Genomic DNA, 113,396 nt, shown 5'->3' on the forward strand with positions numbered 1-113,396 from the left:
ATCCCGAACGACATCCTGCGCGAGCTGCACGGCTTCATCCACATGTTCGAGGACACCCCCGAATTCGTGGCGCGACACATCATCCGCGAAGCCAAGGTCTATCTCGACACGCTGGCGCCGCCGTTCTTCAAGGCACTGATTGACTACGCGCAGGACAGCTCGTACTCGTGGCATTGCCCGGGGCACTCGGGTGGCGTGGCATTCCTGAAGAGCCCGGTGGGCCAGGTGTTCCATCAGTTCTTTGGCGAGAACATGCTGCGCGCGGACGTCTGCAACGCCGTGGAAGAACTGGGCCAGCTGCTCGACCACACGGGTCCGGTGGCAGCATCTGAGCGCAATGCCGCGCGCATCTTCAATTCGGACCATATGTTCTTCGTGACGAACGGTACGTCGACGTCGAACAAGATGGTGTGGCACGCCAACGTGGCGCCGGGCGACATCGTGGTGGTGGACCGCAACTGCCACAAGTCGATCCTGCACGCGATCATGATGACCGGCGCGATCCCGGTGTTCCTGATGCCCACTCGCAACCACTACGGCATCATCGGCCCGATCCCCAAGAGCGAGTTCGATCCCGAGACGATCCGCCGCAAGATCGCCGCGCACCCGTTCGCCAGCAAGGCGAAGAACCAGAAGCCGCGCATCCTGACGATCACGCAGGGTACGTACGACGGCGTGCTGTACAACGCCGAGCAGATCAAGGAAATGCTGGCGTCCGAGATCGACACGCTGCACTTTGACGAAGCGTGGCTGCCGCACGCCGCGTTCCACGAGTTCTACCGCGACATGCACGCGATTGGCCGCGATCGTCCGCGCAGCAAGGACGCGCTGGTGTTCGCCACGCAGTCCACGCACAAGCTGCTGGCCGGGCTGTCGCAGGCATCGCAGATCCTGGTGCAGGACTCCGAGACACGCAAGCTGGACCGGTATCGCTTCAACGAGGCGTACCTGATGCACACCTCGACGAGCCCGCAGTATTCGATCATTGCCTCGTGCGACGTGGCGGCGGCGATGATGGAAGCCCCGGGCGGCACGGCACTGGTGGAGGAAAGCATTCAGGAAGCGCTGGACTTCCGCCGCGCCGTGCGCAAGGTGGAAGCGGACTACGACGTCGATAACAACGGCGACTGGTGGTTCAAGGTCTGGGGTCCGGATACGCTGAACGAAGACGGCATCCCCGACCGCGACGAGTGGATGCTCAAGGCCAACGAGCGCTGGCACGGCTTCGGCGACCTGGCCGATGGGTTCAACCTGCTGGACCCGATCAAGGCCACGATCATCACCCCGGGCCTGGACGTGGACGGCGAGTTCAGCGAGCGCGGCATCCCGGCCGCCATCGTGACCAAGTATCTGGCCGAGCACGGCATCATCATCGAGAAGACGGGTCTTTACTCGTTCTTCATCATGTTCACGATCGGCATTACCAAGGGCCGCTGGAACTCGCTGGTGACCGAACTGCAGCAGTTCAAGGACGACTACGACCAGAACCAGCCGCTGTGGCGCGTGCTGCCGGAATTCGTCGGCAAGTACCCGCAGTACGAGCGCATGGGCCTGCGCGATCTGTGCGACGCAATCCACAGCGTCTACAAGGCGAACGACGTGGCACGCGTGACCACCGAGATGTACCTGTCGGACATGGAACCGGCGATGAAGCCGTCGGATGCCTGGGCAATGATGGCGCACCGCGAAATCGAGCGCGTGCCCGTGGACGAACTGGAAGGCCGCGTCACCGCCATCCTGCTGACGCCGTACCCGCCGGGCATCCCGCTGCTGATCCCGGGCGAGCGCTTTAACCGCATCATCGTCCAGTACCTGCGATTCGCCCGCGAGTTCAACAAGCTGTTCCCGGGCTTCGAAACGGACATCCACGGGCTGGTGGAGGATGAGGTCGATGGCGTGAAGGCTTATTTCGTGGATTGCGTGAAGCAGTAAGCGTTTCGCTGTTAAAAAGAAAAACCCCCGCTACCGAAAGGTGCGGGGGTTTTTGTATGCCTTTGGTTTCGCTCCCCTCTCCCGCTTGCGGGAGAGGGGCCGGGGGAGAGGGCCGGAGCATCAACAGCCGACCAACTGCACCATTGACCTACTTGCTCTTCTCGAACTGGAACTGTGGCGCCGCCGGCTCGCTGGACTCGCCAGCCCCCGGTAGCTCCAGCGTCCCCGGCGTGGAAGCTGCCCCTCCGGGCTTGTCAGCTTCCTGCCCGCCAAGCGGGATACTCACCTCCGCCGAATTGCTGTGTTTCAGCGATCCCTTGTCGAGCAGCCCGGTGACCATGCCCGGCCAGAACATCACTAGCAGCACCATGACCATCTGCAGGCCCACCCACGGGAGCGCGCCCCAGTAGATGTCCGAGCTCTTCACTTCCTTGGGTGCGATGCCGCGCAGGTAGAACAGCGCGAAGCCGAACGGCGGGTGCATGAACGAGGTCTGCATGTTCACGCACAGCATCACGCCGAACCAGACCAGCGCGGCAGTCGCCGCAGCTTCGGGGTTGCCGCCCATCGAATCGAGCACGACCGGTGTCAGCACCTTGACGGCCACCGGGGCCAGCATCGGCACCACGATGAACGCGATTTCGAAGAAGTCGAGGAAGAATGCCAGGAAGAAAATGAACAGATTGACGACGATGAGGAAGCCAATCCATCCGCCCGGCAACGAAGTGAACAGGTGTTCGACCCACGCGCCACCATCCACGCCCTGGAACACCACCGAGAAGCAGGTGGAGCCGATCAGGATGAACACCACCATGGCGGTGATACGTGCCGTGGACTGGTAAGCGTCGACGATCAGCAGGCGCAGTTCGGTCAACTGTCCGGCGCGGATCAGCAGCCACAGCACCACCAGGTAAGCCACCGCCAGCGGAATGCGGAAGGCATGCGAGCCAAACGCGAACACGCCCACGGCTGCGGCCACGACGGTGGCGGCAATCCCGATGCGGTAGATGTTGCGGTCGATCTTGTTGAAACCCTTGTCGCGGATCACGGCCAGCACCAGCGCGCCGACGGCGCCCATCGCACCGGATTCGGTCGGCGTGGCAATGCCGAGCATGATCGTGCCGAGCACCAGGAAGATCAGCACCGCGCACGGGATGATGCCGCGCAGGCACTTGGCCCACAGCGCCCAGCCACGCAGCGTGCGCGCTTCGGCGGGAACGGGCGGCAGCCAGTCGGGCTTGATGCGGGTGAGGACGAAGGTGTAGAGCGCGAACAATGCGATCTGCACGACCGACGGACCCCAGGCGCCCAGGTACATGCTGCCCACGTCGGCGCTGCCCATCGGCGTCTTGAGCTGGTCGGCCAGCACCACGAGCACCAGTGACGGCGGCACCAGCTGCGTGATCGTTCCCGATGCAGCCAGCACGCCGGTGGCGTACTTCATGTTGTACCGGTAGCGCATCATCACGGGCAGCGAGATCATCGCCATGGCAATCACCTGCGCGGCCACCGTGCCGGTAATCGCGCCAAGGATGAAGCCGACGATGATCACCGAATAGCCCAGCCCGCCGCGCACGGGGCCGAACAACTGGCCCATGGAGTCGAGCATGTCCTCGGCCAGCCCGCATTTCTCCAGGATGGCGCCCATGAAGGTGAAGAACGGGATCGCCAGTAGCAACTCGTTGCCCAGCACGCTGCCGAACACGCGGCTCGGCACGGCCTGCAGGAACTGCATCGGGAAGTAGCCCCATTCGATGGCCAGGAAGCCAAAGGCCAGGCCTACCGCGGAGAGCGAGAATGCGACCGGAAACCCGATCAGCATGAATACCACCAGGCCGCCGAACATCAGCGGCGGCATATATTCCAACGGAATCATTATTGCACCGGCCTTTCGTATTTTGATTCGATGCGCACCAGGCCCTGCAGGGCGGCGAAGCGCTTGATCAGTTCGGAGATACCTTGCAGCGTGAGCAGGGCAAAGCCGAGGGGCACCACGAGCTTGATCGGATACCGGGGCAGGCCGCCCGAGTTACCCGACTGTTCGAGAATGCGCCACGAAGGCAGGAACAGCGATTCCCACGACAGCCACGTGAACAGAATCGTGGACGGCAGCAGGAAAACGAGGATGCCGAAGATGTCGATCCAGTGCTGCGCGCGCTCGGACACGTTGCCGTAGATCAGGTCCACGCGAACGTGTTCATTGCGCTGGAACGTGTACGACGCGCCAAACATCACGGCGATGGCGAACATGTACCACTGGAGTTCGAGCGGCCAGTTGTCGCTCAGGTTGAAGCCGTACCGCAGCAGGGCGTTCCCTGCGCTGACCAGGCACGACAGCAGGATCATGATGTTTGCAAGCCTGCCCGTGTGCTGGTTCAACCTGTCGATCTGTCGTGACAGACCAAGCAAGTAATTCATGGGTGTCTCCCCCTTTTCTAATGCGGCGGTCAGTTTATCTGTAACAAATTATGTGGGGGCTAGGGGATTGTCCTAGAAGGGTTGGTGCATGCTGGGTTTGCTCCCCTCTCTCACAACGTGGGAGAGGGGCTGGGGGTGAGGGCCCGGCGGTTCAAATTGCGTTATATCGTGCATCCACCGCCTGCCCTCACCCGTAGCCCCTCTCCCGCAAGCGGGAAAGGGGAGACAGTCAGTGGGGGATTCCAGATACAAAAAAGCCGCTGGCCTTTCGGCGCAGCGGCTTTTTTACGACGCAGTCTTACGGGAAACTTACAGCGTCTTGCGTGCGGCAGCGATGGCGGCGCGTACCTGATCGGGCGCGGTGCCGCCGATGTGGTTGCGCGAGGCGACCGAGCCTTCCAGCGTCAGTACGGTATGCACGTCGTCGCCGATCAGCGCGGCCTTGTCGCCCAGCCCGGACACGTCGCGCAGTTCGGCCACGGTCAGGTCGGCCAGATCGCAGCGGCGGTCGTCGCACGCGCGCACGGCGTGGGCCACGGCTTCGTGGGCATCACGGAAGGGCAGGCCGCGCTTGACCAGGTAATCGGCCAGGTCGGTGGCGGTAGCGTAGCCCTGCAGCGCGGCAGCGCGCATGGCGTCCGGCTTGACGCTGATACCCGGCACCATGTCAGCGAAGATCCGCAGCGTGTCGACGATGGTGTCCACCGTATCGAACAGCGGTTCCTTGTCTTCCTGGTTGTCCTTGTTGTACGCCAGCGGCTGGCCCTTCATCAGCACCAGCAGGCCGCTCAGGTGGCCGAACACGCGGCCGGTCTTGCCGCGCGCCAGTTCGGGCACGTCGGGGTTTTTCTTCTGCGGCATGATCGAGCTGCCCGTGCAGAAGCGGTCGGCAATGTCGATGAAGCCAACACGCGGGCTCATCCAGATCACCAGTTCTTCAGAGAAGCGCGAGATGTGCGTCATCACCAGCGAAGCGGCGGCGACGAATTCGATCGCGAAGTCACGGTCGGACACGGCGTCCAGCGAGTTGCGGCAGACGCCGTCAAAGCCCAGTTGCTGGGCCACGAATTCGCGGTCGATCGGGTAGCTCGTGCCAGCCAGAGCAGCCGCGCCCAGCGGCAGGCGGTTCACGCGGCGGCGGCAATCGGCCATGCGCTCGGCATCGCGCGTGAACATTTCCACGTAGGCCATCAGGTGGTGACCGAACGTGACCGGCTGCGCCACCTGCAGGTGGGTGAAGCCCGGCAGGATCGTGTCGGCGTTCTTGTCCGCCAGATCCATCAGCGCGCCGCGCAGGTCGCCCAGCAGGCCGATGATGTTGTCGATTTCGCTGCGCAGCCACAGGCGGATGTCCGTGGCCACCTGGTCGTTACGCGAGCGGCCCGTGTGCAGGCGCTTGCCGGCGTCACCGACCAGCGCGGTCAGGCGCGCTTCGATATTGAGGTGGACGTCTTCGAGGTCCAGCTTCCATTCAAACTGGCCACCCTCGATCTCGCCACGGATCTGCGTCATGCCCCGCTCGATCTCGGCGCGGTCGGCCTCGGCGATGATGCCCTGCTTTGCCAGCATGGCCGCGTGGGCCAGCGAGCCCTGGATGTCGAACAGCGCCAGGCGCTTGTCGAAGAAGACCGAAGCGGTGTAGCGCTTCACCAGGTCGGACATCGGTTCGGAGAAGCGGGCGGACCAGGCTTCGCCTTTCTTGGCAAGTTGGGAAGTCATGACAGGGGCAGGGCGGAAAATCGGAAACGGCGATTATATCGCTTGAGACGCCCCGAATCCCGGTGGTTTGCTCCCCTCTCCCGCGAGCGGGAGAGGGGCAGGGGGAGAGGGCAGGTGGCTCAAGATGCGATAGATGCCAATTTGAACCGCCGCGCCCTCTCCCCCGACCCCTCTCCCGCCGTGCGGGAGAGGGGAGCACCCATGCGTCGAAGCAGGCTCATTTAACCGCTATTCCGCAACCCAGCCGCCACCCCGTTGATCGTCAAGTGAATCCCGCGCCGCACGCGCACATCGTCGGCGTCCTTGCCGGCGCGGTAGCGCTTGAGCAGTTCCACCTGCAAGTGGTTCAGTGGATCGAGGTACGCGAAGCGGTTCTTGATCGACCGGGCCAGCAGCGGATTCTCCGCCAGCCGCTCCGCACGGCCCGTGATCAGGGCCAGCATGTCGCAGGTCAGGTGCCACTCGGCGCTGATGCGCGAGAACACCGTCTTGCGCAACGCGGCGTCTTCGCACAGCCCGGCGTAGCGCGAGGCCACGGCCAGGTCGGTCTTGGCCAGCACCATGTCCATGTTCGACAGCAGCGTGCGGAAGAACGGCCATGTCTTGACCATGCGCTTGAGCGTGGCGATGACGGCCTTGCGGGCCTTCTCGTCCGGAGCATCGTTCAGCAGGGATTGCACCGCGCTGCCGAAGCCGAACCAGCCCGGCAGCAGCAGACGGCACTGGCCCCACGAAAAGCCCCAGGGAATCGCACGCAGATCTTCGATCTTGCGGTGTTTCTTGTCCATCAGCTTGCGCGAGGCCGGTCGTGAACCGAGGTTCAGGTCGGCGATTTCCGTGATCGGCGTCGTGGCGAAGAAGTAATCCTTGAAGCCCGGGGTGTCGTAGACCAGGTGCCGGTAGCTCGTGAACGCGCGGTCCGACAACTGCTGCATGATGGCCTCGAAGCCTTCCAGTCCCGCTGGCGCGTTCTGCGTGGGCAGCAGCGAGGCTTCCAGCGTGGCCGCGATCACGGTTTCCAGATTTCGCCGGCCGATCTCGGCATTGGCGAACTTGCTGTTGATGATTTCGCCTTGCTCGGTCAGGCGGATCTGGCCGTTCACGGTGCCCGGCGGCTGCGACAGGATGGCTTCGTACGTCGGGCCGCCGCCGCGACCCACCGTGCCGCCGCGGCCGTGGAACAGGCGCAGCTTGACGCGGCGTTCCTCGAACAACTTCACCAGCGCGAGTTCGGCCTTGTAGAGTTCCCAGTTCGAAGTGAGGAAGCCACCGTCCTTGTTCGAATCCGAATAGCCGAGCATCACTTCCTGCTCGACGCCATGATGCTTGATCACCGAATCGAAGCCCGGCAGGTCCAGCAGCGATTCCATGATGCCGGCGGCGTTGCGCAAGTCCTCGATGGTTTCGAACAGCGGGATGACCATCAGCTCCATGCGCGCCGGATCGGTCTTGCTGCCCAGCGTGCCGCGCAGCATGCCGGCTTCCTTCTGCAGCAGCATGACCTCGACGAGATCGGACAGCGTTTCGGTGTGCGAGATGATGTAGTTGCGCGCCACGCGGTTGCCATAACGGGCACGCAGGTCACGGGCCATGCGGAAAATGGCCAGTTCGCTGCGGGTCTGCTCGGAATAGTCGTGCCAAGGCAACGTGAGCAGGCGCGGCTGGCGCAGCTCGGCCAGCAGCAGTTCCAGCTTCTTTTCCTCTGACAGTGCAGCGTAATCATTCGCGATGCCGGCGGCCTGGAACAGCTCGGCGATCACGGCCTCATGCACGTCCGACACCTGGCGCATGTCCACCGATGCCAGATGGAAGCCGAAGATGGCGATGGCGCGCACCAGCGCGTCGATGCGACCGCGAGCCAGCGATTCCCCGTGGTGCGAGCGCAGCGAATCGACCACGATCTGCACATCGGCGGCGAAGGCCTCCGCGTTGTCGTACGGGGCCACATCGGCCACCGGGTGGCGCTGGGCCTCGTGGCCGGTCAGGCTTGTCGTGGTCGCGGCCAGGCGCGCATAGATGCCGATCAGTGCGCGGCGATACGGCTCGTCGGCACGATGCTCGGAATGGTCGGGCGACGCCTCGGCCAGTGCGAGCAGCTCGGGGCTGGCATCGACCATCAGCGAGGACAGCGGCAGTTCCGCGCCCAGTGCGTGGACCTCGTCGAGATACCACTGCATGATCAGCGTGGACTGCTGGCGCGAGGCGTACTCCAGCGTTTCGGCGGTCACGTTCGGATTGCCGTCGCGGTCGCCGCCGATCCAGGAACCCATCTGCAGGAACGGCGCCAGCGGCGCGGGCATGGTACCTGCCTTGCTCTTGCGCGGGAATACGGTCGCGATGTCTTCCTCCAGTTCTGCCATCAGGCGCGGAATGCCGTGGAGGAACGTGGTGCGGTAGTAGGACAGCGCGTTCTCGATTTCGTCCACGACCATCAGTCGCGTATTGCGCAGCATCCGGGTCTGCCAGAGCGTAGTCACGCGCGCACGCAGTTGCGCCGTGTTGTGATCGCGTTCGCGCGCGGTCATCGGCAGGTCGCGCTCGGCCAGCAGGCGCGCAATCTCGCGCTCGGCGTCCAGGATCGACTTGCGCTGCACTTCGGTCGGGTGCGCGGTCAGCACCGGCATGATCAGCGAGTTGTCGAGGAAGTCGCGCAACTGCTTGCCGGTCACACCGGCGGCATCAATGGCTTCCAGCGCACGGGCCAGGCTGCCCGGCTGGGCCGGCGAGCCCGCCAGCGCATGCACGCGTCGGCGGCGGTTGTGGTGCTGGTCCTCGGCGATATTGGCGAGGTGCGAGAAGTAGCTGAAGGCGCGGACGACCGAATTGGTCTGATCGCGCGACAGGCGTTTCAGCAGGCGGTCCAGCTCGGCCCCGGCGGCACGGTCGTTTTCGCGGCGGAACCGCACGGCGGTCTGGCGGATCGTCTCGACGAGTTCGAACGCGGCATCGCCTTCCTGTTCACGCACGGCATCGCCCAGCAGGCGGCCGAGGAAGCGGATGTCGTCGCGCAGCGGCAGGTCCTTGTCGGCGGCGCGGCGGGCGGGGGGAGCCGTGGTGGTCCCTTCGGGCGTCACCACGGTGAGCCTGGGCCGGGCGGATGCCTTGCGGGCGGGGGTGTTCGTAGATTTCGCGGGGGCGCCCGGCGTGGTGTCTTTCGCGTCATGCTGGCCTGAGGCTGGCGTAACTGACTTGCGGCCGGTGGAACGGGATCGGCCGGTAGGGCGCGCAGCAGGCTGCGTCATGAAACTATCTCCTCGTATCACTGCGTTTATAGATATATGTATTCGGCACAAGACAGGTACGTTTCGTCCTCTTCCCGGGTGCCGGAAGAGGATAGGGTGCGTGCTAACATGCGCGCATGCAAGCACCCGCCCAAACTCCCGTCCAACCGTCCGCACAATCGCCGTCTGCGGCCTCCGCGTCTTCTTCGTCCGCTGCCGCCACAGATCGTAGCGCGCCGTCCCGCCTCGTGATCGCGTCGCGTGAAAGCAGACTGGCGATGTGGCAGGCGGAACATGTGCGTGCTGCGTTGCAACAATACTATCCCTCGTGCGATGTGTCCATTCTGGGAATGACGACACGGGGTGATCAAATTCTCGATAGGACACTGTCGAAAGTTGGCGGCAAGGGCCTGTTCGTGAAGGAGCTGGAAGTCGCGATGGCCGAAGGGCGTGCCGACCTGGCCGTGCATTCCCTCAAGGATGTGCCGATGGAGTTGCCCGAAGGGTTTGCCTTGACAGCCGTGATGGAGCGCGAGGATCCGCGCGACGCACTGGTGTCCGCCGAATACGCTTCGCTCGACGATATGCCTCCGGGCACGGTGGTCGGCACGTCGAGCCTGCGCCGCGAAGCCGCGTTGCGCAGCCGCTACCCGCATCTGGTCATCAAGCCGCTGCGCGGCAACCTCGATACCCGCCTGGGCAAGCTCGACCGTGGCGAATACAGCGCGATCATTCTCGCCGCCGCTGGCCTGAAGCGGCTGGGCATGGGCGACCGCATTCGCGCGCTGATCGGGCAAGACAGTTCGTTGCCCGCGGCTGGACAAGGTGCGCTGGGCATCGAGATCTGCTCGAACCGGCCCGAATTGGCCGAATGGCTTGCCCCCCTCAATCACTCCTCGACGTTGCTGGCCGTTTCCGCCGAGCGCGCCGTGTCGCGTCGGCTGGGTGGGTCGTGCCAGGTGCCGCTGGCCGCCCATGCGCGCTGGCACGACGACATCCTGCAACTCGATGCATTCGTGGCCTTGCCCGATGGCACGCGCAGCGTGCGTGCCCATGCCACGGGTCCGGTGAATTCGGTGCAGGCCGCAGAGGCCCTCGGCACCGCCGTGGCCGGAGACCTGCTCGCCCAGGGTGCCGACGCCGTGCTGGCTTCGCTCGCCACGGCCGGACCTGCCTGAGGACGCCCCGATGCCTCGCCCGACCGTCGTCGTGACGCGACCTGCCGGGCAGTCCCGGCAATTGACCGAAGCGCTGCAAGCCGCCGGTCTGGATGTACTGGGTTTTCCGCTGTTGGCGATCGGCCCTGTTGCGGATGACACTGCCATGCGCGATGTGCTGGCCCGGCTGGCCGAGTACGCGCTGGTGGTGTTCGTGAGCCCGAACGCAGTGTCGTTCGCGTTCGATGCGCTCGCACAGGTGCAAGGCACCACTGGCGCCGCGCAATGGCCGGTTGCTGTGCCCGTGGCCGTGGTGGGGCCATCGAGCGTGACCGCGCTGGCCGAGCGCGGCGTGACGGCGCCAACGTATCGGGTGATCGCGCCGGCCGGCGCTCAGGCCAGTCCCGAGCAGTCCCCCGAAGTGCCGCGCTTCGATTCCGAGGCGCTGTGGTCCGAACTCGACACCACGCCAGGTGCCTTCTCGGGCCGGCGTGTCCTGATCATCCGGGGCAACGGCGGCCGCGATTGGCTTGGCGACCGCCTGCGCGAAGCGGGCGCCACGGTGGATGCCGTGGAAGCCTATAGCCGCACGCTGCCCGAGCCCACCACCATGCAGTGGCAGGCGGTGCGCGACAGCCTCAAGCCCGCCGCGCCCCCCTACGCCTGGTTGCTGACCAGTTCCGAAGCGGTGCGCAACCTCGACGCGCTGGCGCGGTTGCACCTGTCGCCTCAGGAATACGAGCGCCTGAAGCAGGTGCAGTGCATTGCGCCCCATGCGAGAATTGCCACGCAAGCCCTGACACTCGGCTTTGCGCACGTGCTGCCTGCCGGACCCGGCGATGCCGGACTGCTGGCCGCCTGTACGCAATGGAGCAATGCCCATGCAGGGCCGGCCACGCCGGTGGCGACGCCGCCTGTGCAGACCGCGGCAAGCGCGGTGTCGACGGCAGAGCCGGCATCTGCCGCAACCCACGAATCAACCGGATCGCCCAGATCCACGACAACGAAGGCCGAACGCGTGACGCCAGACACTACGTCCTCCTCGTCCAGCCATGCCGCATCGTCTGCATCCTCGCAATCGACCAGTGCGACGGGTGCGGCGGGTGCAGCCGCCCATTCGATGAATCCGCCGCACGCAGCGCCCGGGGCTTCCCGCCGGATATCGCCGTGGTGGCCGGTGGCGGCGCTACTTGTGATTGCCATCGCCGCCGGCTTCTGGTGGCTCCAGATGCGGGTCGAACACCTGACCACGGAACTCGCCCGGCGCCAGCAAAGCAACGACGCGATGGTGCAGGAAACGCGCGTGCTCTCGAAGAACGCGCAGGACATCGTCAAGGAGTTGCAGGCGAAGGTCGGCGCGCTCGACGGACAGGTCGTGGAAGCGCGTGACAAGCAGGCCGCGCTGGAGCAGGTCTACCAGGACCTGATGCGCAATCGCGACGACTGGGAAATCGCGGAAATCCAGCAGTTGCTGACCAATGCCGGCCAGCAGCTCCAGCTCACCGGCAATGTCCAGGTGGCACTGGCGGCGCTGCAGAGCGCTGATGCCCGCCTGGCGCGTTCCGACAAGCCGCAGTACAACCAACTGCGCCGCGCCATCGCCCGCGACATTGCGCGGATGAAGGCCGTGCCCGATACCGACCTGACTGGCGCCGCGATCAAGCTCGACGAATCGATCAACCAGATCGATGCATTGCCGCTGCTGTCCGGCGAACAGATGCTCGACCGCACGCCGGGCGAAGGCCGCCACGCGGCGAAGGGTGCCTCGGCGCCTGCCGCCAGTACGGCTGCCCCGGCCGGCAATGTGCTGACGCGTACGTGGGACTACATCGTGTCCGAACTGGGTCACGTGATCCGCGTGCGCAAGGTGGACGATACCAACGCCTTGCTGCTGTCGGGCGACCAGGGCTGGTTCCTGCGCGAGAACGTCAAGCTGCGCCTGCTCAATGCGCGGCTGGCGCTGCTCTCGCGTAACGAGCCCGTGTTCCGCAATGACCTGGCGGCTGCCCAGGCGATGATCGGGCGCTATTTCGATACGCGCTCGCGCCGTGTGCAGGGCGTGCTGACGCTGCTCAAGCAGTCGCAGGCCAGCGCCGTCACCGTGTCGCTGCCGACGATGGCCGAAAGCCTCAGCGCGCTGCGCGCCCTGAAAAAGGAGTAGCCGCATGCGACTGCTTTTCTGGGTAGCTGTCCTATTTGGCGGCGCGGTGGGACTGGCGCTGTTCACGCAGTTCAATCAGAGCAACGTGGTGCTGTTCTACCCGCCGTACCGGGTGGAAATGTCGTTGAACCTGACACTGGCGCTGCTGCTGCTGGTCTTCTTTGTTATCTGGACGATCATGTCGGCGTTCCGACATCTCGCCGAGATGCCGCGCCGTGCCGCGGCCTATCGCGAACGCAGCCGCATGAGCAAGGCCCAGGCCGCGCTGCGCGAATCCATCGAAAACCTGTTCGCGGGGCGCTTCGCGCGAGCCGAACGGGCTGCCAAGGAAGCTCAGGTCTGGCCGGAGCAGGCGCAGACCGCCGCGCTCGTGGGCGCGCGTGCCGCGCACCGGATGCAGGAATCGGGGCGCCGCGATGCCTGGATGGCGCAAGTGACCGATCCTGATCGGGAGCAGGCCCGGCTGGTGTCGATGGCCGAACTGCTCGTCGATGCACGCGATGCCGAGGGTGCGCTTGAGACTATCGCTCAATTGCAGGAGAAGGGCGGTCGCCAGATCCACGTGCAGCGCATCGCGCTGAGAGCGCACCAGCATCTGAAGAACTGGACCGAAGTGCTGCGGCTGGCGCGCTCGCTCGAGAAACGCAACGCGCTGCATCCGGTGCTGGCGCTGCGGCTCAAGCAGATGGCCGTGGAGGCGATGCTGGAAGAGCGTCGCCATGACGCTGAGTCGCTCTATCACTTCTGGCGCTCACTGTCGGCCGATGAACGTCACGCGGTGCGCATCGCCGAACAGGCCGCACGCTATTTCTCGGCGCTGAACCGTCAGACCGAGGCGCGCCGCATCATCGAGGAAGCGCTCAAGGTCAATTGGGACAGCCGCCTTGTGCAGCGCTACGCCGACTGCGCGGAGCCCGGCAAGGCGCTGCCGCAGATCCAGCAGGCCGAACGCTGGCTCGTCGATCACCCCAACGATGCCGATCTCTACTACACGCTCGGGGTGCTATGCCTGGGCGAACAGCTCTGGGGCAAGGCACAGTCGAACTTCGAACGTACGCTGAAATACGCCGACCGCGACAGCCAGCGCCGCATCTGCGTGCGCGCGCATCTGGCGTTGGCGCGGTTGTTCGAGGAAACGGAACGGCCCGAGGAAGCGCAGAAGCATTATCGGGAAAGTGCGATGCTGGCGGCTTGATCGCCGCTTTTCCCGCTGTTGGTTTTCTCCCCTCTCCCGCTTGCGGGAGAGGGGAGAAAACCGAGAGGCGGCGAAAACTCTTCACTCTTCCCGCACCTTCGACCCTTTCACCTTCCCATACCGTTCCAGCGTCTCCATCCGCGCCACGCTGTGCTGCACGATGGGCCTCGGATAGTTCTCGCCCAGCCGGACCCCCGCAGCCGCCAGCACCTCATCCGGCGCTGTCCACGGCGCATGCACATATCGATCCGGCATCTCGGCCAGCACCGGCAGATACTTGCGAATGAACTGGCCTTTCGGGTCGAACTTCTCCGATTGCGTGACCGGGTTGAAGATACGGAAATAGGGCTGGGCATCGCAGCCGGTGGAGGCCGCCCATTGCCAGCCGCCGTTGTTCGATGAAAACTCGAAATCGTTGAGCTGATCGGCAAAGTATTGCTCGCCCGCGCGCCAGTCCACGCCCAGGTCCTTGACGAGGAAACTGGCCACCACCATGCGCAGGCGGTTGTGCATGTAGCCGCTCTGGTTGATCTGCAGCATGGCCGCATCCACCAGCGGGTAGCCAGTCTGGCCCTGGCACCACGCGTCGAGATACTCCTGGGTCGTGTCGGCATCCACCCACTGCAGCGCGTCGTATTCCGGATGGAAGCACTTGCCTTCGGCCACGCGCGGATGGTGGTGCAGGACCATGAAATAGAAATCTCGCCAGATCAGTTCGGACAGCCAGACGGCCGCGCCGGCGCTGGCCACGCCACCGTCGCGCACGGCTTCGTGGGCGGCGCGCACCAGCGTGCGGATCGAGATCGTGCCGAAGCGAAGGTGAACAGACAGGTAGCTTGGGCCACGCACCGCCGGGAAATCGCGCCGGTGCCCGTAGTCGCCAATCCGTCCCATGAAGTCATCGAGCAAGGCCCGGGCGCCGTCGCTGCCTGTGGGCATGGCGATATCGGCAAGATTGGTCGGCGCGAAACCCAGCGAGGCCAGCGCAGGCAGGGCATGGCGATGGGCCGATGGCACCGGCGCGAGCGCTTTCGCATATGGTTCGACCGGATACTCCCGCAAGTCGAACGGCTGCACGGCCTTGAGCCACGCGTTCTTGTACGGCGTGAACACGCTGAACGGCTTGCCTTGCCCGGTCAGGATCTCGTCGGCCTCGAAGATGCACTGGTCCTTGAACGTCAGCAGATGGCGCGCGTCCCGGGCCAGCGCTTCGCGCACTGCTGCATCGCGATCGTTGGCAGCAGGTTCGTAGTCGTGGTTGGCGAAGACGACCTCGATGCCGAGTTCGGCGGCAAGGCTGGGGATGGCCTCGCGCGCTGTGTCATGGAGCACGATCAGGCCGCCGCCGGCCTCGGTCAGCGTCTGGCGCAGCGGTTCCAGTGACCGCAGGATGAACTCGACGCGACGATCCTGCTGGAGTCCGCGTTCAAGCAAAGGGTCCAGGATCTCGCGGTCGAAAACGAAGGCGCACCATACCTGGCGGCAGTGCTTGAGGGCATAATGCAGCGCCGCATGGTCGTCGGCGCGCAGGTCGCGCCGGAACCAGACCAGTCCGCGGTCATAATCCCGGTCGATCCGGTACGGCAGGCGCCCGGTGGCTGCGCCTGCGTCAGTGGAAGATTGAGGTGATCTCGGCATCGCCGTAACCTAACATAGCCACCAGTCATTCCGTATTTGAAGAGTTTTCCCATGGCCATCACACTCGACCGCATCCTTCAATCCCAGGGCTTTGGCACACGTCGCTATTGTGGCGATCTCGTGGAGGCCGGGCTGGTGGAGGTCAATGGCGAGCTGTGCGAGGACCCGGGCGCGCGCTTCGACGTGGATGGCCTGCGCCTGACCGTCGATGGCGAGGAATGGCTGGCTTGCACCAAGGCTTACCTGATGCTCAACAAGCCCACGGACTACGAGTGCTCGCAGAAGCCGCGCCACCATCCGAGCGTCTACAACCTGCTGCCGGTGCCGTTGCGCCAGCGTGAGGTGCAGGCCGTGGGGCGGCTCGATCACGACACCACGGGCCTGCTGCTGCTGACCGACGACGGCCAGTTCATCCATGCCCAGACTTCGCCCAAGAAGCAGGTGCCCAAGGTCTACGAAGTGACCACATTCGACCCGGTCACTCCCGAGCAGGTCGAGGCACTACGCACCGGCGTCAAGCTGGACGACGAGCCAGCCCCGATTGCCGCCGATGCCTGCGAGGCCATCGGCGAACGCACGCTGCGCCTGACGTTGATGCAAGGCAAGTATCACCAGGTCAAGCGCATGGTGGCCGCCGCAGGCAATCATGTGACGGCGCTACACCGGAGCCACATCGGCAATCTGGCCCTGGACCCGGCGCTCAAGCCCGGCGAATGGCGCTGGCTGACGGCCGAGGATCTGGCCGCGCTGAAGCCGTCGGCGGGTTGATGAGCTTCCGTTTCCGAGTTGGCCGAAGTGCGGAAAGCGTTGTTCGGACACAGAACATTTACGCAGAAGTCGGGCGTTGATTTGGTAGAATGCAAGCCATGGCGACGCCCGAAGCTCACATCAATCTCACCAATCAGTTCCTGATTGCCATGCCCGGCATGGCCGATCCGACGTTTTCGGGTTCCGTTGTCTACCTTTGCGAGCATAACGAGCGCGGCGCGCTTGGGCTGGTGATCAACCGGCCGATCGATATCGACATGGCGACGCTGTTCGACAAGATCGATCTCAAGCTCGAAATCCAGCCTGTTGCCCACCAGCCGGTCTACTTCGGCGGCCCGGTGCAGACCGAGCGCGGCTTCGTGCTGCATGATCCGGTCGGCATCTATGTGTCGTCGTTGGCGGTGCCCGGCGGTCTCGAAATGACGACGTCCAAGGATGTGCTGGAAGCCGTTGCCAATGGCAGCGGTCCGCATCGTTTCCTGCTGACGCTCGGTTACGCCGGGTGGGGCGCGGGGCAGTTGGAAGAAGAACTGAGCCGCAATGGCTGGCTGACTGTCCAGGCCGATCCAGAGATTATTTTCAGCGTGCCGCCCGAGGAACGTTTTGCGGCGGCCGTTCGCCTGCTGGGCATCGATGTGGCGATGCTGTCGGGCGAGGCAGGGCATGCCTGAGTTGCCGGGGCGCGAGACGCCCCACGACGGCACGGTGCTCGCGTTCGACTACGGCGAGAAAAAAATCGGCGTGGCGCTCGGTAATTTCATCACCCGGCAAGCACGCGCCCTCACCATCCTTCCCAATATCACGGTCGATGGCCGCTTCGAGGCAGTTGGCGCGCTGATTCGCGAGTGGACGCCTGTGCGCCTCGTGGTCGGCCTGCCGATCAACCCCGATGCTGGTGCCGATGACGCCGAACAGGCCTCGATGCGACTTGCACGCCGCTTCGGTAATCAGTTGAATGGCCGCTTCGACCTGCCCGTGGAATGGGTGGACGAGCGCTATTCCTCGCGTGCGGCGTCCATGGCGGGCGCCAAGCGCGGTGCGCTGGACGCCGAGGCTGCCCGGATCATCCTGCAACAGTATTTCGACGAACTCCCGCTATGAACCAGACCTCCACTCCCGACGCCGAGGCGCTGTACCACGCGCTGCGCGACCAGGCCCAGGCCCTGATGCCGTCCAGCGACCGTGCGCGCTGGTCGGTGGCTGGCATCCACTCTGGCGGCGCCTGGATTGCCGAGCGTCTGGCTGCGGATCTGAACCTGGGCGGCCACGGCGTGATCAACGTGGCCTTCCATCGCGATGACTATGCGAAAAAGGGTCTTCATAGTCAGGCGCAATCGACCACGCTGCCATTCGACGTGCAGGATCGCAACGTCCTGCTGATCGACGACGTACTGGCCACCGGCCGCACGATCCGCGCCGCGGTCAACGAACTGTTCGACTACGGGCGCCCGGCCCGCGTGGCGTTGATGGTGCTTGCGGACCGTGGTGGCCGCGAGTTGCCGTTCGCTGCCGAGTTTGCCGCCACCACTGTGGACCTGCCGCAAGACAAGACACTGGTGCTGTCACACCAGGGTGAGGGCGCCGCCATGCGTTTTGCCTTCGCCACTGAAGCGCGCACCTGAGCGCCGAGCCGGTGTCAACCGGCACCGCCCCTTGCGCGTCAAGCACCCCAGCCATACCTAGACCGAATCCAGCGCCCGACCCACCTGCCATGACCAAGACGTTCCGCAACCCGCAGCTCACCAAGAACGGAGAGCTCAAGCACTTGTTGTCGATCGAAGGGTTGTCGCGTGACATGATCACGCACATCCTCGACACCGCCAGCCAGTTCGTATCGCTGTCGGATTCCGACCGCGAGGTCAAGAAGGTGCCGCTGCTGCGCGGCAAGAGCGTGTTCAACCTGTTCTTCGAGAATTCGACGCGGACCCGTACCACGTTCGAGATCGCCGCCAAGCGGCTGTCGGCGGACGTGCTGAACCTGAACATCAACGCATCGTCGACGAGCAAGGGCGAATCGTTGCTCGACACCATCAACAACCTGTCGGCGATGTCGGCGGACATGTTCGTGGTGCGCCACGCCAGTTCCGGCGCCCCGTACCTGATTGCCGAGCACGTGGCGCCACACGTCCACGTGATCAACGCCGGCGACGGCCGCCATGCGCACCCGACGCAGGGTCTGCTGGATATGTACACCATCCGGCACTTCAAGAAGGATTTCACGAACCTGACGGTTGCCATCGTCGGTGACATCCTGCACTCGCGCGTGGCCCGTTCTGACATCCACGCGCTGACCACCCTGGGTGTACCTGAAGTGCGAGCCATCGGTCCCCGTACGCTGCTGCCCTCGGGGCTGGAGCAAATGGGGGTGCGCGTCTTCCACAACATGGAAGAGGGACTGAAGGGCGTGGATGTGGTGATCATGCTGCGCCTGCAGAACGAGCGGATGAGCGGCGCGCTGCTGCCGTCCGCGCAGGAGTACTTCATGGCGTATGGCCTGACGCCGGAACGGCTGGCGCTGGCCAAGCCCGACGCCATCGTGATGCATCCGGGTCCGATGAACCGCGGCGTGGAGATTGACTCCGCCGTGGCCGACGGCCCGCAGTCGGTGATCCTGAACCAGGTCACGTTCGGTATCGCCGTGCGCATGGCAGTCATGGGAATCGTGGCTGGAAATAACGACTAGGAAGCACTATCAAAATGATTCTGGCGTCGTTGCGCGACCTTGCCGTACCACTTGTACTGTCTGCGGTCGCGCGCCTAGCCATAACCGCTTCGCTTCCTTTTGATAGCGCCTCCCAAAGCGAACAACGAAAACCGAACCAGACATGAAGATTCACATCCAGGGTGGCCGCCTGATCGATCCGGCCGCAAACCTAGACGCCGATCAGGACCTGTTCATTGCCGCCGGCAAGGTGGTGGGCGTCGGCAAGGCGCCCGCCGATTTCCATGCCAACAAGACCATCGACGCACGCGGCCTGATCGTGTGCCCGGGTCTGGTCGATCTCTCCGCACGACTGCGTGAGCCGGGCTTCGAACACAAGGCGACGCTGGAATCCGAAGTGGCTGCGGCATCGGCGGGGGGTGTCACCAGCCTGATCTGTCCGCCCGATACCGATCCGGTACTCGATGAACCGGGCCTGGTCGAGATGCTCAAGTATCGCGCGCGCAAGCTGAACCAGACGCACGTGCATCCGCTGGGTGCACTGACCGTGGGGCTGAAGGGCACGACGCTGACGGAGATGGGCCAACTGACCGAGGCCGGCTGCGTGGGCTTCAGCCAGGCTGAGGAGCCGATCCAGGACACGAAGGTGCTGCTGCGCGCGATGCAGTATGCCCAGACGTTCGGCTTCACACTCTGGCTGCGTCCGGAAGACCCGTTCCTGGGAGGTGGCGTGGCGGCGAGCGGCGCCGTGGCGTCGCGGCTGGGTTTGTCAGGTGTGTCGGTCATTTCCGAAACGGTGCGCCTGCATACGATCTTCGAACTGATGCGCAGCACCGGCGCGCGCGTGCATCTGTGCCGCCTCTCGTCCGCCGCGGGTCTGGAACTCGTCCGTCAGGCGCGCAAGGAAGGTCTGCCGGTGACTTGCGACGTGAACATCCACCACGTGTCGCTGACTGACGTGGACATCGGTTTCTTCAACAGCCAGATGCGCTTCACGCCGCCGCTGCGTAGTGGCCGGGACCGCGACGCGATCGTTGCCGCGCTGACCGATGGCACCATCGACGCATTGTGTTCCGACCATACGCCGGTGGACGACGACGAGAAGCTGCTGCCGTTCGCCGAGGCCACGCCCGGTGCAACCGGGCTGGAACTGCTGCTGCCGCTGACGCTGCGCTGGGCCGCCGAACACAAGGTGCCGCTGGTCAAGGCGCTGGCACGTATCACCAGCGAGCCGGCCCGTGTGGCTGGGCTGCAGGTCGGTGCGCTGACAACGGGCAGCGCGGCGGATATCTGCGTATTCGATCCGAAACTGGTCTGGAAGGTGGAGCGCAACGTACTGAAGAGCCAGGGCAAGAACTCGCCATGGCTCGGCTACGAGATGGAAGGGCGCGTGCGAGTGACGTTGGTCGGCGGCCAGGTCGTCTACGAGCAGCGCTGAAGCGAGTCGCCAGGCGCTGAACAAGGATCGGGATTCGACGATGATCTGGTTACGCAAGCTGCGACTCGGGCTGCATCTGTTGCACGCAATGCTCCTTTGCCTCACGGTCTTCCCGTGGGCAAACACTCACACCCGTGAACGCCTGATCCGGGCCTGGTCGCGCAAGCTGCTGGCGCTCTGCAACATCGAGGTCGAGGTGCAGGGCCTGCCGCCCGGGCAAGGCGCCCCGCGTGGGGCCATGCTGGTGTCGAACCACATTTCCTGGCTCGATATCTACGTGATCCACAGCTGGCAACCCGTGCGCTTCGTGGCCAAGTCCGAAATCCGTAGCTGGCCGGTGGTTGGATGGCTTTGCGACAAGACCGGCACCATCTTCATCGAGCGTGGTAGGAAGCGCGATGCGCATCGCGTGCTGCATCACATCACCGAGGTCATGCAGCAGGGCGACCTCGTCTGCGTGTTTCCCGAAGGCACCACCACGGACGGCAGCCACGTGCTGCCCTTCCACGCCAACCTGATGCAGGCACCCGTCGCCGGCGGATTGCCGGTGCAGCCGGCAGGGCTGAGCTACGTGGACGCCGCGACTGGCAAGCCAACGCTGGCACCGGCGTACATCGACGATATCTCGCTGGGCCAATGCCTGGACGCCATCCTGCGGTCACCGCCGATCAAGGCGCGGCTGACGTTTGGTCCCCAACTGTTGGCGCATTCGGCAAGCCGAAGGGAGTTGGCGGAGGCGGCGCGGGAGGTGGTGGTGTGTCTGGTGGGGGAAACCCCCGAAGCGGCCAGCGAGGTGGCCGACCGGCTGCGGCAGGCTCCGCTGGCCGTGGCATCGCCGCCGGTGGCCGCCACGTCCTGAGGGATGCCGATCCCGGCCGGGCAAGCCTCCGGGGAGATTTGCGATTCGGTTAAACTATGCGGCTTTATCGCGCTGGTTGCTGCCGATCTCATGCGGTCGAAGCCAACCTGCGGAACGACCGGCAAGCCACACACCGCCCGCACCGCGCGCGAGGCGTCAGGAAAGGGAAGCACATGAAATCCGTGGCTATCGTGCAGTCCAACTACATTCCGTGGAAGGGCTATTTCGATATGATTGCCAGCGTAGACGAGTTCATTCTCGACGATGACATGCAGTACACGCGCCGTGACTGGCGCAATCGCAACCAGATCAAGACGCCCCAGGGTGTGCAGTGGCTGACGGTCCCGGTGCAGGTGAAGGGTCGGTATGACCAGAAGATCCGCGACACCGAAATCGACCCGTCCGCCGATTGGGCCCGGACGCACTGGCGCACGTTGGAACAAAACTACCGTCGCGCACCTCATTTCGGCGAGGTGGCACGTTGGGTTGAGCCGCTGTACTGCGATGCCGCATACGAAAACCTGTCACAGCTCAATCGCATCTTTATCGAGGCGATCTGCGCTTATCTCGGTATCGAAACCAGGATCTCGAACTCCTGGGACTATGAGCTTACAGACGGTAAGACGGAGCGGCTGGCGGACTTGTGCGCGCAGGCAGGGGGCACCGAGTATGTATCGGGCCCGTCGGCGAAGGATTATGTCAATGAAGCAGTCTTCGCTGACCGTGGCATCCGGCTGACCTGGTTCGACTACGCTGGCTATGTCGAGTATCCGCAGCTTTGGGGCGAATTCACGCATGGCGTTTCTATTCTCGACCTGCTGTTCAATTGTGGTGCCGATGCGCGCTGCTATATGAAGCACGTCCAGCCTTGAAGTTGTCGGTCGTTGAATAGTCGTCAGGAAAGGCGCAAACCAGGAGATTGGCAATGAAGACACCATTGGTGATTTTCGGAGCGGGCGATATTGCACAGCTTGCCCACTACTACTTCAGCCACGACTCCTCGTACGAAGTTGTGGCATTTTGCGTGGATGCGGCCTATCTGGAGCAGAGCAGTTTTTGCGGCTTGCCGGTAGTACCCTTCGAGGAAGTGGCAGATCGCTATCCGGCCGAAGGCCATGCCATGTTCGTTGCATTGAGCTATGCAAAGGTAAATGCCTTGCGCAAGGCAAAGTACGAGGCAGTGAAGGAAAAGGGCTATCGCTTGGCCGCCTATGTCAGTTCGCGCGCAACGGTATTGAATGACGGTCAGATCGGCGAGAACTGTTTTATCCTGGAGAACAACGTCATCCAGCCGTTCGTGAGCATCGGTAACAACGTGACGCTCTGGAGCGGCAATCACATTGGCCATCATTCGACTATCGCCGACCATTGTTTCCTTGCCTCGCATGTCGTTGTCTCGGGCGGCGTGACGATCGGGCAGCAATGCTTTATTGGCGTCAATGCCACACTGCGCGATCACATCACGCTGGGCGAACGCTGTGTGATTGGGGCCGGTACGCTGATTCTTGTTGATGCGGAAAGCGAGGGCGTCTATGTGCAACAGGCAACGCCGCGCTCTGCGGTCCCCAGCTCAAGGTTGCGGAAGATATGAACAGGAACGGCCGTTGGCGCAAGCTGGGGTGCATTTTCTGCCCGGATGGTTCGCTTTCCTGGATGCGAAGCCATGCTGCGGTTCCCATTGCACAACCACTGGGCGGCGATCTGTTTCGCGTCTATTTCAGTTCGCGGGACGCGGGAAACCGCAGTCATACAGGCTACGTCGACATCGATATCACGCGGCCCTCGGTGATTGTCGCGCAGGGACGGGAACCGGTACTGTCTCCGGGCGAACTGGGCGCATTTGACGACAGTGGTGCCATGGCGACATGGTTGACACCGGGTCCGGATGGCGATCGGCTCTACTATATCGGCTGGAACCTTGGCGTGACCGTACCGTTTCGTAACGCAATCGGACTTGCTGTGGCCCATGCGCCCGGTGTATTCGAGCGTTACGCGCGCGGGCCTATCGTGGACCGCACGGTCAACGAACCCCATTTTTGTGCCAGCTGTTGCGTGCTGCGTGACGAGACGCAATGGCGCATGTGGTATCTCGCCTGCACGGAATGGCGAGCCACGCCTAAAGGGCCGGAGCATCGGTATCACATCAAGTACGCCACGTCGGAAGATGGCATTCACTGGCAACGCAACGGTGTCGTGGCCATTGACTACGCCAATGACGCCGAGCTGGCAATTTCCCGGCCATCAGTGATGCGGGACGCGGACTGCTGGCGCATGTGGTACTCCTATCGGACTGACTATTACCGGATCGGTTATGCCGAATCGGAAGACGGTATCCGGTGGGTGAGGAAGGACGACGCGAGCGGCATTGACGTTTCGGAGAGCGGATGGGACGCCGAGATGATCGAGTATCCTTTCGTGTTCGACCACGCTGGACAGCGCTATATGCTATACAACGGCAACGGTTACGGCGCGACAGGCTTTGGTCTTGCCGTGCTGGATTGAGAACATGACACGCGCTTTTGACTATCTCTATATTCTTGCAACGATCTTGCTGACGACATACGGGCAGTTGATCCTGAAATGGCGTATCGGCAAGTTCGGTGCAATGCCGACAGCACCGTTTGAAAAGCTGCGTTTCCTTATCCTGCTATTGCTGGATCCGCTCATTTTCTCGGGTTTCTTTGCCGCGTTTCTTGCATCGCTCGCCTGGATGGCGGCCATGACAAAGTTCGATCTTAGTCAGGCCTACCCGTTCATGAGCCTGAACTTCGCCATCGTGTTGTGCCTGAGTATCTGGTTTCTGGGCGAGCCGTTTTCCAGCCCGAAACTGTTCGGTGTAGCGTTAATCATGTTGGGTACTGTTGTCGCGGCCCGCGGCTAGATTCGATGAAAGACCAGACTATTCCATTCAACTTGCCGCATCTGACCGGCGACGAATTCACCTACGTGGCCGAGATTGCCCGCACGCGCAAGCTGGCGGGAGACGGGCAGTTCACCAAATGGTGCAGTGACTGGATCGAGCAACGTACGGGGTGCGCGCGAGCCCTATTGACGCATTCATGCACGGCAGCCCTCGAAATGGCGGCGCTGCTGCTGGACATCCAGCCGGGCGACGAAGTCATCATGCCGTCCTACACGTTTGTGTCCACAGCCAACGCGTTTGTGTTGCGGGGCGGTGTGCCGGTTTTCGTCGATATTCGCGAGGATACGCTGAATCTCGACGAACGGCTGGTTGAGGCCGCGATTACGCCCCGTACGCGTGCCATCGTTCCGGTTCACTACGCTGGCGTTGCTTGTGAAATGGACGTGCTCAATGACATCGCGCGCCGTCATGGCCTGAAGGTCGTGGAGGATGCCGCGCAGGGTGTCATGGCTTACTACCGTGGCCGTCCTCTTGGTGCGCTGGGTGATCTCGGTGCGTTCAGTTTCCACGAAACCAAGAACGTGATTTCCGGCGAGGGCGGCGCATTGCTTGTGAACGATCCCGCGCTGGCACTGCGTGCAGAGATTATTCGTGAGAAAGGTACGGACCGCAGCCGATTCTTCCGCGGGGAGATAGACAAGTACACGTGGCAGGAAGTTGGCTCATCGTATTTGCCCAGCGAGGTGATTGCTGCATTTCTGCGCGCCCAGCTCGAACATGCCGAGGCCCTGACCGCGGACCGCATGGTGAGTTGGAATCGATATCACGCGGCGTTTGCCGATCTGGAATTCAGGGGCCTGTTGCGCAGGCCAATCGTTCCAGAGCACTGCGACCACAATGCTCACATGTACTACGTATTGCTGCCCGATCACATCGACCGGCAAGGTGTCCTGGAAAAGCTCAAGGCAGCCGGTGTTGCATCGGTGTTCCACTATGTCCCGCTGCATTCATCGCCCGGTGGTCAGCGCTACGGTCGGGTGCACGGTGGGCTGGCAGTGACAAACCGCCAATCCGAGCGCCTGATTCGCCTGCCGCTGTGGGTCGGGATGGAGGAGCAATTTCCGGCAAGAATTGCGCGCATCATGATGGAAGCGATCGTCGGTGCAGACAGCTAATGCAAAAGTCCGAAATGATGAATGAACGCACTGATCTGCTGGATGAGGTGGCTGGATATTATTCGGCCAAGCTCGCCGAATATGGCCAGACCGCGCAAGGCGTGGACTGGAACGGGGAAGAAAGCCAGGTGCTTCGATTCGCGCAACTGGCCAGGATTATCGGCGATACCAAGGACTCGTTCAGTGTCAACGACCTTGGCTGTGGCTATGGGGCACTCAGGGAGTACCTGGGCGGGTTGTATCCGGCACTGACCTACACGGGAATCGATGTTGCCGAAGAGATGATCCAGGCCGCTGGGCATCGTCATGGTGCCGATGCGTCGACGCGTTTCATCGTCGGGAGCGAACCGGATGCGACGGCCGATTTTGGCATCGCGAGCGGCATTTTCAATGTCCGGATGGCGCGTGGTGACGGTGAGTGGCTGGATTACATCAAGAGCTCACTCGATACCATGAACCGCACCAGCCGCCTGGGATTCGCATTCAATTGCCTGACCTCGTATTCCGATGCGGATAAAATGCGCAACACGCTGTACTACGCGGACCCATGCGAGTTGTTCGATCATTGCAAACGACACTATTCGCGTAACGTCGCGCTTTTGCACGACTACGGGCTGTACGAATTTACGATCCTGGTCAGGAAGGACGAAGGCGCCACGCCGAAATGACGCATGGTGCCTGTCCGGTTTGATGGCAGGCGGATACTTGCACGTATCCGCTGCGCATCAACGCGTCGCTGCTGCCTGTCGTACGTCTTGCGCCGGCATGGAATGCGGGCATCGTACGTTATGGATCACAAGGCCGCCGCGGTCGTGAATTACCTTGTCGACGAGTGTGGACTGGAAATGCTCCTCGCAGTAGATGCGTAGTCGCTCCAGGCGCCCCGGTGGCATGCTGATCGATAAGCCTTCCGCGCTTGCCAGGCGAACCAGAAAACCACGACCAGCCGTTTCCTCCTTTGTCGCGACGGAGAACGGCGCGGGCGTGGAGACGCCCATTGGGTAGATCTGCACGGATTGTGCGTCCGTGAATCCATCGAACGGTGGAAAGGCGGATTCATAGGGGAAGGCGGGACCCCACACGAACAAGGTTCCCTCCGGAAGCCCCTTGAGTTGCAGTCGAGCCTGCGAAAGCCGGGATTGTGCCTCGACCTGATAGGGCCATACCGCATGGAAGGCAGCGGCACTTGCCAGGAGCAGCGCAAAGCCCGCGAGACCACGCGCCCATGCCGGGCGACCATTCAGCCCGCACACCGCCACCAGCAACACGAATGCGCAGAGTGGATAGTTGACGCGAATCACGCCGGGCCGTCCGATGGCGCCAAGCGCGAACACGGCAGCACCCACCAGCACGCCAAGGATGACGACCACGCGCGATGGGCTCACGAGCGTGATGATCAATGCGCAGGCCAGCAGTGGCCACAGTTGATCCACAAATAGCTGGCGTAACGATTCCAGGCCCATGCCGAATCCACGTTGCACCCATGCATGAAGGTCTACGTCTTTCAGCATGGCGTTGAGCTTGGCGGGGTCTGTCAGTTGCGGGTCCACAAAGAACCAGTCGCTGACAAGATCGATGTCGTTGGGCGAGTACCCGTACCGCGCCAGGACGTCGGGCCGGTTCTTCACCTGGTTGCCGGCGCGGAAATCGGTGTAAGGTGCCCGCGCGATATTGAATTCATGGAATGTCTTCCACGCAGTCGTATCGTAGGCAGCCTTGTTCAAATGCGCCGCGCCAGCGATCGAAACAGCCAGGAGGACAAGCGCGGCCTGCATTGCCCGATTGCGGACCAGCGTCTTCCAGGGCATGAATGGCACGCCAACCGCGAGGACAAGCCAGAATTCCTGGTCCCGTATCAAGTAGGACAGGAAGCCGAGCAGGCTCGCCAGGACAAGGCTGAACTTCTCTCCGGTCTCGGCATACGTACGCCAGCCCAGGACTGCGGCCACAGCCAGCAAACCAGCGTTGAGCGTGAATTGAGGAAACAGCACAGGCCAGACGAAGATCAGCGTGACGGCGATCAATGCGTGAATCCAGGTCACACGCAGGCGCATCAGGAAGTGGAGCGTGGCAGCACAAGACACCACGATGACGAGTGTGGAGGCGACGGTGTAGCCGACGACATTGCCAAACTGCGGCATGGCCCGGACGATATTGCCCCATAGGACGTTCGAGAAAATAAGGTTCGGCGAGCTTTGGGCAACAAATCCATAGCCGTGGGCAATCATCGACATGCCAACGTCATCGTTGGTCTCCCACATTGGCGTGAAATACGCCGAAAGCAGGAGAACCAGTCCAATCGACATGAAAATTGCCAAGGCAAGATGTTGATAAGCGCCCGATCGCGATCGGTGGGCGCTGTTCTGAAAAAGATTCTTATGCATCGAAGGTTGTTCTCGGGCCTTCTGGTGAGGTTGGCAGTTCATTGCCGGCGATTCTACGCGGCAAAAATCCGGGGCGGGTTCGCAGCGGCTGTTTTTGGGTGGGTCCCTGGCGCACCGTGTTATTCAGGCTTCACGCAAGCGGGTCGCGATACTGGGGGCAATCCACCTGTACCAACGAACGCCCGGCGGGGTCGCTGACGAGTCTGGCGGCCGTCAACTGTCCGCCCCACACACAGCCGGTATCAAGCGCCATCAGGTCGGAGCGCATCACCAGCCCAAGTGTCGACCAGTGACCCACGACCATCGTCATGTCGGCGGTGCGCCGTCCCGGAACGTCGAACCATGGCATGAACCCGGCCGGAGCCGTCCCGGGGCCCTCCTTGGTCTTGAGATCCATCACGCCGTCCGCGTTGCAATAGCGCAAGCGTGTGAGAGCGTTGACGATCACGCGATGACGTTCGATGCCCCGCAATCCGTCATGCCAGCGGTCGGCGGCATTGCCAAACACATCGGCAAGAAAGCCCTGCCAGTTGGCGCCTTGCAGTTGGTCTTCCACTTCGGCGGCCAGGTCCATGACCTGGGAGGCGCTCCATTGCGGCAGTACGCCGGCATGGACGACGAGAAAATCATCGATGCGCTGGGCGAGCGGGCAAGAGCGCAGCCAGTTCAGCAGGGCTTCGCGATCCGGTGCGGCGAGCACGGTATGGAGCGTGTCCGATTTTCCAGGCTTGCGAACCCCCGCCGCGACCGCCAGCAGATGAATGTCATGGTTGCCCAGCACCGTGCGTGCGCGAGGCCCCATGGTACGGATGGTACGTAGGGTTTCCAGCGAATCCGGTCCGCGGTTGACGAGATCCCCGACAAAGCACAGCCTGGCATCCGTTGGGAGCCTGGAGAGCACTTTCTGCAGGGATGCATTGCAACCCTGCAGGTCTCCGATGGCGTAGATGTCTGTGTCGGCTTGGGAGGTCGAGGAAATTGGCATGGCGTGAACCGGTCTGGGCCGAGAAGAGGCTGCGGTGAAAAAGGGGCGAGGTGGCGCGCTTCCCGTGGCGTGTTCTGAGCGGTTCTGACTTCGGATAGAATACGCGTCACCTCAAAGCGGACGCTCCCAATTTTGCCATTCATCCGGTGCATGCCGGAAGCCATATCTAGGTAGCGCCGCCTCTACCGTCCCTTTCCAGTCGGAAGACTGCACAACTGGGCGGCGCTCGCGTGCCGGATCGGTGGAATTTCGTGATCACGTACGGAGCCACAGCAATTGCCTAACATTCTTGTCACCGGTGGGGCCGGTTTCATCGGAGCCAACTTCGTGCTCGACTGGCTGGCGGACCCGCAGGCCGACGGCGTGGTGAATGTTGACAAGCTGACCTATGCAGCCAATCTGCGGACGCTGGCACCGCTCGATGGTGATCCGCGTCATGTCTTTTCCCGCACGGATATCTGCGATCGCCAGGCACTCGACGTCCTGCTGGCTACGCATCGGCCCCGGGCTGTGGTGCACTTTGCGGCGGAAAGCCACGTCGACAGGTCGATCCACGGTCCCGCGGCTTTCATCGAGACCAATATTGTCGGAACGTTCACGCTGCTTGAGGCAGTCCGGGCGTACTGGATAACGCTCGACGCGGAGGCGCAGCAGGCATTTCGACTGCTCCACGTGTCGACCGACGAAGTCTTCGGCTCGCTCGGACCCGACGACTCACAATTTTCGGAAACCACCGCGTACGCGCCAAACAGTCCGTATTCCGCGTCGAAAGCAGCATCCGATCACCTCGTGCGGGCTTATTTCCACACCTACGGACTTCCGGTCCTGACGACCAATTGTTCGAACAACTACGGTCCCTATCAGTTTCCGGAAAAGCTGATACCGCTCGTTATCGCCAATGCGCTGGCGAGCAAGCCGCTTCCTGTCTACGGCGATGGCCTTAATATCCGTGACTGGCTCCATGTCATGGATCACTGCCGAGCAATCAGGGAAGTGCTGTCGCGTGGCGTGCCTGGCGAGACCTACAACGTTGGCGGTATCAATGAGCGGACCAATCTCGATGTGGTGCACGCGATATGCGACCTGCTCGACGAGATGCGACCGGACGGGCAAGGCTCGCGACGACGCCTGATCAAATTCGTCCCGGACAGGCCTGGACATGACCGCCGCTATGCCATTGACGCTGGCAAGCTTGCGCGCGAGCTTGGATGGGCGCCTCTGGAAACTTTCGAAAGCGGATTGCGCAAGACGGTCCAGTGGTACCTCGACAACCAGGCCTGGGTCGAATCGGTGACCTCGGGCGAGTATCGGCAATGGATGGCGCAGCACTATGCGACCTAGTGCTAGACCTGCCCTCCTGGTCCTTGGCAGCAATGGCCAGCTGGGCTTCGAACTACGGCGAAGCCTGGCATGCCTGGGCGAGGTCGTTGCGCTCGATCGCGCGGCATGCGACATCACGAAGCACGAGGAATGCCTCGCGGTGCTGGCCCGTTACCGGCCGGATGTCGTCGTCAATGCGGCTGCCTACACCGGTGTCGGTCAGGCGGAGCAGGACCCGGATGCGGCGTTGCTCGCCAACGGTACCGCGCCGGGCTGGCTGGCCGCGGCGACACGCGATCTTGGGGGCCTGTTCGTACATTTCTCGACGGATTTCGTCTTCGACGGGCGGCACACGCAACCCTATACCGAAGAGGATGTCCCGATGCCACTGTCGGTCTATGGCAAGACAAAGCTAGAGGGCGAAAGGGCGGTACTGGCTGCCGGAGGGTCTGCCATCGTGCTCCGAACAGCATGGCTGGCAGGGGTGCACGGGTCCAACTTTCTCAAGACGATACTGGCACGTGCGAAAGCCGGGGAGCGGTTGCAGGTGGTGGCAGACCAGGTTGGTACGCCAACCTCTGCGGCGCTCGTTGCCGACGTGACGGCACACATTGTCGCCCGGTACTGGCTGGCTGCCGGGGTACGTCCTGGGTTTCCGACCGGTGTGTACCATCTCACCGCGGGTGGAGAGGCATCCTGGCATGCTTACGCGTGCGAGATTTGCCGATTTGCCCAGGCGCGCGGCATGGCCCTTCGGTTGGGGCCGGGCGACGTCGGCGCGTGTGCTGCGCGGGACTTCGACGGCGGCGTAGAACGACCGGCCTATTCGGTGCTGGATACCACGCGTCTGCGCGAAACATTTGGCGTGCATTTGCCGCAGTGGGAGCAAGGTGTCCACTGGCTGCTGGAACAACTCATCTCTCGGGAACAGACCCATGCGTAAGGGCATTATTCTTGCCGGTGGATCCGGTACGCGCCTATATCCGGTTACGCGAAGCGTTTCCAAGCAACTGCTGCCGGTATACGACAAGCCGATGATCTACTATCCGCTTGCCACGCTCATGTTGGCTGGCATCCGCGATATTCTCATCATCACGACACCGGAAGAATCATCGCGTTTCGTTGAACTGCTGGGTGACGGTTCGCGCTGGGGGCTCAATCTTTCCTATGCGGTACAGCCTTCTCCGGACGGACTCGCGCAGGCATTCCTGATTGGCCGTGATTTCATCGGCAATCGACCGAGCGCCCTGGTGCTGGGCGACAACATCTTCTATGGGCATGATCTGGCCCGCCAGCTCCGGTCCATTTCGGCAGGGGATGCGGGTGCGACGGTATTCGCCTATCACGTCCAGGATCCTCATCGCTATGGCGTGGTCGAGTTCGACGACAACTATCGCGCTATCTCGCTGGAAGAAAAGCCCGAGAATCCACGTTCGCACTATGCCGTGACGGGCTTGTATTTCTACGATAGCCAGGTGTGCGACTTCGCGGCGGACGTCAAGCCGTCGGCACGGGGCGAGTTGGAAATTACCGATGTCAACAAGCGCTATCTGGAAGCGGGACAACTCGATGTCACCATATTTGGACGGGGACACGCGTGGCTGGATACCGGCACGCATGAGTCGCTGCTAACGGCAGCCAGTTTCATTGCCACGTTGCAGAATCGGCAAGGGCTCATGGTGTCCTGCCCTGAGGAAATCGCCTATCGCAATGGCTGGATCAGTGCCGAGCAGGTTGTCGAGTTGGCGGAACCTCTGCGCAAGGTGGCTTATGGCCAATACCTGCTGCGCGTCATCAATGAGCTTTCCGGGGATCTGCGGCCTTGAAAATCACTGCGACGCGGCTGGCGCTACCAGAGGTCATGGTTATCGAGCCGAAGGTTTTCCACGACTCGCGTGGCTTTCTTTACGAAGCGTTTAACGCGGCCGACTTCGCCATGGCGACTGGTATCGTGCGTGAGTTCGTGCAGGACAATCATTCGCGTTCCAGACGGGGTGTTCTGCGTGGCTTGCACTATCAAATGCCCAATCCGCAGGGAAAGCTGGTGAGCGTGGTATCGGGTGAGATCTTCGATGTGGCAGTGGATATCCGCCGGAATTCGCCGAATTTCGGCCAATGGGTCGGCGCGACGCTTTCGGGCGAAAATCATCGGCAAATGTGGGTGCCTGAGGGATTTGCCCATGGTTTCGTTGTCATGTCCGAAACCGCCGATGTCCTTTACAAGACCACTGATTACTACCATCCGGAATCGGAACATTGCATACGCTGGGATGACGCGGATCTCGCCGTGGCATGGCCCGATCCTGGCGTGCCGCTGATCATGGCTTCGTCCCGGCTGGGCGTGCCCCTCTCGCAAGCGCAACTATTCTGAATGGTCTGGACACTGTGAATACAGGCAAGCGACGGGCATGGCTCGCATGGACGTTTGTCGCCATCTTCTGCGCTGTTCTCGCTGCCGGGGTTGTCGTGCCCGTGTATGCGGACGAGGCTGCCGGGGTGCTCATGCGTGGGATGTTCCTGACGAATGGGTGGCGGCTTAACACGCTGATGCCGCAATGCGGCCCAGGATTCCTGCAACCCGTGCCATGGCTGCATCTGCCCGGCGCGCTGGCGTCCGATCTGATCATGCATGCGGCGGCTCCTCTGGGGGTTCGGGGGCGGGGGATGCTCATTGGCCTTGCGTGGCTTGGCATGACGGTCGTTGTGTTCCGGGCACTGATCCGGTCCAACGTCTTGCGGACGTGGATCCTCGCAGGATTTGTCGCGGTACTCGGCCTTGGCGTGCTGCCGCTGACGCTGGTGATGATGCGTGGGGAACAGATGATGCTGTTCCTGTTGTCGGTCCTGCTGGTCTTTCCGCTTGTCCTGCGGCGCGATGGGGCGACCCATCGACATGGCGAAACAGCATTGCTTGCCGCAGTGTTCTGTCTGGTTGTCAGCCTTTTCTTCTACACCCATCCCAAGACCCTTTTCTTCATCCCGCTGGTCGTCCTGTCGGCGGTGGCAACTTTCGGCTCACGTGGTCGCTTGTGGATCGTTGTCGTTACCGCGTTTGCGCTTGGTGCCGCCTGGCAGACTCTGCGGTTCGCTGCGGAGGTAGCCTCGTGCCCGGGTGCGCCCCAGATGTCGGCGATCCTCGCGGGCAATACGCTGTCGCTAGCCGGGATGTGGACTGCGCCGGGGGCTTTCGTGCTGAAGCTGCTCGTGAATGTCCAACAGGTGCCGGACGCCATCCTCAAGCACATCGTGTTTGCAGATGGCTATCAGTCGGCGTGGCTGGCCCCGGTGCCCGGGTTGGTCGCAGGGTGGCCAGTCGGCGACGTCAATACCTATATCCGGTATGCCATCTGGGGAACATACTGGGCGGCGCTCGTTGTTCCGCCTCTGCTCGTCATTGCATGCTGTGTGCGTCTTGTCGCGGCGGGTCCGCTATGGTGGGCGGGGGCATTCTGGATCGCGTTGGCAGGGCACGCATCCCTGTTCGCCACGTGGAATTTCTACGCCGCGACACTGTTGCTGCCACTTGCGCTGTGGTGCCTCGTTTTTTCGATTGCGGCTATTCTCGAGCGCTGGCGTTCGGCTGACTCGACGCGAAGTGGCTACATCGCGGCCGTTGTTCTGTCACCGCTGCTGGCACTGTTTCTTGCCAGTGCGGCTCTGCTGGTGATGCGCGTCTTGCCGCCGACGATAGAGTCCGGCCGATCTGCAGAGTTCGGGTTGCCAAAGCAAGGTTTGTCGGTACCCACGCTCGGCTTCGAAAAGCAGCGCGACGGGATTCGCCGTTTTGCCAGCCAATGCGGCATTCAAGGCGACGGCGCGCGGCACCTTGTCGTGGATAACCTCACGTTTTTTGCTTTTGACAACCTGCGCGAGCCGCTGCAATCAGACTACCTGTACGAACACGGCTTTGGTGTCGATCTCAGGGGCGATGCTTTGCCGGCCCTGCTCAAGGGCCTGGGAGCCCCCGGCATCATCGCCCAATGCACCATGTTCCCAACAGTCTTCGGAGACCGGGTGCGCCGTGACGGAAATCTCTGCTGCGTGGACTTGACGCAAGAACGTTGATCGGGCTCAGCGGTCGGCCGGATCAAGGAATATGTTGCTGAATGTGGCTTTGTGACGGATTGAGGTCAAACTGGTAACAGCCGGGTACAAATGTGGCATTTTGCTGGCGGAAGACCGGCCTACCTCAGCTAGAATGTCGCCCGACATGACAGAGGCATGACGCGCCGCGGCATCGCACTTTGCATCACATAAAAGTGACTAATAATATATTTTTTTGTCGGTAAACAGGTCAAATCTCCGCGAAAGTGACGTCGCCCGGACGATGCCGGAGCCTGCACCAACTGACGCTTCCGGTCATGGTTGGCTTGCGCAAGTCGTTTTCGAGGAAATGTATAACGATGAATAAGTTCCCCCTGAAGGCTCATGCGTGACTTGAGAGCAATCGGCATACTGGCCGGTGCTACGCTGGTCAAGGCGTTGGCCGGGCTTGCGACTGCGAAGATCATCGCTACTTCGGTGAACCTGGGGCAGTTTGGCCAGCTTTCTCAGTTCATGGCACTTACGGCATTTGCTGGAATGCTCGCAGCAGGAGGAATCGCGCCCGGCGTGACGAGGGCCATCGCGGCGCACAAGGGAAGTGAGCGCGAACAAGATTGGCTCGGCGTCATTTCACAGATTTACATGGCCACGACCGTCGTCCTGGCGCTGGTCATCCTGCTGTTCTCGTCGTCCCTGTCCTCGCTGGTTTTTGGCGCGGATGACTATCGCTGGGCGGTGGCATTGCTGGCGATTACTCAGGCGCTGGTCGGTTTTTGTGCGCTCTATCAGGCATTTGCTTCGGCGTACGGAAGGTATGAGGTCATTCTGGCTTCCAACGCAGTGGGTGCGGTAATCGGCATAGCGTTGCTGGCGGTGTTGACGCATTATTGTGGTTACAGCGGCGCTGCGCTCGGTGTGGTGCTGCTGCCGGCCATGCCGGGTGCCACCTTGCTGATCCTCAAGTTCCGGAGCGTCCGGAGCAAGCTGACGGTGGGCTACAGGCGTGTCGATCTGGTGAAGGTCGGGCATATGTTTTCGTTTTCGGCGATCACCCTTGCAGGGGCGGCGAGCATTACGCTGGGACAGATGGCCGTGCGAGATCTGCTGGGTTCGGTGTCTGGCTGGGAGCAGGTCGGGTATTGGCAGTCGACGATCCGGATCTCGGACGTCTACATGCAGTTCATCAGCGTATTTCTGTTGAGCTATGCCATGCCAAAGCTCGCCGGCATTGGCGATCGGGACATCGGCCGGGCCTTTATGGGCATACAGGGAAAGGCGCTTGTCCTGTTTTGCCTGGGTGGCGTTTTCCTTTGGGGAATCCGACATGAGTTGTATCGGCTGCTGTACTCGGCAGAGTTTGTCGGTGCAAGCAATTTGCTGGCACCGCAATTGATCGGGGACGCATTCCGGGTGGTTGCTGTCAGCATTTCTACGCTGTTCATGGCCCGTGGCACTGTGAGGGTGTCGCTGGTCTACGAAATTCTGCAGGGAATACTGCTATTTGCTGGTACGTTCCTGATGGTTAATCACTTTGGTGGAAGCGCCCCGGTCTATGCCTATGGCGCAACTTATTTTGGGCTGATGGTGGGCATGATGCTGATGTACCGATCGCGGTTCAGGTTGGCGGCGAAATGAAGATCGTATTGCTATGCACCGGCTACTCGCTGGATGCGGATACTCCTTCGCTATCGGACGAAATGGCCGAGGCCCTCGTGCGCAAGGGGCATGATGTCAGCGTCTTCGTCGTGAACTGGTCGAAGCGGCCCTACGGCAAGCCTGTTTCCGTCCGAAACGGGCGCCTGAGTGTGTACATCGCCGATCCGTTCCAGCTGCCCTTCGGGCCGCCGCTGCTCAAGAAGGTTGCCAAGTGGACACTGTCGTCCATGAGCGTGGTGGCACAGCTCCTGAAATTCCGCCGCGAGAACAAGGCCGATGTGGTCGTGGGATTTTCGCCGGCCACGGCGATGCTAGTGCCCATCGTCATCATGACGGCCTTGACGCGCGCACGGACTTTTCTCGTTCAATGGGATTTTTTCCCGAACCATCACGCGCAAATCGGTTTGCTCCAGGGCGAAGTATTGGTTAAAGGCCTGAAAAAGCTTGAGACGTGGCTGATGCGACGGTTCGAGGTGATCGGCTGCATGTCGCCGAGGAATATCGCTTATCTGCAGCACCACTATGATCTGTCGCCCGCACAGAAAATTGTAGAATTGCCGATCTGGTCTTCGTTTCCGGAATCTTCTTCCGAAGCGAGGGACGCGGCGCGCGCGTCTTTCGGACTGCCACCGGACACCACCATCCTGGTTTTCGGCGGGCAACTGTCCAAGGGCCGCGGTATCGAGGATATTCTCAGCGCGGCCAAAGAGGCGGCCCAACGGGCCATACCGTGTGTGTTCCTGATTGTCGGCAACGGTGAGCAAGAGGGGATGATCAAGGATGCCATTGGCTCGGGTGCGCATAACCTCATGCACATGGCCGGCCTGACTCGCCAGAAGTATCTCTCTTTGTTGTCGGCCTGTGACATCGGCATCGTCAGTACTGTCCGGGGAGTTGACGTGCCAACGTTCCCTTCCAAAACCTTGGACTACATCAATATCGGGCTGCCGGTGCTGGCATCTGTCGAGGAAGCTACTGATTTCGGTGAATTTGTTGAACATAGCGGCATTGGCCTGGCAATTCCGGCGGGGAATGCCATCGCTTTCGTACAAGCTATCGAGCGGATGATTGCGGCTGGACCTACTGCAACGTGGAACAATGAAAAAGCATTTGCCGAGACAAGGCAGCGCTTCCAGGTTGATCGGGTTTCCGACCATCTTCTTGAGTCGATCGGGCGGCATTGAATGCAGACCGATGTCACAAGGTATTCGGCTTCCGAGTTGCAAATGACGCGCGCGGCATCGCTTGGCGTGCGTTTCGCGCCGCTTGCATTCTTCTGCGTCTGGACCCTGCTGCCCTTGTTCCTGATCTTCTGGGGGCCATTCGATTTTCAACTCGACCAGCCGGATGCGCTCGTCGGGTTTATCTTTGCGTGCGTATTGGCATTTGCGCTTGGATACTCGCTGTTTGCCGTCACGGCAACGGTGCGGATCAAGCGGGCACCCGCTCCGCATCCACGTATCAATGGTCTCTTCCTTGCTGCGTGTCTTCTATCGTTGCTGTTAATCGAGCCATCTATTTACGCCTATACGGGCAAGCACGTTTGGCAGTTGGCTTCTGTTCTCAATCAGCGTGAGGTTTACCAGCAGTTGCTGACGGGCCTCGAGGCGGCATCGCCGCTGCGTAAAACGATGTCGGCGCTGCGTGGCCTTGCCGCCCCTGTCGTGTTGCTGGTGTTGCCGACTGCAGCTGTGTATTGGGCCGATCTAGACCGTTGGGCACGCCGCTCAGTCGTGGGTGTCGTAGGGTGCTTTCTGTTGTTCTCCCTTTTTCGTGGAACCGACAAGGAGATGGGAGACCTGCTGGTTTTCTTCTTTGTCGGCCTCAGCATTGCCGCCGGCTTCAGGGCTGTCCGCGGTATTGGCCTGAATGGAAAAGCGATGCGGCGCAGGTTTCTTGTCGGCGTCTGTGTTGTGCTGATTTTTGTCATCATGTTCACAGTGCGCAAGGCCGCACGCATGCAGGGAGTGCTGTCCTTCTGCCTGTACAACGAAGTCGCCTGCTTCACGGTGGATGGCAGTTCGGAGATTATCAATCTCATCAGATTTTCATTCGGCATGCTGACTGCATATCTCAGTCAGGGCTACTATGGCCTCAGTCTGGCACTGAATGTTGATTACAATTGGACCTTTGGCATAGGTCACTCATCGTTTCTGGTGTCTTTCCTGAGTTCTTTTTTCGACACCGAAAGTATTTATCAGGACGGTTTGATGTATGCCTTGCGGGTGTCTGGCTGGGATGATCGTTATGTCTGGTCTTCGGCGTTCCCCTGGCTGGCCTCGGATCTTACGTTCTGGGGGGTACCGCCACTGATGTTCCTGATCGGTGCCATGTATTCTCGCGCATGGATTGCTGCCATTGCGCGGCGGAGCCTGTCCGGGATCATGGTGTTTGCATTGTTGTCCGTATTTATCGTCTATTTGCCCGCGAATAATCAATTGGCCCAGAGCCCTGATTATTACGTCGCGACAGTGGTTTGGTTGGCTATCTTTGTACTTGAGGGTGTGCGAAATGTTTCTCGGAAAGACTTTGTTGATTACGGGCGGGACCGGCTCGTTCGGTAACGCAGTACTGCGGCGATTCCTGAATTCGGACATTGGCGAAATCCGCATCTTCAGCCGCGATGAAAAAAAACAGGATGACATGCGCAAGCGTTATGCCGATCCGAAGCTGAAGTTCTATATTGGCGATGTGCGTGACATGAGCAGCGTTGCCGCTGCCATGCGCGGCGTCGACTATGTTTTCCATGCTGCCGCGTTGAAGCAGGTGCCCTCTTGCGAGTTTCACCCGATGCAGGCTGTGCGGACCAATGTCCTCGGTACGGAAAACGTGCTCGAGGCGGCTGTCAATGCCGGCGTCGAACGTGTGGTCTGCCTGAGTACCGACAAGGCTGTGTATCCCATCAACGCCATGGGCATCAGCAAGGCGATGATGGAGAAAGTGATGGTGGCTGCCAGCCGCAATCTCGAAGGCACGGGCACTGTTATCTGCGGGACACGATATGGCAACGTGATGGCCTCGCGTGGCTCGGTCATTCCTCTATTCGTGGATCAGGTCTTGTCGGGACGACCGATCACTATCACCGATCCGACGATGACACGCTTCATGATGACGCTGGCCGATGCGGTGGATCTTGTGCTGTATGCATTCGAGCATGGAAACAACGGGGATATCTTCGTCCAGAAAGCGCCTGCCGCAACCGTGGAGGTCCTTGCCAAAGCCATCCTGGATCTGATGGCAAAACCCGAGCACGGCGTCAATGTCATTGGCACCCGTCACGGGGAGAAGCTGTATGAAGCGTTGCTGAGCCGCGAGGAAATGGCTTGTGCGGAAGACATGGGCGATTACTTCCGAGTACCGCCGGATGGCCGTGATCTGAACTATGAAAAGTTTGTCGAAAAGGGCGAGCAACGCATCACGCAAAGCCACCATGGCGAGGACTACAACTCCCACAATACGACGCGACTCGACGTGGAGGGCATGAAGGCACTGCTGCTCAAGCTCGATTTCATGCAGCGCATCGCCCGTGGCGAGCATGCCGTTGCGGAGGAGTGAGCGGGAATGAAAGTCCTGATAACCGGCGCTGACGGTTTTGTCGGCAAGAACCTTCGCTTGACGCTGTCCGAGCGCAAAGACGTGCAAGTCAGCACGTTTACGCGCGAAGACGACCCGGCGTCGCTGCCTGCCCTGGTGCACGAGGCAGATTTTATCTTTCATCTGGCAGGCGTGAATCGCCCCAAGGATCCGGCCGAATTTGCATCGGGCAATGCCGGCCTGACCCAGGTGCTTGGCGACGCGCTCTGTGATGAAGCTGTGAATCATCATCGTCGCGTGCCAGTCATCTACACGTCGTCCACGCAAGCTGAGCTTGGCAATGCCTACGGTGCGAGCAAGCGCGATGCCGAGCAGGTCCTGTTCGACCTCCAGGCCGCTCACGGTATTCCCGTTCACGTTTTCCGCTTGCCTAACGTGTTCGGCAAATGGTGCCGGCCGAACTACAACTCGGCCGTGGCGACGTTCTGCCATAACATCGCCCGCGATTTGCCAATCCAGGTCAATGATCCCGCGGCGCCGGTGACGCTCGTGTACGTGGACGACGTTGTACAGCGTTTCGTGCAACTGATGGATGGGGCGGATGCGGAAGCGGACGAACGCGGGTTTGCCTCGGTGACCCCCCGGTATAGCACTACCGTTGGTGAGCTTGCCGACAGTATCCGGGGCTTCCGTGAAAGTCGGAGCACGCTGATGACGGATCGCGTCGGAACCGGCTTGATGCGCGCGCTCTACGCAACGTATGTGAGCTACCTGCCGGTGGAGACGTTTGCCTACGAGGTGCCGCAGTATGGCGATGCACGGGGTGTCTTCGTGGAAATGCTCAAGACACCTGATTGTGGCCAGTTCTCGTTTTTCACGGCTCATGCCGGTATTACTCGCGGCGGCCACTATCACCATACCAAGACCGAAAAATTTCTTGTTATCAAGGGGCAGGCGCGTTTCAAGTTCCGCCATATGCAGACTGGCGAAACCCATGAGCTCGTAACCAGCGGCGACAAGGCGGAGATCGTCGAGACGGTGCCGGGGTGGACGCACGACATCACGAACATCGGGCAGGACGAGATGGTGGTGATGCTGTGGGCCAATGAGGTGTTCGATCGCGCGCGCCCGGATACATTCGCTTGCCCGCTGTGATTGGCAAAATCGGACAGATAGAAACTACGATGAAGAAACTCAAAGTCATGACCGTGGTCGGAACCCGACCCGAGATCATCCGCCTGTCCCGCGTGCTGGCCCGCCTTGACGAGTACTGCGAGCATGTCCTGGTACATACGGGCCAGAACTACGACTATGAACTGAATCAGATTTTTTTCGATGATCTCAGCATTCGCAAGCCGGACCACTTCCTGAATGCGGCAGGCGGCAGTGCGGCCGAAACCATCGGCAAGATCATTATCGCCATGGATGAGGTGCTGGGTCGGGAGAAGCCTGAAGCCCTCCTCGTTCTGGGCGATACGAATAGCTGCCTGTCGGTGATTCCCGCCAAACGTCGCAAGATTCCCATCTTCCACATGGAAGCGGGGAACCGTTGTTTCGATCTCCGGGTTCCGGAAGAGACCAACCGACGGATTGTCGACCATACGGCCGATATCAACCTGACTTACAGTTCGATTGCCCGTGAGTATCTGTTGCGCGAAGGATTGCCGCCCGACATGGTCATCAAGACCGGCAGCCCGATGGCTGAAGTGCTCGCACATTACCGTCCGGGTATCGACGCTTCGGATGTGCTGACCCGGCTCGGCCTTCAGGAGCATCAGTACTTCGTCGTGAGTGCGCATCGCGAGGAAAACATCGACTCGGATGCGAATTTCGGCAAGCTGGTACAGGTATTGAATTCAGTCGCCGAGCAATATGGTTTCCCGGTTATTGTTTCCACCCATCCGCGCACGCAGAAGCGGGTGGATGCAATGGGCACACGTTTTCATGAGAATGTGAAACTGCTGAAGCCGCTTGGCTTCACGGACTACAACAAGCTTCAGGTTTCCGCCCGTGCGGTACTGTCGGACAGTGGCACGATCAACGAAGAATCGTCGATCATGAATTTCCCGGCGCTGAACCTGCGCGAGGCGCACGAGCGTCCCGAAGGCATGGAAGAGGCTGCCGTGATGATGGTTGGGCTGGAAGCCGCTCGCGTCATGCAGGGTCTTGCGATTCTCGAGGACCAGCCGCGCGGCGAACAGCGCCTGTTGCGGCAGGTTGCGGACTACAGCATGCCGAACGTGTCGGACAAGGTGCTGCGGATCATTCAGAGCTATACCGACTACGTCAATCGTGTGGTCTGGAAGAAGTATTGATTCATGGCTCCCCGCGTTCTCCTACTGACCCAGTGGTTTGACCCCGAACCCACCTTCAAGGGATTGGTGTTCGCGCGCGAACTGGTGCGGCAGGGCTTTGAAGTCGACGTGTTGACGGGCTTCCCGAATTACCCGGGAGGCCAGATCTATCCTGGCTACCGCATGCGGTGGCGTCAGCGTGAACTGATCGATGGTGTGCATGTGACCCGGGTACCCCTGTACCCCAGTCACGACAATTCCGCGATACAGCGTGTGCTGAACTACGTCAGCTTCGCGGCGGCTGCGCTGTTGCACGGCATGTTCGCCCGGCGTTGCGACGTGGTCTATGCGTATCATCCGCCGCTGACTGTGGGAATCGCCGCATCGATCCTGCGGCTACTGCGCCGAACACCGGTGGTCTATGACATCCAGGACATGTGGCCGGATACGCTTCGGGCTACCGGCATGATAGGCAACCCGCGGGTGCTGGATGTCGTCGGGAAGGTCTGTGCATGGGTTTACAGGCGCATCGATCATATCGTCGTGCTGTCGCCGGGGTTCAAGCGGCTGCTGATCGAACGGGGCGTGCCCGAGAACAAGATCGACGTCATCTGCAATTGGGCTGACGAAGCTGCATTAGGCACGCCCTCGGGGGCCTTGCCGCCGAATTTTCCAGGCCCCGAGCGCTTTCGCATCGTTTACGCCGGGAACATGGGTCGGGCGCAGGCGCTGGATGTGGTGCTGGAGGCTGCAGCTTTGCTGAAGGCGCGCGGGGTGGCAGTCAGCTTCGTCCTGGTCGGGGGCGGAATCGACGTCAAGCGGTTGTCGACCCTGGCGACGGAGAGGGGGTTGGACAACGTCGTATTCGTGCCTGCCGTGCCCATGAGCGAGGTCGGAACGTTACTGAATGCGGCCGATGCGCTGTTGGTGCATCTGCGCCGCGATCCGTTGTTCCAAATCACGATCCCGTCGAAGACGCAGGCATACATGACGAAAGGAAAGCCTTTGCTGATGGCGGTGGACGGCGACGCGGCCGATCTGGTGCGGGCTGCAGGTGGCGGTATCGTTGCGGAATCGGAGGACGCGGAATCCGTCGCCAGGGCCGCGCAGCGACTTGCGGAAATGCCCGTGGCGGAACGGGACGCCATGGGCGCTCGTGCCCAGGCGTACTATCGCGAGCATCTGGCACTGGAAGTCGGTGCCTCCAGGTTTGGTGACATTTTCAGGAAGCTGGCTCGGGGCTGATCCGTATGAAGCGCTTTTTCGATTTCTTTGTTGCCCTGTTTGCGCTGGTGTTGCTGGCAATCCCTTTGTGCTGCCTGGCAGTCCTGGTCCGGATCAAGCTCGGCAGCCCCGTTCTGTTCGCACAGACGCGTCCCGGCAAGGACGGCAAGCCGTTCAGGATGGTGAAGTTCCGCACCATGACCGACGAGCGGGGGGCGGATGGTAAATTGCTGCCCGACGCCGAGCGGCTGACACGTTTTGGCCGGTTGTTGCGCGCGACGAGTCTGGATGAGTTGCCGGAGCTGTGGAATGTGCTGAAGGGCGACATGAGTCTGGTGGGCCCGCGTCCGCTTCTGATGGAATACCTGCCGCTTTATTCGCCCGAGCAGGCGCGTCGGCACGAGTTGCGGCCCGGCGTGACGGGATGGGCGCAGATCAACGGGCGCAACGCACTAAGCTGGGAAGACAAATTCGCGTTGGACGTCTGGTACGTCGACCATCGGTCGTTCTGGATGGACATCAGGATCCTGTGGCTGACGGTACGCAAGGTGTTGGTGCGTGAAGGTGTCAGCGCTGCGGGGGAAGCCACGATGTCTCGTTTTACCGGTTCGAAACACTAAATTGCGACCACGATAACTATGAAGAGATTTGCGATCTTTGGAGCAAGCGGGTTTGGCCGAGAGGTCATGCCGGTTCTTCGTGAGCAGCTCGAGCGTACGGAGTCGACCCCGTGGGATCTCGTCTTCGTCGACGACAACCCCGGCGCGGCGATGCTGAATGGACATCGGGTATTGACCTATGCGCAGTGGCTCGCCGAGCCGGCTAGCTACCGCGGGATCAGCCTGGCCATCGCGAACAGCGACGTGCGGGAGAAGCTTGCGGCGCGATGCGTGCAGGATGGCGTGTCGTTCGTGGAACCGCGAGCCGCGAATGTGGTGGCGATGGACGATGTGATCGTCGGTGAAGGCGCCATCCTGTGTGCATTTGTGATGCTGACGAGCAACGTTCGCATCGGTCGGCAGTTCCACGCAAATATCTACAGCTATGTGGCCCATGACTGCGTGGTGGGCGACTATGTCACATTGGCACCCGGCGTGAAATGCAATGGAAATGTCGTGATCGAGGATCATGCGTACATTGGCACGGGCGCCATCCTGAAGCAAGGCAAGCCAGGGGAACCTCTCGTTATCGGCCGCGGCGCAGTGGTTGGGATGGGAGCGGTAGTCACCAAGAATGTTCCTCCTGGTGCGACGGTGGTGGGTAACCCTGCCAAGCCGCTCGAACGCCGCACGAATTGAATTGACGGTCGGAGACGCCATGCTAAATACACCGTTTTCCCAGTGGCCAAGCTTCACTGCAGAAGAAGCCGACGCCGTCCAGCGTGTACTGCTGTCGAACAAGGTCAACTACTGGACCGGAACAGAGTGCCGTGAGTTCGAGAAGGAATTTGCCGAGTGGACGGGGACACGCCATGCGCTGTCGCTGGCGAATGGGACGCTCGCTCTGGATATTGCGCTCAAGGCGCTGAACATCGGTCCTGGCGACGAGGTGGTTGTGACGCCGCGCACGTTCATCGCGAGCATTTCCTGCGTGGTGAACGCCGGTGCCACGCCCGTATTCGCCGATGTCGAGCCGGACAGCGGCAACCTGTCGGCACAAACGATTGCGAAGGTACTTTCGCCGCGCACGCGCGCAGTGATCTGTGTGCATCTAGGCGGCTGGCCTTGCGATATGGACCCCATCATGGCGCTTGCAGCCGCGCATGACTTCAAGGTGATCGAGGACTGCGCGCAGGCACACGGTGCGCGGTACCGTGGCCGTGCCGTGGGTTCGATCGGACATATCGGGGCATGGAGCTTCTGCCAGGACAAGATCATGACCACCGGCGGCGAGGGTGGCATGGTGACGACCGATGACGAGGCCCTGTGGCGCACCATGTGGTCCTTCAAGGACCATGGCAAGAGCTATGAAGCGGTGTACGAGCGGCAGCATCCGCCCGGATTCCGGTGGCTGCACGAAAGTTTTGGAACGAACTGGCGCATGCTGGAAATGCAGGCCGTCATCGGACGCATCCAGTTGCGCCGCATGGCAGAGTGGACCGCGCTGCGCACCCGGAATGCCGAGGCCATCTGGAGTGCCTGCCGCCCGTATGCTGCCGTCCGTGTTCCCCAGGTACCGAAGGATTCGGTGCATGCGCATTACAAGTGCTACGTATATGTGAACCCTGCGGAATTGGCACCGGGCTGGACGCGTGACCGCATTGCGGAAGCCATCAACGAAGCCGGCGTTCCCTGTTATCAGGGTTCCTGCTCCGAGGTTTATCTGGAGAAGGCTTTCGATGATACGGGCTGGCGCCCGGCGGAGCGCCTGCCGGTGGCGCGCGAACTGGGCGAGATCAGCTTGATGTTCCTTGTTCATCCGACATTGACCGAAGCCGAGATCCAGAAGAGTTGCGCAGTCATTGCCGACGTATTTGGACGGGCTAGCCGGTGAACAAATTTATCGCCCTTTTGTTGGGCCTGCCGCGTCCTGCAAAGCGATGCGTGGTGGTAGCCCTGGACGTGGCGCTCTCGATTGCGTCGGTCTGGCTGGCGTTCTACCTTCGGATCGACCAGACCGGTCTCCCCGTGCTCCAGCAGAAGTACGTCTATTTTCTTGCACCGATCCTGGCGTTCCCGCTCTTTGTCCGCCTTGGCCTCTACCGGGCGATTTTTCGCTATACCGGCATGGCTGCCTTGGCCACGACCGCGAAGGCCGTGGGCATATATGGGGCATTGTTTTTCGCCGCATTGCTGCTCTTCAAATGGGATGGGGTTCCCAGAAGCGTCGGCCTGATCCAGCCGATCCTGTTCCTGCTGTTGGTGGGCGCCAGCCGCGCGCTGGCGCGAATCTGGCTGGCGGGCAGTGTTTCGCGCGGACGTCAATGGGAGGGCAGGCTGCTGATTTATGGCGCAGGGGATGCCGGTGTGCAGACGGCGTCGGCTCTTGCGCTGGGATGCCAATTCGCGTTGCTCGGCTTCATTGACGACGACCCCGCGAAGATTGGCCGTACGATTAACGGGCTCGATATCATCGACCCCGCCGACGTGGGCGATGCTGTAGAGAGCATGGGCGTAACAGATATCCTGCTCGCTGTTCCGTCGCTCGGTCGTACGCGCCGCAACGAGATCATTGCCAGGTTGCGCGAGCTGCCGGTGCACGTACGCACCTTGCCAGGCATGTCGGATCTTGCCGCTGGCAGGGTTACGATCCGCGATTTCCAGGAATTGGATGTCGAGGATTTGCTGGGCCGTGCTCCGGTGCCTCCGGATCAAGCGTTGCTCGCGCGTAATCTGGCAGACAAGTGCGTACTGGTCACCGGTGCAGGCGGCAGTATCGGCAGTGAACTGTGCCGGCAGATCGTGTTCGAGAAGCCGCGTCGCATCCTGCTTGTCGAGCATAGCGAGTTCGGTCTCTACACGATTCATAGCGAACTTGAAGCACTGTGTCGTGAAAACAAGCTCGCCGTCGAGATCATCCCGCTGCTTGCAAGCGTATCCAAGCTTGGCCGTTTGCGCGAGATTTGCCAGAAGTACCGGCCTGCCACGGTGTATCACGCCGCTGCCTACAAGCACGTGCCGCTAGTGGAATGCAACCCGTCGGAAGGCGTGCTGAACAATATCTTCGGTACGCTCAATATGGCGCGTGTCGCGATGGAATGCGAGGTCGAGTACTTTGTCCTGATTTCGACCGATAAGGCCGTGCGGCCCACCAACGTCATGGGAGCAACCAAACGCATGGCGGAGTTGGTGCTGCAGGCCATGGCGGGTGCGAAAACGCTTGATTTCGAACCCCTGGACAGCCGTCCGTGCACAGTAACACGCACCCGTACGGTGTTCGCCATGGTTCGCTTTGGCAACGTGCTGGGCAGTAGCGGGAGTGTGGTCCCGCTGTTCCGTCGCCAATTGCAGGAAGGGGGGCCGTTGACGGTCACGCATGAGGAAGTGACGCGCTACTTCATGACGATTCCCGAGGCTGCCCAACTCGTGTTGCAGGCAGGCGCAATGGCCCACGGCGGGGAAGTTTTCGTGCTGGACATGGGGCAGCCGGTGCGGATCATGGATCTGGCGAGACGAATCGTGCAGCTCTCGGGCCTGACGGTGCGCGACGAATCGAACCCGTCCGGAGACATAGAGATCGAGGTGAGGGGCTTGCGCCCGGGTGAAAAGCTATATGAAGAGTTGTTGATCGGAGACAATCCGGAGGCAACCGCGCACGAACGGATCATGAAGGCTCGCGAAGAGTACGTCGAGTGGGAGAGGTTCGTCGGCGTGCTTGCCTCAATGCGCCATGCGGCCGAACAGAATGACGTCGAAACGCTCAGCCGTATTTTTGGCGAGCACGTTCACGGGTATGGGCAGCGCGAATTGGCGGACGGCGACGTCACGCTGGTGTAAATCGGGTCGAATGCAGAGCAGTTGATGCCTCGGAAGCTCTTCCGGGGCTTGAGGGGAGTGCTAACAACAATGAATCACGGATCGTTTCTTATCAAGGACAATTTCTTCTCGCCGGAAGAAATGGAGCCGATCAGGCAACTCTGCTTGCAGCTCGACAAGCAGAAAAGCAATGTCCATGAGGCAGGCCGCTACAAGGATCTGCAATGGCACAAGGTGGATCTCGTGGCCGAGGAACATCCCTTTCTCGGCAAGATCTATGATTTTCTTGGGGCCAAGCGTGATGGGCTATGTGTGTTCTACTACCTGTCGCCGGGGGCCATGCTGCATCCCCACCGCGACCTGACAGGCGCGTCGTCCAACGCAAGAATTCGCTTTCACGTTCCCGTTATTACCAACGACAACGTGTTCTTCGAAGTGTCCCGGAAGCGGGTCAGGATGCTGCCCGGCCAGCTGTGGTCACTGGATACGTCGTATCTCCATAGCGTGGAGAACCGCAGCGACCAGACGCGCGTACATATCGTGATCGAGTGCGATATCGATGAGAAAGTGGTTCGGCACCTTCCCCCGAAGACGCTTGCATCGAGAGTCCACGATGCGCATTTCTTCTTGATTCTCGGGACGGCTTTTGCCAAGGCCATGGCGATTAATTCGTGGAAGAATCCACGATATTTCGTAAATCAGTTGCGCATGATCGCCAAGTTCGTGGGCTGGCGATTCCTGGGGCAAAGTCGCAAGGACATCTGAAAAAAAATGCCGCAGCACTGGGAAACCAGGGCTGCGGCATTTTTTTATGGGTCGCCAGACGTGCTACGGTCTCCTGCGTACGAGAACCGACAGGGCGATGCCGAAGATGAGTCCAGCAAGCGCACCGAGCCCAATGTACACGGTTCGGCCGGGCGAACTGGGCGCGACCGGCACATACGGCGTATCCACCACGCGCGTCGGGTACGTGCGAACAGATTCCAAGCTGTACTCGAGTTGCGTCTTGCGGCGTTGCAGATCGAGGATCTGACGTGAAACGGTGGCGACAAGGTTTGTCGCAAACAGGTCGCGGGCTGCAGTACCTTCGTTGGACTTGGTAGCCTTCAGTGACTGAAACGCCTTGGAATATTCGTCTTCGGCTGTAGCCAACCGTGTGCCGGTGTCAGCCAGATCCTTCTTCATGCGGTCAACAACATCGTTGAACATCTTCGTATGCTCATTCCCGAGCAAGTTGTACGATGCGTTGAGGGTCTTTTGGGCCAGATCTCGTGATTCAGCATTGACTTGGACAGTCACCAGATCCTGGCCACGGCCCGGCGTGGCGCGTAGCGTCTCGAAGATGAGCGTGGACTGTGCATTATCTTCATACGGCTTCGGCAACCCCAAGGCGCTGAGCACGTTGAAGCGATAGGTCGGCTGGTTCAACAGTTCCACTGCGGTCAACTGCGTTTCCAGCGGCCTGACGGTGACACCTGAATCCACGAAAGTAGTCACTTGGCCAAGCTTGACGACCATCTTGGCCGTCCAGCGCGGCGTATGGAACTGAAACAGGGCAAGGCCCAGTACTGCACCCAGAAGAGCGGTGGTCAATACGATTTTGATCGAACGCGCAGCAGCGATGCGCAATTCTTCCAACAAACCAGTCTGTGTGGGGGGGCGATCTTGCATTTCGGGGGATGCTTGTTCCGTAAGCCGCTATTGTAGCTCTTTTGTTTCATTGCCCCGCGTGAATGCGCCGGTCCGTCGTCACTGCTGAAGCAATTCCGTCCATCTGTCTATGATTGCGTCCAAGTCATAGTTTTCTGCGTCGGCTCGTGCCACATTGCCAAGGCGTAGGCGCCGCAACTCGTCTCCCATCAGGCAGGTCAAGGCTTCAGCCAGCGCGGTGGCGTCCTCGGTCGCAGTCACAAGCGCATTCTGCTCATGGCGAAGGATTTCGCGCGGCCCCGCTTCGCAGTTCGTGGAAACGATGCCGAGTCCGAAGGACATGGCTTCGATGAGCACCAGTCCAAAACCTTCATATCTCGAACTCAGGCAAAAGACGGACGCTTCACGATAGTGTTCCTGGACATCGTGGACGGTCCCGGGCAATGTCACGGAACTGCCAAGTCCAAGTTCGTGAACCATCTGCTGCAGGGCGGCACGCTCTTCGCCTTCGCCTATGATCTCCAGCGACCATCCAGGGGATGACGGCGCAACCAGAGACCATGCCTTCAGCAGGATGTCGAACCCCTTCGCGTGCGTCAGTCGCCCAACCGCCAGCACGCGCCGCCCGACTGCTACTGCAGTGGTTGGAGGAAGCGGGAACGGGAGAGGATTGGCGATGACCATCACACGGCAACGTGGCGCCAGGCGGGCCTGCCAGACGTCCTTGTCCCGCTGCGTAAGGACGACAACCGCGAAGTCGAACATGGCGGCAATCCGTCTTGCCAGCCGACGCGTTCGCTTGCCCAGATCCTCATCGAAATGGCAATGCTCCCATGCGATACGCCGCAAGGGAATACCGGCAGTGGCAGGGAGCGTGAACAGCGTGAGCATGGTGTCAACTTCGATCAGCACGTCTACCTGATGCGCTCGCACAAACCGACGGATCCCGGCAACCGTGCTGAAGTACTGGCGCTTGAACGAGGGCCGCTGATCGAACAGGGTGTCGTGCACGACATTGGCATGCAATGGGAAAGCGCTTGTCTTGTCCCACAGGCTCAGGATCAGGATGCGATAGCCACGCGCAGCCAATGCGTTGGCAATGACAGCTGTCATGCGTTCGGCGCCGGCATAAGCATTCAGTGTGCCGGTCAGGAAGCAGACAGTCGGGCGGGTGCTCATGCCGAGGCCAATTCGCGGACGAGCCGGTAGCGCCACCAGAGCACGATACCGACGATCACGGCCAGGCCATTGCCGAGCGCATAGCCCGCAATGGCTCCCCAACTCCCCAGGCGTGGAATCAGGATGAGGTCGCATAGCAGTGTGGTCACCAGCACTGCCGCCCATTTGATGGCGACCCACCGTGGCTTGCGCAGATGAACGATCAGCAATGTCAGGGCAACATCCGCGAACACCAGGGGAGAAGCCAGCGCAGCCACGCGCAGCAATCCTGTTGTGGCCTGGAAAGCGTGTCCGTAGAGCAGCGCCACGATCCATGGCGCGCAGGCGGCAATGGCAAGTCCGCCGGCCAGGCCCAGTCCAGCCAGGCCCAGGGCTATGCGGCCGACAGCAGCATGCGCATCGCCGAAGCGTTGCTGTGCATACACATAACTCGGCGCGATAGCGGCCGCCAGGATGGTTGCCATCATCGTGAAGTTGTCGAGAATCTGCATGCATGCGGCGTAGGCGCCAAACTCCGCGGCGGGCACGGCGGGTTGCAGTATCAGTTGATCCACGCGCCGGGCACCCATCATCAGGATGAAGCTGATCCAGAACAGCGAACCGGAACGCAACAGGGTCCGCGTCAGCCCCGGGTTCCAAGACGGCCGGCCGCTGGCACCCCGGCTGCAATAGTTGGCTGCCAAGAGGCAGGCAAGCACGACTGCCTCCAGCGCGAATGCCATGGCGTACCCTGAAACGTCGGTCATGGACGCGGCGAACAGCGCGCCAACCAACATTGCCTTGATAGCGAGGGCGGTCAGGCTGAACAAGGTACCCGGGCGAATATTAATGTGGGCCTGCATCCATGCCGTGACCACGCCGAATGGTTCGCGCAGCAGGATGGCGAGGCCGAGCCATAGCGCCGCATGCCAGATATCCGTCACGGGCTGGGTAATGGCGAGGTACGCGCACATGAGCGCGTAGCCGGCAATGCCGCCAGCAAGCCGCAGCACGAACGCATGCCACAACAGTTGATGTTGGGCCGCAGGCGCGGGCATCGCCACAAGCCGGGGTACAACTACTTCGGCACTGCACACAAGTGCAAACGATGCCGCCACCAGCACAATCGATTGCGCATACTGGAAGTGAGCGAATCCCTCCGGTCCCAAGGCGCGTGCGAGCATGGCCACGATGCCGATCCCGACGCTCACCTGCAGGCCGCGCTCGGCCAGCATCCAGAACAGATTTCGCGCGACGCGCTGTCGCATCAGGCTATCTCCGCGGTGGGCACGGCGGCGCCAGCGTGCAGGGTCGCATAGAGTGCCAGCCAGCGTCGCGCGACGGACTCGATGGAAAACGTGGCGAGTGCGCGCTCACGCCGCGCGGCCTGCGCGGATGGTGCGCCGCGGCCGTTGCCGAGGGTATTCGCCATGGCCGTGGCCAGGGCATGCACGTTGCCACGTGGCACGATGCTGCCAAGCTCACCCAGCACCTCCACTACGCCCGGCGCATCAGTCGACACGATAGGGCACCCGCACGCAAGCGCTTCCACAAGTACCATGGGCAGCCCCTCCACACTGGAAGATAGCGCGAAGGCATCAGCGGCGTTGAGCAGTGCCGGGATGTCATGGCGCTGGCCCAACAGCGTCACACGCGATGCGAGACCCAGTGATGCCACGAGGTCTGTCAGCGGTCGCCGCAGTGGTCCGTCGCCGGCGAGAAACAGGTGCGAGGGGACCTGCGGGTCCAGTTGTGCAAAGGCGCGAATCAAGATGTCCTGGGACTTCTCAGGTACCAGCCGGCCGACATTGAGCAGGAGGCGCGTGTCGGTGTCGATGCCCAGCTGGACGCGCATCGCTTGCCGCGAGGCGGGGTCTGGTCGGAAACTCTCCATGTCGATACCGTTGGGCATGACGATGACGCGCGATGCCGGCGCTCCGCCCGCAGTGATCAGGCCGAGTCTGCCCTCCTGGCTGACGTGGGTGGTGATACGTGCCCAACGATCGGTCAACCGGTACGCAAGCATGCGAAGCCGTCCGCCCTCCCTGAAGCTGTGCCCGGTGCATACCAGCGGCGGGCATTTGATCACCCGCGTCAGCGCCCGGGCAAAAAGATTGGCGTGCACCATATGTGCGTGCATGACATCGGGCTGCCATGACTGGACCAGTGCGCGTGCCTGCCAGAGTCCGAGTGCCATACCGCCCGGTGTCTTGCGCATATTCAGTTCGGCCACATGCACGTTCGCAGGCAGGTCGATCTCGCACCCTTGCGAGAGGCTCAGGATGGCAACGGCGTGCCCCATCGCCAGAAACGCCCGCGCCAGCGTCACCACCTGGTGTTCGGCGCCTCCGACCTTGAGTCCGGTTGTCACCAGCAGGATGCGCATCGATGAAGGTTCCGCATTGGCGGCCGAGGCCATCAACGCGCCCCATACCCGGTCAGCAACGTCCGCACCGTCTTCACTGCAATCAGCAGGTCGAGCGCGAACGAGCAGTGCTTGACGTAGTACAGGTCGTAGCTGAGCTTGGTCACGGTTTCGGCGTGGGTGCCGACGTAGCCCTGCTGCACCTGCGCCCATCCCGACAGGCCCGGCCGCACGAGATGCCGGTACGGGTAGTAGGCGATTGTTTCCGAGAACGTGTCGACCATCGGCGTCTGTTCCGGGCGCGGACCGATGAGGCTCATGTCGCCAGTCAGCACATTCCAGAGTTGTGGCAGTTCATCGAGCCGGTACTTCCGGATGATCCGTCCGATTCGCGTCACGCGCGGATCGTGCAGCATGGCGAATTGCGCGGTGGCGCCCTTGTCAAAGGTCATGCTGCGAAATTTCAGAATGGTGAACGGCTCGCCGAGCAGGCCCACGCGGGTTTGCCTGAACAGTATCGGCCCCGACGACTCCAGCCGCACCGCAACGGCAGTCAGCAGCGCCAGTGGTGCGGCCAGCGGAGCCAGGCAAAGGACGGTACAGACGTCGATCAGCCGCTTCACGAATCCGTAGAGATAGTGACGCGCGTAGTCATCCAGAAAGTTCTCGTCGATATGGCTCAGCCCGACGCGGCCAGTCAGCATCTCTCCCACTCTTTCCACCGAATACAGGCGCACATGGCTCAGTTTCAGGCGTGCGAGCGTGCGGGTGCGTTCGGGGTCCGCCGTGGCGGATCGGTCGAGCATCAGCCCGTCGCAGAAGACCGCATCCTCGATCGAGCCCAGGAACTCGAATCGCGTCGGTGCCGCAGGCGCGGCGCCCGGCATGGTAAGGATGGACTCCAGGTGTTCCAGCGTCTTCGGGTCCGTATAGCCCACCAGCGGTACGTAGTCCTGCACGAAACGGCGGTAGCCGAAGGCGCTCCAGCCCAGCGTCGTCAGGTAGCCGAGCAGTAGCGCACCCCGCGAATACTCGATATGGAGGCTGGCGAAGACCAGCAACAGCAGCAGGAAGGGAAGGGTGACGGAGATGCCGACGATGCTATTGCCTTCCATCGACGGCAGGTGGAGCGACCGGTGCAGCAGCACGAATGCGCAGAGATATGGAGCGATGGCCCAGAGCAACGTGCGGCGGAACACGTAGGTCACGATCCCCGCATGGTGCAGGGCTTCGGCAAGGACGATGTTGAGGCCGAACAGCAGTAGGCCCAGTAGCGCCCAGGCGAGCATGCGGTTCACACGGCGGACGGTTTCTGATCCCCGCGTGCCGGCAACGGTGCCGCGCGGTGTGCCGAGGCGGCTGGCAGGCTTGTGGAGGCTCATCTCAGGTGGGCTCCACCAACGAAGCTGTCGTGCGGCGCTGTCCGAGCACTTGCCGATAGACTTGCCATGTGGCCTCGGCCATTGCATCAATGCGGAAATTCTCTTCCCAACGCACCCGCGCGGCGTGGCCCATCACCGCGCGGCGCGATGGATCGCGCCCGAGTTCGGTCAGGGCCACGGCAAACGCGGCGGCATCATCGACGGAAACCAGCCACGCGGCATCGGTGGGCCCGGCCTGCTCACGGATGCCGGGGAGATCCGAGGCGACCACGGGAAGACCTGCCCGCATGGCTTCGAGAACGGAAAGAGGCATCCCTTCGTGGTCTGACGCCAGCGCGAAGATCTGCGCCGAGGCAAGAAGGCCGGGGATGTCCGCCACATTGCCCGGGAAGCTGACACGACCGGGGGCGACCTGGGCGGCCAACTGCTGCATTGCTTCCCGCATGGGTCCTTCACCGGCCATGACCAGTTCGCAATGTTCGAGCGGCGCTTGAGCGAATGCGCGGATTAGCACATCGGGGCGCTTGGGCGCCGCGAATCGGGCCACCGTCGCGATCCGGCTCAGGGGCTGCGCCGGATGGGCGCGCGCTTCCGTATCGGCCACACCATTGTGGATAACGGTGACACGGCTGCCTGGTACCGGGAGTTTGCCCGCAAGGGCGCGCTCGGCCTCTGCGACGCAAATGAATCGTGAGGTGAGGGGAGCCAGGCAGGTTTCTGCCACGCGCGCCGCCACCCGGCGCAAGCGAGGCGCCGCCGGCTTGAATGCGAAGCCGTGCACGGTGTAGATGACGGGAATTCCAAGTAGCCAGGCGGCGAGACGGCCAAGAGCACCCGCCTTCGCACTGTGCACGTGGACGAGGTCCGGTGCGGCCTGGCGCAGCGCGGACATCAACTGGCGTAGCGCGGCGACGGCGCGGATCGGCGAAAGCGCATTGTCCAGCATCGATAGGCGTATGGTTCGGGCGCCTACGGCCTCGGTGGCGGCAAACAAGGGACCATCCCCCCCTGACAGCAGGGTCGCGTCGATCCGGTCACGCAACGCACGCATCAGGTCGGCCACGTGGGTTTGTGCTCCGCCGATCTCGGAATTCGTGATGACATAGGCGACACGGGGTCGGGTGGGGGACATATAGAGCACGAACGCGAAGGAATGTTGGTTTCGAGGCACTGTGCCCGGGCATTCTGGCCGCCTGTTCCAGCCAGGGCGGCCGGTGGTGCGATGGCGCACCGAAGGCGGTTTCCAGATGCCCGGGTGATTATAAACTGGCGCAGACTTCGCAATCCGGCACAATACGGCTTTTTGGCGCCCTGCCCGCGCCCCGTCCCGCACGTTTCTTGCTGCGGGCGGACTCGCACGATGAACTCTGTCCTCGGGAAGCCACAATGCAAATTGAACCCTCGATCTTCAAGGCCTATGACATTCGCGGCATCGTCGGCAAGACGCTGACGCCGGAAGTGGCCCGTTTCATTGGCCTGTCGTTTGGCTCGGCCGCCGTAGAACTTGGCGAAAAGGCCGTCGTGGTCGGCCGCGATGGCCGGCTGTCCGGCCCCGACCTGCTGGGCGGACTGGTGGAGGGCCTGCGGGCCGCCGGGCTGGACGTGATCGATGTTGGCATGGTTGCCACGCCGATGGTGTATTTCGGCACCAACATCGAGCTCGATGGCCGTCGCGCCACATCGGGGATCATGGTCACCGGTAGCCACAATCCACCCGACTACAACGGTTTCAAGATGGTGCTTGGTGGCAAGGCCATCTATGGCGACCAGATCCAGGCACTGCGCCAGCGCATCGAAGCCGGCAATTTCACGAAGGGTGGCGGCAGCTACAAGCTCGTCGATATCCGCCGGCAGTATCTCGACCGTATCCTCGGCGACATCAAGCTGGCCCGTCCGATGAAGATCGCCCTTGATGCCGGCAACGGCGTAGCGGGCGCCTTCGTGGGCGACCTGTTCCGGGGTCTCGGTTGCGAGGTGGTGGAGTTGTTCTGCGATGTCGATGGTCATTTCCCGAACCACCATCCGGACCCGGCGCATGTGGAGAATCTGCAGGATCTGATGCAGAGTCTGCGCGAGACTGACTGCGAGCTTGGGCTGGCCTTCGATGGCGATGGCGACCGGCTGGGCGTGGTGACCAAGGATGGCCAGGTCATTTTCCCCGATCGTCAGTTGATGCTGTTCGCCGAGGAGATCCTTTCTCGCAATCCCGGTCAGCAGGTCATCTACGACGTGAAATGCACGGGCAAGCTGGCACCGTGGATTCGCGAGCATGGCGGCGAGCCGCTGATGTGGAAGACGGGCCATTCGCTGGTCAAGGCCAAGCTCAAGGAAACTGGCGCGCCAATCGCCGGCGAGATGAGCGGCCACGTGTTCTTCAAGGACCGCTGGTACGGTTTCGATGATGGCCTGTACACGGGCGCGCGCCTGCTGGAAATTCTCTCGCGCCACGCCGATCCGAGCGCTGTGCTCAATGCGCTGCCGAACTCGAACTGCACGCCTGAGTTGCAATTGAAGGTGGCCGAGGGCGAGGCGTTCACGCTGCTCGACAAGATCCGCGCCAATGCCAAGTTCGACGGTGCGAAGGAAGTCATCACCATCGATGGCGTGCGCGTGGAATATCCCGATGGCTTCGGCCTGGCCCGACCCTCCAACACAACGCCCGTGGTGGTCATGCGCTTCGAGGCGGACAACGATGCCGCGCTGGCCCGTATCCAGGCCGAATTCAAGCGCGTAATCCTTGCAGAAAAACCGGATGCAAAGCTCCCGTTCTGAGTCCGTGGGACAGACTTCGGTGACGTCGCCGGCGCCAGTGGCGCCGGTTTCGTCATTTGCCTTGCCCGCACGGCCGCGCATCCTGATCGTCAAGGTCTCGTCGCTGGGCGATGTCGTGCACAACATGCCGCTCGTGCATGACCTGCGCGCACGCTGGCCCGAGGCCGAGATCGACTGGGTGGTGGAAGAGGGCTACGTCGATCTCGTGAAGCTGTTGCCCGAAGTGCGCCGCGTGATTCCGTTCGCGCTGCGCCGCTGGCGCAAGGGTTTCTGGAAGGGTGAGACCTGGGCGGAAGTTGGTGCGATGCGCGCGGCCATTCGCGAACACGCTTATGACGCCGTGCTCGAAACCCAGGGATTGCTGAAGACCGCCATCGTTGCGCGCAGTGCGTCGCGCACGCGTAGCGCGCCGATCGTCGGTTTGGGCAATGCGACGCAAGGCTCCGGTTACGAGCCTGCCGCGCGGCTGTTCTATACCGCCCCGGTCAAGGTTCCGCGCCAGACGCATTCCGTGCAGCGCTCGCGTTTGCTCGGCGCGGCCCTGACCGGTGCCACGCCCGCCGATCCGCCCGCGTTCTTCGGACCATCGGCGCAAACGCTGCATGTCGATGATCCGCTATGGGCCGATCTGCCTGCGCGATTCGCGGTCTGCTTTCATGCCACGGCGGGCGCGAAGAAGCGCTGGCCCGTCGCGCATTGGCATGACCTCGGCAAAAAGCTTCACGCCGAAGGACTGGCCGTGCTGCTGCCGTGGGGCAGCGAATCGGAGCGGCGCGATGCCGAGGCACTGGCCGCGGGCATGCCCGGCGCGCAGGTGCTGCCGCGTTTCTCGGTGATGCAGGGATTCGGGCTGATCAATCGGGCCGAGGTCGTAATCGGCGTGGATACGGGTCTCGTGCATATCGCGGCTGCGCTCTGCCGGCCGACCGTCGAAATCTACACCGCCACCTGGCGCTGGAAGACCGAAGGCTACTGGTCCGACCGCATTGCCAATGTGGGCGACGACGGTCAGGTGCCGTCGGTCGATGATGTCTACGCCGCTGCGCGGCGCGTGCGCGGAGCGAGTGTTTGATGTTGCGCTGGATTTATACATTGCTGTGGCTGGTCATCCTGCCCGTGGCGCTGCTGCGTCTGGTCTGGCGCTCGCGCAAGGAACCCGGTTACGTGCATCACGTGGGCGAGCGGCTGGGGCAGTACGAAGGCATCCCTGCTGCAGGACCGTGGCTCTGGGTGCATGCGGTATCCGTCGGCGAGACGCGCGCCGCGCAACCGCTGATCGATTCGCTGCTGGTCGCCTATCCGGGCCACCGTCTGCTGCTCACACACATGACGCCGACGGGCCGCCAGACCGGCGCGCAACTCTATGGCGACAATCCACGCGTGCAGCAGTGCTACCTGCCTTATGACATGCCGTGGCTGGTGCGCCGTTTCCTGTCCTACTTCCGGCCCGAAGCGGGGATGATCATGGAGACCGAGGTGTGGCCGAACCTCGTTCACGTGACCCGTCGCGCTGGTGTGCCGTTGTTTCTGGTCAATGCCCGGTTGTCGCCGCGCAGCTATCGACGGACGGCCCGTTTCGGCGGCGCGGCGGCGGCGTTGTATAACGATTTCTCGATGGTGCTGGCGCAGACCGCAGGCGATGCCGAGCGGTATCGCGCGCTCGGCGTCAGGTCCGTGCAGATCACGGGCAACCTGAAGTTCGACATGCAGCCGCCGGACACCGGCATCACGCGTGGCCAGGCGTTGCGACAGGCGCTGGGTGGCCGTCAGGTGCTCGCGGCAGCGAGTACGCGAGAGGGCGAGGAACCGTTGATTCTCGAAGCGTTCTCGCGCTGGCCCGGCAAGCAGCGGCCGCTGTTGTTGCTGATACCGCGCCATCCGCAACGGTTCGATGAAGTGGCTGGCATGGCAACGCGCTCAGGCTTCTCCGTGCAGCGACGCAGCGCCCTCCACATCGACAGCGCCGGGGCAGAAGTCAATGCAGACGTGCTGCTGGGCGACTCCATGGGCGAGATGGCGATGTACTACGCGGCATCTGACATTGCCTACATCGGCGGTAGCCTGATTCCGCTCGGCGGACAGAATTTGATTGAAGCCTGCGCCATTGGCACCCCCGTGCTGATGGGGCTGCATACCTTCAACTTCGCACAAGCTACCGAGGATGCCATTGCGGCCGGCGCCTGCCTGCGCGTGGCCAATGCCGACGAACTCATGATCGCAGCGGCGGCCGTCCTCGATGATCCCTCGCGGCTGGCTGAAATGCGCGCCAATGCACTGACGTTCGCCGGGCTGCATCGCGGCGCCACCGCGAGGACGCTTGGGGCACTCGCGCCAGTGTTGCGCTGACATACATGACCGAAGAAGGCCGCTAGACTGGATTGTCCAGTGGTCTTCGATCCGCTTGTCTTCGCGCGTGACGTTGCCGCGCTATCCGTGCCGTTCTCCGGGAAAAGGAGCCTCGCCCATGCCGCATTTTCTGAAATCCCCCCGATTCGCTGTCGTTCTGGCGCTTGGAGCGATCACGATGATGTCTGCTTGCACCACCACAGGTCAGCCGCCGGACAGCCCATCTGCCAGTGCCAGTCTCAGTGAGACCCGCTCCGGTGGACCCAGCCGATGGGAACTGGTGCGCTGGACCCGTGCCGATGGCACGCTGCGTGATCTTCCGCATGGCGACAACGGCGAACCCATCGTCTTCAATTTCAGTGACGGGATCGATTCCAGCCAGGGTACGGTCAGCGGCACAAGCGGTTGCAACCGATTTACCGGGGGATACGGCAAAACTGCTTCCGGCGTGAGGTTCGATCGGATCGCGGGCACGCGGATGGCCTGCCCGGGTCCGCGCATGGATACGGAAACCGCGCTGCTGAAGGCGATGCAGTCGCCGTTCACGACGGTTGGGACGCAGCCCTCGGCTGGATCGACGGGGCGACAGGTCATCTGGAAGACCGCAGACGGCGAACTGCTCCAGTTCGTGGAACGGGAAGGTGTCGGCCGGCGTGGTGACAAGGTAGATCCTGCGACCGGCAGCGTTGGGGGCACCGAGAAGATTGTCTATATCGATTCCCAGCGCGTCGAATGCTCGGGCGTTGGCAAGATGCAGTGCTATCGCTGGCGCGACGCGCCGGACAAACCATGGCAGCTTTGGTACGGGCCGATCGAGGGTCTGGATTTCGAGTCGGGCGTGACCTACAAACTGCGCGTCAAGGAGTATCAGGTGCCGAACCCTCCGGCAGATGCTTCGGCGATTCGGTGGCAGGTGCTGGAGGTGGTGGAGCGAAGACGGGGGAACTGAATATGGATCGATTAGAATCTGGTTGCATGGGCGAGTGACGAGGTGTCATTCGCCCGTATAAGTTACCTCTAGCCTCCCTATGAATTTCAGCAAAAGTGGACTTACTACGCTGGCCGATGTTCTGGTTTTCGCGTTCCCCATTTTGGTCCTTTGCGTTCCGCGGGGAGCAGGCCTTTTCCTGGCCGGCATTGCTATCCTGATGTTGGCCGGGCGACGTGGCATGGGGCGGGCGTGGCGCGAGTATTCCGACTTCCTTGTGCCGCTCGCCGTTTCCGTCGTGTTGTTCGTGGCGGTCTTCATTTTCTCCAAGGTGTACCACGATACGCCTTGGAACGTGATCGATAATCCCTCCCGTGCGCTTCTGGCCATCCTGGCCTGCTGGGTCATTGCGCGGACCTCCCCCGATCCTGTTCACCTCTGGCGCGGTATCACGATCGCGTTGGCAGGCGCCTTCCTGATCGTCGTCTACCAAAAATTTGTGATGGGCGTTCCACGGCCATCTGCCTGGATCCAGGCAATCGCCTTCGCGAACATGGTTGCCGCGCTGACGCTGGTAGGATTTGCGAGGCCCGGCACCAGTCGCGGCGAGCATGCCGAAGCCTGGCTCAATGTGCTGCTCGGGACCAGCATTCTGATGCTGAATGGCACACGCGGCGCACTGGTTGCCATGCTCGTGGCGATCGTGCCGATGCTTATGGTGCGTTATAGGCGCCTGAATTTTCGGACGTTTGTCCTGGCGCTATGTGGCGCGGCCGTGCTCGGGGCCGGTGCCTACCTGGTGCCTGATAGTCCGGTTTCCGCGCGGGTCGACGATGCGGTACGGGAAATTCAGCAGTATCAGCACGGTCAGATTGAAACATCTGTGGGCGTACGTTTGAAGATCTGGCACCTGGGTATGCAGTACTTTGCCGAGCATCCCTGGAGTGGTGTCGGGGTGGGGCAGTTTGCCCGGATCCTGCATGCGTCGACGTTTTGCCAGGAAACGCAGTCTACGGCGTGCGTGCTTGAGCATGCCCACAATGACATCGTCGAAACCGCATCGACGACCGGCATACCGGGTCTCATCGTGTTTCTTGGACTCTTCCTAGTCCCTGCGGTGCTATTTGCCCGCGTGATGCGCGCATGCCGGTCCAATGTCTGTCCGAAAGGCGTGAGTCTTGGCGGCGGCGGCCTGGGTGTGGTGCTGTCAGCATTGATCTGCGGCTTGACGCAAGTCACGCTCGCTCATCAAGCCAACGTTGTCTTCTATGCCGGCCTGACGGGATTGCTGCTGGGAATGGCGGCTCGCGAATCGCGTGTGGCACAGCGCCACACGCTGGCACCAGTTTCGAGTTCAAGCATGACTTCTAACGTGGTTCGGATGACCGCTGTCACCGGAACCTGAATCGTCTGCGGTTCAGGAGCGTGGCAGAGCCGATGGCGCCACGCTTTCTTTCCTGCCTCGACTGCTGCGCATTTGCGTCGGCGCTGGGGCTGCCCCCATCCGTGCTTTCTCTGGCAACCGATACATCGCCCCGCTCTGCTCCGTCAGCAGCGTATTGATCCGCACCACATCTTCTTCCGACAGCACGCCTGTCGATGCCTTCAGCCGCATGCCGTTCATGATCGTGTCGTACCGCGCTTTGGCCAGGTCGCGGCGTGTCGAGAACAGTTGGGCTTCGGCGTTCAGTACGTCGATGTTGATGCGCACGCCTACCTCGTAGCCGAGCTGGTTCGATTCCACCGCACTCTGGGCCGAGCGTTCGGCGGCTTCGAGGGCCTTCACCTGGGCCAGGCCGTTGAACACGCCCGAGTAGGTCTGCCGTGCCTGCTGCGCGGCAGTGCGGCGTGCGTATTCGAGATCGCTACCGGCCTTGTCGGCGAGCGCGATGGTCTCGCGTACGCGTGACTGGATCTGGCCGCCGGCGAAGATCGGAATATTCAACTGCACGCCCACCACGCCCGAGTTATAGCGGCTGCCCACATTGCTGAGCTGGGTCGCCGTGCCCTGCGCGTTGGTGTAACCGTAGGAGGCCACGAGATCGACCGACGGCAGGTGGCCGGCCTTCGCCTTGTTGGTCTCGCGCTGGGCGATCTCGAAGTTGTATCCGGCCAGGCCCACCTGCGGATTGCTCTGCTCGGCCTGTGCGGCCCAGGCATTCACATCGGCTGGCATGGGGCCGGGGATCGTCGCTGCGGGGCGCAGGCCCATCAGTTCGTCCACCGGCTTGCCGGTGATCTGCTGCAGCGTGGCGCGCACCACCTCTAGCGCGCTCTGGGCGGCAATCTCGGTGGAGGTGGCGAGGTCGTAGCGAGCCTGCGCGTCGTTGGCGTCCGTGATCGTTGCGGTGCCGACCTCGAAATTGCGTTTGGCCTGTTCGAGCTGCTCGCCGATGGCCTTCTTCTGCGCACCGGCCAGGTACAGGTTGTCTTGCGCGGCAAGTACATCGAAGTAAGCCTGCGAGGCGCGCGTGATCAGATCGAGTTGGGCCTGCTGGAAGGTGACATCCCCGGCCAGCGTGGCCAGTTCGCCCTGCTTGTAGGTTTCCCAACGGTCCCAACGGAACAGCGGTTGCGTCAGTTGCAGGTTCCAGGTGTTCGCGTTGAAGTAGCGGGTGGTATCGACCGGCGAGCTGTAGTCGGCCATGGTGCGCTGGGCGCCCGCCGTGCCTGCCACCTGGGGCAGCAACCCCGCGCGTGCCTGCGGCAAGCGCTCGCGCGTGGCCAGCAACTGTGCACGGGCGCTGGCGAACTGGGCGTCATTGGCTTGCGCGTCGTGATAGACCTGCAACAGGTCCGCCGCCGTGGCAAACGGCATGTGGAACCAGCTCAGCAAGGCAACCGCGAGCGCCAGGGGTTTCCTGGCCCCGGCGGGGACGGCGGACAGCGCAAAACTCATGACATCTCCAGCACGGCGGCACGTTCAGCGCCAATGTTCGGTTACGGCGACAAGCGATACGGCGGGGGCGAGGTACGGCGGGTCTTACACTGCGTCGGTTTTGTGACCGGGTACTGCAGCCTAGTATTGCGGAACGGACGGATCGACCTGGGTCGACCAGGCGTGGATGCCGCCGGTCAGGTTGTAAACCCTGGCGTAACCCTGGCGCTCCAGGAAGTTCGCCACCTGCATGCTGCGCGCACCGTGGTGGCAGATGCAGACGATCTCGGCTTCCTCGTCGATGTCGTTCAGGCGGGCCGGAATCTGACCCATGGGGATATGCGTGATGCCGGGCATGGCAGCGGTGCGGATCTCGAGATCCTCGCGGACGTCCAGCAGCACCGGCTTGGCGCGGCTGGCGTCGGCCAGCCATTGCGCCAGTTCGGGGGCAGTGATTACCTGCATGGCTGGCTCCGGTTCAGAACTTGAAGCGCGACGGCTGGGCAGCGCCTTGCAGCGGGCGGGCCAGCGTCTCGAACAGGTTCACTACCTTGTATTCGGTTTCGGAGACGCGCGTCACAAGGCGGGCTTCCATGACCGGGGCGGTGCCGACGATGGCGACGATACGGCCCCCCACCTTGACTTGCGACAGGATCGAGGACGGCAGCTCCGGCACCGAACCCGAGACACAGATCACATCGTAGGGTGCGGCCACGGCCCAGCCTTCGGCGGCGTTGCCTTCGGCGACTTCCACATTGGTCACGCCCGCGGCGGACAGGTTCTGGCGAGCCAGTTCCACCAGTTCGGGACGGATGTCGACGGTCAGCACGTGGCGGGCGCGATGGGCCAGCAGTGCGGCCATGTAACCCGAACCCGCACCGATTTCGAGAACATTTTCATGCTTGCGGACGTTCAGTTCCTGCAGCAGGCGAGCTTCCACGCGCGGGGGCAGCATGTTCTCGCCGCCGGGCAGCGGAATCTCCATGTCGACGAAAGCCAGTGCAGCGTAGGCTTTCGGTACGAACTGCTCACGCTTGACCACGGCCAGCAGGTCCAGGATTTCCTGGTCCAGCACGTCCCATGGGCGGATTTGCTGTTCGATCATGTTGAATCGGGCTTTTTCGAGATCCATCTTGCCTTTCCTTCCAGATACTTGCGGGGGTGCGATGCCGGGCGAGACTTGCCTCGCCGTCAGCGCTGTCATGTCGGTCGGTACCAGTTGCACGCCGTCCCGGGCGTGGCAGAGGCCGCCGTCTGCCGGGAAGTTGCACAAAAGCCCGCTATTTTACTCCGGCGCACCGCGTCGGCTCGTTTACAGAAAATTGGCGTTGCATCGGGACACACCCGGCCGCTGACGGCGCCATGCGCGGTCATGGCACGGCACCGTCCGCCTCGTCCTGTGAGGCTTGCGCCGCACGTTGGGCCATGAGTTCGTCGCGGATACCTTCCCAGACCCAGGGGCCTTGCTGCACCGGCAGGGGCGTATCGCGCGCCGGGCCAGTGGTCAGGCCGAATAACAGCATGTGCAGTAGCTGGTCGACATAGGCGTCGGGATCGATGGCCGGCACGTTCAACTGACTGAACGACTGGCGCCACAGCATGAGGAACATCAGCGGCGCGCAGAATAGCGTGGTTGTCGGGTTGGCGGGAACGCTGCGGAATTCGCCGCGCTCCACGCCGCGCGCCAATACCCGGGCGAACAAGGCGTCGCCGGGTCCCATGACTTCGTCCTGGTAAAACTGTGCAATATCCGGAAAATTGCCGGATTCGGCGATGATCAGCTTGGTCAGGCCCGCTACCTGCGTGGCACCGATCAAGCCCCACCAGCCGAGCAGCAACTCGCGGAGCAGTGCGGGGGTGGAACCCTCGTAGGTATCGACGAGGTCTGTACCACGGGCCAGTGCGGGCACCAGATTCTCGCGCACCACCGATTTGAACAGTTCTTCCTTGTTGGCGAAATACAGGTACACCGTGCCCTTGGACACCCCGGCTGCCGTCGCCACGTCCTCCAGCCGCGTGGCGGCATAGCCGCGCTCCACGAACAGGTCCAGCGCAGCCGCTACCAGTTCCTGGGGACGGGCGGCCTTGCGCCGGCTCCATCGCCGGGTGTCGGGTTCAGTCTTGGGTGAGGCAGGGGTCACGGGATGACGGATTGCCGCCGCCAGGCAGCGACGTAATTAATAACTGGTCGGTCAGTAATGTAGAGGACTGCCTGCACGCGGTCAAGCCGCGTCCGGTGCGGCGCCAGGTTGCGCTTTGTTTCAGGTCGATCATCCGTGCTGAGGCACAATGAGCGCCTGCTTTTGGCAGTCGTGCCGTGAATGTCGGCATTCGATGATGAACCTTGATGATGTCCTGCGAGTCTGAACTCACTTGTCGGGCCGGATGTGGCGCCTGCTGCATCGCCCCGTCGATCACTTCCCCATTGCCGGGCATGCCGCAAGGCAAGGCGGCCGGCGAGCGTTGCGCCCAGTTGCTGCCCGATATGCGATGTGGCGTGTTCGGGCAGCCGGCGCGGCCGGGCTTTTGCGGCGGATTGCGGCCGTCGGCCGAGATGTGCGGCGATTCGCGCGAGGTGGCGTTGGCCTGGCTGACGCGTCTTGAGATCGCCACAGCGCCTGCTCCCCGTGTGACCGTTGTTTGATGGAGATTCACGCATGATCGCTTTGACGCGCCGGCGCTGGCTGGCCGTGGCCGCGGCAACGACTGCGGCTGCCGGGCTGGGCCTGGCGGGCTGCAGCGTATTCCGCAGTGAATATACGTTTTCCCAGGATCAGCTCCAGTCGGCGCTCGAGCGGAAGTTTCCGTTCAACAAGCGGTATATGGAACTGTTCGATATCCAGTTGGCCAATCCACGGCTGGCGCTCGATTCCGCGCGCAATCGCGTGACGGTGACGTTCGATGCCACGGTGGATAACCGGCTGTTTTTCCGGCAACCGCTGACGGGTCAGTTCGCATTGGACAGCGCGCTTCGCTACGATCCGCCAAGCCATTCGCTGGTGCTGCAAGATCCTGAAGTGAAACAATTCGAGGTGAAGGGCGTGCCTGCCCAGTTTGCGCGGCAACTCAATGCACTGGGCGGCATTCTCTCCGAGCAACTGCTGCAGAATTATCCGCTGTATACATTCAAGCCCGAGCAGCTTCGGCTGGCTGGCAGCAGCGTCGAACCCGGTACAATCACGGTCCTGTCCGACGGTATCAACGTCAAGATCAATCGCCCGTAAATTCAGACGAACAATAATGCCGATGCGCCAATGACGCATGGCTTGCGGATCCGACATTCCGCCTTTTCGCCTCCGTGCCTACTTTTTTGAGTCCATATGGATATTGCACTCGCCCTCAAGGCTGTCATTCTCGGGATCGTTGAAGGACTGACCGAATTCCTGCCCATCTCCAGTACCGGTCACCTGATTCTTGCGGGCCAGTTACTGGATTTCAACGACGAGAAGGGCAAGATTTTCGAGATCGTGATCCAGTTCGGCGCGATCCTGGCCGTTTGCTGGGAATTCCGCAAGCGGATTGCCGCTGCGCTGGGCGGACTGGCGTCAGACCCCACGCAACAACGTTTTGCCGTCAACGTTGTGGTCGCTACCTTGCCGGCCATCGTTCTCGCGTTCGTGTTCGGCAAATGGATCAAGGCACACCTGTTCAATCCGATCACCGTGGCGATGGCATTCATCATCGGCGGCGTGGTGATCCTGCTGGCCGAATGGCGCGAGGCGCGTCGCGGCACGGTCTCGCATCCGCAAGGCAATGCGCTGCTGGAAGCGGCCAAGGCCGGTGCGCCGCGTGTCGAATCGATCGACGACCTGAACTGGCGCGATGCCCTCAAGGTCGGGTTTGCCCAGTGTTTCGCGCTCGTCCCGGGCACATCGCGCTCGGGCGCCACGATTATTGGCGGCATGCTGTTCGGGCTGTCGCGTCAGGTGGCCACCGAGTTCTCGTTCTTCCTGGCCATCCCCGTGATTTTCGGGGCGACGGTGTACGAACTCTACAAGGCGCGTGCGCTGCTGTCGGTCGATGACATCGGCATTTTCGGCATCGGATTTGTCTTTGCGTTCCTGTCGGCGTTCCTGTGCGTGCGCTGGCTGCTGCGATTCGTTGCGACGCATGATTTCAAGCCGTTCGCCTGGTACCGCATTGTTTTCGGCGTGATCGTGCTGCTGACGGCTTGGACCGGCATGGTGGCGTGGCACGCTTGATTTCCTGAGCGGTAAAAGAAGAAGGGGGCCGAATCGGCCCCCTTTTTTATGCTTGCGATGCTTTGCGCTTACTGCTTGCGGAATATCACATCCCAGACGCCATGGCCGAGACGCAATCCGCGCTTCTCGAACTTGGTGACCGGACGATAATCGGGCCGCTCCGCAAAGCCGCCTTCGGCTTGCGACGTGTTTTTCAGGGTCGATTCACCGGAGAGCACCTCGACCATCTGGTGTGCGTATTCTTCCCAGTCGGTCGCGCAGTGCATATAGCCGCCTGGCTTCAAACGGCTCGCCAGCAGTTTCACCAGCGGCGGTTGCACCAGGCGGCGCTTGTTATGGCGCTTCTTGTGCCACGGATCCGGGAAGAAGATATGCACGCCGTCCAGCGAATCTTCAGTCAGCATGTGCGCAATGACTTCGACGGCGTCGTGATTCATGATCCGCACGTTCTGCAGGTCGCGTTCGCCGATCAGCTTGAGCAACGCGCCGACGCCCGGTTCATGGACCTCGCAACCCAGGAAATTGTCCTGTGGACGCACGCCGGCGATGTGTGCCGTGGTTTCGCCCATCCCGAAGCCGATCTCCAGAATGGCGGGCGCCTCGCGCCCGAACGTCGCCGCCCAGTCGAGCGGCTGCGGCGCGTAAGGCACGATGAAGTGCGGCCCCAGATCGTCGATGGCGCGCTGCTGGCCAGTGGAGGTGCGGCCCGCACGCCGCACGAACGAACGGATGCGGCGCGGATGTGCAACGTCGGCAGGGGCCGTCGCTGACGTCGCGTCGGAAGGCTGTTGCGGGTCGCCATCGGCGTCATCGCCCGGCAGCGTGTCGGTTTGGGTGTCTTGGGGAAGCATGGCAACAAAAAACCGCCCGGCGATTGCCGGTCATCGTTCGACCGGGTGCCAAAGGCGGCTTGTCAATGAAACGTGGAGCGGGCGATGGGAATCGAACCCACGTCTTTAGCTTGGGAAGCTAAGGTAATGGCCATTATACGACGCCCGCTATGGCTTACTGGGGGCGGATTGTAGCATGGGTGCGGCGGATGCCTTCGGCGTCGCTCCCAGCCTGCTGCGGCATTTTTCCAACCGCATCTGACCTCTCGGGTCCGTCCCGAGGGCACAATATCGCTTGCCCCCATTTCACGTCCGTTGCCCCCGTGCATCCCATTCCTGCCCAACGCTTCACTGCCGAATTGCTTCCGCGCATCATCGAGCGCTTGCACCGGCTGTCTCACGGCACGCTGCATGGCGAAGTCTTGCCGCCCGAGTTTCCCGGCGAGCCGGGGCGGCTGCGAGTCTGGGCGCCCGCTCGGGCCAATGCGGGCCGTTATGCCAATCCGCTCGACATCACACTTTCCTGGGATAGCTGGGAGGTCGATCGACTCTTTGCCACGGGCGGCGAGACGCGTTTTGCGGAGTATCTCGACGCGCTGGCAGGCAAACTCGATGCCTGGCAGGAGCCCCGGCAGTTCGATATCAACACCCACACGCAGGCCGATCCCACCGTGCTGATCGGTGGCCTCGATTTCGAGCATCTGATGCGCTAGGGAGGGACAGGCGTTGGCGTTACCGGATGGTCAGCGTGCAGACTGCCGACTCCTCCGATCCCGCTGCAATCCATCGCAATCCCTGTCGATGGTCTATGGCATTGGGCAATCCGAGCCACGGCTCGACGCAGTAGAAATCCGAATCCTCACGCTCGGTCCATGTTGTCACCGCGTACCAGGGCACCGAGTGTGCCGCGTCTGGAGCGGTGATCTCGATCGTGCGGGCAGGGAGCGCCACGGTGACTTCGCCCGGCGCTTTCAGCACATGGAAGGTGTCCTGCAGCCGGGGATCGTCGAGCGCATAGTCGGCCTCGCCCGGCTCGGCATCGGTCAGGCTTCCGTCCTGGCGTTGCCGCATACGTGAGGCAGCCGGCAGCGTAATGTGGCTGCGTGAGCGGTCGCCATGGGGCAGGGCGAAGTAGAAGTGATGTCCGGCGTAGTAAGGCAGCGGCCGGGTGCCGGTGTTGGCGGTGCGCAGCGTGACCTCGAGCCCTGCGGCCACCAGTCGGTACGTCACCGTGAAAACGAATTCGAACGGATAGCCGGCCCGCGTGGCATCGGACGAGGCCAGTGACAGACTCACTGCATCGTCCGAAATGTCCGAGATCAGGAAGGACAGGTCGCGTGCGAAGCCGTGCTGGGGCAGGGCGTGGACCACGCTTTCCTCGTCTTGCCACTTGCCCACCTCGCCGTCCACGAAATGCCGGCCGATGAACGGAAACAGAAGTGGATTGCCGCCGCGCACCTTTGACAGACGCGACCAGTCGGCTGACGCCGGCCAGTACAGGATGTCCTCGCCCCGGTGGACCCAGCGCACCAGCCGCCCGCCATGTTCGGGAGCCAGTAGCAGATAGTCATCGTTCTGACCGATCTTGAGCAGATCCTGGTCCTGAAAGCGCTGTGTCGTGGTCATGGTGGCGAGGGTATCGGGCATGGACGTTGGGAGGCCACAGCGTAGCGCAAGTTGGCATGGCGCTTGCGAACTTGCGATGACGTGCGAGCCGGATGTACCGGACGCGCCGCGATGCACCTTGAAGGTGCGCCGCGCGGCGCAAACTGGCGAAATGCGGCGTCGCCACCGATACTGCAAGCGAACGACTCCATCCAAACATTGCGCCCGCCACTGGCGGAGGGAGGCACGTGTGGCCGAGACGACCCTGACCATCAGCAGCAAGACTTACTCCTCGTGGTCGTTGCGCGGCTGGCTTCTGACGCGCTTTGCGGGACTCGAATTCCGGGAGGTGCTCGTGCCGCCTGACGATCCCGCAGTGCGCGCGGAAATCCTGTTGCTCTCGCCCTCTTTCCTGGTGCCTTGCCTGCGTCATGAAGGCGTGACCGTCTGGGATACGCTCGCTATCGGCGAGTATCTCAACGAGATCCGGCCGCAGGCCGGCTTGCTGCCAGCCGATCTGGTGGCGCGTGCGCACTGCCGCGCCATCTGTGGCGAGATGCATTCCGGCTTCGCCGCCATGCGGGCGGCCTTGCCAATGAACCTGAAAGGACATTTCCCGGGCCTCAAGGTGTGGTCCCGTGCGCAGGCCGACATCGACCGGATCGCCACGATCTGGCGCGATTGCCTGGATCGTTACGGCGGCCCTTACCTGTTCGGCGCGCACCGCACGATGGCCGATGCGATGTATGCGCCCGTGGTTACGCGCTTCATCACCTACGGCGTGAAGCTCGATCCGCAGTTGATGGACTTCTGCAAGACCATCCTCGCCATTCCCGAGTTGCAGGAATGGATTCGCGCGGCGCGCGACGAGCGCGACGAGATCAACGAACTCGATGTCGATGCCTGAGCGGCGCGCGTAATCGTCCCCTTCATCGCGCACGTCTCAGGCCACGCGTGACTGACGCGCCAGATAGCTGGTGGCGTAGGCGAAGTACCAGTCCAGGCAGCCTGGGTTGGCCATGGCATCGGGATTGGCAATCTTGTCCGGTGCATGGCCCAGCAACAGCTTCTTGATCGGCACCTCCATCTTCTTGCCCGAGAGCGTGCGTGGCACGCCGGGCACCTGCACGATCTCGTTGGGCACGTGGCGCGAAGAAAGCCCCGAGCGAATGCGTGCGCGCATCGTGTCACGCAGTGCCTCGTCCAGTTGCAGGCCCTCTCGCAACACCACGAACAGCGGCATATAGGATTCGCGGCCAAGGTATTCGAGATCGACCACCATGCTGTCGAGCACTTCAGGCAGTTCTTCCACCACGCGATACAACTCGCTCGTGCCCATGCGGATGCCGTGCCGGTTGATCGTGGCATCCGAGCGGCCGTAGATGACCGCACCGCCGCGTGGCGTGATGCGTATCCAGTCTCCGTGGCGCCACGCGTGGGGATACACGTCGAAATAGCTGTCGCGATAGCGCTTGCCGTCAGCGTCGCCCCAAAGGAACAGCGGCATCGACGGCATGGGCTCGGTGCAGACCAGTTCGCCCACTTCGTCGATCAGCGCGTGGCCGCTATCGTCGAATGCCTCCACCTTGGCGCCGAGGCATCGGCATTGCATTTCGCCCGCATGCACGGGGAGCAGCGGACAGCCTGCGACGAACGAGCCAGCGAAGTCGGTGCCACCCGACATCGGCGCGAGCCATACATCGTGTCGCACGTGTTCGTAGATCCACGCATAGGCTTCCTCGGGCAACGGCGAACCGGTGGAGCCGATGCCGCGCAGGCGGGACACATCCGCGATCTGCGCCGGCTCCACGCCGGCCTTCATCGCATTGGTGAAGAATGCGGCGCCGGCGCCGAACATCGTGACCTTTGCCTCGTCGACGAAGCGCCAGAGCACACCGGCATCCGGCCAGGCAGGGTTGCCGTCGTAAATCGCAATCGTGGTGCCCAGTAGCAACCCGGCGATCTGCGCGTTCCACATGATCCAGCCGCTGCTGCTGTACCAGTGGAAGACATCGTCGCGGCCCAGGTTGTTGTGGAAGGCCATGAGCTTGAGTTGCTCGATCACGATGCCGCCGTGGCCATGCACGATTGGCTTCGGCATACCCGTGGTGCCCGAGGAATAGACGATCCACAGCGGATGGTCGAACGGCACAGGCTCCATGCGCAGCGGCACGTCATGTGCCAGTACATCGGCCCATGCATGCCGACGCACGCGTGCATCGATCTTGATGTCGGCATCAGTGTCGCCTGACGGCACGATGACGACATCGGTCAGCGAGGGCAGGGCGGCCACCAGATCGGCAATGACTGGTGCCCGGTCGTAAGCCTTGCCGCCGTAGCGATAGCCATCCACGGCGATCAGCACCTTGGGTTCGATCTGGCGGAATCGATCGATGACTGCCACTTGCCCCATGTCCGGCGCACATCCGGACCACACCGCTCCGAGGCTGGCCGTGGCGAGGAATGCAATGACCGTGGCCGGGATGTTGGGGAGATAGCCAGCCACGCGGTCGCCACGTGCCACGCCCATCTCGCGCAAGGCGTGCGCCATGGAAGCCACCCGACGTTCGAGATCACCCCAGGTGATGTCGGCCAGCGGCAGGCTCTCGCCAGCGTGACGAATGGCCGTGCGCTGCGCGGCATCCTGCTCGCGGGCGTGGCGAAAGACCTGTTGCACGTAGTTCAGCGTGGCGCCCTCGAACCATCGCGCGCCCGGCATGGTGCGCTCGGACAGTACCGAGGCAGGCGGCGTGTCGAAGCGGACATCGAAGTAATCGACGATGGACTGCCAGAACGCTTCGATCTCGGTGACGGACCACTGCCAGAGGCTGCCGTAGTCCGGGAAATCGAGCCCGCGCTCGCGGCGCAGCCAGTCCATGTAGGCGGCCAGCTGGCTCGCCTGGGCGAACGCCGGCGAAGGCGTCCACATCAGCTTCCCTGCTTCGAGGGTCATGTTGTCTCCTCCGAGGCCCGTCTGACGCGGGCCATGAGAGTGATGGCGTGATGGATGGTCGACAGATGATAGCCGACCGTCCTCCAGCCTGCCGGCCTCGGCCTCCTACCGGCCGGCTTCGAACAGCGTGCCCCAGATCTCGTCGACGCGCGTCTTGATGGCCGGATCCATCTTGATCGGCGTACCCCACTCGCGTGTGGTCTCGCCGGGCCATTTGTCGGTGGCGTCAATGCCCATCTTCGAGCCCAGGCCCGAGACCGGCGAAGCAAAGTCGAGATAGTCGATGGGGGTGTTGTCGACCATCACGGTGTCGCGGGTCGGGTCCACGCGCGTGGTGATGGCCCAGATCACTTCCTTCCAGTCGCGGGCGTCGATATCGTCGTCCACCACGATGATGAACTTCGTATACATGAACTGCCGCAGGAAGCTCCAGACGCCAAACATCACGCGCTTGGCGTGCCCGGCGTACTGCTTCTTCATGCGGACCACCGCCATGCGGTAGCTGCACCCCTCGGGCGGCAGGTAAAAGTCAGTAATTTCGGGGAACTGCTTCTGCAGCAGCGGCACGAAGACCTCGTTCAGCGCCACGCCCAGCACGGCCGGTTCATCGGGCGGCTTGCCGGTGTAGGTGGAGTGGTAGATCGGATCACGGCGCATGGTGATGCGGTCGATCGTAAAGACCGGGAACCAGTCCTGCTCGTTGTAGTAACCGGTGTGGTCGCCATAGGGTCCTTCCAGCGCATGCTCGTAGCCCGAAGGGTGTTCGGGGTCCGGCTGGATATGGCCCTCCAGTACGAACTCCGCCGAAGCCGGCACGGAAAGCTCCGACAGGCTGGGCGTGATGCATCCCGCCAGCGCCGTGCGGCTGCCGCGCAGCAGGCCCGCAAACTGGTATTCCGAGAGCGTGTCGGGTACCGGCGTCACCGCGCCGAGGATCGTTGCGGGATCGGCGCCCAGCGCCACGGCGATCGGGAAGGGCTTGCCCGGATTGGCCAGTGCGTGCTCCCGGAAGTCGAGTGCGCCGCCCCGATGCGCGAGCCAGCGCATGATGACCTTGTTGCGGCCGATGACCTGCTGGCGATAGATGCCGAGGTTCTGGCGCTTCTTGTGCGGCCCCTTGGTGATGACCAATCCCCAGGTGATCAACGGCGCCGCATCGCCCGGCCAACAGGTCTGGATCGGCAGCCGAGCCAGATCCACATCGTTGCCTTCCCAGACTACTTCCTGGCACGCCGGGCTGCTGACCCGCTTGGGTGCCATGTCCCAGACGGACTTGACCAGTGTGAACAGCTTGCCGGCTTCGCGCAGTCCTCGCGGTGGTTCCGGCTCCTTGAGTGCGGACAGCACGTGCCCGATATCGCGCAGATCCGACAGCGACGATGCGCCCATGCCGAGCGCCACTCTTTGTGTCGTCCCGAACAGATTTGCCAGCACTGGCACTTTAAAAATATCGCCATCGTCGCGTCGCGGCTGTTCGAACAGCATGGCCGGCCCCTCGGCGCGCAGGACGCGATCGCAGATCTCGGTCATCTCGAGGTTGGGCGACACCGGCACGTGGACGCGCTTGAGGTCGCCGCGCTGTTCCAGTTGTCCGATGAAGTCGCGTAAGTCTTTGTATTGCATGGTGAAATCCGGTCAGAATGTGGCGCCGCGCCAATCTCCGGCGAGCCGTCGCGGTGTGTGTGACGATACACATGACCCCTCATCGGCGCAAAAAAATCGTGGCAGTCCAAGCATCAAATTGTAAAGAAATTACGAATTGGCCCGAAGGGGTGGCGGCACGCGAGACTAGGCAGGGTATGCGTTTCGAGGTTCTTGGACCCCATATAAGTGTCGTAAAAAGCCTAGTTACAAATAGCTAAAAGTAGTAGGTTTTTGATTCATTATTCTTGACGGGTTATAAAAGCGTTCCTACAATCCGGTCTGCTCTGTGGGGTGTTGCGCTGCACCATGGCTTCCCTGTCTCTGTCAAGAGGCGGAAACGAAAAAAGCAGCGTCGATACTTCCACACCGATCGTCACCACGGATTCCCGGGAGGAGTCCGGTGCGGTCCCCTGGCGGGATGCCAGGTAATAGGAGTTCTTAGTGGCAGGGTGCAGCTCCCCAGGCTTGTATCCTGCTTCCCGTTGGGCGCATGGGGAGCGCCCGCCAACAGATGCTTGGACACCCCTGCTAGGTGGTCGCAGCATCCTTACTTGAGTACGTTGAGATCGGGCACGCGCAGCAAGTCTGGGCGCGCGCAACGGGGCAGCGGATGGAGGTAAGTATGAGCGGTTGGAAAACCCTTCATCTTCCCGGCATCGGGCGGGCATTGCAGGTCCGCGTCAGACAGCCGGTACCCGGTGTGAGCCGCGCACTTCAGGTGCGACTGGCCCATCCGGTGGCAGGTCGCGCCTTGTTGCGCGGCGGCCGAACGACTTTGAAGTACACCTTGAATGCACTCGGGGTGCTGTCCGTGGCCGCAGCGGTCACGCTTACGCTCAGCCCGCAGTGGCGGACGTCCCTTGCCGGTGCGCTGGCGGGAACCGAAGCGCCTGCCGTGCTGGTGGATGCTGCCGTCAGCAACGCCGTGGCCGAAGAGGCCAGCCTTGTTGGCGCGGCCGTGCCCGCCGTGTCGGCGGATGTGGCGGCAGCGCGTCTGCTGGCTACTGTGTCGACGTCGGGCAAGGGTCTGCCGACCGTGTCGGGCGTGGACGAGTGGAGCCACACGCCGGCCGGCAAGGTGCCGTCCGTGGCCCATCTGGCCGCACAGATTCCGGTGCAGCGGGTGGCGATGGATGCGCGCTATACCAGCGCGCTGGGTTCCGCGCGTGAACAGGCTGCCGTGGCCGACTACATCGCCCGCAAGTACCGCGTGGCGACGCAGGCGACGGCACAACTGGTCAAGGCTGCCTATATGACGGGCCGCGAGGTCGGTATCGACCCGCTGCTGATCCTGGGCGTGATCGCCATCGAGTCGAGCTTCAATCCGTACGCCGAGAGCGGCGTCGGTGCGCAGGGCTTGATGCAGGTGATGACCAAGGTGCATTCGGACAAGTACGAGGCAGTGGGCGGCGTGGCCGCGGCACTGAACCCGTATGCCAACATCAAGATCGGTGCGCTGGTGCTCAAGGACTGCATCGCCCGCGCGGGTACGATCGAAGGCGGCCTGAAGTACTACGTGGGCGCCACGACACAGACCGATGGCGGCTACGGCGCCAAGGTGCTGGCCGAACGCGGACGCCTGCGTGCGCTGCTGGGCCTCACCGGCACGGAAACCATCAAGGCTCCGGTGGACCGTCACCAGAACGGCGAGAAGCTGGAAGCTGCAAGCGGTACCGCGCAGGCGGCTTGAACGTCAACGCTGGTCAAACAGAAAGGGCACCCCTCGGGGTGCCCTTTCTGTTTTGGCGATAACCGGCTGACGGTCCTTCAGCGCAGGAAGTGATGCATCCGGTCCATCGCTTCCTCGATGTTCGCCATCGAGGTGGCGTACGAGATGCGGATGTAGTCGCGCGCGGTATGGGGGCCAAAATCGGTGCCCGGTACCATGACCACGCCGGCGTCATGCAGGATGGCCTGTGTCAGCTTGTCCGCGTCGCCTGCGGCAGGATGGTTGACGTGGCGGCAATCGGCGTAGACATAGAACGCGCCGTCGGGCTTTACCGGCACCCGCAGCCCCAGCGCCTCCAGGGCGGGCAGGATCGCGTCGCGGCGGCGATGGAATTCCGCCTTGCGCTCGTCGTAGATGGCTAGCGCCTCCTTCGAGAAGCACGCCACGGCTGCATGCTGTGCCACGGCCGATGCGCAGATGAAGAGGTTCTGCGCCACCTTCTCGAACGCCGGCACCAGCGAATCTGGCACCACCAGCCATCCCAGCCGCCAGCCCGTCATGTTGAAGTACTTCGAGAAGCTGTTTACGGTCACCACGTTGTCGTCGAGGGACAGTGCCGACACGGGCGGCGCGTCATACGACAGGCCCTGGTAGATCTCGTCGACGATCGCAAAACCCTGGCGCTTGCGGACTTCGTCCAGAATCGACTTCAGTTCATCGGGCAGGATCGAAGTGCCGGTTGGGTTCGACGGCGTGGCAAGCAGTACGCCGCGCGTCTTCTCATTCCAGTGCTGCACCACCTGAGCGGCGGTCAGCTGGAAACGCTCGGCCGGGCCGCTCGGGATCATCTTCGCCTGCCCGTCGAAGGCCGCCACGAAATGCCGGTTGCAGGGGTAGCTCGGGTCAGGCATCAACACTTCGGCGCCGATATCGACCAGCACGGCGCAGGCCAGCAGCAGTGCACCCGAGGCGCCCGCGGTGACGATGACGCGACGCTCCGCGATATCGAGGCCGTATGCCGTCTTGTAGTGGCCCGCAATGGCCTCGCGCAGCGCGTGGATGCCCAGGGCGCCAGTGTATTGCGTGACGCCACGCCGCATGGCGGCCTCCGCAGCATGTACCACCGGGGCGGCCGCCGTGAAGTCGGGCTCACCGATTCCCATATGGATGATGTGCCGTCCGGCACGTTCGAGCTCGGCCGCCTGCTTGGCCAGCTCCATGACGTGGAAGGCTTCGATATTGGCCAGGCGGGACGCGGTGGCGATGTGCTGGAGGTTCATGGCAGATTAGGCAGGCCGTCGGGAAAGAAACCGGTGCAACATTGGGTGAGTGCGCCTCGACATGATAGTCGGCATGAAAAAACCCGCCGAAGCGGGTGTCGTGGTCCAGGCTGGCCGCCGCACGAAGTGGCGCGTCGGCAGTGGGCGCCAGGATCAGCGGCGTGCGGCCACTTCCGGTGCCCGCACCTGCGCGGCCAGCTTGTCGAGTACGCCGTTGACGTACTTGTAGCCTTCCACGCCGCCGAACGTCTTGGTCAGTTCCACGGCTTCGTTGATCACGACCTTGTACGGGATGTCCAGGCAGTGCACGAGCTCGTAGCTGCCCACCAGCAGGGCGGCACGCTCAACTGGCGACAGCTCGTCGACTTTCCGGTCGAGGAACGGCTCGAACGCTGCCGTCAGGCGCGCTTCCTCTCGCACGGCGCCGTTCAGCAGGGCGTTGAAGTGTTCGGTGTCCGCCTTGTTGAAGCCCTGCGCGTCATGCAGGTGCGCCTGGATCGTGCCGATGTCGTTGCGGTTCAGCAGCCATTGGTAGAGCCCTTGCAGCGCCAGCTCGCGCGAACGGCGGCGTGCACTCTTCGGCGGTGCCTTCGGCTCGGTTCGCGGCTTGGCGCCCGACGGCTTATCGCCGGTGTCGTTCACATCACTCATCATCTTCACCGTCGCCAGCTTCGTTCTCGCGCAGCGAATCCAGCGCGACCACCAGGTTTGCCATTTCCACGGCGGTACGGGCGCAATCGCGGCCCTTCTCTCGCGTGCGGGCGTGGGCTTGCTCGTCCGTGTCCACCGTCAGGATGCCGTTGGCGACGGGAACGTTGAAGTCCAGGCCCACGCGGGTGATACCGGCGCCCGACTCGTTCGAGACCAGCTCGAAGTGGTACGTCTCGCCGCGCACGACGGCACCCAGTGCCACCAGTGCGTCGAACTGGCCGCTTTCGGCCATCTTTTGCAGAGCCAGCGGCACTTCCAGCGCGCCGGGTACGGTCACCAGCAGCGTGTCTTCACCTTCGACGCCGAGTTTTTCCAGTTCGGCCATGCAAGCCTCGCGCAGCTCGTTGCAGACGGGCTCGTTGAAGCGGGCTTGCACAATCCCGATACGCAGGCCTTCGCCGTCGAGGTTCTTCTCGTAGAAGCCGTGATCCATTGTCAATTCTCCGTAGATTCGTTCCGGCACTGGCAGGCGCCAATGCCCATGATTTCTGTGTGCCTGCTATCCGGACAGGCCCAACCGTCAGTCGCAGTTGGCTTCGCCTTCCATGGCATGGCAGCCGACGATTTCGAGGTCATAGCCCGTCATGCTCGGCATCTTTTGCGGCGAACCCAGCACGCGCATCTTGCCCACGCCCACATCGCGGAGGATCTGCGCCCCCATGCCATAGGTGCGCAGGTCGGGCTTGCGGCGCGGACGGTCGTTCGGGGCGTCCAGCGCCGCAAACTGCGTGAACAACTGGTCGGGCGAGTCGTCGCAGTTCAGCAGCACCATGACACCGGTATCGGCGCCGTGCAGCGCTTCCAGCGCAGCGGGCACGCTCCACGAGTGCGTGGTGCGGCCGGCTTCCAGCACGTCCAGCACCGACAGCGGCTCGTGCACGCGTACCAGCGTGGCGCGATCCGGATGCGGCTGGCCCTTGATCAGCGCCAGGTGCGCGCGGCCTGTCGGCTTGTCGCGGTACATCACGCTGCGGAACGTGCCCCACGGCGTCTGCATGTCGCGCTCGCCCACACGTTCGATGATGCTCTCGGTGCGGCTGCGGTAGTGGATCAGGTCGGCGATGGTGCCGATCTTGAGATCGTGCTCGCGCGCGAACTCCACCAGATCGGGCAGGCGAGCCATCGTGCCGTCGTCCTTCATGATCTCGCAGATCACGGCGGCGGGCGTCAGGCCGGCCAGCGCGCCGAGGTCGCAGCCGGCTTCGGTGTGGCCGGCGCGGATCAGCACGCCGCCGGGCTGGGCGGTCAGCGGGAAGATGTGTCCCGGCTGGACCAGGTCGGCAGCGCGGGCGTCCTTGGCTACCGCGGCCTGCACGGTGCGGGAACGGTCGGCGGCGGAGATCCCGGTGGTGACACCTTCGGCGGCTTCGATCGAAACCGTGAAGTTGGTGCCATGCACGGTGCCGTTACGTGACACCATCGGATACAGCTCAAGCTGCCGGCAGCGCTCGGCCGTCAGGGTCAGGCAGATCAGGCCACGGCCAAACTTGGCCATGAAGTTGATGGCTTCCGGCGTCACGAAATCGGCTGCCAGGACGAGATCGCCTTCGTTCTCGCGGTCTTCCTCATCGACGAGGATAACCATGCGGCCGGCGCGAATGTCGGCAATGATGTCTTCGGTACGGGCGATAGTCATGGCTGGGGCGACGTTTGATGACGGGCGGGTGCGGATGGCGGGCAGGGCCGGTACCTTGGGGTTACCGGCGAAATCAAGGCCGCTATTGTACGCCAAGGCGTGTGCCAGCGCCCTCGGCGGTGGGCCGCAGCCATCGGGTTCTTCCCGGTTGCGCGCAAGTGCGGCGCACGGCATATCCATGGCTGATGGCATTGATCGGAGAGAAGCGCATGACTGCACCGTTGCATGGAATTCGTATCGTGGAATTCGAAGGACTCGGGCCGGGACCGCTGGCGGGCCGGATGCTGGCCGACATGGGCGCCGAGGTGACCGTCATTGCCCGCCGGCAGCGCGGGGCGGTGGCCGAACTGCTGGGTGGCGACAAGCCGAGCCCGTTGCGTCGCGGCAAGCGCATCGTGCCGCTCGACCTGAAACAGGACGCCGACCACGCCGAAGCCTTGCGCCTCGTAGCGGATGCCGATGCCTTGATCGAAGGCAATCGCCCGGGTGTGATGGAGCGGCTGGGGCTTGGGCCCGCTGACTGCGCCGCACGCAATCCGCGGCTGGTCTATGGCCGCATGACCGGCTGGGGCCAGACAGGTCCGCTGGCGCAGTCTGCGGGGCACGATCTCAACTACGTGGCGCTGAGCGGTATGTTGTCGCTGTCGGCGCGTCCCGGCGAAGTGCCAATGACCCCACCCACGCTGCTGGGCGATGCGGGCGGCGCGCTGGGACTGGCCTTCGGCATGGCGTGCGCCATGCTCGAGGCGCGGACCACGGGCCGTGGCCGGGTGGTCGATGCTGCCATTGTCGATGTGGTGACCATGCTCGGCGGCATTGCGCTCTGGGTTCGCAACAACGGCCAGCTCGACGGCGCCGAGCCCAGCCCGTTTCATGCATCGCCGTTCTACGATGTCTACGCGTGCGCCGATGGCGGATACATCACGATCGGTGCCCTGGAGCCGCAGTTCTATGCGTTGCTGCTTGGCAAGCTGGGACTGCACGACATCGATCCCGCCCGGCAGTACGACACCGCGACCTGGCCGGCGTTGAAGCAACGATTCGCCGCGCTGTTCCTGAGCCAGCCGCGCGAGCACTGGGATGCGCTGCTCGGGGGCACCGACGTCTGCTATGCGCCGGTCCTCAGCATTGCCGAGGCCGCCCGGCATCCGCACAACGTGGCACGCGGGTTGTTCGTCGAGCATCCCGACGGGACGCTCGATGCGGCGGGCGCGCCGAAGTTCGGTCCTGCCGGAGACTGAGCGGCAGGGTCAGCCGAGCGTCGCCTCGCCGGAAGCCGACAGCATCCGCTCGACGTATCGCGCGATCAGGTCGATTTCCAGGTTCACGCGCTTGCCCGCCGCGAGTTCGTTGAGCGTGGTGACTTCCACCGTGTGCGGGATCAGGTTGATCGAGAACACGCAGCCGTCGGCTTCGTCGCTGACCGTGTTGACGGTCAGCGATACGCCATTCACGACCACCGAGCCCTTGTAAGCCAGATAGCGGCCAAGTTCGCGCGGCGCGCGGATGCGCAACTCGTGCGACTCGCCCACCGGGGCAAAACGGACCACCTCACCCAGGCCATCGACATGGCCCGACACCAGATGGCCGCCGAGACGGTCCGCCAGACGCAGCGCCTTTTCCAGGTTGACGCGACCCGGCTGTGCCAGACCGACGGTCTTGTCCAGCGATTCGCGCGAGACATCCACGTCGAAATGGCCGGCTTCCAGCGTGACCACGGTCATGCAGGCGCCCTGGATGGCGATGCTGTCGCCGATGCCCACGTCCGAGAGGTCCAGGCCGCCAGCGGCCACGCGCAGGCGCACGCCCGCAGTGCTATCGCCGAGCGGGGAAACGGATTCGATGCGGCCCACTGCCGCCACAATGCCAGTAAACATATTTGCCTCTGTCTGAATACGATGAAGTCGGTCGTTAGTCCTTGCTGTCTGCGCGACGTGCGATCAGGCGCAGGTCGTCGCCGATCTGCCGCACTTCGTGCCAGCGGAATGCGGTGGCGTCTTCCAGTTTGGTCAACGGCGGCAGGTTGAACATGCCCTGCGCGTCGCCCAACAGGCGGGGCGCCAGATAGACCAGCAGTTCATCGGCACACCCTTCGCGGATCAGCGAACCGTTGAGCTTGAAGCCGGCTTCTACGTGGAGTTCGTTGATGCCGCGCTGTCCGAGCGCTTCGAGCATGCGGCGCAGCTCGACCTTGCCATGGCGGTTGGGCAGGACCACGACCTCCACGCCGCGCGCTTCAAGCGCACGCTGGCGGGCCGGGTCCTCCACCGCGCAGAAGACCAGCACCGGCTTGGCGAAATCACCACTGTCGCGGTTCAGGATCTGGGCGTCGAGCGGCACTTCCAGCCGGGAATCGACCAGTACACGTTGCGGCTGTCGCGGTGTGTCGATAGCGCGGACGGTCAGCGCCGGATTGTCGTCGCGGACGGTACCGATGCCGGTCAGGATGGCGCAGGCGCGCGCGCGCCACGCATGGCCATCATCGCGCGCCGCCTGGCCGGTGATCCATTGACTTGTGCCGTCATGGAGCGCCGTGCCGCCATCGAGCGAGGCCGCCACCTTGACGCGAACCCAGGGCAGGCCACGCGTCATGCGCGACACAAAGCCGATATTGAGATCGCGCGCCTCTTTTTCCAGCAGTCCGCAGCGCACGTCGATACCGGCCTCGCGCAGCCGTTGCAGGCCGCGCCCGGACACCGAAGGGTTGGGGTCCTCCATCGCCGCCACTACGCGGGCGATACGCGCACGCACCAGCGCATCCGCGCACGGTGGGGTCCGGCCGAAGTGGCTGCACGGCTCCAGCGTGACATAGGCGGTGGCGCCAGCGGGATCGTGCCCGCGCGCGATGGCATCCTTCATTGCCTGGATCTCGGCGTGATCGTGCCCGGCCGGCTGTGTGAATCCCTGTCCGATGACCTGACCGTCCTTCATCAGGACGCAGCCGACGCGCGGGTTTGGCGTGGTGGTGAACATGCCACGGGCGGCGAGCGCCAGGGCCTGCTCCATGGCGGTGTGATCGGATGCGGAGAACATGGCTGGTGAGTCGGATCCTGAGGAGGCGTCGGGGCAGTCAGCGTGCAGCGGACGGGGCCGGATTCGTAGATTCCAGTGGGTCGCAATCGATATCGACACCGGGTCGGCAAGTCCGGATACGCCCTTGCGCGCCAAGCCTGACCTGACGCTGTGCGGCATGGCAACGCAAGTGGAACGTAGCAGCGAAGAAGCCACCACGCTCAGATCGTGAGTATCCCACAGCTGTCAAGCGCAGGCTTTGTGCGCCTCCGGCTCCCGCCGTGCCATGCAACGCGACGGTCAGGCACCGCTCGCCCAGCCGGACCATGGAGAAGGGGGGCTGCGAGCGATGCGCCTCGGTTGGGCGGGTAGCCACGGTGGACAGTTGCCAGCCACGGTCTAGTGTCCTGGCGTTGGCCGCAGGACTCAACATCACCTCGGTGCGGCGTGCTGCCGCCGTGGTACGCGCCAGCGCCAGCGAGGCCGCCAGCCGGTCCGCCGCCCGCGCGACGTGATACTCCGCCACCAAATCGCTTAGCGATGGCAGGGCCGCCAGCATGAGGATCGCAGAGACCGCCAGTGTGATCAGCATTTCGACGAGCGTCACGCCCCGTACGTCCCTGCCCGGTGTCTTCGGCATATCAGCACGCCTCCGGCAGTGGAATGGGAATATCGTCGGTGGTGAGCATTGAAAGCCACTCGCCGTTGCTGCGCAAAATCACGATGCCGCAGGATGCGTCGGGATAGGTTGGTGTCGCGCGGATCTCGACGCAATGAGACAGGTCGGCGCCGGCACAACTCGTTGCGGTCAACCAGTGCCGGGTGCGCGCAGGCGGCGCGGGCACCGGCGATGGCCAGTCGCCCGCCGGGTTGGCGCCATCCGCTCCCTTTGCGAACGACGTGGTAATGAGCGCATGACGCTCCAGCGTCAGCATCGCCGAGATCAACGAGGCGCGCGCCTGGAGCCGCCAGGCCCGCTCTGCGTGTCGCTGCCAGGCGGGCAAGGCCAATACGGTGAGTAGCGCCGCGATGACCGCCACCACCAAGAGCTCGATCAGGCTGAAGCCGGCGCACCGCCGAGTTCGATGGGGCTCGTTCATGGCGTTCATGGCGTTCATTGCGGTGTCCTGATCAGTTCGCGCCAGCCTAGCCGTCCGCGTTGGCGATGCCATCGGGCCTCTTGCATCGGAAGCGCGGTATCGCCTTCGATGCGCCACCACGCAAGGTCGAAGGTCTCGCGCGTGGAGGTTGCGGGCGCCCGCGGCTGCTCCAGTGCGCTGGTCGAGGTGGGAGTCGAGGTAATGATCGGCATGGCAGTCTGCCCATCCCATGGCAGGCCAGTCGCCGCTGGCACTGGCGCGCCGTTCTCGTCCTTCACGGTCACCGACACCCCGCGTGCCGCATCCACCAGATAGCTGCGCTGCTGTCCATCGGGCGTGACGGTCGTGAAAGCGAGATGCACGGGACTGACGGCGTGGAGGGTGTCGATCCGTTCGTCGGTACGCGGCATTCGCATCGTCCAGCCGGCGTCTCCCGGCAAGCCCCTGGGGTTTGCGGGCTGCAGCACGACGCCATCTCCCGTTGCCACCGCTTTGATACGGGAAGGCTCGCGACGAGCGCCGGATTGGTCTGGGATCGCCGAGAGTTCGCTACCGCTGCTGTAGACGACCATCGGTCCCGTACCTGTCTGGATGACGACCGGAGGTTCTGCGGTATCCGTCGAACTGTATGCATGGCGATGCATGCAGATCGGCGCGGGGACATCGGTGTCACGCGACAGGTGGTCGAGTCCAAATCGCCAGAGCCGCCCCCGGTCATCGCTGGCATAGACGGCACGCGCAACGCCGCTGGCATCGCGCCGGACCGTGGCAGCCAATAGCCGGGCCGCCGGTACCGAGACACCGCAGCCCGATGCGGGCAGGGACAAGCGTCGCACCTTTCCTGTTTCGTGCCAGGCGCTGACCGGCCGGTCGAGCGGCAGCAGTGCCAACGCGGCGGGCGTGTTCGATCCAGGCTCGGGTGCGAGGATTGTCACAGCGGCCCATCGACGCACACCATATTCCATCCACATGGCAGCGCGCACTGGCCCGCTGCCTGATAACGGCAACTGCGCATTGGCGCCAATCTCCCAGAGCAAGCCAATGGGCGTGGCGGCATCGGGGTCCGATACATCAAGCACGAATACCGCGCCGGCCTGGAGAGACGAGTTCGTCCTGTTGGCGGGAATGGCGCAGAGCAGTAACGTTCGCCATGTTCCAGCGGGATCGGCGTCGATGCTCTCCGGCCGGGGGCACGGCGCAGGGGGAAGCGGGTGGCCAGGCGTAGCGACCGATGCCGCGTCGCGGAGTAATGTGCGTGGCAGGTACGCAGCCAGTTCCTGTCCGGTGACTGCATCGAACCCATGTAGCAGGCCGTCGCGCGTGCCAAGCCAGACCGTGGTGCGGCGCTGCGCGTACCGATTGCGAAAGGGCGTGTGGCCCGGCTGCATCGGCAGCCATCGGGGCGGCGGCACGACATGAACGCGCGCGCCTGTGGCGCTGGCCAGCCGGGTATCGCGCGGGCGATGCGCCGCGTCGGCACCGCTGCCGCGCAGCCACGACATGCGCGATTGGCCCGTGCCGCCGGGTTCCACGGCATCGAGCATGACCTGGGTGTCGACATCGAGAGCGAACCAGCGCAGGGGATCGAGTCTGCCTCCGCCAAGGTAAAGCCGACGTTCGTCGATATCCTGCCGATCCAATACATCGCCGGCCTCCCATTGGGAGAGGACCGCCTGCGAAGACAGCGACGTTGTACGGAACGCCAGCGCTTCCAGCCGTCCTGTCCATGGATGTCCACCCGCCGAGATCCTGTAGCCGAGCGGCAATTGCCCGGGGGTGGCAAGGGCAGAAGGTTGCAAGCCGCAGAGCAGCGCACCCATGAGCCAAGCGATCATCGTCAAACTGCTGCTCATGGCTGGAACTCCGTCTGGAGCACGACGCGGATGCTCGGATCGCGCCCGATACCCAGGGCAACGATGGCCATGCGCGGCCACATGCCTGCGGCAGGACTGTCAGGATCGTCGCTGAGTTCTATGAGATAGCGGGGCAGGGTGGTGGCGCCGATGACATCGGCCGGGAGTTCCGGCAGTGTGGCGCCGGTGATCGAACCCAAAGGAATTCCCGCACTATCCGATGCGGCGCCATCGAGCCAGGATTGCCATGCCCGGCCATCGTCGTCTGCGCGGCAGATACCCGCCTGAGGGCCGCTGCCACAGCTACCGGGCGCGGGCCAGGCAGATAGTCGGTCGCTGGAAGACGCCGTCGCGGCGATCAGGTCGGCTTCGGCATCGCGCAGCGCGGCTTCGGCGGCGCGGAACGCAATCTCTCGATCCAGTTGGTGGCTCGCCAATTGCCGCCCTGTCAGCAGAAAATGCACTGACGCCGCGCCGATGCCAGCGATCAGCAACATCAGCGTGGCGACGAATGTCATCAGCGCGGCGCCACGATGCCTGCGGCGATTGCGACGCGTCAGCATAGGCCCTCCATGCAGTGCGATGGATTGCGCAGTCGGAGCGTGCTGACGAACGTGCGGCGTCGCAGTGCAGGTTTCGCTTTGGGAGTGAATGTGTCGTCATCGACGACATCTTCCCCCGCCGCTACAGGCAGCAGCGAGAGCCGCTGTCTCCACGCGTACAAGACGGTCGGGCGCTCTCCGCGAATCACCACGGCAATCTGCACGGCTCGCACGCGATGCCACGTATCGGCACCGAGGGCATCCACACCTTGTGCCGACAGGAAGCGCTCCACCGCACCGTCACCATTCGCGTCGATGCCATAGCGCAATTGCAGTGTTTCCACACCGCGCACCAATGTGCCTGACGTGTAGCGCGTAGCCCGCACGCGGGTGCCCTGGCGGCTCGGATATCGGCATAGCAACTGCGGCACGCCATCGCTGGCGATGCCGATGTAGAACAGGTTAGTCGCGGCGTGGTGGGGCAACGGGGCGCCATCCGGCGGCAAGGCACGCGCCGGCAACGCATACCCACCGCAGTCGCTCATCGTCCCATCGGGCAAGGTCGGGTCCGTTGCACGTCCACTGCCTGAAACGCGAACGAGCAGCGCATCGCTGCGTAGCACGCCGGCGCGTGCACAGTTGAGGCTGGCATCGATCGATGGCATCGCGCAGTTATCGCGCCCTTCGATCGGCGGGACGGGCGCGGGATGCAACGGGGAAAACGCGACCTGCCCGGGTATCCATCCGGCCTGCCGCACCGCATGCCCGATGATGGCTAGCGCGCGCTGGCCGCGTTCCTCGATCTCCATGCTGTCCGCCACGCTCGCATAGGCGTCGCGCGCAGCCCAGAAGGACAGCAGTACCGCTACGGTCACCAGCATGCCCAATGCCAAGCCAACCATCATGTCGACGAGCGTGAAGCCGTGGCTGTGCAATCGCCTCTTCATGGCGAAGCCCACAGCGCAATGCGCGTCGGCATGACAGTGTCCTGTGCCACCCGGGACGTTGCCTCGGCAGGCAAGATGGCCACAGCAAGGCGAGAACCGGGCAGGCATCCACCGTCAGGCGATGCGGTCTCGCACAGCGCCACGCGCGACGCATCGCCACCGACGATCGGCCAGGCGTCGTCTCCCACCTCGGCTTGCTCCGCAGCCAGGCGAAGCGTCGCCACCAGCCGCTCGTGCTCGCCACTCCAACGCAACCACCCAGTCGACAGTCCGGCCAGCGGCACGGCCGCAAGGCCAACGATGGCGATGCAGAGTAGCGATTCGAAAAGGGTATAGCCGCCGCGATGCCTACGATGCGTCAGGCAGGATGAGGACGGAGCGTGGGAAGAAAGGGTCGGAAACATCGGGCATTCGTTCGGAAGAAACGGATGCCAACGATAGCGGCGGAGAGGACGCTAAAACGTGTCCGGTTGTTGTGGATCTGTGGAATTTTGTGTCCGAGGGGGAGTCGGAAAGCTCGGACGTTTCGCTGAACCTTAGGGCATCGCGCAGGTCGCTGGCGCGGTATCGGGATTGCAGATGCGGGATCGGCCCAGCAGGCTGATGTCGACCACACGTTTCGAGGTGCCGATCTGGAAGCCTGCCTTCATCGACATCTGTGCTTTGCCTGTCGTCTGGGAGTAGCCGGCGGGTGAGAAGGTGATGTACGACAGGCCAGCAGGGGTGGTGGACGTTGTGATTGTGACGTCCGAAGGCAATTCGTTGCTCTCGGCGATGAGGCTGTCGCTTCCCGTATATTCCCCGTCGGGCGACACATGCTCGTTGAAGACCTGCCAACCCTTGCGCCAATCGCCTTCAATCGGCGCGATGGTCACATAGCTGTTCGAAGCCGCGGCAATCGTTCGCGCCTTTGATACCGCCGAGTGGAAATCACCCGCTACGGTGACGGCGCGTTGGCTCCGCATGAACTGGGTCATGCTGGGGACGGCGAACCCGACCAGCACAATGCCCACCGCCATGGTGGTGATGAGTTCCAGCAGCGTGAAACCGCCCGTGCTGGGTGATAGTGACCTTGGCATGATGTTCACCAGCAGTTCGGGGTTTGCGAAGGCGTGCTGCCATTGGGCATATTGTCCCGCTTGCCCGTGGTTTGCAGGACCAGCGTGCCGCACGTGGCGTCGGCGCGATTCGGAATGGCTTGTAGCTCAATGCATTGCCCGGCCACGGAGCCGGCGCAAGTGACTGCCTGAATACGGTACGCGCTGCCGCCCGATGTATCGCCGGAGTACTTCTTGTATCCCTCCCAGGGGGAGGGATCCGTGTTTGAGGTCGCGTACGTATTGAACTGCGAGTAGTGCCGCTCGAACAGCTGCATGTTCGTCATGAGCGCGGACTTTGCCTCCGTACGCCGACCCTTCAGGATGAACTCGTTGTAAGACGGATAGGCGAAGGCGGCCAGGATGCCGATGATTGCCACTGTGACCATCAGTTCGGCGAGCGTGAACCCTTGTTGGTGGCATCGGTCGAGACGATTCATGGCGACGGCCCTCATGGTCAGTTCGGAATCTTGAAGTTGCGGACCTCGCGCCAGCTCACGCGACCTGGGCGCTCGCTGCTGATGGGGGAGGCGGTGGATGTCAGCGTGCCGCCAGCGCCGAATCCATACACGGTCGTCTTGGTCTGCTGCTTGACGCCACCGATCGAATCGCGGTCGCCCACCGTGACATTTGTCACGATGATGGCCGGCGCACCCAGCAGGCCATTGGTCGAGAGGTAGCCCGAAATGCCCTGGTATGGCAGACCCGTCAGCGTATTGAGACCGTAGCTCCGGCTGCCACCCGAGGTGCCGCACGTTCCAGTCGCCGTATAGATCGAGTTGAAGTACACCATGCCGCCTGAAACAGCAGCGGACGTTACCTGTCGCTCGCTGGAGTCGAGGAAGTCCATGACCCAGCCGGGCTTCCGGGGCGCGACGTAGCCGGGAGCTGCAGCCGTTCCCGAATACTGGATGGACTTGCCGCCGTCGTAGGAGGTCAGCGTCAACTGGTTGAGCTTGCTGCGATCGCTCACGTAGTTCGTGCCACCACCATCGTATATGCCGTAGAACGAATTGAACTCGGTGGTGGGCGTGCTCGTGTCGGCCAGTTCGTAGTACTTGCCCGTACCGAACAGCACCATGTAGCCGCCCGGCGCATAGACGATCTCCGGTTGCATCGTGATCGGCTGGCGCGTGCCGGTGCGGGCCGATGTGGCGACGAACAGCGGCTTGCGCGAAGTGCCGCCGTATTCAGGCAATGCGCCATCGCTGCCACCATTCCACGTCGACGGCAGTCCCGAGACATCGAACTTCCACAGGTTGCCTTGCAGGTCCCCGGCGTAGAGTGCCAGGCCTATGCCGCTGACCTGCGATACCAGCGCTGGCGTGCTCAGGCCGTTGGCCGTGGCGGTCGTCGAAGGAGAGGGCGTGACGATCTTCCAGTAGTTACCGTTCAGAGACCATGCAGCGCTGGGCGTCTTGTCGAGCGACAGGATGAACAGCACGCTCGGGGCATCGGTGTTTGCGTAACCATCCGCCTGGTTCGAGTTCAGTCCATTGCCGACGATGGCGTACCACTTGTAGACGGGTGCCTTGTTGCTATCGTAGCCGCTGAGCAGCTTGGTAATGACCGGGGTGCCCATGACGTTGCCCATATCGGCATCGTCCTTGTCCGTGAACTCCCACATCACGTTACTGCCGCTGAACGGCGTGCCAACGGGATCGGTTACGTCCAGGGCGTACACGCCCTGCGCACCGCCGCCGAAGCCACCGACCAGTACTGATTTCCAGGCATCGTTCACTTGCGCTTCTTCAACCACCGGCGTCGCATCCACATAGGCGCGATGCTTGTAGCCAGTGGTGGTGAGCTGGTTCAGGCTGCCGATGACAGCGCTCGGGACGTAGGCAAAGACTTCCGAACCGTCCGACGCCTTGAAGCCGTGCAACATGCCATCGTTCGCGCCGACATAGACCATGGGCTGGCGAGCAATGTACCTCGCGCGGAAGGTCCCGTAGTTTTCTCCGGTGCGCGACGCAGAGGGCGCACCGACATACGTCGGTCCAGAGTTAATGATGTCGCCGAACACCGTCTTGCGGCCACGAAACACGCCGCCATTGCCAAGGCTGTCGGCTTCGAGGCTCCGGTCACCGCGCAGATAGTCCACTCGCTGCTGTCCGCGACCGTCGGCAACGTTGGTGCCGGGATTGAGGTTTAGGGCATCCTGCTGCGTCTTGCCGAGATTGGCCCACTGAAATGCCGCACCCGCGCCGGCCGCTGTGCTCAGTGTGTAGATCGAGCGGCTCGCAAAGCTACGTTTGGACAACAGATCGCCCGCTTCCCAGGCCGGTGTGGAGGAGACGGTCACAAGGCCGTCGGTGCCCTTCGTCATCTTGTACGCGGTGAGCTTGCCGTTCCATTGCTGGTCGAAGCCGGGCGTATAGACAAAAGCGTCGGTCATGATCCGGTTGGCACTCAGTGCGATGCCCGACAGCGTACCGGCGGAACTCGTGATCTGTGTGAACACCTGCTTGATAGCGCTGATCATCTGCGCCGGCTGGCTGGCGAGGAACCAGTTCGACGGCAGGTTGGAGCCCGTTGGTGCCGCTTCCCATTCCGTGTTGTTTGTGACGACGGTACCGCCTGCACCGAGGGTCTTGAACGGGTTGCCATCCTTGTTGCCGCCATCCGTCGTTTCTTCCTTGAAGCCGCCGTACTTGGCAGCCAGGTAGATCTGGCTCTGCCGCTGTGAATCGCCAACGGTGCCGTTGCCGTTCTCATTGACGTCGATGCCGAAGGTCGTCACGCGAGCTTCAGGCATGGTGGGCCGGAATGCCGAGGTGTGCGCCCAATAGGCCACGCCAGCCATGTAGTAGCTGGACCAGCTCGATGTCGGGTGATTCTTCGTGCCGAGGTTCGTGAACGACGAGTCGAGCGGATTGCTGTTGCCCGCTGCTGGCCGGTTGGTTTCCAGTGCGCCGACCTTATTGGTCCACTCCACCACATTGAACTTGCTCCAGCTGTCCGTGGCACGCGAGGGATCGCCCTGGCCGGTGACGGAGTTGCCGGGAATGTAGTGGTCCTGGTGGGTGTTGATGTCGCCGATGGTCAGCACGTAGTTGCGCTGGCAGCTGTTCAGCAATGGATCGGTCCAGGTCTTGTAGTACGGGAAGTTGTCGGCGTAGGCGGTGGTGACGCCACTGACCGCCTCGGGCGTAGGGCCATCGGGGTGGTTCTGCAGGTAGCGAATGCTCTCGTAATAGAGCTCGCCGAGCGGATCGTACGTCTTGTAGTTGCCAACTGGATTGTCAGTGGGCTTGCCCAGGTCCGTGACCATCGTGCGGCCGAACTTGTTCAGGTAGTTGATGACGCCGCTGTTGCCCGTGGCATCGTTCAGCGGATTTGCCAGCAGCACGCCGTAGGCATCCCATTCCTTGGCCGGGTTGGTGATCGAGTTGAGCGAGGTATTGACCGCGTTGTCACCAACGTACTTCATCGGCGCGCGCAGCACGCCACCGTATCGCTCGTTCTGTGTCAGACCGGAGTTGTTTGTGGGATCGTTGAGGTAGCCGAAGGCGGCGAATCGCACGCGATCGGCATTGCGCTGCATTTCGCCGACGGGCTTGTAGTTGGTTCCGTCATAGCTGTAGCAAAGATCGGTACGCGTCGTGGCCTCGTTGCTGTCGCAGACCTGTACCTGCACGCGGAAGCCACGCCGTTCGGTAACTGTACCCCGGCTATTGGTCACGTCGGCATAACTCTTAAGATTGGTGCAGCCGGCGCTGGTGTCGTTGCTGTCGGAGAAATAGATATGGTTTCCGCACGATGCCATGTACAACGTACTGTACTTGAATGGCGTGACCTTGTTAGGCGCGCTCGTCGTACCGTTCCCGTTGATGCTCTTGGAGGGGAAGTAGCTGCCGCTGCGGAAGAAGTCCGCCCGCAGCATTGCGCGTTGCAGCACCGTTTGCGTGCGCGTGTCGATCACTCGGTCGCCGCCCGTCATGGCAAGTCGCAACTCATCGATTGCCGAGGCGGCAGCCCAGTTCATGAAGTTCCCACTGAATGCAGACGAACATTCGTGGTTGGCATCGGCGCCACCCGAGATGGTGAAGTAGCCGTTCGTCGCGTCGTAGGCGTAACACTTGGTGTTGTTGAAATACCCAAGGTAGTTCTGGGACTTGTCGTAGGTGCCCCGATACGCAGCGCCTGTGGTCGGAAATTCCACCGACAGCGTCAGCATCAGATTTGGATGGATGTTCTGCGACTGGCCGTAAAGCGGCGTGCTGGAAATTGCAACGGTCGGCACGGTCGTCGGCGCAGCGGACAGCAGTGCGCACCAGAGCATGGCGCATGCTGCGAAAAGGCGAGGTAAGTTCTTCATGAATGCGGTCCCGGTCGATGGGTGGCAGTCGATGGCAAGAGGGAAGTCGTTTCAGTGCGCTGCGTCAGCGGCGTCTTCTTTTCGATAGACCATTTGCAGCACGGCGCGCGTGCTGTCGTTTGGCCCGAATCCCATGGCGGTGACCCGATACATGTAGGACGCGTTGACTGCTTCGCCCGATGCCTTGTAGGAAACCAGCTCGATCAGGTATCGCGGCTTTCGGGATGGCGAGAGCCCCGAGCCAGTGGGAAAGGTCCGGCCGGTAAAGGTGCCGTACTCCACGGTCCGGTTATCCGAGGTCGCGGTCCAGTCGATGGTGTCCCATATCGGAGCCCCGGCGGCGCTGAACGTATCGCACAGGCCCAGGTAGGCCGAGGGCATCTTCGTTCCGGTATTGCATGCGCCGCCCTCGAATCCTGTCAACGAGTCCTTGGCAAAGAGGCTGGAGCGCGATTGCGGCGCGGCTGCGCTCTTGATGTCGATCTCGGCGTCGTACAGCGCTGCCTCGGCAGCCTGGTACGCAATCTCGAAATCCCGTTGGTTGCGGGAAGAGCGTTTGGTATCGATCGCAATGCGTGCGCCCGCCAGTGCCAGCAGCGTGATGACGAGCAGCATGATCACGGCGGTGATCAGCGCGATGCCGCGTGCGCCGGGACGATCGGCCAGACGAGCGCGCAATGCAGGTTGGGCGTTCACATGCATGTCGATTCTCCGCATGTCTGGTAGTTGCGGACCTGAACCGTGGCGGAATACAGCTTTCTCACGGATTTCGTGTCGGTCGTCGGCGTGTAGCTTGCGTTGTCGCCGGTGTAGAGCGGGCCGAACAGCGAGATGGCGGCGGGCGCTTGCGCATCGGCGCTGGCGTTGTCGGCACGCACGACGAGTGCAATCTTCACCGTCTTGACGTTGACCCAGTCTGTCAATGCCATGGCGCTGGCCGTGGCGTATTTGTCCGGCACATCGTCATCGTTGGTGCTTACGCCGTAGAGCAGTTGCATGGTCTCCACGCCCGAAACCAGCTCCTGGGTCACGAAGGTGGTCTTGCTCTCGGTGCCGGAGCCGTCACGCTCGCGGTACTTGCACATGAGGGCCGGCTTGCCATCGGCGCCGTTGCCGATATAGAGGATGGAGAGTCCCCGATCGGCGCTGGCGGTATCGGAGTTGCTGGCGCCCGCCACGCCCTGGCCCGAGCAGTCCACCACGGACTCGTCAGGGCTGGGATCATCCTTCGACTTGCTGAGCCCGTAGTACCGGATCATGACAGCATCGCTGGCATTCAACGACCCGCCAGGGCCGCATGCCATCGTCTCGCTGTCGTTGGGATTCGAGCATGCGTCGATGCCGCGCAGGTTGTCGTCATACACGGGCATCATTCCGCCGGATTTGTTATCGCTGACGGGCACGTAACCCGTCTGGCGCATGAGACGGGTCATGACGGATAGCGCAAAGGCGCCGCGTTCCTCCAGTGCGGCGCTATCGTCGATGGCGACATAGCTGCTGCGGCTCATGATGTAGAACGCCGTGGCCGCCATCAGCACCAGCAGGCTGATCACCAGCGTGACCATCAGTTCGATCAGCGTGAAGCCTCGGGCGCGGCCGAGGCGGGAGAGGGGTTGTGCAGGGCGGGCCATTTAACTGGATACCCCCGGCGTGACCACCACGACGATCTGAACCGTGGCCGAGCCATCGGCTTTGGTGCCGTCAGGCGTGCCGGCATCGCCGCTGTCATTGAAGCGAGATATCCAGCCGATCTTGATGACCAGCGGCGCATTGGTCGGATTCGCAGCAGGCGAGCAGTTCCACTCATAGCCGGTCGTCGCGGACCACGTGCCGATGTCACGGCAGATGATGGCCCGGCCGCCCGGCAAGGTGGTGGTCACACGGCGGGACCATTCGGCCATGTCGAAAGCGGCGGATACGGGCTGGCACACGGTGGACGCCCCAAGACATGCCGTCTTGTAGAGGTTGTCTGCGTCGGAGACCTGTGGCGTGCCGAGCTTGGTATCGAGATTGAAGGCGCCGCCATCCACCAGCAATTGATGCGCCCGCATCCGGTCCGCCATATCGTTGGCCAGTTGCAGGGCGACTACGTCATAAGACGATTGCTGGGCGAAGCGGAAGGACTTGATGAGCAGGTTGGCCACGCCGAGCACGCCGAAGGCGAGCACGACGATGGCTACCAATGCTTCAAGCATGGTGAAGCCGGCTGCCTTACGGCAGCGGAATTGACCCATTTTGACTCCCGTCCAATAACGACAGTTCTTTTTGTTCTGTGCGCAGCGCGCTGGAATTCTGTTGGCGTCCGAGCCTCTTCGGGACCGGTTACCGCCGGGCTGTTGTCGCCCTTATGCTGCCTGGCTGCGTGAAAAACGCGCGCTTGTACGCCAGCCTCCTACCCGAAGGAGGTTGGTGCAGATTAGACGGCTTTTTTGAAGAAATGGCTACCCCTTTGGTGGGGTGAGAATCGCAATTTCCTTAAGAGCGTCGCGGAATTCAGACACATACCTGACGCTGCAGTGACCGGCCCAAAAGGCATGTTTCCGGGGGTTACCAGGATTTTCGCCTTTTTTCCCAGTGCCAGAGTAGTCACTCTATGCGAGTGTTCGCTTCGTCGAGGGACTCGGCGGAGACTGAGATTGCCACAATTGATTCAGGCAACGTTCCTCTGTCGCAGAGGGTTACCAGCAGGTGCCAGGCGTGTCGCTGTCGGTGCCGCTCGCTTTCTTCTCGTTGAGATTGTTGACGGACAGGACGCCGCACGTCGGGTCCGAGCGATCGCCCGCTGGCGTGGCGGTTAGTACAAAGCCGGTCTTGATGGAGCCACCGGCCGGTGCGGCGATGGTGATGATGTAGTTGCTGGATTCGCAGGTATCACCGGATGGCGTTGTCGTGTCGCTGCATGGCGTGAGTTTCAACTGCCGGGGATTGGTCGTGTACCCGTTATTGATCGTAAAGTAGCGCTCCAGCGCACCCTGCACGCGCGCCAGGCCACTCTTGGCCTCCGCGCGGCGTGTCTTGGTCACGAACTGCTGGTATTGCGGAATGGCGATCGCCGCCAGGACGCCGATGATCATCACGGTGATCATCAATTCGATCAGCGTGAAGCCACTGGCCCGCGAGGTGTGTCGGCTGTGCGTGATTACCGTTTTCATCATGGTGCTGGTTTCCTGGTTGCCTGTCCCGTGGTTATTGCAGGATCTGTCGCCACGACACACGGCCGGGCGCGGCATCGGTATTGAATTTGGTGTGGGTGGGCTCCTCCTTGTTGCCGCTCAGGTAGGCGTGGTTGCCGAGCACCGCCGCATTTGTCACCAGTTCGTTCGACTTCTTGCCGCTCACCGCTTGACCAGTGGTACCGCCGCTGCCGCCTAAACGATCGGAAGCATCCAATCGTCCATCGCGGTTCACGTCGAACATGGAAACTGTCTGGGCCCCCGTCAGGGCATCCATCACCATTTGCCAACCGGTGCCGCCGCCAGAGCACAGGTCGGACGATGGGGTCAGCGTGGAGAACATCAAACGCGTGCCTTGCATCTGCGGGTCGTACACCACGCGCTCGCCTTGCGCGGCCGTGCCCGGCGAGGTCAGGTTCAGGTACCAGCCCATCGCACCCGTCGCATAGTTGACCGGGTTTTTGCTCAAGACGCGGTAGAAATCGCCGGTACTGGCCTGGGTCTCCATGGTGATGGTCTGCTGCACGAGTTGCGAGCGGGTGATCGTCGGCTGTGCGTGGCTGCCCTTGTCCCAGATGCCATACACGGCCTGCGTGCTCATGTTGCCGGGGTCACTGACTTCGACATATCGGCCGGTGCCGAACATCACGATGTGGCCACCTCGACGATGTCGCATGCCGGCGAATCCGGTGGTGATCGGTTGCGCATTGCCGGCCGCATCGGTGGCGGTGAACAGTAACTGCCGCGTGGCCTGGTAGTCGGTCGCTACCTTTCCACTCACGTCGAACTTCCAGACGTTGCCGTGCAGGTCGCCTGCGTAGATGGCGTCGGCCACGAAGTCGCCGTTGGCATCGGCGATGTAGACCTGCATGATGCCGTTGGACCGGGTCCGGGCCGCTGCGGCGTCGTTCACCGTCAGCTTCACGTAGTCCGTGCCGAGCCGCCAGCTCTTGTTGCCAGGTGTGCGATCCAGGAAGACGATGAAGATCGAACCACGCGCTTCAGTGCTGTTCAACCCGTTGCCGAAGACGGCAGCCCACTTGCCGTTGCCGAGCCGTACGATGGCCGGCTTGCCATAGGTATAGCCCAGGTCCGGGTCATCATTGCTGGTGAACTCCCAGAGTACAGTCGACCCGGCGGTCGATTCGTTGATGGCGGTGGGATTGGTTACATCCAGCGCGTAGATGCCTTTCCCACCACCGCCCAGTCCGCCCACGAGCACGGTCTTCCAACTGTTGTTGATATGGACATCGCCCACCGTCGGCGTGCCGTCGACGAAGTAGTTGTGGACGTAACTACTGGACGTCAGGTTGGCCAGCTTGCTGTAGAGCGGTGACGGCACATAGGCGAACATTTCCTTGCCTCCATCGCCGTTGGCGCTCATGTCAGCCGAGAACGCGTGAAGCATGCCGTCGTTGGCACCCACGTAGATCATGGGTTTGCGGCTACGCTGCGAGACGACGAAGTTCGCGTAGCCGGGTTCGACATAGCCTGCGGCCGGACTGCCCACATATTGCGGGCTCGAATTTGCGATGTCGCCCAGCACGGTGACTGGCCGCTGGCGGAATTGGGACTCGCCACCGCCCTCGTTGACCTGATGGCCGCGCAGCCACAGCAGTCGCTTGCTACCCTGCAAGTCGCTGCCATTCAAGGCTGTCCGATATGCCAACGGTAGTCTGGCCCAACGGAATGGAATGCCGCCGCTGGTGTTGTCCGCGGTGTTGTAGGTCAGGATCTTGCGATCGGTCTGGCGCACACCCTTGAAGCTGTTGGCCGCATCCCATCGTGGTGGTGTGACGACGTCGCCGTTCTTGTCCAATGCATAGGCCAGCAGCTGGCCGGACCAGTCCGCACTGTTGAAGCGCGCCTGAAAGATGCTGGTATCGGTCTGCAGCGATGACGTGCTTGCCGCCACGGCTGCGGAGGACGATGTCTTCAGGATCGAGAGGAAGGCACGTTCCAGCGCCGCTGCCAGTGCGCCGGGATTCGTGGCGTAGAAGTAGTTGTCGGGCAGGCCGTCCGAGCCGCTGGAGCCATCGGCCTTCCGCACGTCCCATTCGGAAGCGAGGTCAGGGATGCCATTGCCGTTGAGATCTTTGAAACCGCCCCATTTGGCCGCGTACAGCAATGGGTCGTGGAACTGCGAAGCGGCCTTGCCGTTGGCGGTATAGGTGACGCTGGTTTCGGGATCGCCGAAATTACATCGGGCGCAGCCGCCGGAGTTGTTGATGGGTGCGTTTCGCGGCATCACCGCAATAGGAACAGGATCGTTGTACCGGAAATCGTAGATGCCTGAGTGGAAGTGCGGGCCGTCCTGCGTGGTGCCCGAGATCGTGTAGCCGAAGCCCTGTCCGTTGGACGATGAAGCCGACACCACACGGGTAGACACCGTGATGTTGTCACCGCTCACGCGATAGCTCAGGATGCCCCAGTTGTCCTGGTCATAGTCGCCACCGGCCACCGAGTCTTCCCAGGCCACATAGAACTTGCCGTGGGTGGCCGTTTGCGAGATGACCTTGAAATCCACCAGCGTGCCCGTGCTGGCGGGCGCGGTGATGCTGTTCGGATACTGCGGGTGCAGCCGGTGTGCCGGCATGATCGTCACCAGCTTGCCGTTCACGTCGACGTTGATCTTCGGTGTGTTGGTGGCGAGCTGCACCGCATAGGTGTTCATTCTCAGCGAGGTCGTGTCCCGGTCAGGGACGCCGAGCGCGGCGGCGGCAGCAGGCGATCGCAGGCGGTTGGTCCTGGCGAAGTATGCGGCGCCCGCAATCTGGAACGTTCCTCTTTGCGATGGCCCTTCCGGGCAGATGCCGAGCACGTCGCTGAAGTTGTTGACCGCCTTGGCCGAGCACAGATTGTCGATCGTGCTGCCGCGGACGCCTCCCGCGAACCACCTGCCGCCGGAGATCCCTTCGCCAATGCCTACCCGGTTCGTGTAGGTGCTGATATCCGGAGATCCATTGAGGTCTCTGAAGCCGCCCAGTTGGTCGTTGTCGTAAGAGGACACGCTGGAGTTGAAGACCAGTGCGTTGAGCGGCGTGCAGTAAGGCGCCCGGTTCGGATGCGATGGCGGCAGGTCCATCGGGTTGGTCCACGCGGGTTGCGTCAGCCCCAGCGTGGCATCCTTGCCGTAGCGGGATGGCAGGAATGCGCTGGTCGGTTGCTTGCCGCCAAAGTAACGCAATGTCTCGACGAAGATTTCCGAGATCGGGTTGCCCCACGTGGAGCAGTTGCCCTCCGAAGCCGTCCTGATCGGATTGCCGTAACTGCCGCGTTCGATGCTCGCCTGCTGGTAGCTACACTGGTCCGCATTGACGTAGCTGCCTTCTCTGTAGCTGTAGCCGTAGGGGCGCAGCCTGTCGATATTCCAGACAATGCCTCTGACAGCATCGCTTGACCTGCCATAGGAAAACTCACCGGTGCCCGGGTGGATCTCCGACGCAAAGTTGGTCACGTTTCGCCGCAATACGCCGCCGGAAACGTTCCGGTCGTAGCTGCCGGTCATCAGGCCGAACAGCATCTGGCCCGATTCCCCATACTTCTGCAGCAGCCCGAATGGCTTGTAGCTGGAGCCGTACTGCTTGCAGTTCTCGGAACCGATCAGGCCGGGCACGCACACTTGCACGCGCGCGTTGAATACACCGGTCCCCTGCCCGAAGCCAAGGCCGCGCGTGGACTGAGATGGATTCTCTGCCGATGAATTCATGCCCGATATCGCCGCGCGATTGCCGTTCGACGAACCCCAGATGGTGACGCCGTCGATGGTGGGCAGGAAGTTGCGCTGCGTGCTACTGGCTTCCGAGGACCAACTGCACTGCCGGTGCTCGGAAGCGCCCCACGTTGCATAGTTTCCCGCGGCCACTCGGATCTGAGGTGGCTGGTGGTTGTACTGCGAGTTGCTGCTCTGCTGGTCCCTCGGCGTGACGTTGCACAGTGTCAAGCCACCCCGCGTCAGGTTTGTCACGATCCAGGACGAGAACCTTGCCCTCGTGTTGGTGGGGTTCGAGATGTCGCCGGCGTAGAACACCACGGAGACGTTGCCGGGATTCCGCCGCATGACCCAGCCCGTCATCGACGTGCCCGCTGCTGCGCCCGAGGCCGGCTCGAACCGTAACTGATCGCCTGGCTCTACCTGGCTCATGTCGTCGATCACAACCTTGGCCACTGCGGAGGACAGTGTCATGGGCGTCCTGGATCTCAGCGTGCCAATAGCGGATGCGACTTCCACCGTGAACGGCACCAGTTGGGCCACATCGGGTCCGTTATAGAACTTGGCCCAGGCGTGGGCGTCCGTCGGCAGGAAGGCACGTTCCAGCACGGTCGTGGTCGCGGTATCCGTCGATCGCGTGCCGCCGTACAGGATCTTGCGCACCTCGTCGATGCGGCTCATCGTGGCCCAGTTCAGGAAGTTGCCGCTCCAGGTCTTTCCGTCGCAATACTTGCTGTCGGTGATCGACTTCGGTACGAAGCCCTGGATCGTGGTCCTGTCGTAGTCGTAGCACTTGTCCGAGTCGAAGTACCCGGCGTACTCGATGCTGTGCTTGTACGTCGTATCCAGCTGGCCATCGCCGTCCAGATCCGAGTAATCGTTGTACGCCTTCTGGTGCAGCGTGTGGTCCTTGGTCAGGTCGATCATGACCATGGGGGAGATGTTGCCGCCGGTGTACAACGGCTGCTGGGCCAGATTGAGTTGCGGGCCAGCGGCGTAGGCCGTGGCGATGGCGAGCATGCACGATGTTGCAAGCAGGACACCTTGCGCGCGACTCGCGAAGCGACGGATGGAAGTGGATTGGGTCATGATGCGTTTGACGGTGAAGGTGTCAAAGGGGTGTCGTCAGAAGCGGACGATTTCCTGCACCATCACCTTGGTGCCAGGGTTGGCGCCGTAACCGATCGCCGTAATGCGGAACACGTACTTGTTGGAGCCGAGCGCGATATCGGTCGGCTCCTTGAATGGTTCGATCAGATAGCGGGGTTGCTTCGACACGCCATTGGCGCCGGCATCGCGCGCATGGATCGTCGGCATCTTCTGCGCGGCCGTGAGACCGGTCATTTCTCCAAGTTCGACGGAGTGTTGTGGGTCTTCGATATAGAGGTCCCAGGCCTGCGTGCCTGACGTCGCGTGCTGGCAGTAGCCCTTGAATCCGTCCATATCGCAGGTGGGCGACGAGCCCGTCAGGCCGCTGAGCATGCGAACCTGGGAGATGTCCGCGCGCGCGTCGCGCAGCGCGGATTCCGCCGCCTGGAGCGCGATGCTCTCATCGCGCGTGTTGCGGGCCAGACGTTCGGCATTGAGGCTCATCGTACTGGCAGCAAGCCCTGCGAGCGTCAGGATGACCAGGAGCAGCAGGACGAGGATCAGCGACATGCCACGCTGTCTGGCGTGGCGGGGTGACCGAGAGAGGGGAGGATGCATGGCCGGCCTATGGCAGTCGATTGCGAAGGGCGATGTAGAACGTGAAGTGCCGGTGCAGACGGCCATCGGCCGCAATCCTCACCACGCTGCCGGCATCGCCGGCGGGCGCCACGTCATTCGGCGCATAGGTGTTGCCGAAATGGTTGACGATCGGCTTTTCCATGATCGGGTTGTTGGTGCTGGCGCCGCGCAGCAGCACGGACACGCGCAGCGCCACCACGTTATCGATGTGCGCAGTGGCGCCGGGTGGAACGAAGCGATTGACGACGCCGTCGTCATCGGTGTCTTCGCCCAACAGCAGTTGGAAGGCTTCGACATTGCGGAACAGCGGTGTCGCCACGCCGTTGACCACGCATTGCAGCCAGGGCACGCCATCGGGGTCATTGAGGATTGAATAGACCTCGGTGGTTTCCACGTTGCTGCTCACGTCATTGCCGCTGCAATCCACCGTGCTGCCATCGGCCTGCGGAAAATGGGGAGAATCCGCAGCGGCTGCCGGGTCCGCGCCAGCCTGTGACGAGCCGAAGTAGCGCAAGGTCAGGCTATCGCTGGCGTTGACGCCGGTATCGTTGGTGGCTTCCAGGCTTGGTGACGCGAACTCGTTGCTCGCGAACAGGAAGTCGGTGTAGCCGATCTGGCGCGCCTGACGCAACAGCAACTGCGCGATGGCTCGCGCGTTTTCCTGAATCTCGCCTACGTCGCCTTGCGTGGCATGGGTGCGCCGCTCCGAGATGAAGAGCGATGTGGCGGCAAGTATCAGCAGCATGCTGATCACCATGCCGACCATCAGCTCGACCAACGTGAAGCCGCTTGCCGCGCGGCGGCAGATGTGACGGTTGGACGTTGTCATGGGATGAGCGCGGTCGAGAAACGCTGGACGGTGGTGCCGTTGTCTTCGCTCCAGAAGACCTTGATGACATACGGCGCGTCAGCGTGGGGTTCGCAGTCGTTCTTCCCGGCTGCCGATCCGGTGCCGTCGTTTGGCGTGCTATCGGTGCAGACGATCCCGTCGCCGTTCGGCATGGTGGCCTGCACGTTGGCCAGCCACGTGGCGTAGGTGGTGGCGGCCATCTCGTCGGGTGTGCAGCCCGCTGCCGAAAAACAATCGGCAACGGGCGTGGCGGCAGGTGAATTGAAGGTGCCGTTGTTCACGGCCACGCTGTTGGTACGAAGCTGGTCCGCGAGGTTGTAGGTCATCAGCGCGGCATAGTTGCGCATCGATGCCGTGCGTGAATCCATCAACGTCTGCAACTGCAGGTTGGCAAGCGCGAGCATGCCGATGGACAGCACCACCAGCGTGACCAGTGCCTCGATCAACGAGAAGCCACGAGACATGGGCATTGGAGAGATGTGGGTCGGCGTCATGGACACGTTGACTGCGACTGCGTATAAGGGCGGCCACTGCCGGTCATGAATACCGTTTTGCCCGCATCCGTGGCATTTTTTCCGCAGAACTTCCAGCTTGCATTGGGTGCTGTGGACACTCCGGTCGAGCGCATGCGCACGCGGTTCGACGTGGTGCCGAGATTGGCAGCGGCAATGTCGGTGCTGGTCTGTGGCGGATCACTGTTGCGGATCAGTTCTTCCGTCCTGTCGAACGCACCGTCGTTGTCCGCATCGACGAACAGGATGCGGCGCAAGGTCCAGTTGTTGGAGCAGGCGTTGCCGGCATCGACAGGGCACAGCGTGACGGTGGCGTTGCGCCGGGCCGCTTCGCTGCGTGCGAGTTCGAGATCGGCAAACAGCCGCGTGGCGTCTGCGGACAGCCGGCTGTTGTGGAGGAAGGATTGGAGGTTCGGAGTGGCGACGGCGGCCAGCGTGGCCAGCACCGAGAGGGTCACCATCAACTCGATCAGCGTGACCCCGCGCGCGCGCCGGCGATTGCCAGGTGCGATTGCGCGCATGTGAACAGCCCCCGGCGCATCCGTTGCCACGCCCGCAATGAATCCAGGCGCGGACAGCAAAGGCGTCAGAAAGCCTGCTGCCTTTCGGCAGAAAGACTGACCCATTTGTGATTCCCGTCAAAAAAGCGACTGCTCTCTTTGTTTTTTGCCGGGGGCGCTGGACTACTGTGCGTCCGGGCCTCTGAGGGTCCGGGTCCGCTGGATGGCGCTGCTGTTGCGCGGCGCTTTGGTGTCATGTTGGTGCGATGCAACCGCACTCGTGCACCGGCCTTCTATTCGATGAAGGCCGATGCAAATTAAACAGCATTTTTGGGGAGGGATCTACCCCTTTCGTGGGGTGGGAGTCGCGATCTCGTCAAGAACATCGCGGAATTCAGAGACATCCTCGAAACTTCGATAGACCGAGGCAAAGCGGATGTACGCGATCTTGTCGAGCTTGCGCAGTTCGCGCATGACCAGTTCGCCAACCTGGCTGCTCGGGATTTCCTTCTCACCCAGCGCCAGCAGTTTTTCTTCGATACGCGTGATGGCTTCGTCGATGGCTTCGGCGGATACCGGGCGCTTGCGTAGCGCCAGCCGCATCGAATCCTTGAGTTTGCCGCGCGTGTAGTCCACGCGGGAGCCGTTCTTCTTGACGATGGCCGGGAAGAACAGTTCGATGCGCTCGTAGGTAGTGAACCGGCGGTCGCAAGCTTCGCAGCGCCGGCGGCGGCGTACCGTATCCCCGTCTTCGGACACGCGGCTATCGAGAACCTGGGTATTGGAGTGAGCGCAGAACGGGCATTTCATGCCTGAGCACCTGAAGAAAGAATCCAGCCCGCATTTTGCATCTTTTAGTTCAGCTGCGGACTTGAGATGGAACAACGGCGCCGCCCGAAACTTGCGGCGGCGCCGTCAGTGCGTGCCCACTATCCTGCGGTGAGCACGCGTCGGCAGATGGCTCAGCCGTACACCGGGAAGCGGCGGGTCAGGGCGGAGACTTGCTCGCGCACCTTCGCGATGTTGGCTTCGTCGTGCGGGTTGTCCAGCACGTCGGCGATCAGGTTGGCCACCTGGCGGGCTTCATCTTCCTTGAAGCCGCGCGTGGTCATGGCCGGCGAACCCAGGCGAACACCCGACGTCACGAACGGCTTTTCCGGATCGTTCGGAATGGCGTTCTTGTTGACGGTGATATGTGCATCGCCGAGGATCTTCTCGGCTTCCTTGCCGGTGATCTTCTTGGCGCGCAGGTCCACCAGCATCACGTGGCTCTCGGTCTTGCCGGAGACGATGCGCAGGCCGCGCGAAATCAGCGTCTCGGCCATGACGGCGGCGTTCTTCACCACCTGTTCCTGGTAGGCCTTGAACTCGGGCTGCAGCGCTTCCTTGAAGGCCACGGCCTTGCCGGCGATCACGTGCATCAGCGGGCCACCCTGGATACCCGGGAAAATTGCCGAGTTGATGGCCTTCTCATGCTCGGCCTTCATCAGGATCACGCCGCCGCGCGGGCCGCGCAGGCTCTTGTGTGTGGTGGTGGTCACGAAATCGGCGTGCGGCACCGGGTTCGGGTACACACCCGCGGCGATCAGGCCGGCGTAGTGGGCCATGTCCACCATGAAGTAGGCGCCAACAGCCTTGGCCACCTGGGCGATGCGTTCGAAGTCGATGCGCAGCGAGAACGCTGAGGCACCGGCGATGATCATCTTCGGCTTGGTTTCCTGGGCCTTCTTTTCCAGGGCATCGTAGTCAATGTCTTCCTGGGCGTTCAGGCCGTAGCTGACCACGTTGAACCACTTGCCGCTCATGTTCAGTGCCATGCCGTGGGTCAGGTGACCGCCTTCGGCCAGGCTCATGCCCATGATCGTGTCGCCCGGCTTGAGCATGGCGAAGAACACGCCCTGGTTGGCTTGCGAGCCCGAGTTCGGCTGAACGTTGGCGGCATCGGCGCCAAACAGCTGCTTCACGCGGTCGATGGCCAGTTGCTCCACCACGTCGACGTACTCGCAGCCGCCGTAGTAACGCTTGCCGGGATAGCCTTCGGCGTACTTGTTGGTCAGTTGCGAGCCCTGGGCGGCCATCACGGCCGGCGAGGTGTAGTTTTCGGAAGCAATCAGTTCGATGTGGTCTTCCTGGCGCTGGTTTTCCTTCTGGATAGCGGCGAAGACTTCGGGGTCGATCTGCTCGATCGTGAAACGGCTGCGTTCAAACATGGCGTGACTCGTCGGTAAAAAGGGGAGCGGATGGCACAAACGGCATGGAAATCGTGTGTGACCGGCTGGGATGAATCTTGGCTGAATCTGGGATAGGGCGCGCGGGGAAAGCACGGCGTCCTGCTCCGGACTGGTATGTACCAGCCGGTGCGGGGCGCACCCTGCTTCCCATTCGCTGCCCAGGCGAGCGGCAGGCGCTTATGAACTTCACGCCTAAAGATCTTGCGCTTCCTCGTGGTAGTACCCACTGACTTCGCCAGTCGCGCAAGGTGGAATGGTTGCCGCAGAGTTTATGCGAACGCGCGGCTTGCTGCAAGCCGGTGCACGGGTGGCGCATGCCCCTCTACACCAGTCTCGTCAAGACCTTGTGGTGTATGGCTCGCAACTTGCTGTTGCAAAGTCGCATGCGGGTTAACCAGTGCGCTCCGTTACAATGCCCGCCATGCCAAATTTCACATGGTCGTTGCGCGTGTATTGGGAAGATACCGACGCAGGCGGCGTGGTGTTTTACGCCAACTACCTGAAGTTTTTCGAACGGGCGCGCACCGAATGGCTGCGCTCGCTCGGCGTCGAACAACAGACCCTCGCCGATCAGTCCGGTGTGGTCTTCGTCGTACGCAGTACCGCTGTGGAATACAATGCGCCCGCCCGGCTGGATGACCAGCTGGAGATTCGTACGCATATTGAACGGGTCGGACCCGCATCGGTCCATTTCGCACAGGAAGCCTGGCGCGGCGAGCAGATGCTCGCCACCGGCAAGATCCGTGTGGGATGTGTCGACAAAAGCACGTTTAGGCCGGCTCCGATCCCTGCCCCTGTTCTCGCCACTATCAAAGACGCCCGATGAATCCAGTGACCGTCACGCAAGACATGTCGATCATTACGCTGGTGATGCACGCCAGCCTGTTGGCACAGGCCGTCATGGCGCTGCTGCTGGTGATGTCGCTGTTCTCATGGACTTACATTTTCCGCAAGCACCTCGCACTGCGTGCCGCCCGCACGCAGACCGAAGGCTTCGAACGTGATTTCTGGGCCGGCGGCGACCTCCAGGCGCTTTACAACAGCGCCGTGAACAATCGCCACAACACGGGCGCGCTCGAACGGATCTTCGAGTCCGGCATGGGCGAGTTCCTGAAGGCCCGCGAGCGCAGCAACGACGCCAGCGCATTGCTCGACGCCGCCCGCCGCGCCATGCGTGCCGCCTATCAGCGTGAGATGGATGTACTCGAATCGCACCTGCCGTTCCTGGCGTCGGTCGGCTCCGTCAGCCCGTACATTGGCCTGTTCGGCACGGTGTGGGGCATCATGAATGCGTTCCGTGGTCTGTCGAATGTGCAGCAGGCTACGCTTGCATCGGTGGCCCCGGGTATTGCCGAAGCACTGGTTGCCACGGCCATCGGCCTGTTTGCCGCCATCCCCGCCGTGATTGCCTATAACCGCTATGCCACCGAGATCGATCGTCTGGCCATCCGGTTCGAAAGCTTCATGGAAGAATTCCAGAACATCCTGCAGCGTCAGAGCCGCTAAACAGTCGAGGAGCATCCCCCATGGCAGCCATTCAGCGCCGCGGCGGTTCGCGCCGCCGGGCCAGCGCAGAGATCAACGTCGTGCCGTACATCGACGTGATGCTCGTGCTGCTGGTGATTTTCATGGTGGCCGCTCCAATCGTGAGCCCGGCCGTGGTGGACCTGCCGTCCGTGGCCAATGCCACCCCGCAGCAGCAGACGCCGCCCATCGTGGTGACCGTGCATGAGGACGGCGCCCTGACGGCGCGAGGCAAGGACGCCTCGGGCGGCTCGTTCGAGCGCAAGCTCGACAAGCGCGGCCTGATCGATTTCGTACACCAGCGCCAGAACGAGAATCCGGACCAGCCGGTGGTGATCGCCGCCGACCGTGCCGTCAAGTACGAAGCCGTACTCGACGTGATGTCCGTACTGAAGGCCGATGGCGTGAAGCGCGTCGGCCTGATGGTGAAGTCCAAGTAAGCGTTCCCAGCGTCCAACGTCGCAAAGTGGCCACCCTCTCGTCACGTCATCCTCAGCAAGGCGCCCCGCGCGCCCAGGCCGCCGCCTATCCGTACGAGCCGGTCCGGGAGCGCGGCACCATGCGCTCGTTCCTGGCAGCGCTGTTCATGCACCTGCTGCTTGGCATCGTGCTGTATTTCGGCGTCCAGTGGCAGAGCAGCACGCCGGTAGGCGCCGAGGCCGAGCTTTGGGAAGAGATTCCCGATGTCACGCCCGCGCCGCCGCCGCGCCCCGTGGTGCAGCCGGCGCCGGAGCCGCCGCAGCCGGCGGTGCGTAGCAAGGTCGAGGAAGCCGCCGATATCGCGCTGGAGCAGAAAAAGCGCAAGCAGGCCGAGGAAGCCGCCGAGCGCGAGGCCGAGGCACGTCGCGAGCAGGCGCGTAAGGAACAGGAAAAGAAGGACGCGCAGCGCAAGGAAGACCAGCGCCAGCAGCAACTGGAAGCGCAGCGCAAGGAAGACGCGAAGAAGAAGGCCGACAAAGAGAAAGCCGACAAGGACAAGGCTGACAAGGCCGCTCTGGCCGCCAAGGAAAAGGCCGAGCAGGACCGCAAGGAAGCCGATGCGAAAGCGAAGGCCGACGCTGACAAGCAGGCCAAGGCCCGCGCCGATGCCGAGAAGCAGGCCAAGGCGAAGGCTGATGCCGAAGCCAAGGCCAAGCGCGAAGCTGCGTCCAACGCGGCGCGCAACAGTGAACTGGCTCGCCTCAAGGCGCTGGCAGGCGGCGGCACGGCCGGTGCGACCGGCGGTGGCGTGGGCAATGCGGCAGGCTCCGGCGCAGGGTCGGGCGGCAAGGCGTCGCCGGGCTATTCGGACAAGGTACGCCGCCGCGTAAAGCCGAACATTATCTTTGCCGGTGATACTGACGGGAATCCGGCCGCCGTGGTGGCGGTCCGGCTCGCACCGGATGGCTCGATCCTGTCCAAGCGCCTGGCCAAGTCGAGCGGCAACTCGGACTGGGACAACGCCGTGCTGCGTGGCGTCGAGCGGTCGGACCCGCTGCCGCGCGACGAGGACGGCAAGGCGCCCACGTTCGAATTCACGATCACGGTCCGTCCCAAGGACTGATCGGCGATGCGGCGAGAAAGCCATGATTTGCAACATAATGCAACCAACATCGTGGGGCTTCGGTCCGATCGCTACCATGAACGGTTGCCTGACGCGGCCGGCAGCGTGCAAGACGCACGTAGACGGGGCATGCGCCAAGCTGCACGCCGTCCGTGCTGTCGTACTTGCTCTGCCCGCCGTACCGATGAATCCTGAAATCGACTGAGGAGCAGCATGCGAAAGCTTTGGGCCCCTAACTGGCTGTCTCGCCGCCAGAGTGCCACCCCCACCCGTGACCAGAGCCGGCACGCGCTGATGGCGTGGCTGGCAGCGGCACTGATGTCCGCTGGCGTGGCACACGCGCAACTGAACGTTGAAATCACCGGTGTGGGTTCGAACCAGTACCCGGTGGCCACCGCCAACTTCCAGGGCGAAGGACAAGGCCAGCAGAACCTGACGGCCGTCATCCGCAGCGATCTGCAGAACAGCGGTCGCTTCAAGAATATCGACCCCGCCGGGGCCACCGTGGCCGAATCGGCACAGGTTGATCTCGGCAGCTGGAAGGCGAAGGGCGCCGACGCCTTCGTGGCCGGCAGCGTGACTCCCGCGGGCAACGGCCAGTACGAAGTCCGCTTCCGCCTGTACGACACGGTCAAGGGCCAGAGCCTGGGCGGCCTGGCGTTCACGGTCTCGCAGAGCCAGCTGCGCGTGACCGCGCACAAGATCGCCGACTATATCTACGAAAAGCTGCTCGGCGAGCGCGGCGTGTTTGCCACGCGGCTGTCGTATGTGTCGAAAGTAGGCGGACGCTATCAACTGCTGATTTCCGACTCCGATGGCCAGAATGCCCAGGTGGCGCTGAGCAGCACCGAGCCAATCATCTCGCCGTCGTGGTCGCCGGATGGCCGCCGCGTGGCCTATGTCTCGTTCGAAGCCAGGAAGCCGGTGGTGTACGTGCATGACCTGGCCACGGGCAAGCGCACGCTGGTGTCGAACCAGAAGGGCAACAACAGCGCGCCGTCGTGGTCGCCTGACGGCCAGCGCCTGGCCGTGGCGCTCTCGCGCGATGGCAACACGCAGATCTACCTGGTCAACGCGGATGGATCCGGCCTGCGCCGCATCTCGCGCAGCAGCGCCATTGACACCGAGCCGCAATTCTCGCCCGATGGCCGCAGCATCTACTTCACGAGCGATCGTGGCGGTGCGCCGCAGGTCTATCGCATGCCGGCTGGCGGCGAGGAATCCGGCGCCGCGCAACGCGTGACGTTCAAGGGCAACTACAACGTCAGTCCGCGGGTTTCGCCGGATGGCAAGTACCTGGCCTACATCTCGCGTTCGGGCGGTTTCCGCCTGCAGCTTCAGGACCTGTCAAATGGTGACGTTACTTCGCTCACCGATACGTCGAACGACGAAGCCCCGAGCTTTGCCGCCAACGGCAAGTACATCCTTTACGCCACGCGTGTGGGAGGTCGCTCGGTGCTGGCGGCTGTCTCGACGGACGGTCGTACGAAACAGGTTCTGTCACTCCAGTCCGGCGAGGTTCGCGAGCCGTCCTGGGGTCCTTTCATGCAGTAAGTAGATAGAAGAAACGAGGAGTCTCTCAGCCATGACCAAAATGATGACGAAATCGCTCGCCCTTGCCGCCCTGCTCGCCCTGGGTGCCTGCAGCTCGGGTGTGAAGCTCGACGACGCTTCCAAGGCCGGTACCGGCACGGGTGGCGCACAAACCGATCCGCGCGCCGTGGCGCCGGTGACCGTCGATCCGCTGAACGATCCGAACGGCCCGCTGGCCAAGCGCAGCGTGTACTTCGACTTCGACAGCTACACGGTCAAGTCGGACTACCAGAGCCTGCTGCAAGCCCACTCGCAATACCTGGGTGCCAACAAGAGCCGCAAGATCCTGATCCAGGGCAACACCGACGAACGCGGTACGAGCGAGTACAACCTGGCCTTGGGCCAGAAGCGTGCAGAAGCCGTGCGTCGTTCGCTGTCGTCGCTGGGCGTGCCCGAGTCGCAGATGGAAGCCGTGAGCCTGGGCAAGGAAAAGCCGAAGGCTACGGGTCACGATGAAGCCGCGTGGGCCGAAAACCGCCGCGCCGATATCGTCTATTGATCGACTGACTGATCCACGGAATAGCCTTCATGAATGCTCGTGTTTCCACACTGCTGTGGCTGGCTGCCTTCTCGGGCGGCTTGCTGGCAGCCAGTTCCGCGCACGCCGGCGTATTTGACGACGACGAGGCGCGCAAGGCCGTGATCCAGTTGCGGGACCAGTTCAACGGTTTCCAGGCAACCGCATCGCAGCGTATTGACCAGAACAGCCGCCAGCTGCTCGACATGCAGAACCAGATGGAAGGTCTGCGTCAGGAGGTAGCCCGGTTGCGCGGTCAGAACGAGGTGTTGCAGAACACGGTGGAAACGCTGCAGAAAACGCAGAAGGACTACTACACCGACCTCGATGGGCGCCTGAAGAAATTCGAGCCCCAGCAGGTGACCGTGGACGGCAAGGAAGGTCTTGCACAACCCACCGAAAAGCCTGAGTACGATGCCGCGCTCAAGCAGTTCCAGTCGGGCGATTTCAAGGGTGCGGGCAATGCCTTCTCGGCATTTGCCAAGAAGTATCCGCAAAGCCCATATTTGCCGCTGGCCCAGTTCTGGCTCGGCAATTCGCTCTACGCGCAGCGCGACTACAAGGGCTCGACGTTTGTCCTGCAGAACATGGTGCAACAGTTCCCGACGCACGCGAAGGTACCTGACGCCATGATCGCCATCGCCAACAACCAGCTAGAATCCGGCCAGAAACCGGCTGCGAAGAAGACGCTGGAAACGGTGGTGTCGAAGTATCCGGGCACCGAAGGCGCCCAGGCCGCCAGCAACCGGCTGAAGACGCTGAAGTAACCGGACGCAGTCTGCAAGGAAAAAGCCCGCGATGTTTGCGGGTTTTTTCTTTTGGGGTGTCTCGTTGTTGCGCCTTGTTTTCTCCCCTCTCCCGCGCGGCGGGAGAGGGGCAGGGGGAGAGGGTAACGAGGTTCAAAACGCGATAAGTCGTAGGTTGAACCGCCGACCCTCCCCCCCCGACCCCTCTCCCACTTCGCGGGAGAGGGGAGCAAACAGGCGGGTGGGAAAGCGCTGTCGCGCTAAAATACGCGCTTCGCCCTCGGGGCGTGACTACAGCGCGCTTGTTCTGCGCGCACCTCACCATGACCAAACGAGCAATCGTCCTGCTTTCTGGCGGCCTGGACTCCGCCACCGTACTTGCCATGGCCAACGCGGCCGGGTTTGAAACCTATGCGCTGTCTATGCGCTACGGCCAGCGCCACTCCTCGGAACTCGACGCGGCGAAGAAAGTAGCCACAGCGCTCGGCGCCAGGCGCCACGAGATCATCGACCTGGACCTGCGCCGCTTTGGCGGTTCCGCGCTGACCGACGATACGCTCGACGTCCCGACCGATGGTGCCGTGGGCGGCATTCCGATTACGTACGTGCCGGCGCGCAACACGATCATGCTATCGCTGGCGCTCGGCTGGGCCGAGGCCATCGGTGGACGCGACCTGTTCTTCGGTGCCAATGCCGTGGACTACTCCGGCTATCCCGATTGCCGGCCCGAGTATGTCTCGGCCTACGAGGCGCTGGCCAACCTGGCCACCAAGGCGGGCGTCGAAGGCGAACGCTTCCACGTCCATGCGCCGATCATCGACATGACCAAGGCCGAGATCATCCGTGCAGGCGTGAAGCTCGGCGTGGACTATGGCCTGACCGTGTCGTGCTACAAGGCCGATGACGATGGCCGCGCCTGCGGTGTCTGCGATTCGTGCCGCATTCGCCGTTCCGGTTTCGAGCAGGCCGGTGTTGCCGATCCCACGCGTTACCAGGCGGTTGCCTGAGCGGCCGCCGTCCCTAATAAAAACAGCAGTTCCACGAGCCAAACCCTGAGACATGCCTGACATCGATATTCCCGCGCTGACGCACACCGTGCTGCTGTCTACCTTCGTCCTCACCTTCCTGTTCGGCGCGGTCCTGCAGCGCACGCATTTCTGCACGATGGGCGCTATCTCGGACATCGTGAATATCGGGGATTGGAGCCGCATGCGCATGTGGGTGCTGGCCATCGGCGTGGCGATGATCGGCACCGGCGTGCTGGCATGGGCGGGGTTGATCGATCCGACGAAGACGATCTACACATCGGCGAAGCTCGGGTGGCTGTCCGCGGCAGTGGGCGGCCTGATGTTCGGCTTCGGCATGGTGCTGGCGTCCGGCTGCGGCAGCAAGACGCTGGTGCGGATTGGCGCCGGCAACCTGAAGTCGCTGGTGGTATTCGTGTTCCTCGGACTGTCGGCTTATATGACGCTGCGTGGCCTGTTTGGCCTGGTGCGCGTCAATACCGTCGATACCGTGGCCGTGACGCTGCCGTCCACGCAAGACCTGCCTTCACTGGTGGCGCAGGCCACAGGCATGGCGCGGGGTACGCTGCAACTGGTGCTGGGCACCGTGATCGGCGTGGTGCTGGTGATCTGGGCGCTGATCGGCAACGGCTTTCGCACTTTCGATAACCTGCTGGGCGGCGTGGCCGTCGGCCTGATCATCGTCGGCATGTGGTACGTGTCGGGTCACCTCGGCTATGTGTCCGAAGATCCGAACACGCTCGAAGAGCTGTTCGTGGCCACCAACAGCGGTCGCATGGAAAGCCTGAGCTTTGTCGCGCCGTATGCCTATACGCTCGACTGGCTGATGATGTTCAGTGACAAGAGCAAGGTGCTCACGATCGGCATCGTCAGCGTGCTTGGCGTGATCGCTGGTGCGTGGGCCTATTCGCTTGTGTCGCGCACGTTTCGCTGGGAAGGTTTCGGCAATGCCGAGGACGTGGCCAATCACATGGTCGGCGGCATGCTGATGGGCGCGGGCGGCGTCACGGCGCTGGGTTGCACGATCGGGCAGGGACTCTCGGGAGTATCGACGCTGGCAGTCGGCTCGTTCATCGTGTTCGCGACGATCATCGTCGGCGCGATCCTGGCGTTCAAGTACCAGATGTGGCGTCTGGAGCGTATGGTTTGAGCGTGCGCTGGGCGCCCTTCGGCTTGACACGCCAAGGGGTGCTCCCTATAATCGCGGATTCAGTTTTTCCGGGTCGTTAGCTCAGTCGGTAGAGCAGCGGACTTTTAATCCGTTGGTCGCGTGTTCGAGTCACGCACGACCCACCAGCATTACGAAGGGCCTGTGGCGCAAGTCACAGGCCCTTTTTGCGTTTGGGTGTTTGGATGAATCAGACTGGCGGCGTTCGCACGAGCGGATCGCGGAAGCCCGTGTCCAGCGGCACCGATACTTCGAGCGTTACGTCAGCGGGCCGCGCCGGTCGCCGCGTTGCCGGGCGTTTCGACTCGTTCCACGTCTTGTAGGCAAAGTATCCCGCGCCGGCGAGCGCGCCGATTTTCGACAGTTTCCAGGTCACGCGACCTACCGGCGTCCGGCGCAGCAGCGGAAGGGCCAGGGTGATGGCCGTGCTGAGCATCGGATAGTTGCGCGTGATGCCGAGCATCTTGAGCCAGCCCGACGAGCGCGTCAGGCTGGTCACACGGGGCAGCCACGCGCTGAAATTAGTCATGCGGCGCGCGCCGCCTTTGACTTGCTGCAGAGCCTGGTGGGCGTCGTAGCGCTCGAGCGCGGCACGTGTGATCAGCAATTCCTTGCGTACAGCCAGCGGCAG

103 protein-coding genes, 2 tRNA genes and 1 riboswitch (2 of these 106 cut by a window edge) are annotated in these 113,396 nt (G+C 62.5%); of the genes, 56 read left to right on the plus strand and 49 right to left on the minus strand.

All coding sequences use genetic code 11. The features are described 5' to 3' along the window. Nucleotides 1-1,932 carry the 3' portion of an arginine/lysine/ornithine decarboxylase gene (locus tag ABDB81_RS00510; protein ID WP_137926948.1) on the plus strand. 333 nt of this gene lie to the left of the window's left edge, so only the last 1,932 of its 2,265 coding nucleotides appear in the window; its start codon lies beyond the left edge, outside the window; its stop codon occupies nt 1,930-1,932. 148 nt (nt 1,933-2,080) lie between these two features. Here ABDB81_RS00510 and ABDB81_RS00515 read toward each other — a convergent pair whose 3' ends face one another. From ABDB81_RS00515 to ppc, 4 genes are all read right to left on the minus strand, one after another. Then, nucleotides 2,081-3,808 carry a TRAP transporter large permease subunit gene (locus tag ABDB81_RS00515; RefSeq protein ID WP_137926949.1) on the minus strand — a complete coding sequence of 576 codons (1,728 nt, stop codon included), beginning with the start codon at nt 3,806-3,808 and terminating at the stop codon, nt 2,081-2,083. Then, nucleotides 3,808-4,350: a TRAP transporter small permease subunit gene (locus ABDB81_RS00520; RefSeq protein ID WP_160472886.1), complete on the minus strand. Its 543-nt coding sequence runs from the start codon at nt 4,348-4,350 to the stop codon at nt 3,808-3,810. Before ABDB81_RS00520 ends, ABDB81_RS00515 begins: the two co-directional genes overlap by 1 nt. 309 nt (nt 4,351-4,659) lie before the next feature. Then, nucleotides 4,660-6,069: an argininosuccinate lyase gene (argH, locus tag ABDB81_RS00525; RefSeq protein ID WP_346809303.1), complete on the minus strand. Its 1,410-nt coding sequence runs from the start codon at nt 6,067-6,069 to the stop codon at nt 4,660-4,662. A gap of 221 nt (nt 6,070-6,290) precedes the next feature. Then, a complete protein-coding gene (gene ppc, locus ABDB81_RS00530) occupies nt 6,291-9,311 on the minus strand; it encodes a phosphoenolpyruvate carboxylase (protein WP_346809304.1) in 3,021 nt (1,006 codons plus the stop codon). A gap of 116 nt (nt 9,312-9,427) precedes the next feature. Between ppc and hemC the strand changes: the two genes are divergently transcribed. The 3 genes from hemC to ABDB81_RS00545 are packed head-to-tail and all read left to right on the plus strand — an operon-like array spanning nt 9,428 to nt 13,803. Further along, nucleotides 9,428-10,468 carry a hydroxymethylbilane synthase gene (gene hemC / locus ABDB81_RS00535; RefSeq protein WP_346809306.1) on the plus strand — a complete coding sequence of 347 codons (1,041 nt, stop codon included), beginning with the start codon at nt 9,428-9,430 and terminating at the stop codon, nt 10,466-10,468. Nucleotides 10,469-10,478: 10 nt separating this feature from the next. After that, complete coding sequence (hemDX, locus tag ABDB81_RS00540) at nt 10,479-12,608, plus strand: fused uroporphyrinogen-III synthase HemD/membrane protein HemX (RefSeq protein WP_346809308.1); 2,130 nt, start codon at nt 10,479-10,481, stop codon at nt 12,606-12,608. Nucleotides 12,609-12,612: 4 nt separating this feature from the next. Next, nucleotides 12,613-13,803, plus strand: coding sequence for a heme biosynthesis protein HemY (locus tag ABDB81_RS00545; RefSeq protein ID WP_137927268.1), 1,191 nt, complete (start codon nt 12,613-12,615; stop codon nt 13,801-13,803). 81 nt (nt 13,804-13,884) lie between these two features. Here ABDB81_RS00545 and ABDB81_RS00550 read toward each other — a convergent pair whose 3' ends face one another. Continuing rightward, nucleotides 13,885-15,441 carry a deoxyribodipyrimidine photo-lyase gene (locus ABDB81_RS00550; protein WP_346809311.1) on the minus strand — a complete coding sequence of 519 codons (1,557 nt, stop codon included), beginning with the start codon at nt 15,439-15,441 and terminating at the stop codon, nt 13,885-13,887. Nucleotides 15,442-15,492: 51 nt separating this feature from the next. Between ABDB81_RS00550 and ABDB81_RS00555 the strand changes: the two genes are divergently transcribed. The 13 genes from ABDB81_RS00555 to ABDB81_RS00615 all read left to right on the plus strand — a co-directional run bounded on the left by ABDB81_RS00555 (nt 15,493) and on the right by ABDB81_RS00615 (nt 25,874). Beyond that, nucleotides 15,493-16,209 (plus strand): 16S rRNA pseudouridine(516) synthase, encoded by a 717-nt coding sequence (locus ABDB81_RS00555; RefSeq protein WP_137927266.1) that lies wholly within the window; start codon nt 15,493-15,495, stop codon nt 16,207-16,209. A gap of 98 nt (nt 16,210-16,307) precedes the next feature. Next, on the plus strand, nt 16,308-16,880 hold the full coding sequence (locus tag ABDB81_RS00560) for a YqgE/AlgH family protein (protein WP_137927265.1): 573 nt from the start codon (nt 16,308-16,310) through the stop codon (nt 16,878-16,880). After that, entirely contained in the window at nt 16,873-17,310 is a 438-nt protein-coding gene (gene ruvX, locus ABDB81_RS00565; protein WP_346809313.1) for a Holliday junction resolvase RuvX, read from the plus strand. Before ABDB81_RS00560 ends, ruvX begins: the two co-directional genes overlap by 8 nt. Continuing rightward, nucleotides 17,307-17,831 carry a bifunctional pyr operon transcriptional regulator/uracil phosphoribosyltransferase PyrR gene (pyrR, locus tag ABDB81_RS00570; RefSeq protein WP_160472881.1) on the plus strand — a complete coding sequence of 175 codons (525 nt, stop codon included), beginning with the start codon at nt 17,307-17,309 and terminating at the stop codon, nt 17,829-17,831. The genes ruvX and pyrR overlap by 4 nt, the downstream gene beginning before the upstream one ends. Nucleotides 17,832-17,920: 89 nt before the next feature. Next, nucleotides 17,921-18,892: an aspartate carbamoyltransferase catalytic subunit gene (locus ABDB81_RS00575; RefSeq protein WP_137927262.1), complete on the plus strand. Its 972-nt coding sequence runs from the start codon at nt 17,921-17,923 to the stop codon at nt 18,890-18,892. A gap of 142 nt (nt 18,893-19,034) precedes the next feature. Further along, a complete protein-coding gene (locus tag ABDB81_RS00580; protein ID WP_346809315.1) occupies nt 19,035-20,309 on the plus strand; it encodes a dihydroorotase in 1,275 nt (424 codons plus the stop codon). A 40-nt stretch (nt 20,310-20,349) separates the two neighbouring features. After that, on the plus strand, nt 20,350-21,168 hold the full coding sequence (locus tag ABDB81_RS00585) for a lysophospholipid acyltransferase family protein (protein WP_346809316.1): 819 nt from the start codon (nt 20,350-20,352) through the stop codon (nt 21,166-21,168). 173 nt (nt 21,169-21,341) lie between these two features. Then, nucleotides 21,342-22,040 (plus strand): WbqC family protein, encoded by a 699-nt coding sequence (locus ABDB81_RS00590; RefSeq protein WP_346809318.1) that lies wholly within the window; start codon nt 21,342-21,344, stop codon nt 22,038-22,040. A 53-nt stretch (nt 22,041-22,093) separates the two neighbouring features. Continuing rightward, nucleotides 22,094-22,759, plus strand: a complete 666-nt coding sequence (locus tag ABDB81_RS00595) for an acetyltransferase (protein ID WP_346809320.1) — start codon at nt 22,094-22,096, stop codon at nt 22,757-22,759. Further along, nucleotides 22,756-23,670, plus strand: coding sequence for a hypothetical protein (locus ABDB81_RS00600; RefSeq protein WP_346809322.1), 915 nt, complete (start codon nt 22,756-22,758; stop codon nt 23,668-23,670). The genes ABDB81_RS00595 and ABDB81_RS00600 overlap by 4 nt, the downstream gene beginning before the upstream one ends. Nucleotides 23,671-23,674: 4 nt before the next feature. Beyond that, nucleotides 23,675-24,049 carry an EamA family transporter gene (locus tag ABDB81_RS00605; protein WP_346809324.1) on the plus strand — a complete coding sequence of 125 codons (375 nt, stop codon included), beginning with the start codon at nt 23,675-23,677 and terminating at the stop codon, nt 24,047-24,049. 5 nt (nt 24,050-24,054) lie between these two features. Further along, entirely contained in the window at nt 24,055-25,206 is a 1,152-nt protein-coding gene (gene rffA, locus ABDB81_RS00610; protein WP_346809326.1) for a dTDP-4-amino-4,6-dideoxygalactose transaminase, read from the plus strand. Between the two features lie 14 nt (nt 25,207-25,220). After that, nucleotides 25,221-25,874, plus strand: coding sequence for a class I SAM-dependent methyltransferase (locus tag ABDB81_RS00615; protein ID WP_346809418.1), 654 nt, complete (start codon nt 25,221-25,223; stop codon nt 25,872-25,874). A gap of 57 nt (nt 25,875-25,931) precedes the next feature. Here the strand turns inward: ABDB81_RS00615 and ABDB81_RS00620 are convergent, their stop codons facing one another. Both ABDB81_RS00620 and ABDB81_RS00625 read right to left on the minus strand, forming a co-directional pair. Next, nucleotides 25,932-27,512, minus strand: a complete 1,581-nt coding sequence (locus ABDB81_RS00620; protein WP_346809327.1) for a hypothetical protein — start codon at nt 27,510-27,512, stop codon at nt 25,932-25,934. Nucleotides 27,513-27,720: 208 nt separating this feature from the next. Beyond that, the gene (locus tag ABDB81_RS00625) at nt 27,721-28,575 is read right to left on the minus strand and encodes a symmetrical bis(5'-nucleosyl)-tetraphosphatase (protein WP_346809328.1); all 855 of its coding nucleotides are present in this window, start codon (nt 28,573-28,575) and stop codon (nt 27,721-27,723) included. Nucleotides 28,576-28,851: 276 nt separating this feature from the next. Between ABDB81_RS00625 and rfbB the strand changes: the two genes are divergently transcribed. From rfbB to ABDB81_RS00710, 17 genes are all read left to right on the plus strand, one after another. Beyond that, nucleotides 28,852-29,916, plus strand: coding sequence for a dTDP-glucose 4,6-dehydratase (rfbB, locus tag ABDB81_RS00630; RefSeq protein WP_346809330.1), 1,065 nt, complete (start codon nt 28,852-28,854; stop codon nt 29,914-29,916). Further along, a complete protein-coding gene (rfbD, locus tag ABDB81_RS00635; protein ID WP_346809331.1) occupies nt 29,906-30,838 on the plus strand; it encodes a dTDP-4-dehydrorhamnose reductase in 933 nt (310 codons plus the stop codon). The genes rfbB and rfbD overlap by 11 nt, the downstream gene beginning before the upstream one ends. Next, nucleotides 30,831-31,721 (plus strand): glucose-1-phosphate thymidylyltransferase RfbA, encoded by an 891-nt coding sequence (gene rfbA / locus ABDB81_RS00640; RefSeq protein WP_346809333.1) that lies wholly within the window; start codon nt 30,831-30,833, stop codon nt 31,719-31,721. The genes rfbD and rfbA overlap by 8 nt, the downstream gene beginning before the upstream one ends. Before the next feature lie 2 nt (nt 31,722-31,723). Continuing rightward, nucleotides 31,724-32,266: a dTDP-4-dehydrorhamnose 3,5-epimerase gene (rfbC, locus tag ABDB81_RS00645; protein WP_346809419.1), complete on the plus strand. Its 543-nt coding sequence runs from the start codon at nt 31,724-31,726 to the stop codon at nt 32,264-32,266. Between the two features lie 14 nt (nt 32,267-32,280). Beyond that, entirely contained in the window at nt 32,281-33,960 is a 1,680-nt protein-coding gene (locus ABDB81_RS00650; RefSeq protein ID WP_346809335.1) for a hypothetical protein, read from the plus strand. A gap of 363 nt (nt 33,961-34,323) precedes the next feature. Continuing rightward, nucleotides 34,324-35,574: an oligosaccharide flippase family protein gene (locus ABDB81_RS00655; protein WP_346809336.1), complete on the plus strand. Its 1,251-nt coding sequence runs from the start codon at nt 34,324-34,326 to the stop codon at nt 35,572-35,574. Next, nucleotides 35,571-36,779: a glycosyltransferase family 4 protein gene (locus tag ABDB81_RS00660; protein ID WP_346809338.1), complete on the plus strand. Its 1,209-nt coding sequence runs from the start codon at nt 35,571-35,573 to the stop codon at nt 36,777-36,779. Before ABDB81_RS00655 ends, ABDB81_RS00660 begins: the two co-directional genes overlap by 4 nt. Continuing rightward, the gene (locus tag ABDB81_RS00665) at nt 36,780-38,159 is read left to right on the plus strand and encodes a hypothetical protein (protein ID WP_346809339.1); all 1,380 of its coding nucleotides are present in this window, start codon (nt 36,780-36,782) and stop codon (nt 38,157-38,159) included. Further along, nucleotides 38,107-39,150 (plus strand): polysaccharide biosynthesis protein, encoded by a 1,044-nt coding sequence (locus ABDB81_RS00670; RefSeq protein ID WP_346809341.1) that lies wholly within the window; start codon nt 38,107-38,109, stop codon nt 39,148-39,150. The genes ABDB81_RS00665 and ABDB81_RS00670 overlap by 53 nt, the downstream gene beginning before the upstream one ends. A gap of 6 nt (nt 39,151-39,156) precedes the next feature. Continuing rightward, nucleotides 39,157-40,284: a capsular polysaccharide biosynthesis protein CapF gene (locus ABDB81_RS00675; protein ID WP_346809343.1), complete on the plus strand. Its 1,128-nt coding sequence runs from the start codon at nt 39,157-39,159 to the stop codon at nt 40,282-40,284. A 29-nt stretch (nt 40,285-40,313) separates the two neighbouring features. Next, nucleotides 40,314-41,444, plus strand: a complete 1,131-nt coding sequence (wecB, locus tag ABDB81_RS00680) for a UDP-N-acetylglucosamine 2-epimerase (non-hydrolyzing) (protein ID WP_346809344.1) — start codon at nt 40,314-40,316, stop codon at nt 41,442-41,444. Nucleotides 41,445-41,447: 3 nt separating this feature from the next. Then, nucleotides 41,448-42,668 carry a glycosyltransferase family 4 protein gene (locus tag ABDB81_RS00685; RefSeq protein ID WP_346809345.1) on the plus strand — a complete coding sequence of 407 codons (1,221 nt, stop codon included), beginning with the start codon at nt 41,448-41,450 and terminating at the stop codon, nt 42,666-42,668. Between the two features lie 5 nt (nt 42,669-42,673). Then, on the plus strand, nt 42,674-43,267 hold the full coding sequence (locus ABDB81_RS00690) for a sugar transferase (protein WP_346809347.1): 594 nt from the start codon (nt 42,674-42,676) through the stop codon (nt 43,265-43,267). An 18-nt stretch (nt 43,268-43,285) separates the two neighbouring features. Next, nucleotides 43,286-43,945 carry an acetyltransferase gene (locus ABDB81_RS00695; RefSeq protein WP_346809348.1) on the plus strand — a complete coding sequence of 220 codons (660 nt, stop codon included), beginning with the start codon at nt 43,286-43,288 and terminating at the stop codon, nt 43,943-43,945. Nucleotides 43,946-43,964: 19 nt separating this feature from the next. After that, a complete protein-coding gene (locus ABDB81_RS00700; RefSeq protein ID WP_346809349.1) occupies nt 43,965-45,140 on the plus strand; it encodes a DegT/DnrJ/EryC1/StrS aminotransferase family protein in 1,176 nt (391 codons plus the stop codon). After that, on the plus strand, nt 45,137-47,083 hold the full coding sequence (locus ABDB81_RS00705; protein WP_346809351.1) for a nucleoside-diphosphate sugar epimerase/dehydratase: 1,947 nt from the start codon (nt 45,137-45,139) through the stop codon (nt 47,081-47,083). Before ABDB81_RS00700 ends, ABDB81_RS00705 begins: the two co-directional genes overlap by 4 nt. Before the next feature lie 24 nt (nt 47,084-47,107). Then, nucleotides 47,108-47,827, plus strand: coding sequence for an aspartyl/asparaginyl beta-hydroxylase domain-containing protein (locus ABDB81_RS00710; protein ID WP_346809353.1), 720 nt, complete (start codon nt 47,108-47,110; stop codon nt 47,825-47,827). A 63-nt stretch (nt 47,828-47,890) separates the two neighbouring features. Here ABDB81_RS00710 and ABDB81_RS00715 read toward each other — a convergent pair whose 3' ends face one another. From ABDB81_RS00715 to ABDB81_RS00740, 6 genes are all read right to left on the minus strand, one after another. Further along, nucleotides 47,891-48,733: a hypothetical protein gene (locus ABDB81_RS00715; RefSeq protein ID WP_346809354.1), complete on the minus strand. Its 843-nt coding sequence runs from the start codon at nt 48,731-48,733 to the stop codon at nt 47,891-47,893. Between the two features lie 78 nt (nt 48,734-48,811). After that, nucleotides 48,812-49,891, minus strand: a complete 1,080-nt coding sequence (locus tag ABDB81_RS00720; protein WP_346809356.1) for a glycosyltransferase family 4 protein — start codon at nt 49,889-49,891, stop codon at nt 48,812-48,814. After that, on the minus strand, nt 49,888-51,138 hold the full coding sequence (locus tag ABDB81_RS00725) for a lipopolysaccharide biosynthesis protein (protein ID WP_346809358.1): 1,251 nt from the start codon (nt 51,136-51,138) through the stop codon (nt 49,888-49,890). Before ABDB81_RS00725 ends, ABDB81_RS00720 begins: the two co-directional genes overlap by 4 nt. After that, the gene (locus ABDB81_RS00730; protein ID WP_346809360.1) at nt 51,138-52,256 is read right to left on the minus strand and encodes a glycosyltransferase; all 1,119 of its coding nucleotides are present in this window, start codon (nt 52,254-52,256) and stop codon (nt 51,138-51,140) included. Before ABDB81_RS00730 ends, ABDB81_RS00725 begins: the two co-directional genes overlap by 1 nt. Before the next feature lie 32 nt (nt 52,257-52,288). Then, on the minus strand, nt 52,289-53,617 hold the full coding sequence (locus tag ABDB81_RS00735; RefSeq protein WP_346809362.1) for an exopolysaccharide biosynthesis polyprenyl glycosylphosphotransferase: 1,329 nt from the start codon (nt 53,615-53,617) through the stop codon (nt 52,289-52,291). 1 nt (nt 53,618) lies between these two features. After that, the gene (locus tag ABDB81_RS00740; protein ID WP_346809364.1) at nt 53,619-54,749 is read right to left on the minus strand and encodes a glycosyltransferase family 4 protein; all 1,131 of its coding nucleotides are present in this window, start codon (nt 54,747-54,749) and stop codon (nt 53,619-53,621) included. 254 nt (nt 54,750-55,003) lie between these two features. Here ABDB81_RS00740 and ABDB81_RS00745 point away from each other — a divergent pair, with 254 nt between their 5' ends. The 5 genes from ABDB81_RS00745 to ABDB81_RS00765 all read left to right on the plus strand — a co-directional run bounded on the left by ABDB81_RS00745 (nt 55,004) and on the right by ABDB81_RS00765 (nt 61,068). Beyond that, complete coding sequence (locus tag ABDB81_RS00745) at nt 55,004-56,389, plus strand: phosphomannomutase/phosphoglucomutase (RefSeq protein ID WP_346809366.1); 1,386 nt, start codon at nt 55,004-55,006, stop codon at nt 56,387-56,389. Continuing rightward, the gene (gene waaC, locus ABDB81_RS00750) at nt 56,370-57,461 is read left to right on the plus strand and encodes a lipopolysaccharide heptosyltransferase I (protein ID WP_346809368.1); all 1,092 of its coding nucleotides are present in this window, start codon (nt 56,370-56,372) and stop codon (nt 57,459-57,461) included. The genes ABDB81_RS00745 and waaC overlap by 20 nt, the downstream gene beginning before the upstream one ends. After that, nucleotides 57,461-58,735, plus strand: a complete 1,275-nt coding sequence (gene waaA / locus ABDB81_RS00755; protein WP_346809370.1) for a lipid IV(A) 3-deoxy-D-manno-octulosonic acid transferase — start codon at nt 57,461-57,463, stop codon at nt 58,733-58,735. Before waaC ends, waaA begins: the two co-directional genes overlap by 1 nt. Before the next feature lie 118 nt (nt 58,736-58,853). Beyond that, entirely contained in the window at nt 58,854-59,684 is an 831-nt protein-coding gene (locus ABDB81_RS00760) for an META and DUF4377 domain-containing protein (protein WP_346809372.1), read from the plus strand. Between the two features lie 79 nt (nt 59,685-59,763). Further along, nucleotides 59,764-61,068, plus strand: a complete 1,305-nt coding sequence (locus tag ABDB81_RS00765; RefSeq protein WP_346809374.1) for an O-antigen ligase family protein — start codon at nt 59,764-59,766, stop codon at nt 61,066-61,068. 12 nt (nt 61,069-61,080) lie between these two features. Here the strand turns inward: ABDB81_RS00765 and ABDB81_RS00770 are convergent, their stop codons facing one another. The 4 genes from ABDB81_RS00770 to ABDB81_RS00785 all read right to left on the minus strand — a co-directional run bounded on the left by ABDB81_RS00770 (nt 61,081) and on the right by ABDB81_RS00785 (nt 64,682). After that, nucleotides 61,081-62,562 (minus strand): TolC family outer membrane protein, encoded by a 1,482-nt coding sequence (locus ABDB81_RS00770; RefSeq protein WP_346809376.1) that lies wholly within the window; start codon nt 62,560-62,562, stop codon nt 61,081-61,083. A 120-nt stretch (nt 62,563-62,682) separates the two neighbouring features. Continuing rightward, a complete protein-coding gene (locus ABDB81_RS00775) occupies nt 62,683-63,006 on the minus strand; it encodes a rhodanese-like domain-containing protein (RefSeq protein WP_137925112.1) in 324 nt (107 codons plus the stop codon). A gap of 13 nt (nt 63,007-63,019) precedes the next feature. Next, nucleotides 63,020-63,673 carry a protein-L-isoaspartate O-methyltransferase gene (locus tag ABDB81_RS00780; protein WP_346809378.1) on the minus strand — a complete coding sequence of 218 codons (654 nt, stop codon included), beginning with the start codon at nt 63,671-63,673 and terminating at the stop codon, nt 63,020-63,022. Nucleotides 63,674-63,911: 238 nt separating this feature from the next. Then, nucleotides 63,912-64,682, minus strand: coding sequence for a TetR/AcrR family transcriptional regulator (locus tag ABDB81_RS00785; protein ID WP_160472869.1), 771 nt, complete (start codon nt 64,680-64,682; stop codon nt 63,912-63,914). A gap of 209 nt (nt 64,683-64,891) precedes the next feature. Here ABDB81_RS00785 and ABDB81_RS00790 point away from each other — a divergent pair, with 209 nt between their 5' ends. The 3 genes from ABDB81_RS00790 to ABDB81_RS00800 all read left to right on the plus strand — a co-directional run bounded on the left by ABDB81_RS00790 (nt 64,892) and on the right by ABDB81_RS00800 (nt 66,743). Beyond that, nucleotides 64,892-65,185: a YkgJ family cysteine cluster protein gene (locus ABDB81_RS00790; protein WP_137925173.1), complete on the plus strand. Its 294-nt coding sequence runs from the start codon at nt 64,892-64,894 to the stop codon at nt 65,183-65,185. A gap of 13 nt (nt 65,186-65,198) precedes the next feature. After that, complete coding sequence (locus ABDB81_RS00795) at nt 65,199-65,765, plus strand: DUF1439 domain-containing protein (protein ID WP_137925115.1); 567 nt, start codon at nt 65,199-65,201, stop codon at nt 65,763-65,765. A 96-nt stretch (nt 65,766-65,861) separates the two neighbouring features. Beyond that, the gene (locus ABDB81_RS00800) at nt 65,862-66,743 is read left to right on the plus strand and encodes an undecaprenyl-diphosphate phosphatase (RefSeq protein ID WP_137925116.1); all 882 of its coding nucleotides are present in this window, start codon (nt 65,862-65,864) and stop codon (nt 66,741-66,743) included. A 68-nt stretch (nt 66,744-66,811) separates the two neighbouring features. Here the strand turns inward: ABDB81_RS00800 and trmB are convergent, their stop codons facing one another. After that, a complete protein-coding gene (gene trmB, locus ABDB81_RS00805; protein WP_137925117.1) occupies nt 66,812-67,594 on the minus strand; it encodes a tRNA (guanosine(46)-N7)-methyltransferase TrmB in 783 nt (260 codons plus the stop codon). Nucleotides 67,595-67,667: 73 nt separating this feature from the next. Next, nucleotides 67,668-67,742, minus strand: a tRNA-Gly gene (locus tag ABDB81_RS00810). A gap of 154 nt (nt 67,743-67,896) precedes the next feature. On the opposite strand from ABDB81_RS00810, the gene ABDB81_RS00815 reads away from it, so the two are divergent. Further along, nucleotides 67,897-68,286 carry a DUF5594 family protein gene (locus ABDB81_RS00815; protein WP_346809380.1) on the plus strand — a complete coding sequence of 130 codons (390 nt, stop codon included), beginning with the start codon at nt 67,897-67,899 and terminating at the stop codon, nt 68,284-68,286. Between the two features lie 19 nt (nt 68,287-68,305). Here the strand turns inward: ABDB81_RS00815 and ABDB81_RS00820 are convergent, their stop codons facing one another. Continuing rightward, a complete protein-coding gene (locus tag ABDB81_RS00820) occupies nt 68,306-69,220 on the minus strand; it encodes an aldose epimerase (protein WP_346809381.1) in 915 nt (304 codons plus the stop codon). 208 nt (nt 69,221-69,428) lie between these two features. Between ABDB81_RS00820 and ABDB81_RS00825 the strand changes: the two genes are divergently transcribed. Next, nucleotides 69,429-70,085: a glutathione S-transferase family protein gene (locus tag ABDB81_RS00825; RefSeq protein WP_137925118.1), complete on the plus strand. Its 657-nt coding sequence runs from the start codon at nt 69,429-69,431 to the stop codon at nt 70,083-70,085. 36 nt (nt 70,086-70,121) lie between these two features. On the opposite strand, the gene ABDB81_RS00830 is transcribed toward ABDB81_RS00825, so the two are convergent. Next, the gene (locus ABDB81_RS00830; RefSeq protein ID WP_137925119.1) at nt 70,122-72,131 is read right to left on the minus strand and encodes an acetoacetate--CoA ligase; all 2,010 of its coding nucleotides are present in this window, start codon (nt 72,129-72,131) and stop codon (nt 70,122-70,124) included. 105 nt (nt 72,132-72,236) lie between these two features. Beyond that, on the minus strand, nt 72,237-73,754 hold the full coding sequence (ubiD, locus tag ABDB81_RS00835) for a 4-hydroxy-3-polyprenylbenzoate decarboxylase (protein WP_346809383.1): 1,518 nt from the start codon (nt 73,752-73,754) through the stop codon (nt 72,237-72,239). A 643-nt stretch (nt 73,755-74,397) separates the two neighbouring features. Here ubiD and ABDB81_RS00840 point away from each other — a divergent pair. After that, the gene (locus ABDB81_RS00840) at nt 74,398-75,465 is read left to right on the plus strand and encodes a lytic transglycosylase domain-containing protein (RefSeq protein ID WP_137925121.1); all 1,068 of its coding nucleotides are present in this window, start codon (nt 74,398-74,400) and stop codon (nt 75,463-75,465) included. Between the two features lie 77 nt (nt 75,466-75,542). Here ABDB81_RS00840 and ABDB81_RS00845 read toward each other — a convergent pair whose 3' ends face one another. The 4 genes from ABDB81_RS00845 to ribBA all read right to left on the minus strand — a co-directional run bounded on the left by ABDB81_RS00845 (nt 75,543) and on the right by ribBA (nt 79,071). Then, nucleotides 75,543-76,724, minus strand: a complete 1,182-nt coding sequence (locus tag ABDB81_RS00845) for a pyridoxal phosphate-dependent aminotransferase (protein ID WP_346809385.1) — start codon at nt 76,722-76,724, stop codon at nt 75,543-75,545. A 153-nt stretch (nt 76,725-76,877) separates the two neighbouring features. Next, complete coding sequence (nusB, locus tag ABDB81_RS00850) at nt 76,878-77,375, minus strand: transcription antitermination factor NusB (protein ID WP_137925176.1); 498 nt, start codon at nt 77,373-77,375, stop codon at nt 76,878-76,880. Beyond that, nucleotides 77,368-77,868: a 6,7-dimethyl-8-ribityllumazine synthase gene (gene ribH / locus ABDB81_RS00855; RefSeq protein WP_137925123.1), complete on the minus strand. Its 501-nt coding sequence runs from the start codon at nt 77,866-77,868 to the stop codon at nt 77,368-77,370. Before ribH ends, nusB begins: the two co-directional genes overlap by 8 nt. Before the next feature lie 87 nt (nt 77,869-77,955). Next, complete coding sequence (ribBA, locus tag ABDB81_RS00860) at nt 77,956-79,071, minus strand: bifunctional 3,4-dihydroxy-2-butanone-4-phosphate synthase/GTP cyclohydrolase II (RefSeq protein WP_137925124.1); 1,116 nt, start codon at nt 79,069-79,071, stop codon at nt 77,956-77,958. 209 nt (nt 79,072-79,280) lie between these two features. Here ribBA and ABDB81_RS00865 point away from each other — a divergent pair, with 209 nt between their 5' ends. Then, a complete protein-coding gene (locus ABDB81_RS00865) occupies nt 79,281-80,312 on the plus strand; it encodes a CaiB/BaiF CoA-transferase family protein (protein WP_346809387.1) in 1,032 nt (343 codons plus the stop codon). 9 nt (nt 80,313-80,321) lie between these two features. On the opposite strand, the gene ABDB81_RS00870 is transcribed toward ABDB81_RS00865, so the two are convergent. The 22 genes from ABDB81_RS00870 to glyA all read right to left on the minus strand — a co-directional run bounded on the left by ABDB81_RS00870 (nt 80,322) and on the right by glyA (nt 104,628). Continuing rightward, nucleotides 80,322-80,948 carry a riboflavin synthase gene (locus ABDB81_RS00870; protein WP_137925126.1) on the minus strand — a complete coding sequence of 209 codons (627 nt, stop codon included), beginning with the start codon at nt 80,946-80,948 and terminating at the stop codon, nt 80,322-80,324. Between the two features lie 34 nt (nt 80,949-80,982). Then, nucleotides 80,983-82,104, minus strand: coding sequence for a bifunctional diaminohydroxyphosphoribosylaminopyrimidine deaminase/5-amino-6-(5-phosphoribosylamino)uracil reductase RibD (ribD, locus tag ABDB81_RS00875; RefSeq protein ID WP_137925127.1), 1,122 nt, complete (start codon nt 82,102-82,104; stop codon nt 80,983-80,985). 37 nt (nt 82,105-82,141) lie between these two features. Further along, a complete protein-coding gene (locus tag ABDB81_RS00880; protein WP_346809389.1) occupies nt 82,142-82,723 on the minus strand; it encodes a GspH/FimT family pseudopilin in 582 nt (193 codons plus the stop codon). Nucleotide 82,724: 1 nt separating this feature from the next. Then, on the minus strand, nt 82,725-83,201 hold the full coding sequence (locus ABDB81_RS00885; RefSeq protein WP_346809391.1) for a prepilin-type N-terminal cleavage/methylation domain-containing protein: 477 nt from the start codon (nt 83,199-83,201) through the stop codon (nt 82,725-82,727). Beyond that, nucleotides 83,198-85,036, minus strand: a complete 1,839-nt coding sequence (locus ABDB81_RS00890) for a pilus assembly protein PilY (RefSeq protein ID WP_346809393.1) — start codon at nt 85,034-85,036, stop codon at nt 83,198-83,200. Before ABDB81_RS00890 ends, ABDB81_RS00885 begins: the two co-directional genes overlap by 4 nt. Beyond that, nucleotides 85,033-85,599 carry a pilus assembly protein PilX gene (locus tag ABDB81_RS00895; RefSeq protein WP_346809395.1) on the minus strand — a complete coding sequence of 189 codons (567 nt, stop codon included), beginning with the start codon at nt 85,597-85,599 and terminating at the stop codon, nt 85,033-85,035. Before ABDB81_RS00895 ends, ABDB81_RS00890 begins: the two co-directional genes overlap by 4 nt. Beyond that, nucleotides 85,593-86,525, minus strand: a complete 933-nt coding sequence (locus ABDB81_RS00900) for a PilW family protein (protein WP_346809397.1) — start codon at nt 86,523-86,525, stop codon at nt 85,593-85,595. Before ABDB81_RS00900 ends, ABDB81_RS00895 begins: the two co-directional genes overlap by 7 nt. Further along, complete coding sequence (locus tag ABDB81_RS00905; RefSeq protein WP_346809399.1) at nt 86,522-86,929, minus strand: type II secretion system protein; 408 nt, start codon at nt 86,927-86,929, stop codon at nt 86,522-86,524. The genes ABDB81_RS00900 and ABDB81_RS00905 overlap by 4 nt, the downstream gene beginning before the upstream one ends. A 132-nt stretch (nt 86,930-87,061) precedes the next feature. Further along, nucleotides 87,062-87,604, minus strand: coding sequence for a GspH/FimT family pseudopilin (locus ABDB81_RS00910; protein WP_137925179.1), 543 nt, complete (start codon nt 87,602-87,604; stop codon nt 87,062-87,064). 5 nt (nt 87,605-87,609) lie between these two features. Next, nucleotides 87,610-88,062, minus strand: coding sequence for a type IV pilin protein (locus ABDB81_RS00915; RefSeq protein WP_137925132.1), 453 nt, complete (start codon nt 88,060-88,062; stop codon nt 87,610-87,612). Nucleotides 88,063-88,079: 17 nt separating this feature from the next. Next, nucleotides 88,080-91,943 (minus strand): PilC/PilY family type IV pilus protein, encoded by a 3,864-nt coding sequence (locus ABDB81_RS00920; protein ID WP_137925133.1) that lies wholly within the window; start codon nt 91,941-91,943, stop codon nt 88,080-88,082. 51 nt (nt 91,944-91,994) lie between these two features. Then, nucleotides 91,995-92,645: a PilX N-terminal domain-containing pilus assembly protein gene (locus tag ABDB81_RS00925; RefSeq protein ID WP_137925134.1), complete on the minus strand. Its 651-nt coding sequence runs from the start codon at nt 92,643-92,645 to the stop codon at nt 91,995-91,997. Further along, complete coding sequence (locus ABDB81_RS00930) at nt 92,636-93,574, minus strand: PilW family protein (RefSeq protein ID WP_137925135.1); 939 nt, start codon at nt 93,572-93,574, stop codon at nt 92,636-92,638. The genes ABDB81_RS00925 and ABDB81_RS00930 overlap by 10 nt, the downstream gene beginning before the upstream one ends. Further along, nucleotides 93,575-94,177 (minus strand): type IV pilus modification protein PilV, encoded by a 603-nt coding sequence (gene pilV / locus ABDB81_RS00935; RefSeq protein WP_137925136.1) that lies wholly within the window; start codon nt 94,175-94,177, stop codon nt 93,575-93,577. It lies immediately after the preceding gene. Between the two features lie 444 nt (nt 94,178-94,621). Further along, nucleotides 94,622-95,098, minus strand: a complete 477-nt coding sequence (locus ABDB81_RS00940; protein WP_160473290.1) for a type IV pilin protein — start codon at nt 95,096-95,098, stop codon at nt 94,622-94,624. A gap of 31 nt (nt 95,099-95,129) precedes the next feature. Then, nucleotides 95,130-99,917: a PilC/PilY family type IV pilus protein gene (locus ABDB81_RS00945; protein ID WP_346809403.1), complete on the minus strand. Its 4,788-nt coding sequence runs from the start codon at nt 99,915-99,917 to the stop codon at nt 95,130-95,132. A gap of 36 nt (nt 99,918-99,953) precedes the next feature. Continuing rightward, complete coding sequence (locus ABDB81_RS00950) at nt 99,954-100,487, minus strand: PilX N-terminal domain-containing pilus assembly protein (RefSeq protein WP_160472851.1); 534 nt, start codon at nt 100,485-100,487, stop codon at nt 99,954-99,956. 55 nt (nt 100,488-100,542) lie between these two features. After that, on the minus strand, nt 100,543-101,385 hold the full coding sequence (locus tag ABDB81_RS00955; protein ID WP_346809405.1) for a PilW family protein: 843 nt from the start codon (nt 101,383-101,385) through the stop codon (nt 100,543-100,545). Then, nucleotides 101,382-101,870, minus strand: a complete 489-nt coding sequence (gene pilV, locus ABDB81_RS00960) for a type IV pilus modification protein PilV (RefSeq protein ID WP_346809406.1) — start codon at nt 101,868-101,870, stop codon at nt 101,382-101,384. The genes ABDB81_RS00955 and pilV (ABDB81_RS00960) overlap by 4 nt, the downstream gene beginning before the upstream one ends. Before the next feature lie 26 nt (nt 101,871-101,896). Continuing rightward, nucleotides 101,897-102,439, minus strand: a complete 543-nt coding sequence (locus ABDB81_RS00965; protein ID WP_346809407.1) for a GspH/FimT family pseudopilin — start codon at nt 102,437-102,439, stop codon at nt 101,897-101,899. Nucleotides 102,440-102,760: 321 nt separating this feature from the next. Beyond that, nucleotides 102,761-103,228 carry a transcriptional regulator NrdR gene (gene nrdR / locus ABDB81_RS00970; RefSeq protein ID WP_137925143.1) on the minus strand — a complete coding sequence of 156 codons (468 nt, stop codon included), beginning with the start codon at nt 103,226-103,228 and terminating at the stop codon, nt 102,761-102,763. A gap of 152 nt (nt 103,229-103,380) precedes the next feature. Beyond that, entirely contained in the window at nt 103,381-104,628 is a 1,248-nt protein-coding gene (gene glyA / locus ABDB81_RS00975; RefSeq protein ID WP_137925144.1) for a serine hydroxymethyltransferase, read from the minus strand. Nucleotides 104,629-104,798: 170 nt separating this feature from the next. Next, nucleotides 104,799-104,902: riboswitch (ZMP/ZTP riboswitch) on the minus strand. A gap of 168 nt (nt 104,903-105,070) precedes the next feature. Between glyA and ybgC the strand changes: the two genes are divergently transcribed. From ybgC to ABDB81_RS01025, 10 genes are all read left to right on the plus strand, one after another. Next, nucleotides 105,071-105,475, plus strand: a complete 405-nt coding sequence (gene ybgC / locus ABDB81_RS00980; RefSeq protein ID WP_346809410.1) for a tol-pal system-associated acyl-CoA thioesterase — start codon at nt 105,071-105,073, stop codon at nt 105,473-105,475. Then, nucleotides 105,472-106,155: a protein TolQ gene (tolQ, locus tag ABDB81_RS00985; RefSeq protein ID WP_171020398.1), complete on the plus strand. Its 684-nt coding sequence runs from the start codon at nt 105,472-105,474 to the stop codon at nt 106,153-106,155. The genes ybgC and tolQ overlap by 4 nt, the downstream gene beginning before the upstream one ends. Nucleotides 106,156-106,175: 20 nt before the next feature. Then, a complete protein-coding gene (gene tolR, locus ABDB81_RS00990; protein WP_130389441.1) occupies nt 106,176-106,613 on the plus strand; it encodes a protein TolR in 438 nt (145 codons plus the stop codon). Between the two features lie 26 nt (nt 106,614-106,639). After that, the gene (gene tolA / locus ABDB81_RS00995; RefSeq protein ID WP_160472848.1) at nt 106,640-107,716 is read left to right on the plus strand and encodes a cell envelope integrity protein TolA; all 1,077 of its coding nucleotides are present in this window, start codon (nt 106,640-106,642) and stop codon (nt 107,714-107,716) included. Nucleotides 107,717-107,929: 213 nt separating this feature from the next. Then, nucleotides 107,930-109,270, plus strand: a complete 1,341-nt coding sequence (tolB, locus tag ABDB81_RS01000; protein ID WP_137925147.1) for a Tol-Pal system beta propeller repeat protein TolB — start codon at nt 107,930-107,932, stop codon at nt 109,268-109,270. Nucleotides 109,271-109,301: 31 nt separating this feature from the next. Continuing rightward, the gene (gene pal, locus ABDB81_RS01005) at nt 109,302-109,808 is read left to right on the plus strand and encodes a peptidoglycan-associated lipoprotein Pal (RefSeq protein ID WP_171020399.1); all 507 of its coding nucleotides are present in this window, start codon (nt 109,302-109,304) and stop codon (nt 109,806-109,808) included. Nucleotides 109,809-109,837: 29 nt separating this feature from the next. Further along, the gene (ybgF, locus tag ABDB81_RS01010; RefSeq protein WP_137925148.1) at nt 109,838-110,593 is read left to right on the plus strand and encodes a tol-pal system protein YbgF; all 756 of its coding nucleotides are present in this window, start codon (nt 109,838-109,840) and stop codon (nt 110,591-110,593) included. 302 nt (nt 110,594-110,895) lie between these two features. Continuing rightward, nucleotides 110,896-111,579, plus strand: a complete 684-nt coding sequence (queC, locus tag ABDB81_RS01015; RefSeq protein ID WP_160472846.1) for a 7-cyano-7-deazaguanine synthase QueC — start codon at nt 110,896-110,898, stop codon at nt 111,577-111,579. Between the two features lie 52 nt (nt 111,580-111,631). Further along, nucleotides 111,632-112,747 (plus strand): YeeE/YedE family protein, encoded by a 1,116-nt coding sequence (locus ABDB81_RS01020; RefSeq protein ID WP_160472845.1) that lies wholly within the window; start codon nt 111,632-111,634, stop codon nt 112,745-112,747. Between the two features lie 70 nt (nt 112,748-112,817). Further along, nucleotides 112,818-112,893 (plus strand) — tRNA-Lys (locus ABDB81_RS01025). 62 nt (nt 112,894-112,955) lie between these two features. Here the strand turns inward: ABDB81_RS01025 and ABDB81_RS01030 are convergent. Further along, nucleotides 112,956-113,396: the 3' portion of a DUF3318 domain-containing protein gene (locus ABDB81_RS01030; protein ID WP_346809412.1), read on the minus strand. Its footprint extends 84 nt past the window's final position; the window shows 441 of its 525 coding nt (coding positions 85-525); its start codon lies beyond the right edge, outside the window; the stop codon is at nt 112,956-112,958.

This window comes from Cupriavidus sp. DL-D2 (assembly GCF_039710735.1).
In the GTDB taxonomy this organism is placed as follows: domain Bacteria; phylum Pseudomonadota; class Gammaproteobacteria; order Burkholderiales; family Burkholderiaceae; genus Cupriavidus.

Excerpts from the sequence above, each read along its gene's own strand:
- ABDB81_RS00800 (WP_137925116.1), top strand. The coding sequence starts at position 65,862 with ATGGATATTGCACTCGCCCTCAAGGCTGTCATTCTCGGGATCGTTGAA.
- ABDB81_RS00735 (WP_346809362.1), bottom strand. The coding sequence starts at position 53,617 with ATGAGCCTCCACAAGCCTGCCAGCCGCCTCGGCACACCGCGCGGCACC.
- ABDB81_RS00870 (WP_137925126.1), bottom strand. The coding sequence starts at position 80,948 with ATGTTTACTGGCATTGTGGCGGCAGTGGGCCGCATCGAATCCGTTTCC.
- ABDB81_RS00820 (WP_346809381.1), bottom strand. The coding sequence starts at position 69,220 with ATGCCCGATACCCTCGCCACCATGACCACGACACAGCGCTTTCAGGAC.
- ABDB81_RS00665 (WP_346809339.1), top strand. The coding sequence starts at position 36,780 with ATGCAGACCGATGTCACAAGGTATTCGGCTTCCGAGTTGCAAATGACG.
- ABDB81_RS00590 (WP_346809318.1), top strand. The coding sequence starts at position 21,342 with ATGAAATCCGTGGCTATCGTGCAGTCCAACTACATTCCGTGGAAGGGC.
- ABDB81_RS00700 (WP_346809349.1), top strand. The coding sequence starts at position 43,965 with ATGCTAAATACACCGTTTTCCCAGTGGCCAAGCTTCACTGCAGAAGAA.
- pyrR (WP_160472881.1), top strand. The coding sequence starts at position 17,307 with ATGAACCAGACCTCCACTCCCGACGCCGAGGCGCTGTACCACGCGCTG.
- ABDB81_RS00560 (WP_137927265.1), top strand. The coding sequence starts at position 16,308 with ATGGCGACGCCCGAAGCTCACATCAATCTCACCAATCAGTTCCTGATT.
- ABDB81_RS00910 (WP_137925179.1), bottom strand. The coding sequence starts at position 87,604 with ATGCCAAGGTCACTATCACCCAGCACGGGCGGTTTCACGCTGCTGGAA.
- glyA (WP_137925144.1), bottom strand. The coding sequence starts at position 104,628 with ATGTTTGAACGCAGCCGTTTCACGATCGAGCAGATCGACCCCGAAGTC.
- ybgF (WP_137925148.1), top strand. The coding sequence starts at position 109,838 with ATGAATGCTCGTGTTTCCACACTGCTGTGGCTGGCTGCCTTCTCGGGC.
- rffA (WP_346809326.1), top strand. The coding sequence starts at position 24,055 with ATGAAAGACCAGACTATTCCATTCAACTTGCCGCATCTGACCGGCGAC.
- ABDB81_RS00925 (WP_137925134.1), bottom strand. The coding sequence starts at position 92,645 with ATGCATGTGAACGCCCAACCTGCATTGCGCGCTCGTCTGGCCGATCGT.
- waaA (WP_346809370.1), top strand. The coding sequence starts at position 57,461 with ATGTTGCGCTGGATTTATACATTGCTGTGGCTGGTCATCCTGCCCGTG.
- ABDB81_RS00555 (WP_137927266.1), top strand. The coding sequence starts at position 15,493 with ATGGCCATCACACTCGACCGCATCCTTCAATCCCAGGGCTTTGGCACA.
- ybgC (WP_346809410.1), top strand. The coding sequence starts at position 105,071 with ATGCCAAATTTCACATGGTCGTTGCGCGTGTATTGGGAAGATACCGAC.
- ABDB81_RS00940 (WP_160473290.1), bottom strand. The coding sequence starts at position 95,098 with ATGATGAAAACGGTAATCACGCACAGCCGACACACCTCGCGGGCCAGT.
- ABDB81_RS00865 (WP_346809387.1), top strand. The coding sequence starts at position 79,281 with ATGACTGCACCGTTGCATGGAATTCGTATCGTGGAATTCGAAGGACTC.
- ribBA (WP_137925124.1), bottom strand. The coding sequence starts at position 79,071 with ATGACTATCGCCCGTACCGAAGACATCATTGCCGACATTCGCGCCGGC.
- ABDB81_RS00895 (WP_346809395.1), bottom strand. The coding sequence starts at position 85,599 with ATGCTGACGCGTCGCAATCGCCGCAGGCATCGTGGCGCCGCGCTGATG.
- ABDB81_RS00710 (WP_346809353.1), top strand. The coding sequence starts at position 47,108 with ATGCCTCGGAAGCTCTTCCGGGGCTTGAGGGGAGTGCTAACAACAATG.
- ABDB81_RS00880 (WP_346809389.1), bottom strand. The coding sequence starts at position 82,723 with ATGCCGAAGACACCGGGCAGGGACGTACGGGGCGTGACGCTCGTCGAA.
- ABDB81_RS00580 (WP_346809315.1), top strand. The coding sequence starts at position 19,035 with ATGAAGATTCACATCCAGGGTGGCCGCCTGATCGATCCGGCCGCAAAC.
- ABDB81_RS00945 (WP_346809403.1), bottom strand. The coding sequence starts at position 99,917 with ATGACCCAATCCACTTCCATCCGTCGCTTCGCGAGTCGCGCGCAAGGT.
- pal (WP_171020399.1), top strand. The coding sequence starts at position 109,302 with ATGACCAAAATGATGACGAAATCGCTCGCCCTTGCCGCCCTGCTCGCC.
- ABDB81_RS00950 (WP_160472851.1), bottom strand. The coding sequence starts at position 100,487 with ATGTCGCTGATCCTCGTCCTGCTGCTCCTGGTCATCCTGACGCTCGCA.
- ppc (WP_346809304.1), bottom strand. The coding sequence starts at position 9,311 with ATGACGCAGCCTGCTGCGCGCCCTACCGGCCGATCCCGTTCCACCGGC.
- ABDB81_RS00770 (WP_346809376.1), bottom strand. The coding sequence starts at position 62,562 with ATGAGTTTTGCGCTGTCCGCCGTCCCCGCCGGGGCCAGGAAACCCCTG.
- hemDX (WP_346809308.1), top strand. The coding sequence starts at position 10,479 with ATGCCTCGCCCGACCGTCGTCGTGACGCGACCTGCCGGGCAGTCCCGG.
- wecB (WP_346809344.1), top strand. The coding sequence starts at position 40,314 with ATGAAGAAACTCAAAGTCATGACCGTGGTCGGAACCCGACCCGAGATC.
- ABDB81_RS00585 (WP_346809316.1), top strand. The coding sequence starts at position 20,350 with ATGATCTGGTTACGCAAGCTGCGACTCGGGCTGCATCTGTTGCACGCA.
- ABDB81_RS00955 (WP_346809405.1), bottom strand. The coding sequence starts at position 101,385 with ATGACAACGTCCAACCGTCACATCTGCCGCCGCGCGGCAAGCGGCTTC.
- ABDB81_RS00795 (WP_137925115.1), top strand. The coding sequence starts at position 65,199 with ATGATCGCTTTGACGCGCCGGCGCTGGCTGGCCGTGGCCGCGGCAACG.
- ABDB81_RS00840 (WP_137925121.1), top strand. The coding sequence starts at position 74,398 with ATGAGCGGTTGGAAAACCCTTCATCTTCCCGGCATCGGGCGGGCATTG.
- ABDB81_RS00720 (WP_346809356.1), bottom strand. The coding sequence starts at position 49,891 with ATGAGCACCCGCCCGACTGTCTGCTTCCTGACCGGCACACTGAATGCT.
- ABDB81_RS00725 (WP_346809358.1), bottom strand. The coding sequence starts at position 51,138 with ATGCGACAGCGCGTCGCGCGAAATCTGTTCTGGATGCTGGCCGAGCGC.
- ABDB81_RS00730 (WP_346809360.1), bottom strand. The coding sequence starts at position 52,256 with ATGCGCATCCTGCTGGTGACAACCGGACTCAAGGTCGGAGGCGCCGAA.
- ABDB81_RS00575 (WP_137927262.1), top strand. The coding sequence starts at position 17,921 with ATGACCAAGACGTTCCGCAACCCGCAGCTCACCAAGAACGGAGAGCTC.
- ABDB81_RS00760 (WP_346809372.1), top strand. The coding sequence starts at position 58,854 with ATGCCGCATTTTCTGAAATCCCCCCGATTCGCTGTCGTTCTGGCGCTT.
- ABDB81_RS00690 (WP_346809347.1), top strand. The coding sequence starts at position 42,674 with ATGAAGCGCTTTTTCGATTTCTTTGTTGCCCTGTTTGCGCTGGTGTTG.
- ABDB81_RS00620 (WP_346809327.1), bottom strand. The coding sequence starts at position 27,512 with ATGTCGATTGGACTGGTTCTCCTGCTTTCGGCGTATTTCACGCCAATG.
- ABDB81_RS00915 (WP_137925132.1), bottom strand. The coding sequence starts at position 88,062 with ATGAATCGTCTCGACCGATGCCACCAACAAGGGTTCACGCTCGCCGAA.
- ruvX (WP_346809313.1), top strand. The coding sequence starts at position 16,873 with ATGCCTGAGTTGCCGGGGCGCGAGACGCCCCACGACGGCACGGTGCTC.
- ABDB81_RS00780 (WP_346809378.1), bottom strand. The coding sequence starts at position 63,673 with ATGGATCTCGAAAAAGCCCGATTCAACATGATCGAACAGCAAATCCGC.
- ABDB81_RS00775 (WP_137925112.1), bottom strand. The coding sequence starts at position 63,006 with ATGCAGGTAATCACTGCCCCCGAACTGGCGCAATGGCTGGCCGACGCC.
- ABDB81_RS00715 (WP_346809354.1), bottom strand. The coding sequence starts at position 48,733 with ATGCAAGATCGCCCCCCCACACAGACTGGTTTGTTGGAAGAATTGCGC.
- rfbD (WP_346809331.1), top strand. The coding sequence starts at position 29,906 with ATGCGACCTAGTGCTAGACCTGCCCTCCTGGTCCTTGGCAGCAATGGC.
- ABDB81_RS00890 (WP_346809393.1), bottom strand. The coding sequence starts at position 85,036 with ATGAGCAGCAGTTTGACGATGATCGCTTGGCTCATGGGTGCGCTGCTC.
- ribD (WP_137925127.1), bottom strand. The coding sequence starts at position 82,104 with ATGTTCTCCGCATCCGATCACACCGCCATGGAGCAGGCCCTGGCGCTC.
- ABDB81_RS00625 (WP_346809328.1), bottom strand. The coding sequence starts at position 28,575 with ATGCCAATTTCCTCGACCTCCCAAGCCGACACAGACATCTACGCCATC.
- ABDB81_RS00790 (WP_137925173.1), top strand. The coding sequence starts at position 64,892 with ATGTCCTGCGAGTCTGAACTCACTTGTCGGGCCGGATGTGGCGCCTGC.
- ABDB81_RS00900 (WP_346809397.1), bottom strand. The coding sequence starts at position 86,525 with ATGAAGAGGCGATTGCACAGCCACGGCTTCACGCTCGTCGACATGATG.
- ABDB81_RS00615 (WP_346809418.1), top strand. The coding sequence starts at position 25,221 with ATGATGAATGAACGCACTGATCTGCTGGATGAGGTGGCTGGATATTAT.
- ABDB81_RS00545 (WP_137927268.1), top strand. The coding sequence starts at position 12,613 with ATGCGACTGCTTTTCTGGGTAGCTGTCCTATTTGGCGGCGCGGTGGGA.
- ABDB81_RS00660 (WP_346809338.1), top strand. The coding sequence starts at position 35,571 with ATGAAGATCGTATTGCTATGCACCGGCTACTCGCTGGATGCGGATACT.
- ABDB81_RS00695 (WP_346809348.1), top strand. The coding sequence starts at position 43,286 with ATGAAGAGATTTGCGATCTTTGGAGCAAGCGGGTTTGGCCGAGAGGTC.
- ABDB81_RS00600 (WP_346809322.1), top strand. The coding sequence starts at position 22,756 with ATGAACAGGAACGGCCGTTGGCGCAAGCTGGGGTGCATTTTCTGCCCG.
- ABDB81_RS00920 (WP_137925133.1), bottom strand. The coding sequence starts at position 91,943 with ATGAAGAACTTACCTCGCCTTTTCGCAGCATGCGCCATGCTCTGGTGC.
- nrdR (WP_137925143.1), bottom strand. The coding sequence starts at position 103,228 with ATGAAATGCCCGTTCTGCGCTCACTCCAATACCCAGGTTCTCGATAGC.
- ABDB81_RS00740 (WP_346809364.1), bottom strand. The coding sequence starts at position 54,749 with ATGTCCCCCACCCGACCCCGTGTCGCCTATGTCATCACGAATTCCGAG.
- ABDB81_RS00685 (WP_346809345.1), top strand. The coding sequence starts at position 41,448 with ATGGCTCCCCGCGTTCTCCTACTGACCCAGTGGTTTGACCCCGAACCC.
- ABDB81_RS00670 (WP_346809341.1), top strand. The coding sequence starts at position 38,107 with ATGTTTCTCGGAAAGACTTTGTTGATTACGGGCGGGACCGGCTCGTTC.
- ABDB81_RS00515 (WP_137926949.1), bottom strand. The coding sequence starts at position 3,808 with ATGATTCCGTTGGAATATATGCCGCCGCTGATGTTCGGCGGCCTGGTG.
- ABDB81_RS00605 (WP_346809324.1), top strand. The coding sequence starts at position 23,675 with ATGACACGCGCTTTTGACTATCTCTATATTCTTGCAACGATCTTGCTG.
- pilV (WP_346809406.1), bottom strand. The coding sequence starts at position 101,870 with ATGTCTCGTGGCTTCTCGTTGATCGAGGCACTGGTCACGCTGGTGGTG.
- ABDB81_RS01020 (WP_160472845.1), top strand. The coding sequence starts at position 111,632 with ATGCCTGACATCGATATTCCCGCGCTGACGCACACCGTGCTGCTGTCT.
- pilV (WP_137925136.1), bottom strand. The coding sequence starts at position 94,177 with ATGGGTCAATTCCGCTGCCGTAAGGCAGCCGGCTTCACCATGCTTGAA.
- ribH (WP_137925123.1), bottom strand. The coding sequence starts at position 77,868 with ATGGATCACGGCTTCTACGAGAAGAACCTCGACGGCGAAGGCCTGCGT.
- ABDB81_RS00765 (WP_346809374.1), top strand. The coding sequence starts at position 59,764 with ATGAATTTCAGCAAAAGTGGACTTACTACGCTGGCCGATGTTCTGGTT.
- tolR (WP_130389441.1), top strand. The coding sequence starts at position 106,176 with ATGGCAGCCATTCAGCGCCGCGGCGGTTCGCGCCGCCGGGCCAGCGCA.
- argH (WP_346809303.1), bottom strand. The coding sequence starts at position 6,069 with ATGACTTCCCAACTTGCCAAGAAAGGCGAAGCCTGGTCCGCCCGCTTC.
- ABDB81_RS00655 (WP_346809336.1), top strand. The coding sequence starts at position 34,324 with ATGCGTGACTTGAGAGCAATCGGCATACTGGCCGGTGCTACGCTGGTC.
- ABDB81_RS00845 (WP_346809385.1), bottom strand. The coding sequence starts at position 76,724 with ATGAACCTCCAGCACATCGCCACCGCGTCCCGCCTGGCCAATATCGAA.
- tolB (WP_137925147.1), top strand. The coding sequence starts at position 107,930 with ATGCGAAAGCTTTGGGCCCCTAACTGGCTGTCTCGCCGCCAGAGTGCC.
- ABDB81_RS00905 (WP_346809399.1), bottom strand. The coding sequence starts at position 86,929 with ATGTTTCCGACCCTTTCTTCCCACGCTCCGTCCTCATCCTGCCTGACG.
- ABDB81_RS00595 (WP_346809320.1), top strand. The coding sequence starts at position 22,094 with ATGAAGACACCATTGGTGATTTTCGGAGCGGGCGATATTGCACAGCTT.
- ABDB81_RS00930 (WP_137925135.1), bottom strand. The coding sequence starts at position 93,574 with ATGGCCCGCCCTGCACAACCCCTCTCCCGCCTCGGCCGCGCCCGAGGC.
- nusB (WP_137925176.1), bottom strand. The coding sequence starts at position 77,375 with ATGAGTGATGTGAACGACACCGGCGATAAGCCGTCGGGCGCCAAGCCG.
- tolQ (WP_171020398.1), top strand. The coding sequence starts at position 105,472 with ATGAATCCAGTGACCGTCACGCAAGACATGTCGATCATTACGCTGGTG.
- ABDB81_RS00830 (WP_137925119.1), bottom strand. The coding sequence starts at position 72,131 with ATGACCCTCGAAGCAGGGAAGCTGATGTGGACGCCTTCGCCGGCGTTC.
- ABDB81_RS00550 (WP_346809311.1), bottom strand. The coding sequence starts at position 15,441 with ATGCCGAGATCACCTCAATCTTCCACTGACGCAGGCGCAGCCACCGGG.
- ABDB81_RS00885 (WP_346809391.1), bottom strand. The coding sequence starts at position 83,201 with ATGAACGCCATGAACGCCATGAACGAGCCCCATCGAACTCGGCGGTGC.
- trmB (WP_137925117.1), bottom strand. The coding sequence starts at position 67,594 with ATGCTTCCCCAAGACACCCAAACCGACACGCTGCCGGGCGATGACGCC.
- ABDB81_RS00965 (WP_346809407.1), bottom strand. The coding sequence starts at position 102,439 with ATGCGCGCAATCGCACCTGGCAATCGCCGGCGCGCGCGCGGGGTCACG.
- ABDB81_RS00520 (WP_160472886.1), bottom strand. The coding sequence starts at position 4,350 with ATGAATTACTTGCTTGGTCTGTCACGACAGATCGACAGGTTGAACCAG.
- ABDB81_RS00745 (WP_346809366.1), top strand. The coding sequence starts at position 55,004 with ATGCAAATTGAACCCTCGATCTTCAAGGCCTATGACATTCGCGGCATC.
- ubiD (WP_346809383.1), bottom strand. The coding sequence starts at position 73,754 with ATGCAATACAAAGACTTACGCGACTTCATCGGACAACTGGAACAGCGC.
- rfbA (WP_346809333.1), top strand. The coding sequence starts at position 30,831 with ATGCGTAAGGGCATTATTCTTGCCGGTGGATCCGGTACGCGCCTATAT.
- hemC (WP_346809306.1), top strand. The coding sequence starts at position 9,428 with ATGCAAGCACCCGCCCAAACTCCCGTCCAACCGTCCGCACAATCGCCG.
- waaC (WP_346809368.1), top strand. The coding sequence starts at position 56,370 with ATGCAAAGCTCCCGTTCTGAGTCCGTGGGACAGACTTCGGTGACGTCG.
- ABDB81_RS00675 (WP_346809343.1), top strand. The coding sequence starts at position 39,157 with ATGAAAGTCCTGATAACCGGCGCTGACGGTTTTGTCGGCAAGAACCTT.
- queC (WP_160472846.1), top strand. The coding sequence starts at position 110,896 with ATGACCAAACGAGCAATCGTCCTGCTTTCTGGCGGCCTGGACTCCGCC.